Source organism: Agrobacterium sp. 20P9.1.2 (genome assembly GCF_057799395.1).
On record NZ_JBYOKI010000007.1, the window covers coordinates 113347 to 227939 of the forward strand.

107 protein-coding genes, 4 tRNA genes and 2 pseudogenes (2 of these 113 only partly in view) are annotated in these 114593 nt (G+C 57.4%); 46 read left to right on the plus strand and 67 right to left on the minus strand.

Features of this window, described 5'->3' with window-relative positions; all coding sequences use genetic code 11:
• A protein-coding gene (gene rpsD, locus AC27VJ_RS18965) for a 30S ribosomal protein S4 (RefSeq protein ID WP_488685326.1) crosses the window boundary here: on the minus strand, positions 1–93 show its 5' end (the start). Its footprint begins 525 nt before the window's first position; 93 of the gene's 618 nt are visible here — the first part of the coding sequence; it begins with the start codon at positions 91–93; the stop codon falls past the left edge of the window.
• Between the two features lie 438 nt (positions 94–531).
• Here rpsD and AC27VJ_RS18970 point away from each other — a divergent pair, with 438 nt between their 5' ends.
• The gene (locus AC27VJ_RS18970; RefSeq protein WP_488685327.1) at positions 532–1521 is read left to right on the plus strand and encodes a TerC family protein; all 990 of its coding nucleotides are present in this window, start codon (positions 532–534) and stop codon (positions 1519–1521) included.
• A gap of 162 nt (positions 1522–1683) precedes the next feature.
• Here the strand turns inward: AC27VJ_RS18970 and AC27VJ_RS18975 are convergent, their stop codons facing one another.
• The 8 genes from AC27VJ_RS18975 to AC27VJ_RS19010 form a co-directional block, all read right to left on the minus strand.
• Positions 1684–3201 carry a helicase HerA domain-containing protein gene (locus tag AC27VJ_RS18975; RefSeq protein WP_488685328.1) on the minus strand — a complete coding sequence of 506 codons (1518 nt, stop codon included), beginning with the start codon at positions 3199–3201 and terminating at the stop codon, positions 1684–1686.
• 129 nt (positions 3202–3330) lie between these two features.
• Positions 3331–4209, minus strand: a complete 879-nt coding sequence (locus AC27VJ_RS18980) for an EamA family transporter (protein WP_488685329.1) — start codon at positions 4207–4209, stop codon at positions 3331–3333.
• A gap of 43 nt (positions 4210–4252) precedes the next feature.
• On the minus strand, positions 4253–4888 hold the full coding sequence (locus AC27VJ_RS18985) for a LysE family translocator (protein ID WP_488685330.1): 636 nt from the start codon (positions 4886–4888) through the stop codon (positions 4253–4255).
• Positions 4889–4960: 72 nt separating this feature from the next.
• Positions 4961–5248, minus strand: coding sequence for a HigA family addiction module antitoxin (locus AC27VJ_RS18990; protein ID WP_488685405.1), 288 nt, complete (start codon positions 5246–5248; stop codon positions 4961–4963).
• Between the two features lie 124 nt (positions 5249–5372).
• Positions 5373–5609 carry a DUF1127 domain-containing protein gene (locus tag AC27VJ_RS18995; RefSeq protein WP_162727800.1) on the minus strand — a complete coding sequence of 79 codons (237 nt, stop codon included), beginning with the start codon at positions 5607–5609 and terminating at the stop codon, positions 5373–5375.
• A gap of 369 nt (positions 5610–5978) precedes the next feature.
• On the minus strand, positions 5979–6809 hold the full coding sequence (gene murI, locus AC27VJ_RS19000; protein WP_488685331.1) for a glutamate racemase: 831 nt from the start codon (positions 6807–6809) through the stop codon (positions 5979–5981).
• Positions 6790–7620 carry an RNA methyltransferase gene (locus AC27VJ_RS19005; RefSeq protein ID WP_488685332.1) on the minus strand — a complete coding sequence of 277 codons (831 nt, stop codon included), beginning with the start codon at positions 7618–7620 and terminating at the stop codon, positions 6790–6792. Before AC27VJ_RS19005 ends, murI begins: the two co-directional genes overlap by 20 nt.
• 77 nt (positions 7621–7697) lie before the next feature.
• Positions 7698–8228 carry a hypothetical protein gene (locus tag AC27VJ_RS19010; protein WP_353575871.1) on the minus strand — a complete coding sequence of 177 codons (531 nt, stop codon included), beginning with the start codon at positions 8226–8228 and terminating at the stop codon, positions 7698–7700.
• 210 nt (positions 8229–8438) lie between these two features.
• Between AC27VJ_RS19010 and AC27VJ_RS19015 the strand changes: the two genes are divergently transcribed.
• The 6 genes from AC27VJ_RS19015 to AC27VJ_RS19040 all read left to right on the plus strand — a co-directional run bounded on the left by AC27VJ_RS19015 (position 8439) and on the right by AC27VJ_RS19040 (position 13861).
• Entirely contained in the window at positions 8439–9653 is a 1215-nt protein-coding gene (locus AC27VJ_RS19015; protein WP_488685333.1) for an NADP-dependent isocitrate dehydrogenase, read from the plus strand.
• Between the two features lie 189 nt (positions 9654–9842).
• Positions 9843–10190: a YidB family protein gene (locus AC27VJ_RS19020; RefSeq protein WP_488685334.1), complete on the plus strand. Its 348-nt coding sequence runs from the start codon at positions 9843–9845 to the stop codon at positions 10188–10190.
• A 57-nt stretch (positions 10191–10247) separates the two neighbouring features.
• Positions 10248–10706 carry a hypothetical protein gene (locus AC27VJ_RS19025; protein WP_488685335.1) on the plus strand — a complete coding sequence of 153 codons (459 nt, stop codon included), beginning with the start codon at positions 10248–10250 and terminating at the stop codon, positions 10704–10706.
• Positions 10707–10874: 168 nt separating this feature from the next.
• Positions 10875–11501 carry a glutathione S-transferase family protein gene (locus AC27VJ_RS19030; RefSeq protein WP_488685336.1) on the plus strand — a complete coding sequence of 209 codons (627 nt, stop codon included), beginning with the start codon at positions 10875–10877 and terminating at the stop codon, positions 11499–11501.
• Positions 11502–11708: 207 nt separating this feature from the next.
• On the plus strand, positions 11709–12647 hold the full coding sequence (locus AC27VJ_RS19035) for a DMT family transporter (protein WP_488685337.1): 939 nt from the start codon (positions 11709–11711) through the stop codon (positions 12645–12647).
• A gap of 86 nt (positions 12648–12733) precedes the next feature.
• Positions 12734–13861, plus strand: coding sequence for an S-(hydroxymethyl)glutathione dehydrogenase/class III alcohol dehydrogenase (locus tag AC27VJ_RS19040; protein ID WP_353575638.1), 1128 nt, complete (start codon positions 12734–12736; stop codon positions 13859–13861).
• A gap of 465 nt (positions 13862–14326) precedes the next feature.
• Here the strand turns inward: AC27VJ_RS19040 and AC27VJ_RS19045 are convergent, their stop codons facing one another.
• From AC27VJ_RS19045 to AC27VJ_RS19060, 4 genes are all read right to left on the minus strand, one after another.
• Positions 14327–15100 carry an amino acid ABC transporter ATP-binding protein gene (locus AC27VJ_RS19045; RefSeq protein WP_113088302.1) on the minus strand — a complete coding sequence of 258 codons (774 nt, stop codon included), beginning with the start codon at positions 15098–15100 and terminating at the stop codon, positions 14327–14329.
• 11 nt (positions 15101–15111) lie between these two features.
• Entirely contained in the window at positions 15112–16269 is a 1158-nt protein-coding gene (locus AC27VJ_RS19050; RefSeq protein ID WP_488685338.1) for an amino acid ABC transporter permease, read from the minus strand.
• 1 nt (position 16270) lies between these two features.
• Entirely contained in the window at positions 16271–17464 is a 1194-nt protein-coding gene (locus tag AC27VJ_RS19055) for an amino acid ABC transporter permease (RefSeq protein ID WP_353575637.1), read from the minus strand.
• 159 nt (positions 17465–17623) lie between these two features.
• Positions 17624–18646 (minus strand): amino acid ABC transporter substrate-binding protein, encoded by a 1023-nt coding sequence (locus AC27VJ_RS19060; protein WP_113088305.1) that lies wholly within the window; start codon positions 18644–18646, stop codon positions 17624–17626.
• A 440-nt stretch (positions 18647–19086) separates the two neighbouring features.
• Between AC27VJ_RS19060 and AC27VJ_RS19065 the strand changes: the two genes are divergently transcribed.
• Entirely contained in the window at positions 19087–20274 is a 1188-nt protein-coding gene (locus AC27VJ_RS19065) for a cystathionine beta-lyase (RefSeq protein WP_488685339.1), read from the plus strand.
• 97 nt (positions 20275–20371) lie between these two features.
• Here the strand turns inward: AC27VJ_RS19065 and AC27VJ_RS19070 are convergent, their stop codons facing one another.
• Positions 20372–21541, minus strand: coding sequence for an FAD-dependent monooxygenase (locus tag AC27VJ_RS19070; RefSeq protein WP_488685340.1), 1170 nt, complete (start codon positions 21539–21541; stop codon positions 20372–20374).
• A 25-nt stretch (positions 21542–21566) separates the two neighbouring features.
• Positions 21567–21812 (minus strand): zinc-finger domain-containing protein, encoded by a 246-nt coding sequence (locus AC27VJ_RS19075; protein ID WP_353575633.1) that lies wholly within the window; start codon positions 21810–21812, stop codon positions 21567–21569.
• Positions 21813–21965: 153 nt separating this feature from the next.
• Between AC27VJ_RS19075 and AC27VJ_RS19080 the strand changes: the two genes are divergently transcribed.
• The 5 genes from AC27VJ_RS19080 (at position 21966) to AC27VJ_RS19100 (ending at position 25367) form a co-directional block, all read left to right on the plus strand.
• Positions 21966–22748 carry an alpha/beta fold hydrolase gene (locus tag AC27VJ_RS19080; protein ID WP_488685341.1) on the plus strand — a complete coding sequence of 261 codons (783 nt, stop codon included), beginning with the start codon at positions 21966–21968 and terminating at the stop codon, positions 22746–22748.
• A 132-nt stretch (positions 22749–22880) separates the two neighbouring features.
• Positions 22881–23705, plus strand: a complete 825-nt coding sequence (gene cysE, locus AC27VJ_RS19085; protein WP_113088308.1) for a serine O-acetyltransferase — start codon at positions 22881–22883, stop codon at positions 23703–23705.
• Between the two features lie 118 nt (positions 23706–23823).
• Positions 23824–24027, plus strand: a complete 204-nt coding sequence (locus tag AC27VJ_RS19090) for a DUF3126 family protein (RefSeq protein ID WP_062589522.1) — start codon at positions 23824–23826, stop codon at positions 24025–24027.
• 345 nt (positions 24028–24372) lie between these two features.
• Positions 24373–24984, plus strand: a complete 612-nt coding sequence (locus AC27VJ_RS19095) for an ATPase (RefSeq protein ID WP_488685343.1) — start codon at positions 24373–24375, stop codon at positions 24982–24984.
• Positions 24985–25292: 308 nt separating this feature from the next.
• Positions 25293–25367, plus strand: a tRNA-Glu gene (locus AC27VJ_RS19100).
• 91 nt (positions 25368–25458) lie between these two features.
• On the opposite strand, the gene recJ is transcribed toward AC27VJ_RS19100, so the two are convergent.
• The 5 genes from recJ to gatC all read right to left on the minus strand — a co-directional run bounded on the left by recJ (position 25459) and on the right by gatC (position 30658).
• Positions 25459–27261 (minus strand): single-stranded-DNA-specific exonuclease RecJ, encoded by a 1803-nt coding sequence (gene recJ, locus AC27VJ_RS19105; RefSeq protein WP_488685406.1) that lies wholly within the window; start codon positions 27259–27261, stop codon positions 25459–25461.
• Positions 27262–27355: 94 nt separating this feature from the next.
• A complete protein-coding gene (locus AC27VJ_RS19110; RefSeq protein ID WP_353575630.1) occupies positions 27356–27556 on the minus strand; it encodes a hypothetical protein in 201 nt (66 codons plus the stop codon).
• 789 nt (positions 27557–28345) lie between these two features.
• Positions 28346–28837, minus strand: a complete 492-nt coding sequence (locus AC27VJ_RS19115) for a GNAT family N-acetyltransferase (RefSeq protein WP_488685344.1) — start codon at positions 28835–28837, stop codon at positions 28346–28348.
• Complete coding sequence (gene gatA / locus AC27VJ_RS19120; protein WP_488685345.1) at positions 28828–30309, minus strand: Asp-tRNA(Asn)/Glu-tRNA(Gln) amidotransferase subunit GatA; 1482 nt, start codon at positions 30307–30309, stop codon at positions 28828–28830. The genes AC27VJ_RS19115 and gatA overlap by 10 nt, the downstream gene beginning before the upstream one ends.
• A 61-nt stretch (positions 30310–30370) precedes the next feature.
• On the minus strand, positions 30371–30658 hold the full coding sequence (gene gatC, locus AC27VJ_RS19125; protein WP_113088315.1) for an Asp-tRNA(Asn)/Glu-tRNA(Gln) amidotransferase subunit GatC: 288 nt from the start codon (positions 30656–30658) through the stop codon (positions 30371–30373).
• A 261-nt stretch (positions 30659–30919) separates the two neighbouring features.
• Between gatC and AC27VJ_RS19130 the strand changes: the two genes are divergently transcribed.
• On the plus strand, positions 30920–31777 hold the full coding sequence (locus AC27VJ_RS19130; RefSeq protein ID WP_488685346.1) for a M48 family metallopeptidase: 858 nt from the start codon (positions 30920–30922) through the stop codon (positions 31775–31777).
• Positions 31778–31833: 56 nt separating this feature from the next.
• Here the strand turns inward: AC27VJ_RS19130 and AC27VJ_RS19135 are convergent, their stop codons facing one another.
• Entirely contained in the window at positions 31834–32538 is a 705-nt protein-coding gene (locus AC27VJ_RS19135; protein WP_113088317.1) for a metal-dependent hydrolase, read from the minus strand.
• A gap of 83 nt (positions 32539–32621) precedes the next feature.
• Here AC27VJ_RS19135 and AC27VJ_RS19140 point away from each other — a divergent pair, with 83 nt between their 5' ends.
• Complete coding sequence (locus AC27VJ_RS19140; RefSeq protein ID WP_488685347.1) at positions 32622–32924, plus strand: alkylphosphonate utilization protein; 303 nt, start codon at positions 32622–32624, stop codon at positions 32922–32924.
• Positions 32925–32933: 9 nt separating this feature from the next.
• Positions 32934–33425, plus strand: a complete 492-nt coding sequence (ruvX, locus tag AC27VJ_RS19145; RefSeq protein ID WP_488685348.1) for a Holliday junction resolvase RuvX — start codon at positions 32934–32936, stop codon at positions 33423–33425.
• Here the strand turns inward: ruvX and AC27VJ_RS19150 are convergent.
• The 3 genes from AC27VJ_RS19150 to AC27VJ_RS19160 form a co-directional block, all read right to left on the minus strand.
• Positions 33365–33694, minus strand: coding sequence for a DUF6105 family protein (locus AC27VJ_RS19150; RefSeq protein ID WP_488685349.1), 330 nt, complete (start codon positions 33692–33694; stop codon positions 33365–33367). The genes ruvX and AC27VJ_RS19150 overlap by 61 nt on opposite strands.
• Complete coding sequence (locus AC27VJ_RS19155) at positions 33691–33852, minus strand: hypothetical protein (RefSeq protein ID WP_488685410.1); 162 nt, start codon at positions 33850–33852, stop codon at positions 33691–33693. Before AC27VJ_RS19155 ends, AC27VJ_RS19150 begins: the two co-directional genes overlap by 4 nt.
• 204 nt (positions 33853–34056) lie before the next feature.
• On the minus strand, positions 34057–34710 hold the full coding sequence (locus tag AC27VJ_RS19160) for a TetR/AcrR family transcriptional regulator (protein ID WP_488685350.1): 654 nt from the start codon (positions 34708–34710) through the stop codon (positions 34057–34059).
• A 405-nt stretch (positions 34711–35115) separates the two neighbouring features.
• On the opposite strand from AC27VJ_RS19160, the gene AC27VJ_RS19165 reads away from it, so the two are divergent.
• The 3 genes from AC27VJ_RS19165 (at position 35116) to AC27VJ_RS19175 (ending at position 36015) form a co-directional block, all read left to right on the plus strand.
• A complete protein-coding gene (locus tag AC27VJ_RS19165; RefSeq protein WP_488685351.1) occupies positions 35116–35238 on the plus strand; it encodes a hypothetical protein in 123 nt (40 codons plus the stop codon).
• 95 nt (positions 35239–35333) lie between these two features.
• Positions 35334–35600 (plus strand): type II toxin-antitoxin system prevent-host-death family antitoxin, encoded by a 267-nt coding sequence (locus AC27VJ_RS19170; RefSeq protein WP_113088321.1) that lies wholly within the window; start codon positions 35334–35336, stop codon positions 35598–35600.
• A complete protein-coding gene (locus AC27VJ_RS19175; RefSeq protein WP_488685352.1) occupies positions 35593–36015 on the plus strand; it encodes a hypothetical protein in 423 nt (140 codons plus the stop codon). Before AC27VJ_RS19170 ends, AC27VJ_RS19175 begins: the two co-directional genes overlap by 8 nt.
• 26 nt (positions 36016–36041) lie before the next feature.
• Here AC27VJ_RS19175 and AC27VJ_RS19180 read toward each other — a convergent pair whose 3' ends face one another.
• A complete protein-coding gene (locus tag AC27VJ_RS19180) occupies positions 36042–37694 on the minus strand; it encodes an acyl-CoA dehydrogenase family protein (RefSeq protein ID WP_113088323.1) in 1653 nt (550 codons plus the stop codon).
• A gap of 154 nt (positions 37695–37848) precedes the next feature.
• On the opposite strand from AC27VJ_RS19180, the gene AC27VJ_RS19185 reads away from it, so the two are divergent.
• The 4 genes from AC27VJ_RS19185 to dprA are packed head-to-tail and all read left to right on the plus strand — an operon-like array spanning position 37849 to position 41898.
• Positions 37849–38790 (plus strand): aspartate carbamoyltransferase catalytic subunit, encoded by a 942-nt coding sequence (locus AC27VJ_RS19185; protein WP_113088324.1) that lies wholly within the window; start codon positions 37849–37851, stop codon positions 38788–38790.
• Positions 38787–40073 (plus strand): dihydroorotase, encoded by a 1287-nt coding sequence (locus AC27VJ_RS19190; protein ID WP_488685354.1) that lies wholly within the window; start codon positions 38787–38789, stop codon positions 40071–40073. The genes AC27VJ_RS19185 and AC27VJ_RS19190 overlap by 4 nt, the downstream gene beginning before the upstream one ends.
• Before the next feature lie 32 nt (positions 40074–40105).
• A complete protein-coding gene (gene plsY, locus AC27VJ_RS19195) occupies positions 40106–40723 on the plus strand; it encodes a glycerol-3-phosphate 1-O-acyltransferase PlsY (protein ID WP_488685355.1) in 618 nt (205 codons plus the stop codon).
• 32 nt (positions 40724–40755) lie between these two features.
• Positions 40756–41898, plus strand: coding sequence for a DNA-processing protein DprA (dprA, locus tag AC27VJ_RS19200; protein ID WP_488685356.1), 1143 nt, complete (start codon positions 40756–40758; stop codon positions 41896–41898).
• On the opposite strand, the gene AC27VJ_RS19205 is transcribed toward dprA, so the two are convergent.
• Positions 41851–42108 (minus strand): hypothetical protein, encoded by a 258-nt coding sequence (locus AC27VJ_RS19205; RefSeq protein ID WP_454892316.1) that lies wholly within the window; start codon positions 42106–42108, stop codon positions 41851–41853. The genes dprA and AC27VJ_RS19205 overlap by 48 nt on opposite strands.
• 235 nt (positions 42109–42343) lie before the next feature.
• Here AC27VJ_RS19205 and topA point away from each other — a divergent pair, with 235 nt between their 5' ends.
• The 6 genes from topA (at position 42344) to rpmG (ending at position 49996) form a co-directional block, all read left to right on the plus strand.
• A complete protein-coding gene (topA, locus tag AC27VJ_RS19210; RefSeq protein ID WP_488685357.1) occupies positions 42344–45061 on the plus strand; it encodes a type I DNA topoisomerase in 2718 nt (905 codons plus the stop codon).
• Positions 45058–47409, plus strand: a complete 2352-nt coding sequence (rnr, locus tag AC27VJ_RS19215; protein WP_488685358.1) for a ribonuclease R — start codon at positions 45058–45060, stop codon at positions 47407–47409. Before topA ends, rnr begins: the two co-directional genes overlap by 4 nt.
• A 20-nt stretch (positions 47410–47429) precedes the next feature.
• Complete coding sequence (locus AC27VJ_RS19220) at positions 47430–47870, plus strand: DUF983 domain-containing protein (RefSeq protein WP_488685359.1); 441 nt, start codon at positions 47430–47432, stop codon at positions 47868–47870.
• A gap of 51 nt (positions 47871–47921) precedes the next feature.
• Positions 47922–48557 (plus strand): NUDIX hydrolase, encoded by a 636-nt coding sequence (locus AC27VJ_RS19225; RefSeq protein WP_488685407.1) that lies wholly within the window; start codon positions 47922–47924, stop codon positions 48555–48557.
• 8 nt (positions 48558–48565) lie between these two features.
• Positions 48566–49738 carry an MFS transporter gene (locus tag AC27VJ_RS19230; protein WP_353575611.1) on the plus strand — a complete coding sequence of 391 codons (1173 nt, stop codon included), beginning with the start codon at positions 48566–48568 and terminating at the stop codon, positions 49736–49738.
• 90 nt (positions 49739–49828) lie between these two features.
• Positions 49829–49996, plus strand: a complete 168-nt coding sequence (rpmG, locus tag AC27VJ_RS19235; RefSeq protein WP_003496403.1) for a 50S ribosomal protein L33 — start codon at positions 49829–49831, stop codon at positions 49994–49996.
• Between the two features lie 793 nt (positions 49997–50789).
• Here the strand turns inward: rpmG and AC27VJ_RS19240 are convergent.
• Together AC27VJ_RS19240 and AC27VJ_RS19245 are read right to left on the minus strand one after the other, a co-directional pair.
• Positions 50790–52157, minus strand: a complete 1368-nt coding sequence (locus AC27VJ_RS19240; protein WP_488685360.1) for a PleD family two-component system response regulator — start codon at positions 52155–52157, stop codon at positions 50790–50792.
• A 15-nt stretch (positions 52158–52172) separates the two neighbouring features.
• On the minus strand, positions 52173–52544 hold the full coding sequence (locus tag AC27VJ_RS19245) for a response regulator (RefSeq protein WP_034854043.1): 372 nt from the start codon (positions 52542–52544) through the stop codon (positions 52173–52175).
• A 129-nt stretch (positions 52545–52673) separates the two neighbouring features.
• Here AC27VJ_RS19245 and AC27VJ_RS19250 point away from each other — a divergent pair, with 129 nt between their 5' ends.
• From AC27VJ_RS19250 to AC27VJ_RS19265, 4 genes are all read left to right on the plus strand, one after another.
• Entirely contained in the window at positions 52674–52982 is a 309-nt protein-coding gene (locus AC27VJ_RS19250) for a DUF3572 domain-containing protein (protein WP_113088334.1), read from the plus strand.
• Between the two features lie 83 nt (positions 52983–53065).
• Positions 53066–54352 (plus strand): DNA polymerase IV, encoded by a 1287-nt coding sequence (locus AC27VJ_RS19255; RefSeq protein WP_488685361.1) that lies wholly within the window; start codon positions 53066–53068, stop codon positions 54350–54352.
• A 149-nt stretch (positions 54353–54501) separates the two neighbouring features.
• Positions 54502–55740, plus strand: a complete 1239-nt coding sequence (locus AC27VJ_RS19260; RefSeq protein WP_488685362.1) for a L,D-transpeptidase family protein — start codon at positions 54502–54504, stop codon at positions 55738–55740.
• 99 nt (positions 55741–55839) lie between these two features.
• Complete coding sequence (locus AC27VJ_RS19265) at positions 55840–56130, plus strand: hypothetical protein (protein ID WP_113089442.1); 291 nt, start codon at positions 55840–55842, stop codon at positions 56128–56130.
• Between the two features lie 41 nt (positions 56131–56171).
• On the opposite strand, the pseudogene dnaE reads toward AC27VJ_RS19265, so the two are convergent.
• Positions 56172–59663: pseudogene (gene dnaE, locus AC27VJ_RS19270) on the minus strand (DNA polymerase III subunit alpha); the annotation flags it as partial.
• Between the two features lie 713 nt (positions 59664–60376).
• On the opposite strand from dnaE, the gene AC27VJ_RS19275 reads away from it, so the two are divergent.
• Positions 60377–61102 (plus strand): class I SAM-dependent methyltransferase, encoded by a 726-nt coding sequence (locus AC27VJ_RS19275; RefSeq protein ID WP_488685363.1) that lies wholly within the window; start codon positions 60377–60379, stop codon positions 61100–61102.
• Between the two features lie 122 nt (positions 61103–61224).
• Here AC27VJ_RS19275 and AC27VJ_RS19280 read toward each other — a convergent pair whose 3' ends face one another.
• The 25 genes from AC27VJ_RS19280 to AC27VJ_RS19400 all read right to left on the minus strand — a co-directional run bounded on the left by AC27VJ_RS19280 (position 61225) and on the right by AC27VJ_RS19400 (position 85177).
• A complete protein-coding gene (locus AC27VJ_RS19280; RefSeq protein ID WP_353575602.1) occupies positions 61225–61908 on the minus strand; it encodes an ABC transporter ATP-binding protein in 684 nt (227 codons plus the stop codon).
• 15 nt (positions 61909–61923) lie between these two features.
• Entirely contained in the window at positions 61924–63231 is a 1308-nt protein-coding gene (locus tag AC27VJ_RS19285) for a lipoprotein-releasing ABC transporter permease subunit (protein WP_113089446.1), read from the minus strand.
• Positions 63232–63251: 20 nt separating this feature from the next.
• Positions 63252–64574 (minus strand): proline--tRNA ligase, encoded by a 1323-nt coding sequence (gene proS, locus AC27VJ_RS19290; protein WP_353575601.1) that lies wholly within the window; start codon positions 64572–64574, stop codon positions 63252–63254.
• A 661-nt stretch (positions 64575–65235) separates the two neighbouring features.
• On the minus strand, positions 65236–65505 hold the full coding sequence (locus AC27VJ_RS19295; RefSeq protein WP_488685364.1) for a DUF1467 family protein: 270 nt from the start codon (positions 65503–65505) through the stop codon (positions 65236–65238).
• Between the two features lie 99 nt (positions 65506–65604).
• On the minus strand, positions 65605–66009 hold the full coding sequence (gene mce, locus AC27VJ_RS19300) for a methylmalonyl-CoA epimerase (protein WP_488685365.1): 405 nt from the start codon (positions 66007–66009) through the stop codon (positions 65605–65607).
• A 31-nt stretch (positions 66010–66040) separates the two neighbouring features.
• Positions 66041–67708: a ribonuclease J gene (locus AC27VJ_RS19305; protein WP_488685366.1), complete on the minus strand. Its 1668-nt coding sequence runs from the start codon at positions 67706–67708 to the stop codon at positions 66041–66043.
• Positions 67709–67897: 189 nt separating this feature from the next.
• Positions 67898–68638 (minus strand): biotin--[acetyl-CoA-carboxylase] ligase, encoded by a 741-nt coding sequence (locus AC27VJ_RS19310; protein ID WP_488685367.1) that lies wholly within the window; start codon positions 68636–68638, stop codon positions 67898–67900.
• Positions 68639–68664: 26 nt separating this feature from the next.
• Positions 68665–70107: an NADH-quinone oxidoreductase subunit NuoN gene (gene nuoN, locus AC27VJ_RS19315; RefSeq protein ID WP_488685368.1), complete on the minus strand. Its 1443-nt coding sequence runs from the start codon at positions 70105–70107 to the stop codon at positions 68665–68667.
• An 18-nt stretch (positions 70108–70125) separates the two neighbouring features.
• Entirely contained in the window at positions 70126–71637 is a 1512-nt protein-coding gene (locus AC27VJ_RS19320) for an NADH-quinone oxidoreductase subunit M (protein WP_353575596.1), read from the minus strand.
• Positions 71637–73634 carry an NADH-quinone oxidoreductase subunit L gene (gene nuoL, locus AC27VJ_RS19325; RefSeq protein WP_488685369.1) on the minus strand — a complete coding sequence of 666 codons (1998 nt, stop codon included), beginning with the start codon at positions 73632–73634 and terminating at the stop codon, positions 71637–71639. Before nuoL ends, AC27VJ_RS19320 begins: the two co-directional genes overlap by 1 nt.
• 7 nt (positions 73635–73641) lie before the next feature.
• The gene (nuoK, locus tag AC27VJ_RS19330; RefSeq protein ID WP_042619655.1) at positions 73642–73950 is read right to left on the minus strand and encodes an NADH-quinone oxidoreductase subunit NuoK; all 309 of its coding nucleotides are present in this window, start codon (positions 73948–73950) and stop codon (positions 73642–73644) included.
• A 27-nt stretch (positions 73951–73977) separates the two neighbouring features.
• A complete protein-coding gene (locus tag AC27VJ_RS19335; protein WP_062451390.1) occupies positions 73978–74592 on the minus strand; it encodes an NADH-quinone oxidoreductase subunit J in 615 nt (204 codons plus the stop codon).
• Between the two features lie 133 nt (positions 74593–74725).
• Positions 74726–75217, minus strand: coding sequence for an NADH-quinone oxidoreductase subunit NuoI (nuoI, locus tag AC27VJ_RS19340; protein ID WP_003512679.1), 492 nt, complete (start codon positions 75215–75217; stop codon positions 74726–74728).
• 38 nt (positions 75218–75255) lie between these two features.
• Positions 75256–76299, minus strand: coding sequence for an NADH-quinone oxidoreductase subunit NuoH (nuoH, locus tag AC27VJ_RS19345; RefSeq protein ID WP_113089456.1), 1044 nt, complete (start codon positions 76297–76299; stop codon positions 75256–75258).
• A 12-nt stretch (positions 76300–76311) separates the two neighbouring features.
• Complete coding sequence (nuoG, locus tag AC27VJ_RS19350) at positions 76312–78393, minus strand: NADH-quinone oxidoreductase subunit NuoG (RefSeq protein ID WP_488685370.1); 2082 nt, start codon at positions 78391–78393, stop codon at positions 76312–76314.
• Positions 78394–78565: 172 nt separating this feature from the next.
• Positions 78566–79870, minus strand: a complete 1305-nt coding sequence (gene nuoF, locus AC27VJ_RS19355) for an NADH-quinone oxidoreductase subunit NuoF (protein ID WP_488685371.1) — start codon at positions 79868–79870, stop codon at positions 78566–78568.
• Between the two features lie 11 nt (positions 79871–79881).
• Positions 79882–81006, minus strand: coding sequence for an NADH-quinone oxidoreductase subunit E (locus AC27VJ_RS19360; RefSeq protein ID WP_353575591.1), 1125 nt, complete (start codon positions 81004–81006; stop codon positions 79882–79884).
• A gap of 16 nt (positions 81007–81022) precedes the next feature.
• Positions 81023–81277, minus strand: a complete 255-nt coding sequence (locus AC27VJ_RS19365) for a hypothetical protein (RefSeq protein WP_113089460.1) — start codon at positions 81275–81277, stop codon at positions 81023–81025.
• Positions 81277–82467: an NADH-quinone oxidoreductase subunit D gene (locus AC27VJ_RS19370; protein WP_113089461.1), complete on the minus strand. Its 1191-nt coding sequence runs from the start codon at positions 82465–82467 to the stop codon at positions 81277–81279. The genes AC27VJ_RS19365 and AC27VJ_RS19370 overlap by 1 nt, the downstream gene beginning before the upstream one ends.
• Positions 82467–82898 (minus strand): GFA family protein, encoded by a 432-nt coding sequence (locus AC27VJ_RS19375; RefSeq protein WP_488685372.1) that lies wholly within the window; start codon positions 82896–82898, stop codon positions 82467–82469. The genes AC27VJ_RS19370 and AC27VJ_RS19375 overlap by 1 nt, the downstream gene beginning before the upstream one ends.
• Positions 82895–83497, minus strand: coding sequence for an NADH-quinone oxidoreductase subunit C (locus tag AC27VJ_RS19380; protein ID WP_488685373.1), 603 nt, complete (start codon positions 83495–83497; stop codon positions 82895–82897). Before AC27VJ_RS19380 ends, AC27VJ_RS19375 begins: the two co-directional genes overlap by 4 nt.
• A 17-nt stretch (positions 83498–83514) precedes the next feature.
• Entirely contained in the window at positions 83515–84099 is a 585-nt protein-coding gene (locus tag AC27VJ_RS19385; protein WP_062451383.1) for a NuoB/complex I 20 kDa subunit family protein, read from the minus strand.
• Positions 84090–84455, minus strand: a complete 366-nt coding sequence (locus AC27VJ_RS19390; protein ID WP_042619792.1) for an NADH-quinone oxidoreductase subunit A — start codon at positions 84453–84455, stop codon at positions 84090–84092. The genes AC27VJ_RS19385 and AC27VJ_RS19390 overlap by 10 nt, the downstream gene beginning before the upstream one ends.
• Positions 84456–84978: 523 nt before the next feature.
• Positions 84979–85055 (minus strand) — tRNA-Asp (locus AC27VJ_RS19395).
• 45 nt (positions 85056–85100) lie between these two features.
• Positions 85101–85177: transfer RNA gene (locus AC27VJ_RS19400), tRNA-Asp, on the minus strand.
• A 640-nt stretch (positions 85178–85817) separates the two neighbouring features.
• On the opposite strand from AC27VJ_RS19400, the gene AC27VJ_RS19405 reads away from it, so the two are divergent.
• Positions 85818–85893 (plus strand) — tRNA-Val (locus AC27VJ_RS19405).
• Positions 85894–86011: 118 nt separating this feature from the next.
• On the opposite strand, the gene AC27VJ_RS19410 is transcribed toward AC27VJ_RS19405, so the two are convergent.
• The gene (locus tag AC27VJ_RS19410) at positions 86012–86230 is read right to left on the minus strand and encodes a hypothetical protein (protein WP_488685374.1); all 219 of its coding nucleotides are present in this window, start codon (positions 86228–86230) and stop codon (positions 86012–86014) included.
• A gap of 99 nt (positions 86231–86329) precedes the next feature.
• Positions 86330–87925 (minus strand): S8 family serine peptidase, encoded by a 1596-nt coding sequence (locus AC27VJ_RS19415; protein ID WP_488685375.1) that lies wholly within the window; start codon positions 87923–87925, stop codon positions 86330–86332.
• Positions 87926–88200: 275 nt separating this feature from the next.
• On the opposite strand from AC27VJ_RS19415, the gene AC27VJ_RS19420 reads away from it, so the two are divergent.
• The 4 genes from AC27VJ_RS19420 (at position 88201) to AC27VJ_RS19435 (ending at position 93099) form a co-directional block, all read left to right on the plus strand.
• Positions 88201–89451, plus strand: coding sequence for a hypothetical protein (locus tag AC27VJ_RS19420; RefSeq protein WP_488685376.1), 1251 nt, complete (start codon positions 88201–88203; stop codon positions 89449–89451).
• A 192-nt stretch (positions 89452–89643) separates the two neighbouring features.
• Positions 89644–90756, plus strand: a complete 1113-nt coding sequence (locus AC27VJ_RS19425) for a phosphotransferase family protein (RefSeq protein WP_488685377.1) — start codon at positions 89644–89646, stop codon at positions 90754–90756.
• 2 nt (positions 90757–90758) lie between these two features.
• Positions 90759–91811, plus strand: coding sequence for a T3SS effector HopA1 family protein (locus AC27VJ_RS19430; RefSeq protein ID WP_488685378.1), 1053 nt, complete (start codon positions 90759–90761; stop codon positions 91809–91811).
• 22 nt (positions 91812–91833) lie between these two features.
• A complete protein-coding gene (locus tag AC27VJ_RS19435) occupies positions 91834–93099 on the plus strand; it encodes a lanthionine synthetase LanC family protein (protein ID WP_488685379.1) in 1266 nt (421 codons plus the stop codon).
• A gap of 329 nt (positions 93100–93428) precedes the next feature.
• On the opposite strand, the gene AC27VJ_RS19440 is transcribed toward AC27VJ_RS19435, so the two are convergent.
• Complete coding sequence (locus AC27VJ_RS19440) at positions 93429–94229, minus strand: NAD-dependent epimerase/dehydratase family protein (RefSeq protein WP_488685380.1); 801 nt, start codon at positions 94227–94229, stop codon at positions 93429–93431.
• A 291-nt stretch (positions 94230–94520) separates the two neighbouring features.
• On the opposite strand from AC27VJ_RS19440, the gene kdgD reads away from it, so the two are divergent.
• The gene (gene kdgD, locus AC27VJ_RS19445) at positions 94521–95426 is read left to right on the plus strand and encodes a 5-dehydro-4-deoxyglucarate dehydratase (RefSeq protein WP_113089522.1); all 906 of its coding nucleotides are present in this window, start codon (positions 94521–94523) and stop codon (positions 95424–95426) included.
• Complete coding sequence (locus AC27VJ_RS19450) at positions 95423–96556, plus strand: mandelate racemase/muconate lactonizing enzyme family protein (protein WP_488685381.1); 1134 nt, start codon at positions 95423–95425, stop codon at positions 96554–96556. Before kdgD ends, AC27VJ_RS19450 begins: the two co-directional genes overlap by 4 nt.
• Before the next feature lie 54 nt (positions 96557–96610).
• On the opposite strand, the gene AC27VJ_RS19455 is transcribed toward AC27VJ_RS19450, so the two are convergent.
• The 7 genes and pseudogenes from AC27VJ_RS19455 to clpP form a co-directional block, all read right to left on the minus strand.
• On the minus strand, positions 96611–97048 hold the full coding sequence (locus tag AC27VJ_RS19455) for a GNAT family N-acetyltransferase (RefSeq protein ID WP_488685382.1): 438 nt from the start codon (positions 97046–97048) through the stop codon (positions 96611–96613).
• Between the two features lie 27 nt (positions 97049–97075).
• Positions 97076–97715, minus strand: a pseudogene (locus AC27VJ_RS19460) (VOC family protein).
• Positions 97716–97890: 175 nt separating this feature from the next.
• Positions 97891–100089, minus strand: coding sequence for an esterase-like activity of phytase family protein (locus AC27VJ_RS19465; protein ID WP_488685383.1), 2199 nt, complete (start codon positions 100087–100089; stop codon positions 97891–97893).
• A 226-nt stretch (positions 100090–100315) separates the two neighbouring features.
• Positions 100316–100609 (minus strand): DNA-binding protein HupB, encoded by a 294-nt coding sequence (gene hupB / locus AC27VJ_RS19470; RefSeq protein WP_454892315.1) that lies wholly within the window; start codon positions 100607–100609, stop codon positions 100316–100318.
• Between the two features lie 183 nt (positions 100610–100792).
• The gene (lon, locus tag AC27VJ_RS19475) at positions 100793–103210 is read right to left on the minus strand and encodes an endopeptidase La (RefSeq protein WP_488685384.1); all 2418 of its coding nucleotides are present in this window, start codon (positions 103208–103210) and stop codon (positions 100793–100795) included.
• A gap of 415 nt (positions 103211–103625) precedes the next feature.
• A complete protein-coding gene (gene clpX, locus AC27VJ_RS19480; RefSeq protein ID WP_045230713.1) occupies positions 103626–104903 on the minus strand; it encodes an ATP-dependent Clp protease ATP-binding subunit ClpX in 1278 nt (425 codons plus the stop codon).
• 360 nt (positions 104904–105263) lie between these two features.
• A complete protein-coding gene (gene clpP, locus AC27VJ_RS19485; RefSeq protein ID WP_113089472.1) occupies positions 105264–105896 on the minus strand; it encodes an ATP-dependent Clp endopeptidase proteolytic subunit ClpP in 633 nt (210 codons plus the stop codon).
• A gap of 562 nt (positions 105897–106458) precedes the next feature.
• On the opposite strand from clpP, the gene AC27VJ_RS19490 reads away from it, so the two are divergent.
• From AC27VJ_RS19490 to AC27VJ_RS19500, 3 genes are all read left to right on the plus strand, one after another.
• Entirely contained in the window at positions 106459–107601 is a 1143-nt protein-coding gene (locus AC27VJ_RS19490) for a GGDEF domain-containing protein (RefSeq protein ID WP_488685385.1), read from the plus strand.
• A gap of 66 nt (positions 107602–107667) precedes the next feature.
• Positions 107668–109425, plus strand: coding sequence for a gamma-glutamyltransferase (ggt, locus tag AC27VJ_RS19495; RefSeq protein ID WP_488685386.1), 1758 nt, complete (start codon positions 107668–107670; stop codon positions 109423–109425).
• Between the two features lie 41 nt (positions 109426–109466).
• Entirely contained in the window at positions 109467–110714 is a 1248-nt protein-coding gene (locus tag AC27VJ_RS19500; RefSeq protein WP_488685387.1) for a cytochrome P450, read from the plus strand.
• 9 nt (positions 110715–110723) lie between these two features.
• Here the strand turns inward: AC27VJ_RS19500 and AC27VJ_RS19505 are convergent, their stop codons facing one another.
• The 3 genes from AC27VJ_RS19505 to AC27VJ_RS19515 form a co-directional block, all read right to left on the minus strand.
• Positions 110724–111080, minus strand: a complete 357-nt coding sequence (locus AC27VJ_RS19505) for a cupin domain-containing protein (protein ID WP_488685388.1) — start codon at positions 111078–111080, stop codon at positions 110724–110726.
• 19 nt (positions 111081–111099) lie between these two features.
• On the minus strand, positions 111100–112383 hold the full coding sequence (locus AC27VJ_RS19510; RefSeq protein WP_488685389.1) for an O-acetylhomoserine aminocarboxypropyltransferase: 1284 nt from the start codon (positions 112381–112383) through the stop codon (positions 111100–111102).
• Between the two features lie 89 nt (positions 112384–112472).
• Positions 112473–112907 (minus strand): CoA-binding protein, encoded by a 435-nt coding sequence (locus tag AC27VJ_RS19515; RefSeq protein WP_488685408.1) that lies wholly within the window; start codon positions 112905–112907, stop codon positions 112473–112475.
• Between the two features lie 534 nt (positions 112908–113441).
• Here AC27VJ_RS19515 and AC27VJ_RS19520 point away from each other — a divergent pair.
• Complete coding sequence (locus AC27VJ_RS19520) at positions 113442–114278, plus strand: EamA family transporter (RefSeq protein ID WP_488685390.1); 837 nt, start codon at positions 113442–113444, stop codon at positions 114276–114278.
• 243 nt (positions 114279–114521) lie between these two features.
• Positions 114522–114593, plus strand: partial view of a 50S ribosomal protein L13 gene (gene rplM / locus AC27VJ_RS19525; protein WP_113089478.1) — the 5' end (the start) only. It continues 393 nt past the right edge of the window; 72 of the gene's 465 nt are visible here — the first part of the coding sequence; its start codon is at positions 114522–114524; its stop codon lies beyond the right edge, outside the window.

The following is a 114593-nucleotide window of genomic DNA, read 5'->3' on the forward strand; positions in this document are numbered from 1 at the left end:
TTCGCGACGGTTTACCGGGGACTTAGGACGACCCCAGATATTTTCGCCCATACGGCGGTCAATTTTATACTTAGACGATTCGCGCTTGCTCATCGTATTTCCTTTCAGAAAGTTACACCGGTTTGTTGCCAAACCGGATCAAGGAAACACGCCCTCCTCTGAAGTCCGTTTTGGGACCTCTGACAGGTTTCTCACATTTGCGAACGGAGAAGCCACGGGACATGTCAGTGATGTCGATTACCGAACGTCGTTCAAGAACCACAAGGCAACCAACTAAATACACCGAGCATTGCTGCCCGGTGTTGTGGGGCTTCTAGGTTCCCTTCATAAAAATGTCAACGAGAAAAAAGTGGCGACACACCCTTGAAATGGTGTTCAGCCACATTATTTGCTTTCCGTGATCAGAACTCGGGCCCCTCTGGCGTATTACCGGACAATACGCGATGTCGAGTTTCTTAAGGTTGGGGCCACGTTTATATCAATCACGTTCCCCATCCGTAAAGCCAACCTCGTCCGGCTAAAGGTTGACTGATGGACTTCCTCTTTTCGGATTTTCTCGGCACGCCCACATGGATGTGGGCCGTCTTCATTTCTCTCGTATTGGGTCTTCTCGCTCTCGATCTTGGTGTTCTGCATAAGAACTCCAAGGAAATCGGCATGCGCGAAAGCCTCCTGATGTCCGGCTTCTATATCGCCATCGGCTTGGCCTTCGGCGGCTGGATTTGGTACCAGTCCGGCCAGCAATCGGCCATGGAATATGTCACCGGCTTCGTGGTCGAAAAAAGCCTGGCGATGGACAATATTTTCATCATCGCCATGATCTTCTCCTACTTCGCCATTCCCCGCCAATATCAGCACCGCGTGCTGCTGTGGGGTATCCTCGGCGTCATCGTCCTGCGCGGCATCATGATTGCGGCGGGCGCTGCCATCGTCGAAAACTTCCACTGGGTTCTTTATATCTTCGCGGCGTTTCTGGTCTTTACCGGCCTCAAGATGCTGTTTTCGTCAGACCATGATGAAAACGATATCGGCAACAACAAGATATTGAAGTTCCTGCGCCGTCACCTGCCGGTGACCAATGCACTGCACGGCGAAAAATTCATCGTCAAGGAAGTCGATGAAAAGACCGGCAAGCTGAAGACCTTCGTGACGCCGCTGTTTCTGGCGCTGATCATGGTCGAAATCGCCGACCTTATCTTCGCAGTCGATTCGATCCCGGCGATCTTCGCGATCACGACCGATCCGTTCATCGTCTACACCTCGAACATCTTCGCGATCCTTGGCCTGCGTGCGCTCTACTTCGCCCTGGCCGCGCTCATACACCGCTTTGCGTATCTGAAATATGCGCTGGCTGCGGTTCTGGTCTTCGTCGGCTCGAAAATCTTTGTGGCTGACATGCTGGGCATCGCCAAGATACCACCTGCCCTGTCGCTGGGCATCACCGTCACCATTCTCGTGACGGGCGTCGTCGGCTCGCTGCTGGCTACGCGCAAGGAAACGAAGACAGTCGACAAGGTTTAAGGACGTTTGATCGTGATGAGGAAAGGCGGGGAAACCCGCCTTTTTTTTGCTCCACCGTCATCCTCGGGCTTGTCCCGAGGATCCAATCACGTCGAGAAAACTACAACGTGGCAGATATCAGGGACAGGCCCGAGCATGAAGAGGATGAGGGTGCCTTGCCGCCTACTCAGCCGCCAGCTTCGCAATATCCTCAGCCGCATCCGCATCGCCGGGTGCGGTTTTTGCGTCGAGATCAGGAAACGCAACGATGCGCTTGCCGGAGAAATCGGCGTGGACCACCACGAGTTCCTTTTCCTCGAAATAGCCGAGCAGCATGCGCGCACGTCGCGCCGAATGCGTGCCATAGGCGCGGGCAATGCGGGCATCAGACGGGCAAGGTTCCTGCGCAAGTGCGGCCTTCACGAGAAGCAGGAACACGCCCTGCAAATCATCGGAAACGTTCTTCGAAAGATCGAGCGCCTTCTGCCAGTCTTCGCTGGCCGCCATGTCAGCATCCACGCCGGAACGGGTGATGGCCACTTGCCGTCGGAATTCCGAGAGCGCCATGGGCGTGCCGGGAATGCGGCGCATGCGGGCGCGCACCAGAAATTCCTGATAGAGCACAGCGTCGGTTCGATAGGCCGATTGCGGATCGTCCATAATTTCGGTCAGCACTAGAGAAATCTTCTCGGTCCGCTCTTCCGATGACATTTCGGGCTGGCTGCTGCGTTGCGGCTGCTGCGGTTCCGGCCCGCCAATAGCCGGCGTGGAACGCGAAAGCTCCGCCAGAATATCCGTGGTCGGGCGCGGTGCCGGAGGGGTGCGACGCACGGGTGCGCGGTTGAACTCCTCCGGGTCGGGCGTGAAGATCAGGTCTTCGACATCCTGCGGTGAATCCGGCAGCGGCATCAGCTTCGGCGAGGAGGACCGCGCCGAAGTCTCGACGTTGCCAATCACGATCGGCAGCGGGCGGCGCGACAGAGCGGGTCCAAGCGCGACGAAATTGCCGCGCTGCAAATCGCGGAACATTTCCGCCTGACGGCGATCCATGCCGAGAAGATCGGCAGCGCGCGCCATATCGATATCGAGGAAGGTGCGGCCCATCAGGAAATTGGAGGCTTCGGCAGCGACGTTCTTGGCAAGCTTTGCCAGACGCTGCGTGGCGATAACGCCCGCCAGACCGCGCTTTCGGCCCCGGCACATCAGGTTGGTCATCGCGCCCAGCGACATCTTGCGCGCGTCTTCCGTCACCTCGCCTGCGACCGATGGCGCGAACATCTGCGCTTCGTCCACAACGACCAGCACCGGATACCAGAACTCGCGGTCGGCATCGAAGAGACCGTTGAGAAAGGCGGCTGCGGCACGCATCTGCTGCTCGATATCGAGCCCTTCCAGTGTCAGAACGCAGGAAACGCGGTGCTGCCTGATGCGGTTGGCAATGCCAGCAAGCTCTGCTTCGGTGCGTTCACCATCCACCACCACATGGCCGAACTTATCGGCCAGCGTGACGAAATCGCCTTCGGGATCGATGATGACCTGCTGTACCCACGGCGCAGATTGCTCCAGAAGGCGGCGCAGCAGATGCGATTTGCCGGAACCGGAATTGCCCTGCACCAGCAAACGCGTGGCAAGCAATTCCTCGATATCAAGCTTGGCCACCTGCCCGCCCGATAGGGTTCCCATGTCGATACCGACCTGCAATTTAACAATTCCCTGCGCTGCGAATGGATAACCGCCGATTCGTTGAAACGACCGCGAACGTCTCCCTTAGCAAAAAAATCAGCGAATGACCTGTGGCGTCAATGCAATGCACAGGGAATATCGCCGACCTCAGGACGCAATGCGCCGCAACGACAGGCGACGTCCGAACACATTCAGTGCCAGCCCCGCCACCACCAGCGTACTACCAATGATTTCCAAGAGCGTGATTTCCTCGGCAAAAGCGAAATAGGCGCCAAGAAAGCCGACGATCGGCACCAGAAGCGAAAATGGCGCGACAGTGCCTGCGGGATAACGCAGCAGGAGGAAACTCCAGATGCCAGCGCCAACGATGGTCGCACCATAGGCCATATAAACCACGACCAGTACCGTCATCAGGTTGGCGGACGCCAATCCTGCCGAAATCGCCTGCGTACCTTCCAGCACCAGCGAAAGCGCGACTAACGGCAACACCGGCACGAGGCTCGTCCAGGCCACGAAGGAAACGGCATTGACGCGCCCGACCTTGCGATTGACGATATTGCCGATGGCCCAACTGAAGGCAGCGCCGACGCACATCAAAAGCGGCACCATGGCGCTGATGTTGAGGCGCTCCAGACCGATGACGGCCAGACCGCCGAATGCCACGGCGGCACCGGCAACATGTGATTTCAGCGGAATTTCACCCAGCAATGTGACCGCCAGCGCCATGGTGAAGAAGGCTTGCGCCTGCATGACCAGCGACGCCAAGCCAGCGGGAAGCCCCCATTTGATGGCCGTATAGAGCAGACCGAACTGCGCACAGCCCATGACCATGCCGTAGATGACCATATGCGGCCACGGCACTTTGGGGCGCGGTAAAAAGAAGACGAGCGGAAGGGCGGCAAAGAAGTAGCGCAGGGCCGTTAGAAACAAGGGCGGCATATCCATGACGCCGACCTTGATGACAACGAAATTGAAGCCCCACAAAAACACGGTTACGAGGGCGAGAAAGATATGCGGCACTGCCATTTTGTTTTTATCCAATCGGGTGCCGCATGGGATTGCGGCGTTCTTAACCGGCGGCGCGCTTCCAACCGGCAGTCAGCAGGCCAGCACCGATCAGCAGGCTGCCGCCTGTACGGTTGACGATGCGCTGAACATTGGGCTTGCGGATGGTGTTGCGGGCAGCACTTGCCAACAGTCCATAAAGCGCCGCGTTGCAGGTGGCAAGCACAAGAAACGTCGCTTCGAAGATCAAGACTTGCGGCCAGAAGGGCTGTGTCGGCACCAGAAACTGCGGCAGGAAGGCCACGAAAAAGACGATGCTTTTCGGGTTCAGCGCGGTGACGACATAGGTATGCACGAAAATCCGCAAGGGGCTTTCCTTAGCCGTACCATCGGACGCATCCACCCCCTGCCCCATGACAGGCGCACGCCACAGCTTGATACCGAGATAGATTAGATAGGCAGCGCCCACCCATTTCAGCCCGGTAAACAGAGCAGCCGATGTAGCCAGCAAAGCGCCAAGCCCCAGCATGGATGCCGTCATCGCCGTAAAATCACCCAGCGCAACACCCGCCACCGTGGCGGTACTCGCCTTGCGACCGTGCCCCAGCGCATAGGAAATAACCAGAAGGATCGTCGGGCCCGGAATTGCGAGCATAACGGCAGATGCGGCCGCAAAGGCCAGCCAGTTTTCAATCGGCATTGGAACGTCCTCCGAGTATCGAGAACCGGAGCAAGCCACCAAGCCGAAAGGATATCAAGCGCTAATTTCTGATTACACCGCCTTGTCATCCAGTGGGCGCACGGGCGGTTGGTGACGCTGCATGGCCTGCGCCAGATCGTAATTCGCCTGCATGGCAAGCCAAGCCTTGGCAGTGCTGACACCGGCGCGTTCAAGGCGCAAAGCCAGATCGGGACTAATTCCTGCCCTACCGTTCAAGACGCGAGACAGCGAAACGCGCGAAATGCCCAGCCTGTTTGCGACCTCAGTCACCGAAAGCTCAAGCGCGCCGATGACGTCTTTCCGCAATAATTCGCCGGGGTGAGAAGGAGATTTTATCATCATATCGCTCCTTCAATAATCTCGGACGTACTGGCAAATTTCTAATGCTCGCTCAAAGATACGTCTGAACGACGTTACGTCCAGCAAAAACCCTCCGCCAGCAAGCCGACGGAGGGCTATCCCCTCAAAAGCGCGGGAACCAGGGTGGTATCAATGGCTGGCCCGGCAAAGGTCCCTTGACTGGCAGGCCGACATCGCGGCGCATGCGGTCGGACAGGTGCGAGACATGCGTGCGCACGCGTCGCTTTTGCCATGCCACGACCAGCACGGTTTTTAACGTCGTCCAGACACCGAAATGGCGGACCAGATCATCAACCGCTTTCGAAACGTCATTTACACGCAAAGATTGTTCATTGGACATAGGAAATCCGCCCCGGCGCGATCAAGCGACCAGGTCCTTTCGTGATGAGAAAAGACGCAAGAGCGACGGACGCAGCTAGGCTGCTACGACAGATCGATTTGCAACGTGTTTAGTGTGTGAAATGCCTTGAGGCAGAGAAAAGCCTGAGAACAGGACTTTTATCGGAGGGATGCGCCAATAATCACGGTCAACACCGTTGGCATCCGTCGAGCTACGCCAGAGAGGCAATGATGCATAAATGTAGTCATGTAACGCCTCCTGATGGTTTGAGTTGCGAGCCTGAGTTTTGTGACACAGCTCTTTTCAGATTTCAAGATGCGCAATCTCGAATTGCAATCGATAACGACAATTGATGTAAAAATACAACAATCACGCCGCGGGCGAGGCGATCTTCAGTCCGAAACCCTGCATCAGGCGACGCGTAGTGAAGTCCGGCTGGCCTGAGGTGAAGAGCGCGAAGTCAGATCCTTCGGGATGCTCCACCCCGTGCACGAGCTCTACCTTTCGCCGCGCTTGCCGGGCAATCGCTTCCGCCGGGTCCAGCCAGTCCACCGGCCATGGGGCAAGGCGACGGAAAACATTGGCCATGAAGGGGTAATGCGTGCAGGCCAGCACAACGATATCCGTTCGCCTGCCCTCTTCCTCGATAAAGCATGGCGAAATTTCCGCCAGAACAGCCTCGTCCGAAACCGGCTCTCCGCGAATCCACGCCTCTGCCATGCGGGCGAGATTTTCCGAGCCGACGAGGCGCACATGGCATTGCGAGGCGAAGGACTGGATGAGATCGCGCGTATAGGCACGCTTTACGGTGCCGGGTGTGGCCAGAACGGAGACAAGACCTGAGCGCGTGCGCTCTGCTGCGGGCTTGATGGCGGGGACTGTGCCCACGAAGGTCATGTCAGGAAATTTCTCGCGCAGAGCCGCACCAGCCAGCGTAAAGGCCGTGTTGCAGGCGACGATACAGATTTCGGGTTGATGGGTTTCGATCAGGCGGGCAAACAGCGACAGAAGCCTGTCGCGCAAGGCGTCTTCTTCCCAGCCGCCATAGGGAAAGCCAGCATCGTCGGCAATATAGATGAAGCCGCGCTCCGGCATCAGCACCCGCGCTTCGCGCAAAACAGTCAGCCCACCGATGCCACTATCCAGCATCAACACAGGCTTAAGTATCGTCTCTACGGTATTATGCGTTGTCGCCGTCATCTTTCACTACGCCCTCATCTGCATATGGACCGTTGCTGCCACGCGGTGTCTGGCGGCCATATTTGTCGAAAGTGCCGAAAACGCCGCGCAACACGCTGATTTCCTGCGAGGTCAGCGCCCGGCGAGACAGGACGGCCCGCAGGTTTTCGATCATCCGCTGCTTCTTGCCTTCCGGGCGGAAATAGCCGCGCGCGTCCAGCGCCTCTTCCAGTTGTTCGAACAGACCGTAAAGCTGCTCTTTCGTCGCCTGCTTCTGCTCAAGAGGTTCGAACAGCGTCTGGCTCAAATCTTCCATGCCTGACTTCATCCATTCATAGGACATCAGCAGCACGGCCTGCGCGATGTTGAGCGAGGCAAAGGCGGGATTGACCGGAAAGGTCACGATTTCATCGGCCAGCGCTACCTCTTCATTGGTCAGGCCCCAACGCTCGCGCCCAAAGAGGATGCCGGTTTTCTCACCCGACTTGAATTTGACGCGCAGCGTTTCAGCCGCAACGACAGGCGCACGCACCGGCTTGAAGCCATAACGCTCCCGCGCCGTTGTCGCATAGGTGAACTGCAGATCAGCCGTCGCTTCTTCGATGGTGTCGAACACCCGCGTATTATCGATGACGTGATCGGCCTTCGAGGCAGCAGACCGCGCCTTCTCATTTGGCCAGCCATCACGCGGATTGACCAGCCGCAGCTCGGCCAGACCAAAATTGGCCATGGCGCGCGCCACCATGCCGATGTTTTCGCCCAGCTGGGGTTCGACAAGAATGATTGCCGGACCTTCTGCCAGAAGCTCAAGCTCGCTGTTTGTACCTGCCATAGTCGCCTTCCAATATTTCGGCGTTTCACTGGCATAGTTTTCTGGACAAATCAAAGGCAGCGGCCCGCGAAAGCGGCTTATTCGCCCTTGATGATGTTTGTCATCTCCTGAACGACGGAATCACGGCCCTCGTCACCCACGCGGTGGATGTCGTTGATCACAGGCTTGCCGTCTTCCTCGATCACGTCGAAATTAACCTGATCGACTGTCGCCTTCATCTCGGCCTCATCCATGCAGGCCCACAGCTTGAACTTGACGGTGACATCCGTCACGCCATCCTTGGCCGGCGCTGGCGTGATGCTGATGTCCTGCAACGGGCAGCCATCCTGCGAATTGGTGACCACGTCATATCCGAAGGGGTCGCCTTTATCGCCGCTCTCCACATCGGATGCAGGCTTCTTGGACGCTTCGCGGTACTGCGCCACGAAGGCTTTGCTGAACAGCGTCGTCAGCAGGTCCTCATCGAAGATATACTTCCAGTCATCCGCCTCGCCCGACCAGTTCTTGACGGTGATGTCCATCACCTTTTTAACCGGCTCCGTCGGGTCTGCCGCAAAGGCGTTGGTCGCAAAGAGAATGGCGGCGGTGGCGAGCAGAATGTTCCGCATGATGATGTCCTGGCACGGGGCTTACCCTACGTAAGCGATTCGCCAGACTTTAATTCGCGGATGGTTTTTGGCAATGAGTCTCAGGTTGTTTTAGAACCAAAAAAGCATGTCTATGGCTTTGCCTTCGACGCTCACGATGCTATAGCGCCACGGGATATTTTTTGCATATCGCGCCCTCCCGGCGCAATCGTTCTCGAAGGTGAGGAATTCATGACAAAGATCAAGGTAGCCAATCCGGTCGTCGATCTCGACGGCGACGAAATGACCCGTATCATCTGGCAGCTCATCAAGGACAAGCTGATCCTGCCTTACCTCGATCTGGATATCGAATATTACGATCTTTCCGTTGAAAACCGCGATGCTACCAACGACCAGGTAACGGTCGATGCGGCCCACGCCATCAAGAAGCACGGCGTCGGCATCAAGTGCGCGACAATCACGCCAGACGAAGATCGCGTCAAGGAATTCAACCTCAAGCAGATGTGGAAGAGCCCGAACGGCACGATCCGCAACATTCTCGGCGGCGTTATCTTCCGCGAGCCGATCATCTGCAAAAACGTACCGCGCCTCGTTCCCGGCTGGACCAAGCCTATCGTTGTTGGCCGTCACGCTTTCGGCGACCAGTACAAGGCAACCGATTTCAAGTTCCCCGGCAAGGGCAAGCTGTCCATCAAGTTCGTTGGTGAAGACGGTCAGGTCATCGAGAAGGACGTGTTCGACGCGCCCGGCGCTGGCGTTGCCATGGCCATGTACAACCTAGACGAATCGATCCGCGAATTCGCCCGCGCATCCATGAACTATGGCCTGATGCGCAAGTGGCCGGTCTACCTGTCCACCAAGAACACCATCCTCAAGGCCTATGACGGTCGCTTCAAGGATCTGTTCGAAGAAATCTACCAGACCGAATTCAAGGCGAAGTTCGACGAAGTCGGCATCACCTATGAGCACCGCCTGATCGACGACATGGTTGCATCTGCTCTGAAGTGGTCCGGCGGTTACGTCTGGGCGTGCAAGAACTACGACGGCGACGTACAGTCCGATACGGTTGCGCAGGGCTTCGGCTCGCTCGGCCTGATGACCTCCGTTCTCCTGTCGCCAGATGGCCGCACGGTGGAAGCTGAAGCTGCGCACGGCACGGTTACGCGCCACTACCGCCAGCATCAGAAGGGTCAGGAAACCTCGACCAACTCCATCGCCTCGATCTTTGCCTGGAGCCGTGGCCTCGCCCACCGCGCCAAGCTGGACGACAATGCGGAACTCGCACGCTTCGCCTCCACGCTGGAAACTGTCTGCGTCGACACCGTCGAAGCCGGCTACATGACCAAAGATCTGGCCCTGCTCATCGGCCCCGACCAGCCTTGGCTCTCCACAACGGCGTTCCTCGACAAGATCGATGAAAACCTCAAGAAGGCCGTGGCTGCCTGATAGGCCATTCGTCCTTTTTAGACACGATACCCGCGTCACCGATGCGGGTATTTTTTTGCCCGGATGCCGCCCACCAGCCGCGACATGTGCCGTATGATTGCTGATGACAGAAATGTTATAAACTGGTAATGTAGCTACAGATGAAAGTGCCCGAATACATAATAAATGCTCTTCTCGAGGGTGGTTATAATGGGACTTTTGGATGGACTGGGAAATATCATTGGCGATGCGCTGAGCGGAAAGTCAGTCAATCTGGCCGCCGTTGCCAGTCAACTTTTTCAAAATGCCGGTGGCCTGCAAGGCATAGCCGACCAGTTGAACCGAGCGGGTCTTGGCGAACAGGTCGCCTCATGGATAGGCACTGGCAATAATCTCCCCGTCTCTGCCGAGCAGATCAAAGCAGCCTTATCATCAGAGCAATTGCGCAGCCTGGCTCAATCCTTCGGGGTTGATATCGACCAGCTGCCACAGATCCTTGCCGAACATTTGCCCAAGGCAATCGACAAGGCCAGCCCCGACGGCGTTCTTCCGTCCTGAATGGCGATTCCCCGCATGCATCATCCATAGAGGCAAACCAATAAGAGAGGCAGTCCAATGTCTACAAAGCTTCTGCTCGCAGCCGCCGGTACCCTGATGGCCAGTTTCGCACTGTCATCGCCTGCATCTGCGCTGACCATGAAAGAATGCAGCACCAAGTACCAGGCCGCCAAAACAGATGGCAGCGCCAAGGACATGAAATGGAATGACTACCGCGCCAAGTTCTGCGGCGCAGATACAGCCGCGGCAGATGCTGCGGACGAGAAGGACGTCGCATCGACCCCGGAAAAAGAACCCGATAAGCCGATGATGGCTGCACCCAAAGGCGTAACCTTCCCCAAGGCCGTGGATAAGAAATATGCCTCTGAAACGCCCGGCAAAGCGCGCATGAAGACCTGCGTGGATAGCTATCACGCCAACAAGGATGCGGGCACGCTGAACGACCTCAAATGGATTCAGAAAGGCGGCGGCTACTGGAGTCTTTGCAGTTCCGCTCTCAAAGCCGCAAAGAGCTGAAGATAACACGTCAGACAGATCATCAGAGACCCGGCTTTGCCGGGTTTCGTTTTATAGCGCAATGTCTTGATTGCGTCGCATCGCAGGCGCAAAATTCCCTCAGACCATGTGTGCCGACAAGAGGCTAAGCGAGAGCGACGTAAAGCAGAAAGCAAGGGAGGAAACACCATGAGCGAACTGACATTCTACACCAACCCCATGTCCCGCGGGCGCATCGTGCGCTGGATGCTGGAAGAAGTCGGTGTGCCCTACAACACGGAAATTCTGGGCTTTGGCGACCAGATGAAATCCCACGCCTACAAGACCATCAACCCCATGGGTAAGGTTCCGGCCATCAAGCACGGCGATACGATCGTCACCGAATGTGCCGCCATTTGTGCCTATCTTGCCGATGCCTTCCCGGGCGCAAACCTTGCGCCAGCGGTCAAGAACCGCGGGCTTTATTATCGCTGGCTGTTCTTCGCGGCAGGTCCACTGGAAATGGCCGTGACCATGAAAGCGATGGGATTTGAAATCTCACCGGACAAATTGCGCATGGCCGGATGCGGCTCCTACGCCGATGTCATGAGAACGCTGGAACAGGCCGTTAGCGAGAACCAGTTCGTCGCAGGCGACCACTTCACCGCCGCCGATGTCTATGTCGGCTCCCATATCAGCTGGGGCCTGCAATTCGGCACAATCGAAAAGCGCCAGCATTTCGTGGATTATCTCAGCCACCTCAGCGAACGCCCGGCCTATAAGCGCGCGCATCAGATCGATGAAGAAGCCACGAAGCAATTGCAGGCGGTGAGTTAAGGGGTCTGGTGGGGAGCAATGGAGCGTTTTGGTAACACAACTCCCCACCATCTTCCTGAAGGCAAATAACGCCCGCTTCCTGTGCCCGACGGCGAAACTGTCAGGGAGCCCTCAACCTATCGGAAACCACTCCCACGCCCACCTCCCACCAGTTGCTATCCCGCCGCGACTCTGATCAATCTTGCTCAGGGAACAAATGGTGATCGCATGAAATCTTCATTCACGAGCGCAAGCGCATTCAAGGGCATGCTGATCATGGCGGGTTGCATGATCGTTCTGCCGGTCATGGATGCGATTGCCAAATATATGGCTGTGTCTGAAGGCATGTCGCCTGCGCAGGTGACGTTTTATCGGTTCTTTTTCCAGCTCGTCTGCACCCTGCCCTTGCTGATGGTCATGTCGCCCCGCGCGCTGCTGTCGGCCAAGCGGCCATGGCTCAATCTGCTGCGCGGCGTTTTGCATGCCGCCGCCAGTCTCGCCTTTTTCGCGGCGGTCAAATACATGCCGCTGGCGGATGTGTTTGCGATCTACTTCGTAGAGCCGTTTTTGCTGACGATGATGTCGGCGCTGTTTTTAGGCGAGAAGGTCGGCTGGATGCGGTGGAGCGCAATTGCGGTGGGCTTCGTTGGCGCGATGATTGTCATTCAGCCGAGCTTCGAGGTCTTTGGCTGGACCTCGCTTCTGCCGGTCGCCTGCGCCTTTCTCTTCACCCTCTATCTCTTTCTCAACCGCGCCATGGGCGATGCGGATAGTCCGCTTGTGATGCAGACCATGGCGGGCATCGCCGGTACAGTCTTCATGGGCGCGGCTCTGCTGATCGGCCATGGGCTGGGTGACGTGAATTTTGAAATGTCGCTGCCCGGCTGGGGCCATGGGCTGGTGCTGCTGGTGCTGCTTGGCTCCATATCCGGCTACATGCACCTTCTCGTGGTCAAGGCCTTCCGCCTTGCGCCGGTGTCGCTGCTGGCGCCCTTCCAGTATTTCGAAATCATCTCCGCGACCGTTCTCGGCTACGTGCTGTTTTCCGATTTCCCAACGGCATCGAAATGGCTCGGCATTGTCATCATCGTCGCATCCGGCCTGTTCATCATCTGGCGCGAACGTCGGGCTGCCAACAAGACGATTGCCGAAGTCGCAGAAGTTTGACGAATATAGGCGCGCACCCTTGTTCCAGAAGCTGAGGTCGGGCAAAAGTCATCTCGACCTATACGCATATAATCATGGAGACGAATATGGACGTTCGCGCCGCAGTCGCTGTTCAGGCAGGCAAGCCGTTGGAAATCATGACGGTTCAGTTGGAAGGGCCTCGCGCTGGCGAAGTGCTGATCGAGGTCAAGGCAACCGGCCTTTGCCACACGGACGACTTCACGCTGTCTGGCGCAGATCCGGAAGGCCTGTTCCCCGCCATTCTCGGCCATGAGGGCGCTGGCATCGTGGTCGATGTCGGCCCGGGCGTCACCTCCGTCAAGAAGGGCGATCACGTCATTCCGCTCTACACGCCGGAATGCCGCGAATGCCCCTCCTGCCTGTCGCGCAAGACCAATCTGTGCACCGCCATCCGCTCCACTCAGGGCCAGGGCGTGATGCCAGATGGCACCAGCCGCTTTTCCATCGGCAAGGACAAAATCCATCACTATATGGGCTGCTCGACCTTTGCGAATTACACGGTCCTGCCGGAAATCGCCGTTGCCAAGATCAACCCGGACGCCCCTTTCGACAAGGTCTGCTACATCGGCTGCGGTGTGACGACTGGCATCGGTGCCGTCATCAACACCGCCAAGGTGGAAATGGGCTCCACGGCCATCGTCTTCGGTCTGGGCGGCATTGGTCTCAACGTCATTCAGGGCCTGAAGATCGCTGGCGCCGACATGATCATCGGCGTCGATCTCAACAACGACAAGAAGGCCTGGGGCGAACGCTTCGGCATGACCCACTTCGTCAACCCGAAGGATGCGGGCGATGATATCGTGCCTTACCTCGTCAATCTGACGAAGCGTGGCGCAGACCAGATCGGCGGCGCGGATTATACGTTCGATTGCACCGGCAATACGAAAGTCATGCGCCAGGCGCTGGAATCCTCCCATCGCGGCTGGGGCAAGTCGGTCGTCATCGGCGTGGCCGGTGCCGGTCAGGAAATCTCTACCCGCCCGTTCCAGCTGGTGACAGGCCGCACATGGATGGGCACCGCTTTTGGCGGCGCACGCGGCCGTACCGACGTTCCGAAGATCGTCGACTGGTACATGGATGGCAAAATCCAGATCGATCCGATGATCACCCACACCATGCCGCTCGAAGACATCAATAAGGGCTTCGAGATGATGCATTCCGGCGAAAGCATCCGCGGCGTCGTTGTTTACTGATAACTTTTAAAAAAAGCCCTTCGGTCACAGGCCGGAGGGCTTACGCATTCGGTCTGACTTTTCCGATGCCTCCTCCTGCAATGCGCACGACGCGAACTGACGCAGGTTCTTTGTTAACCGGCTTGCAAAAAACGCCGGAGAGGCAATTCGAGGCAAATGGCCTCGACCCTCCCTTTCTCCCTAAGCACCCTCCGTCAGACGGTCTGCTCCAAGCGCGGAAACCTCAGTCCGTTCTCAGGATAATCATGTGCGCGCGGATTACCGCGACGGTCCGGCCCTCAAAGCAAACCCATCAAACGCAAAATCCCCGGGGCAAGCCCGAGGATTTCTTTTCGAAGATAATGTCTTTGGTCGCGGCATGGGTTCATTCCGTTTCTCGCAAATCCCGAGAAATGCAGGCTTGCAAGATGGCGGCTAATGAAGAGCCGCACTCCCGTTATGAGCCGTACCGCTTCCCAAATCCGATTAATGCAGGATCTGGCTCAGGAACAGCTTGGTACGCTCATGCTGCGGGTTGTCGAAGAATTCGGCTGGCGAATTCTGTTCGACGATCTGGCCCTGGTCCATGAAGATCACGCGGTTGGCGACCTGGCGGGCGAAGCCCATTTCGTGGGTGACGCAGATCATGGTCATGCCGTCTTCGGCAAGGCCCACCATCGTGTCGAGAACTTCCTTGACCATTTCAGGGTCGAGCGCCGATGTCGGCTCATCGAACAACATGATCTTCGGCTTCATGCACAACGAGCGGGCAATCGCCACGCGCTGCTGCTGACCACCGGAGAGCTGGCCCGGATATTTGTTGGCCTGCTCAGGGATCTTGACGCGCTTCAGATAGTGCATCGCAATCTCTTCGGCTTCTTTCTTGGGTGTCTTGCGAACCCAGATCGGTGCCAGCGTGCAGTTTTCCAGAATGGTCAGATGCGGGAAGAGGTTGAAGTGCTGGAACACCATGCCGACTTCGCGGCGCACTTCATCGATCTTCTTCAGGTCGTTGGTCAGTTCGATGCCGTCAACCTGAATGCTGCCCGACTGGTGCTCTTCCAGACGGTTGATGCAGCGGATCATAGTGGACTTGCCCGATCCCGAAGGACCGGCCACGACGATGCGCTCACCCTTCATGACCTTGAGGTTGATGTCGCGCAGCACGTGAAAATCGCCGTACCACTTGTTCATGCCGGTGATTTCGATTGCGACGTCGGTCGCAGACACGTCCAGCTTTTTGACTTGGGTTTCTGCCATGATTTTTCCCCTTATTTTTTATGTCCGGTGTCGAGGTGCCGTTCCATGAACAGCGAGTAGCGCGACATGCCGAAGCAGAAGATCCAGAATATGAAACCGGCGAAGATGTAACCGGTCATAGGTGTGACAGGCGTCGCCCAGTTGGCATCCGACTGGTTGAGATTGACGATGCCGAGGAGATCGAACATGCCAATGATATAAACCAGCGAGGTATCCTTGAACAGACCGATGAAGGTGTTCACGATGCCTGGAATAACAAGCTTGAGCGCCTGCGGCAGAATGATCAGACGTGTCTTCTGCCAGTAGTTGAGGCCGAGCGAATCCGCACCCTCATATTGCCCCTTCGGAATGGCCTGCAAACCACCGCGAATGACTTCTGCCATATAGGCCGAGGCAAAGAGAGCCACGCCGACAAGGGCACGCAGGAACTTGTCGAAGGTCCAGCCATCGGGCAGGAACAGCGGCAGCATGATGCTGGCGAAGAAGAGGATGGTGATCAGCGGGATACCTCTGATGACCTCGATGAAGGTTGTGCATAGCAGTTTGATGACGGGCATGTTCGAGCGACGGCCCAGCGCCAGCAGAATGCCGAACGGCAAGGAGACGGTGATGCCGCAAAACGACAGGATCAGCGTCACCATCAATCCGCCCCACAGCGGTGTTTCGACATGGGACAGACCGAAATGACCGCCAACCAGCAGGAAGAAGGCCACCACGGGCAGGATGATGAACACCAGAAGCGCGTTCAGGCTCTTAAACGGTGCCTTCGGAATCAGCATCGGGATCAGAAGCGCGACAAAGGCTGCCAGAACGAGAAGCGGACGCCAGTATTCGGACGAGGGATAGCGGCCGAACATGAACTGCGCGAACTTCGCGTTGACGAAGGCCCAGCATGCGCCGGACTGTCCGTCCGGCAACGCGCCACCCTGTGCCACGGTCAGGCAGGCCGTACGGTCAGCACCTGTCCATGTCGCATGGATGAACAGCCACTGCACGAGTGGCGGGATGATGTAGACGAGAAGCGCGATGGCCAGCACCGTGAAGACGATGTCTTTCGGCGTGGCGAACAGCTTTGTTCTCAGCCAGTGGGTGATGCCCACCTGGCTGGAAGGAGCAGGCTCCGGCTGAACCATATTGGCGCGAACATAGGAGATTTGATTGGTTGTCATATTATCTCTCCACCAGCGCCATTTTCGCGTTGAACCAGTTCATGATCAGCGCGGTCGTGAGCGACAAGGACAGGTAGACCACAAGCCAGATGGCCACGACCTCGACGGCCTGCCCTGTCTGGTTGAGGATGGTGCCGCCAACCGCCACAAGGTCCGAGAAGCCGACGGCGACCGCCAGCGAGGAGTTCTTGGTGAGGTTGAGATACTGGCTCGTCAGCGGCGGGATGATGATGCGCATGGCCTGGGGCACGACGATGAGACGCGTGATGTTGTTGCCACGCATACCGAGCGCGCTTGCAGCTTCCGTCTGCCCCTTTGCAACGGCCTTGATACCGCCGCGAACGATTTCGGCGATGAAGGACGCGGTGTAGAAGGACAGCGACAGATAGAGCGACAGGAATTCGGGCGCGATGACCGATCCGCCGCTGAGATTGAAACGACCGGCGACCGGATAATCGAAGGTCAGCGGTGCGCCGAGCGCCAGAAACGTCAAGAGCGGCAGACCGATGATGATGGCGGTGCCGACAATGCCGGTGCGGAACGGTTGACCCGTTCTCATTTGGCGGGCCTTGGCCCAGCGGTAGACGAAATAGGTAATGACGATGCCGACGAGGAAAGCCACTGGAATGAGCCACGCACCCTCGCCCCAGACCTGCTTCGGATAGAAGAAGCCACGGTTGTTGAGCACGGTGCCGAGAGGCAGCTGAAGCGAATCACGCGCCTGCGGCAGAATGGTGATGACGCCCTTGTACCAGAAGAAGATGACCAGCAGCGGCGGGATGTTACGGAAGATTTCGACATAGGCCTGAGCCAGCTTGGAAACCAGCCAGTTATTGGACAGCCGTGCAATACCGACGATGAAGCCGATGATGGACGCTGTGATGATGCCGAGAAACGCCACCTGAAGCGTGTTCAGAATACCGACGACCAGTGCCCGACCGAAGGTGCTGTCATTGCTGTAGGCAATCAGCGACTGGCCGATATCGAAGCCTGCTCTGCCATTGAGAAAGCCGAAGCCGGAAGAGATATTGGCGCGCTGGAGATTGTGAATGGTGTTGGATGCAATCATCCAGACAAACAGCACCAAAAGGATGACTGTGACGACCTGATAAAAAATGGACCGCGCTTGCGGGTCGTAGATAATGGATGTCGCGCTTTTTGAGCTGGACTCCGAGTGGAGCGCTTTGCCTGCCATCGGCACCTTTCCCTCTGTGTGCTCTTTGCGAGCTTCTTTTAACTTATTGCATCGGCATCATCCGGCCCGAGCTTGTTTTTTATAAGCTTCGGGCAGAATGCTAGTCGGGAGGCAGAGCATTCGCCCCGCCTCCCGCATAGAAATGCCGTTTATCGGCTATTAGCGGATTGGCGGAGCGTACTGAAGACCACCCTTGGTCCACAATGCGTTCTGGCCACGCTCGATCTTCAGCGGCGAACCGGTGCCGACGTTGCGATCGAAGACTTCGCCGTAGTTACCGACCTGCTTGATGATGTTGTATGCCCATTCGTTGGTCAGGCCGAGATCGGTACCGATCTTGGTGCCTTCTTCGGTGCCGAGCAGACGCTTCAGGTCAGGGTTGTTTGCGTTCTTCTGCTCATCCACGTTCTTGGATGTGACGCCGAGTTCTTCAGCGTTGACCATGGCGTAGTGAACCCAGCTTACAACGTCGAACCACTGGTCGTCGCCCTGGCGAACGGCTGGTCCAAGCGGCTCCTTGGAGATGACTTCAGGCAGAACGACGTTCTCGTCCGGTGTCTTCATCTTCAGTCGGATGGCATAGAGGCCGGACTGGTCGGTGGTGTAAACGTCGCAACGGCCGCTATCGTAAGCAGAAGTCGCGTCGGATTCCTTTTCGAACACAACCGGGTTGTACTGAAGATTGTTGGTCTTGAAGTAGTCGGCGAGGTTGAGTTCGGTGGTCGTGCCCTGCTGAACGCAGACGGCAGCGCCGGAAAGCTCAAGCGCAGACTTCACGTTCAGAGCCTTCTTAACGATGAAGCCCTGGCCGTCATAGTAGTTGACGGTGCGGAAGTTGAAGCCCAGCGACGTATCGCGGCTGATGGTCCAGGTGGTGTTACGTGTCAGAACGTCAACTTCACCGGACTGAAGCGCAGGGAAACGGTCCTTGGATGTGAGGGGTACGAACTTTGCCTTGGCTGGGTCGCCGAAGACAGCAGAAGCGATACCGCGGCAATAATCAACGTCGATACCCGACCATTCGCCCTTGTCGTCAGGGTTCGAGAAGCCCGGAATACCGGAGCTCACGCCGCAAGTGACGAAACCCTTTGCCTTAACGTCTGCAAGCGTGGCGGCAGATGCAGCCGATGCAGCTCCGAAAATTGCTGCGCCAATGGCGGCTGTCAGAAGTGCCTTTTTCATTTTTCCCAACCTTTGTTTCTTATTCGTAATCAGAAGATGCCGCATATCCTGTCGCATACGCCCGGCTCCCCGCTTCACCTCCCGGTGTGCGCGGCTATCACAATCGCAATTGCCGTCACGGTCAAGTCTCGCCCTCAAGAATTGTGTCCAAAAAACGGAATTTTTAAAAAGTCGTCCCTTTTATGGGCAATTGTCTAATAATTACGCTAAAAAAGGCTAAAATCTACTCAGGCTGTCAGGCAGGTAGACTGAAATTGCGCGCATGAGTAACCCATCCGGGTGCTGTAGCACGTCGCGGCTTGCGATTTAGCCGGTGCGGTGCGACAGCATGAATAAACCAGACGCGATTCATCGCAAAGAACGGCAGCGATAACGAAGTCTTGACCGCAGCGGACTTTAGACACCATCCTCCGGGCATCGATCAGTGAGAGATTTTCAGCATGAAACATAAAGACGGGATTTTTGAAGCCGCCGGCACCAACACGCGGCTGACCCATCTCGGAAACCACCCTGCGGCCAATCATGGCTTCGTCAATCCGCCGATCCTGCGTGGCTCCACCGTTCTGTTTCCCAATGCCCAGACGCTGGTTTCGGAAGACCAGAAATATACCTATGGCACCCACGGCACGCCGACCACGGATGCGCTGTGCGAGATGGTCAACAGCCTTGAAGGGTCGTTCGGCACCATCCTTCTGCCATCGGGCCTTGCTGCCGTCACCGTGCCGTTTCTGGCCTATCTCTCCGCTGGAGATCACGCCCTGATCGTCGATTCGGTTTATTTTCCCACCCGCCGCTTCTGCAACACCATGCTCAAGCAGTTCGGGGTCGAGGTGGAATATTACGATCCGGCCATTGGCGAGGGCATTGAAGCGATGATCCGCCCGAATACGCGCCTGCTGCATCTGGAAGCCCCCGGCTCCAACACCATGGAAATGCAGGATGTCAGCCTCATGTCCTCCATCGCCCACCGGCACGACATCGTGGTGACCATGGACAATACATGGGCCACGCCGCTTTATTTCAAGCCTCTGGACCACGGCGTCGATGTCTCCATCCACGCCGCCACCAAATATCCGGCCGGGCATTCGGATGTGCTGATGGGCTTTGTTTCCAGCAATGAAAAGCATTGGAAGAAGCTGCACGACGCCAACCGCGACCTCGGCCTCTGTGTCACATCCGACGATGCCTATCAGGTGTTGCGTGGCATGCGCAGCATGGGCGTGCGTCTGGAGCATCATCGCAAAAGCGCACTGGAAATCGCGCAGTGGTTGGAAGGCCGGGATGATGTCTTGCAGGTGCTGCACCCTGCCCTTCCCAGCTTCCCGAGCCACGATCTCTGGAAGCGCGATTTCAAGGGCTCGAGCGGGGTTTTCTCCTTCGTGCTGAAGGCGCAGGAAGGACGCTTCAAGGAACACTCGCACGCGTTCCTCGATGCACTCTCCATCTTCGGCCTCGGCTTCTCTTGGGGCGGCTACGAATCGCTCGCCGTTCCCGTATCGCTGCGCGACCGCACCGTGGCCAAAGGACCGACGGAAGGCCCGGTCATTCGCCTGCAAATCGGCCTTGAGGATATTGAAGACATCAAGCGCGACCTCGAAGCAGGCTTCGCAGCTGCGGCTGCCGTCTAAGCCGCCAACTCACCCCTACCAACGTCACCCTCGGGCTTGTCCCGAGGGTCTGCTACGCAGCAACTTTGAAGACGCTGGTGGCGTCTCCAGGAGTCCTCTAAAGCCCCTCTGCCCGATACCCGTACAGCCAATCGAAATCCGCCAGAAACGCTTCCGGCGGCCTCATGGAAAGCACTAGATCACGACCCAGCCGCAGCGGGCCGCTGGCGTGATAGGCAAACTTGTTGAGCGCGGCGCGTTTGCGGGCTTTTTCGATGCGCGGAATGCGATGCGCCTCGAAGTCGGATAGCGTGTCGCCCATCGCCTGCCCCCGCTGAACAAAGGCCGCAAGCTCGAAGGCGTCTTCGATAGCCATGGCAGCGCCTTGCGCGGCAAAAGGCATCATGGCGTGCGCGGCATCACCAATCAGCACCGTATCGCGGCCATTGTGCCAGCTGCCTTCACCGGCCTGAAACAGCGGCCAGAAGGTCGGCTTGTTAACGTGTTGCAGTACCTGCGCAAAGGCCGGGTTCCAGCGGCGGAACTGCTCCACCAGCAAAGCATGCTGCTTGCCCTGCGCCTCCGCCTTCCATGTGTCGCCGGGATTGGTGCCTGCAGCAATCGCCACGATGTTGAAGCCACCCGTCTCTGCCAGCGGATAGGCAACCAGATGCGCCGATGGCCCCAGAAAGGCCGTCACGCAGCGTCGCTTTAGAAACTCGGGAACATCATCGGCAGCAATTGTAAAGCGCCAGGCGATATTGCCGGAAAAGCGTGCGGTCGGGCTTCCCGGCACGGCATAGCGCGCGCTGGACCACACGCCGTCAGCACCGATAATCAGATCGTAATCCTGAAAGGTGATGCCTGCGAGAATGGACTTGCTGACCGCTTCCAGCCGTTTGCCCAGATGCAGGTGGCAGAGCGGATTCCGCTTGACGGCGGCAAGCAGCGCCTGTTGCAAGGTTGTACGGTGCAGCACGCCATAGGGCGCGCGCCAGCGCGCACGCGCCACATCCCGCATGGGCAGAGAGACCAGTCGCTTGCGCGAGAGGCCGGAGGCAAGGTCCACCGTTTCCGGCTCCAGCCATTGCGCTTCGATCTGCGGCAGCACATCGATCGCGGCCAGAATGCTGGCCGCATTGGGTGAAATTTGAAGGCCTGCCCCCACCTCATCCAGCTGTTCGGCCTGCTCCAGAATATCGCAGCGCACGCCAAATCTGGCAAAAGAAAGAGCAGCGGTGAGACCGGCAACGCCGGCACCGATGATCGCAACGGATTTTACGGGCATGGAAAGCCCCAGTCAGAAGAAGAGGTTAGGCTGCCTTCACATGGAAGACGCAGCCGGGCGGGTTGGTCTGTGTGGCCTTCAGCGACGGATTGTAGCGGTACAGCGTCGAGCAGTAGGAACAGACCTTTTCATTGTCGTCACCCATATCGATGAAGATATGCGGATGGTCATAGGGAACGGATGCGCCCGTGCACATGAATTCCTTGACGCCGATTTCGATTGCGCTGTGTCCGCCATCGTTCTGGAAGTGGGGAATGGTATGACCGGCCATGTTCGTCTCCAAATGCAACATCGTGATTGAGCGCAACGCTCAGCTTTTGCGGATATGTAGCGTCAAATGCTTTTCACCTCCACAGAAAACATCGCAGAATATGTTCAACCGTGCGATTTCCTGACATATGGTGCGGCAAAAAGGATGTCTTTGATGAATCTCAATGTGCCCCAATTTTCTCACTTCACCCGTGATGGCCTGCAACTGGCCTATTTCGATGAGGGCGACCCGTCCGGTGCACCGGTTCTGCTGATTCACGGCTTTGCCTCCAGTGCTGCCGTCAACTGGGTGCATCCCGGCTGGGTCAAGACGCTGGGCGATGCGGGATACAGGGTCATTGCCATCGACAATCGCGGCCACGGTGCCAGCGATAAGCCGCATGATGCGGATGCCTATTACCCCGCCGTCATGGCAGACGATGCCCTCGGCCTGCTCAACCATCTCGGCATTTCGGAGGCCCATGTCATGGGTTACTCCATGGGCGCGCGCGTCTCCGCCTTCGTGGCCATGGCCCATCCGGAGCGGGTGCGTTCACTGGTATTCGGCGGCCTTGGCATCGGCATGGTGGATGGCGTGGGCGATTGGGATCCGATTGCGGATGCCCTTCGCGCACCCTCGCTCGATGTCGTCACCCATGAGCGTGGCCGCATGTTCCGCGCCTTTGCCGATCAGACCAAGAGCGACCGCATCGCCCTTGCAGCCTGTATCGAAACGTCCCGCGTGCTGGTAACCCGAGAGGAAGCGGCAAAAATCGATATGCCGACGCTGATCGCCGTGGGCACCAAGGACGACATCGCCGGTTCTGGGCAGGAGCTCGCTGACCTCATGCCGCATGCGAAAGTCATCGACATTCCGGGCCGCGACCACATGCTGGCCGTCGGAGACCGGGTCTTCAAGTCGGCGGTCCTGGAATTTTACCGGGAAATCGACGCTTAAGAAGAATCATTTTCCAAAAAGCTGTCAGAAAAACTGATGCTTTCGCGTCTTTAACCGCGTTGGTAAATCACCATTTCTAGGTGACGCTTTTTTCTGTATAAATGAACGGCACCAATTCAAGGGAGACCATTCATGGTCGCACGCACTGAGGCACGCCATCAGGATCAGCTGTCCGTTGTTGATCCAATTTGGGGAAGTCTGCTGAATGAGGCGCGCGCGGCGGCATCGCAAGATCCGCTGCTGTCTGCCTTTTTCTATTCCACGATTTTGAACCATCATTCGCTGGAACAATGCGTCATCTACCGTATCTGTGAGCTTCTGGACCACCCGGACATGCAGGCCGTGCTGCTGCGCCAGACATTCGAGGAAATGCTCGATGACTGGCCGGAATGGGGCTCTATTCTGCGCGTCGATATTCAGGCCGTCTACGACCGTGACCCTGCCTGCACCCGCTTCATGGAGCCGGTTCTGTATTTCAAGGGTTTCCATGCCATCCAGACCCACCGTCTCGCCCATTGGCTGCTGAACAATGGCCGACGCGATTTTGCGCTATACCTGCAAAGCCGCGCATCAAGCGTTTTCCAGACGGATATCAATCCGGCAGCACGTCTCGGTAAGGGTCTGTTTCTCGATCACGCCACCGGCCTCGTCGTCGGTGAAACGGCCGTTATCGGCGATAATGTCTCCATTCTGCATGGCGTCACCCTTGGTGGTACCGGCAAGGAAGGTGCGGATCGTCATCCGAAAATTCGCAGCGGCGTGCTGATTGGCGCTGGCGCGAAAATCCTTGGTAACATCGAGATCGGCAGTTGCTCGCGCATCGCCGCAGGCTCCGTTGTGCTGAAGCCGGTTCCGCCCAACGCCACCGTGGCCGGTGTGCCAGCCCGTGTGGTGGGAGATGGCGGATGCAACGAGCCTTCGCGCATCATGGACCAGATCATCGGTGCCGACATCTGACGTTTGTCCATTCATCGACGTCCATGTGTTTCACGCGGACGTTTTTACGGCTCCACTTTACTTTCGCCTTTAAGCCATGCCAAAAGCGGCGAAACGTGAACCGCACAGGAGAACAGTGGTGAAAGCCGAAGAAATCAAAAAGCTCGACGCCTATTTCAAGCGCACCTTCAGCGACAAGATGGTCGTAAAGGCCCGCCCGCGCAAAGACGATTCGGCAGAAGTCTACATCGGCGAAGAATTCCTCGGCGTGGTCTACCTCGATGACGAAGACGGCGACCGCTCCTACAATTTCTCCATGGCAATCCTGGACGTCGACCTCTGATCACCACCCGGTGACAGTATCAATTTCAAACCGCCCGCCACGAAAGTCTGCGGGCGGTTTTGTTTTATGGGGTTAGTGCGAGAGAGAAACGAGCATTGGCACATTTGATGAAAAGACATATAATCGGCTTGCTTGCAATTTGAGGTCGCTATGCTTCTTGATCTTTTGAAAACCAAACGGGATGCAATCAAACAGATTGGCAACGATGCTGCTATCCGCGGGCTGAAGCTTGGTATTACACCCTCTTGGATTACTTATGCCAGGACGGGTGCTACGACCAAAACAATCGAAGCGGCGCCTCTTTTGAAAAAGAGCCTCAAAAAGCACTCAGTCCGATAGTCTTCGATGACACCGACCTGTACGATCCTAGCCGGGCCGAACGGGTCTGGAAAATCCTCCATTTACGAAAAACTTCAGCCGCCTGGCCGGTTCATAAATGCAGATGAAATTGCCCTGACTTTGCCTGCGGAAACACTGCCTGGCGTAAAGCGAGTGCAAGCAGGCCGCGCCACGATATCTCTCATCGATCATATGCTCTCGACGCGCGAGAGCTTCGTTTTCGAAACGACGCTCAGCAGCAGTCATTCCATCGAGGTGATGCGGCGGGCGAAACAGGCAGGTTTCCACGTCGGTCTCGTCTATGTCATTTTGCATGGCCCTGCACAAAATGTGGAACGTGTCCGTTTTCGGGTCGCAAGCGGGGGCCATGATATTCCGGTGACCGACATTCTTCGCAGATATGAGAAATCGCTGCGTAATCTGCCAAAGGCCGTTGCCTTTGCCGATGAAGGCGTCTTGATTGACAATTCTGAACGAGAGCCGCTGTTTCTCGCGGAGTTCAGCGCCAACGGCAACTTGTCGTTCAATCACCTTTCCAGCGAGAGCGAGACCGCGTTGCATAGACGCCTCTACATGATATTACGCGGCGCCTTGAGCATGCGTTTGGCCCGGAAATAAACGGGATCCCCACGCTTTTAAACAGCCGATTCTTTTCGGGAAAACACCGCGGAACAAATTCTTGTCTGCTCCGTTTATTTCTCGTCCCCCGATGAAGCGTGGGATTTACGACCAACGGGACGCCCCTGATCCCGTCCTAAATCCCACGCTTCCCCCTTCCCAAAAATCTGACGCGACGACTTGAACGCAGCCTTTTCCACAGCGGCGACATAACCTCTTCAGAAAAAATGTCATCGAAATGCAAAAAAGTGGAAATAGGCGCTTGCGGAGAATCCAGTGCCTGACTATAAGGGCGCCACACAGCGTACGCGCCCTTCGTCTATCGGTTAGGACGTCAGATTTTCATTCTGAAAAGAGGGGTTCGACTCCCCTAGGGCGTACCACTCTCCTCATTATATCAGCGTGATACAGGCGTTTGTTAAACCAACGCTCAAGCGTGGCTGTGCATATTTCGCAAATATCCGACTAAGCTTTTTACGGCGCGACGGCTGCGTCGAGTACGCGAAGCTGTACCCGTCTCTGACCCTGCCATTGCTCTGCACCCAGCGTGCCTGCGACGTGGATTTGACGCCCGCGGGCGTTCATCAGCATCTGGCCGAGAGGCGCATCGGCGGCGCGGAAAGCGATGCCATCCAGTCTTGAGCCATCCATTGCTTCCAGCGTGATCTTCACATGCGAGGTGCCGACAACGCGAACATCGCGCAGGCGGTGCGCGGGCACGGCGAAGATGGGTTGCGAATGGCCCGAGCCATACGGCCCCGCTTGCTCCATCTGCTCCACCAGAGCCAGCGTGGCGCCGGATGCGCCGATGGCGCCATCGATTTTCAGCACGCTGTTTTCCACCAGCTGCGAAACCGTCTTCTGTGCCGCTTCTTCAAAGAAGGTGCGCAGGCGACCGAGATTGCCGCGCTCCACCGTCAGACCAGCGGCCATGGCGTGGCCGCCGCCCTTGACCAGCAGACCAGCTTCAACGGCATTGCGCACCATGCGGCCCATATCGAAACCATTGATGGAGCGCCCGGAGCCTGTTCCCTTGCCCTGCGAGTCAAATGCGATGGCAAAGGCGGGGCGACGGAAGCGGTCTTTAAGGCGCGAGGCCAGAAGCCCGACAATGCCGGGATGCCAGTTCTCCCGTGCGGTTACGATCACGCCAGCGCCGGAGCCATCGCCATATTCGAAGAGAGCCTCTGCTTCCGCTTCTGCTAGCATGGCGGCTTCCATGACCTGGCGCTCGCGGTTCAGCTCATCCAGCTTTTCGGCAATGACCTCGGCCTGCGCCTCATCATCCAGCGTCAGCAGGCGGCTGCCGAGTGCGGCGTCACCGATGCGTCCGCCGGCATTGATGCGCGGTCCGACCAGAAAGCCAAAGTGATAGGGCGTCACCGGCCCGCCGAGCCCGGCCTTCTTGAAAAGGGCTGCAAGGCCCGCATTCTTCATGTGGCGAGCGGCGATCAGCCCCTTCACCACATAGGCACGGTTCAGGCCCTTCAGCGGCACCACATCGCACACCGTCGCCAGCGCCACGATGTCGAGATAGGATAAGAGGTCCAGCGTATAGGCACGGCTATCGCGCTGGTCCTTCAGCACGCGCAGCGTGGCGACCAGCACGAGAAACACGACGCCAGCGGCGCAGAGATGCCCCTGCCCCGACAGATCGTCCTCCCGGTTCGGATTGACCAGCGCCACCGCTGGCGGCAATTCGGTGCCAACCTGGTGGTGATCGATGACGACGACATCCGTCTTGGCATCGCGCGCCGCAGCAAGCGACTCATGACTGGTGGAGCCGCAATCGACGGTGATGATGAGCGTCGCGCCATTGGCGGCAAGCTGCTGCATGGCAGCGGGGTTTGGGCCATAACCTTCGAAAATACGGTCAGGAATGTAGATTTGCGGCTCCAGCCCAAAATGGTGCAGGAAGCGATACATCAGCGCCGAAGACGACGCGCCATCGACATCATAGTCACCGAAAATCGCGACTTTCTCATTGCGCTTTATGGCTGTCGCAATACGCTCGGCTGCCTTTTCGCAATCTGTCAGCGTCAGCGGGTCCGGCATCAGCGAGCGGATGGTGGGGTCGAGAAAGGCGGGAGCATCATCCACGCCGACGCCCCGGCCTGCCAGCACGCGGGCGACCAGTTCGGGAATGCCGTGAACCTGCGACATGGCCAGAGCGCGGTTCTGCCCGGCCTGATCCAGCCGCGACATCCACTTCTGCTCCGTTGCCGACCGATCCACGCCGAGAAAGGCTCTCGGCACGGTATCGACCGCTTCAATCATCGCCATATGTCAGCTAATCCATTCAGCCCGTTGTTTGATTATGGGCTAAAGGCGGAAGCTGGCTTTTTCAAGTGCTAATCTGCGCTTGCCCGGCTTACCACAGCGGCACGAAGATGAAGGCGGCAAAACCGCAAACAACGGCGGCGATGAGACACAGCGCCCGCCAGTCCCGTTCCTGGCCTTCAATTTCGAATTCCAGACTGCGCAGATTGTCGTTTGCGCCAATCCGGCGCGGTTTTCTGCTGGCATCGGGACGAGAAAAATGATCGTCCTTAAACAGTATTGTTGCTTTCACGGCCGCGCCTCCCATCGCTTGGTGAACCTGCATCAGAGTAACATTACAGCCGGTATTTTTGCAAAGTTTTCGATGTCAAAAATCCCGACAAAACCGTGAATACGGCTTCGCGTTCACGCGGCGCCGACGCGCCCGTGTCTTGCCTCATCAAACCCGGAGAGCGCACGCAGATGCGGACATGTCTCTGGTATGGTGTCGTCTCTGGCTCCGCATCCGCGTGGCCTCTGGTCATTCCAATTTCGAGTACTCTCCACCGGCAGGCAGGCGTACCCGCCGGTGAAGATTGGGGCTCGACCAGGCCGTCATTGGTCCCGGCTTCGCCCTATCGTCATTAAGCCTTCGTGCCCTTATTCCGAACCGTGAATGGTTTCGGCGCTTGGGCCTTCGAGCCGCATCTGGCGGGCACGGTTGATTTCGGCCGAAAACCAAACCTTGCCCGCACCTCTTTCTGCGGATGTCTCGCGATACACCCGCAGACAGAGGTGGGGAATTGTAAGTTGGGTTTTGGGTGTGTGGACGAAAAAAATTTGGAATTTTGCTGGATTTTTTATGTGGTTGATTTCTAAAGATATTTGAGGTTTCGGGATGTGGCCCCCCCCTCTGCCCTACCGGGCATCTCCCCCACAGGTGGGGAGATCGACTCGTGGATAGCTTTCGGCCATCTTGAACGTTGCTGATAAAAATGGGGAGCATGCGCCCAGCCAATCTCCCTCCTTGTGGGGGAGATGTCCGGCAGGACAGAGGGGGGTAAGCCACAGACGCAAACATTAGCGACCTGCGACCTAGGCCTTAGAGCTGATGCTCCAGCCGCACCTTCTGCAGCTCAACCTGCATGCTGTCTGACCACTGCGTACCCTGCCAGACAATCCGAAAACCACACCGCTCATAAAGCCGGATAGCATTGACGTTTCTGGCATGCGTCGCAATATTGGCGATGGAAATGCCTGAATTGCGCATCTCTTCAAGGAAATGTTCGACCAACACTCGACCAATGCCCCTGCCCTGAAAAACGGGATCGATCCAGATATCGGAGATATAGTCGGGCGCGTCAGCGCGGGCACCCCAGCCAGCCAATGCGCCGTCGATTTCGGCAATGGCGATATCGCTCTGGGTTTCTGCGGCGAAACGTTCGAATTCACCGCTCACGCGCTCGATCACCGCGGGATCGCGATAGGCATCGTCAAAAGCGCTGCTGGATTTCCAGGCAGCAAAACCAACAAGGCCGACCGCTTTGCGATCGGCCTCGGTCAAGGATCGAATGGTTAGTCCGCTTACCACCACTTAGCAGGCGTAAACTTACCTGCCGCCTGCTCAATCGCACAGGCCGTCTTGAACAGCGTCTCTTCCTCGAACGGCTTGCCGATGAGTTGGAGGCCGAGCGGCAGGCCCTTGCCATCCAAACCGGCGGGAACCGACATTGCGGGCAGGCCAGCCATGTTGACGGTGATGGTGAAGACGTCCTGAAGGTACATTTTGACCGGATCGGCGGCCAGTTCCTTGTCGCCGATTTCGAAGGCGGACGATGGCGTGATCGGGGCGAGAACGGCATCGACGCCTTCGTGGAAGACGGTTTCGAAATCCCGCTTGATCAGCGTGCGGACCTTCTGGGCCTTCAGATAATAGGCATCATAATAACCGGCAGATAGCACGTAAGTGCCGACCATGATGCGGCGTTTGACTTCCGAGCCGAAACCGGCAGCGCGGCTCTTTTCGTACATGTCGGCAATGTCCTTGCCATCGACGCGCAGACCGTAGCGAACGCCGTCATAACGGGCAAGGTTGGACGACGCTTCAGCAGGTGCGACGATGTAATAGGCTGGCAGCGCATATTTGGTGTGCGGCAGCGAGATATCGACCACTTCGGCACCCGCGTCCTTCAGCCAAGCCACGCCCTGCGTCCAGAGCTTTTCGATTTCTTCCGGCATGCCTTCAACGCGGTATTCCTTGGGAATGCCGATCCGCAGGCCCTTCAGCGACTGGCCAATGGCCTTTTCATAATCCGGCACCGGCAGATCGACGGAGGTCGTGTCCTTGGCATCGACGCTGGCCATGGATTTCAACAGGATGGCGGCATCGCGCACGTCGCGGGCAATCGGGCCAGCCTGATCCAGCGAGGATGCGTAAGCGACGATACCCCAGCGAGACACGCGGCCATAGGTCGGCTTGATGCCAACAGTGCCGGTAAAGGCTGCGGGCTGGCGAATGGAGCCCCCCGTATCTGTGGCCGTCGCACCGGCGCACAGATGCGCGGCAACAGCAGCAGCCGAACCACCCGAAGAGCCGCCGGGCACGAGGTTCTTGTCCGAACCATTCGCACGCCAAGGGTTGATGGCCGGGCCGTAATAGGAGCTTTCGTTGGACGAGCCCATAGCGAACTCATCCATGTTGAGCTTGCCGAGCATAACCGCGCCAGCGTCCCACAGGTTCTGCGTCACGGTGGATTCGTATTTCGGCTTGAAGCCATCCAGAACGTGGCTGCAGGCCTGCGTGTGAATATCGCGAACGGCGAAGAGATCCTTGACGCCGAGCGGAATGCCTTCCAGCGCACCGGCATTGCCAGCGGCCAGCTTCTCATCGGAAGCCTTGGCCATCTCGCGCGCCTTTTCAGGTGTGATGGTAACATAGGTGTTCAGCGCTTCATTGGCGGCTTCGACTGCGCTCAGATAGGCATCCGTCAGTTCTATGGCGGTGAAGTCCTTGGCCTTCAGCTTGTCGCGCGCTTCGGCAATGGTCAGGCTGGTAAGATCGGTCATATCGGCAACGGCTTTCGAAATTTTTTAAATCGGACGGGCGGGAATAAACCGTGGGCAGGGTTTACTCGACCACCTTCGGGACGAGGAAGAAATTGCGGTCGGTATTGGGCGCATTGGCGACGATGTCGTCCGCCTTGTTCCCATCGCTCACCACGTCGGCGCGCTTCTTCATCGCAACCGGGGTGACCGATGTCATGGGGTCGACGCCATCAACATTCACTTCCGAAAGCTGCTCCACGAAACCGAGAATGCCATTCAACTGGCCAAGCATGATGTTGGCCTCTTCTTCGTCAACGGCAATACGGGCAAGGCGCGCTACGCGCTTCACGGTGGCAAGATCAACGGACATGGTTCTACTCCGGACAAGAATTTTCCTACCCGCTATAATGACCGCGCCAGCAGTTCGCAACCGTCATCGCCGCCAGAAACAGCGGTGAAAATAATATTCGCCTTATGCGGGAACATTTTTCCCATACGCGAGTTTTCGCGCCGGGGAATTCCTCCCCTTCTATATAAACAAAGTCATTGCAGCAGGAAGCGGGGTTGGGGCCTGTTCATTGTTCAAGCGCCACAGCGTTTCTGGATCATGCTGTTTTAACGGGGGTTAAACATGAATTTCGACATGTCAAAAGTGCGTCACCCGAAAGAGAAGGCGTATGGATTTCTCACCTTGCTCTTCGGCACGCTGGTGTGGATGGGTGTTGCCGCAGCCATCCTATACATTGCTACAACGGACAGCATCGCAATCCTCTTTGCCGTCCTGTTTTACATTCTCATCATCTGGTTCTTTTCATACGTCGCACGCGCCTTGGTGCGCGCTTACATGATCGGCCACTATGTTCTCGTCAGCGAGGTGCAGTTTCCTCATCTTCACAAGATGGTGGCTGACGGCGCACAGAAGCTGGGCTTGAAAGAAGTGCCGCAAGCCTTCGTCTATAATTCCAGTGGCGTAATGAACGCTATGGCGCTGACGCTGGTCGGGCGCTCACGCTACATCTGGCTGACATCGGCTCTGATCGATTCTGACGATGAGGAGCAGGTGAGATTCGTGATCGGTCACGAGCTGGGCCACCATGTTGCGGGCCATCTGGACGAGCCATGGAGCTTCTTGCGTCTGCCCGGCCTGATCATACCGTTTCTGGGACAGGCCTATTCCCGCGCCCGGGAACTGACCTGCGACCGCGTTGGTCTCGTCGTTTCCGGTGACATGAAGGCATCGCGCACTGCACTTCAGATGCTGGCCTGCGGCAGCGCCAAGCTGAACGCCCAGATGAACCCGAATGCGTTCGAAGAGCAGGACAAGATGGTGCCGTCCATTGCCGGTTTCTTCCTGACGATCTTCTCGCTCTACCCGCGCCACACGCGCCGGGTGGCGGCACTGAGTGAGTGGAGAAATGCGCTGAGCGGCATTTCGTCTGCGCCATCCCGCCCCGTGCAGACTGGACGGGTTGAACCGCAGATCGCTTGAGGCAAGTAGAAACAGAAAAGCCCGATATGCGATCTGCATATCGGGCTTTTGCTTTTTTAGAACTCCAGCGTGTGTCCGACGCTTGGCGTATCCACGCGGCTTTCCGAGCCTTCCATGCCGGTGACGAATTTTTCCGGGGTCTGGTCGATGATGGGGAACGTGCCATAGTGGCAGGGCACGACGTTGCGGAACTTGAAGAAGCGCTGGCAGGCGAGAGCAGCCACCGCGCCGCCCATGGTGAAGCGGTCACCAATGGGAACGAGGCCGATGTCGGGCTCGTGCAGCTCGTTGATCAGCGCCATGTCGGAGAAGATATCCGTATCGCCCATATGATAGACCGTCGGGCCGTCTTCGAAATGCAGCATCAGGCCGTTGGCATTGCCGAGTGCGTGACTGACGCCGTCTTCGGTAATCTGGGCGGAAGAATGCAGCGCGTTGGTGAAAGTTGCGGAAAAGCCATCGAAGCCAACCGTGCCGCCGGTATTGCCCATTTCCAGCTTAGAGACGCCCTTGGAGCCCAGCCATGCAGCGAGATCGGCATTGGCGAGAACTGTCGCGCCGGTGTCCTTGGCCAACTGGATGGTGTCGCCCACATGGTCGCCGTGGCCGTGGGTCAGCAGAATATGGGTAATGCCGCTGGCGACGTCCTTGGCATTCTGGTCGGCGAAGCTTGAGTTTCCGGTGAAAAACGGATCGATGAGGATTTTTGCCTTACCGGTTTCGAGGCGGAATGCGGAATGGCCGAGCCAGGTGAGTTTCATGGAAGTTCTCCTTTGTATTACCGATATATTATGACATAGGACGGGCCATACAACCGCCCTCGATTTAATTTGGAATTGCGAACATGGCCGCTGATGATGACGAATATGTGTATGACGAAGCGACCGGTGAATGGCGTGCGGCCTCCGAGATTGCGGCCCAGGCGGCAAAAGCTAACGAGGTTCGCGATGCCAGCGGTACGCTTCTGGTCGATGGTGATGCCGTGACCTTGATCAAGGATTTGAAGGTGAAGGGTGCGGGAACCACGTTGAAGCAGGGCACCGTGATAAAGTCCATTCGCCTGACCGATAATCCAGAAGAAATCGATTGCCGCCACGATGCCATCAAGGGTCTCGTGCTGCGCACCGAATTCGTACGCAAACGCTGAGAAGAGCCGATGGCGACGCTGACGATAGAGGAACTGGTGGATTTTCTGCAGCCGGGACAGGCCATTGCCGGGCTGGACCTGGGCACCAAGACCATCGGTCTTGCCATGTCCGATCTTTCGCGGCGTTTCGCCACCCCTCGCCCGGTCATCAAGCGAGTTAAATTCACGCCGGATGCACAGACGCTTATGGACTTCGCTCAGAAGGAAAAGGTCGCAGCCTTCATCATCGGCCTGCCGGTCAATATGGACGGGTCATCCGGACCGCGCGTGCAGGCCACGCGCGCCTTTGTGCGGGCCATGGGCGAAAAGACCGACCTGCCCTTCATCTATTGGGATGAGCGTCTTTCAACGGTTGCCGCAGAACGGGCGCTGCTGGAGATGGATGTTTCCCGCGCCAAGCGCGCCGAACGGATCGATTCGGCTGCTGCCAGCTTCATTCTTCAGGGTGCGCTGGACAGGCTGTCCGCTCTTGGCAGAACGGCTGGCTCCTTCGAGGGCTGACGGCCACGCCACCATGCGCCAATGACCTTACGCTTGCGAAACCCGACGATCGCGAAAACCACAAGGCTGTCCAGCGCGATAGCACGCATGACCAATGGTGGAATCGTTTCCGGCGGAATGCCCAGCACGCTGCCGTAAATTTGGAAGACCAGATCATGCGCCTGCCGGGTGAGCATGAAAATGCCGAAGCTCATGTCGTAATAGGACAGGCTGTACCAGCTGCCCAGCAGCGCAATCGGCCCGGCCCAGAGAATGAGAAACCACTTCATGCCATCTGCCCCCGCACAAAGACGGTATCAGGAATGGCGGCAAGCACGCCCCAGCGCAGACACGCCATAAGGCACAGGTTCATCGTCGGAACATCGATGTCCAACGGCAGCATGGCGAAGAACGTCATCATGACGATCAAGGATATCCAGCGGGTCACGGCGGTTCCTTTGCATACGCCCACAGGCGCATGGTTAATAATTCCTTAATACAATGATCCCACCAATTCTTATGGGCAAATAAAAGTTGGTGACATGGTTAACAAATGTGGGAGGGCTGTGGATAATGTCATTGCGACCTAGCAACAACGCAGGCTGGCGCCATTGGCTCCACGCTCAATAGAAATATTATAATATTTATTGAATCAGCCGTAAACGCCGCGCACGATCCGTTTCACGGCGGTACCAATCTTGTCCCAATCCTTGGCAGTTTTCAGCCCGACACCGGCGAACTGCCCGCTGGTGGCGGCGGAGATGACGAGATGCTGGATGGCCGCGAAAATCACCGCGTTCACGGCGCCGGTATCGATGCCCTTCGGCGCTTCGAGCGAGCCGCGCATGCGCTCCAGCCACTTGGCCAATGCCTTGGCGCGGGCATCGGCCAGCTGCTTGACCTGCGGTGTGTTTTCCGAAACTTCCCAGGCCACGATCTTGCATACGAGCGGATCGCTGCGCAGCGCTTCGATGTAATAAAGCGCCAGCTTTTCCATGAGATCGCCATAGGTCAGCAAAAACATGCCGCCGGTATCTTCGGGAATACGATCCTTGACCCACGAGCCTAGGTCTTCACCAATGGCCGAGACCAGCCCTTCCAGCCCACCGAAATAACGATAGATCAGCTGCTTGTCACACCCGGCCCGTCGCGCGACGGCATTGATGCCAAAACCCTGAAACCCCTCCTCCGCCAGCAAACCCTTGGCCGCCGCAAAAATAGCCTTCTCCGTCGCAGCGCGATCCTTGATGCGCTTTTCCGGTACGGCAGGTGTTATCAGGGCAGCAGTGCCATCGATGGCCAGCATGATCGCGCGATTCTCCGTGTGGTGACGTGACCAACGGAGTTAGCAAAGGGTTAATTTATCGGCAATGCGGGGAATGGTCGGGAGACGAAGGTAGTTGTGGATGAAGCGGGGAAGGCTTTCAAAACTTAAATGATCCCACCATCACCTTCAACTATTGAGGGAATTAAAGACAAAATACACATCTCTTATGCACAATGAGCAAACCAAACTTCTGGCGAATTCTCTTGATCGAGCGTCCACCGCTTGCGTCGTTGCTGGCCTGATTGCTCCCGCTGCAAGTATCGCCAGCCACATGCCGGGCTCACCCGGACTATCCATCAGCACCACTATTGGAACAGTGATTTGGCTTTCCGCAGCAGTTGCATTAAATTTGTTGGCAAGACGCACCCTTGGAGGGTTGAGATCATGACTGGAATGGAACTCTTCTTCTATGTCGCCTTGCCGGTGAGTATCGTTACCGCTGGCTGGGTTGCCGTCCGCCCGAATGAACGCAATGCTAAAAAGACGCGGCTGCATCCGGGCGAATAGGTTTCCGAGGCCTATGAGGTAAGGCGTAGAATAAAGCCAATTGCCAGTTTTCTGTATTTTCTGTATTATCCAGAAAATCAATCTGGAGTCTGACTTTGAGCCAAAAATCCATCACGACTGCAGAGTTCATGCGCCATTTCGGGCGCTACCATGATCAGGCCCAAAAAGAGCCGATCACTCTGACAAAGCACGGACGTCCATCGGTGGTGGTGCTACCAGTGGACCTGTTTGAGAAATTGGCAGGCAATCAGGATGTGCGTCAGGCCTATGCTGCCGGTGAGATGCCGGACGATATCGCCTCTCTTTTCAGCGAGCAACTCGAAGCCGATTCAAAGGAATATCAGGCATCACGCGATGAGTGAAAAGTTCAGGCGCGGTGATATTGTTGCCTACCCTTATCTTTGGCGATGGCAGAACGAGGCTGACCCGCAACGTGATCACGGCGAAAAAGACCGCCCTGCTTGCATGATCCTTGCGATCAAAGACACGCAAGGCCTTACGCATATCCTGTTGCTTCCCGTATCGTCCAAGCCACCGCACGGTGACCAGAAAGCAATTGAAATACCGGGGCTCGAATTGCGCCGTGCGAAACTGAACCGCTACAAGCGCGGCTGGATCACCGTCAGCGAGTGTAATTATGACGTGATCGAACGCTCTTATCATTTCGACGCACGGCGGGAGCCAATCGGTCGGTTCAGTGACGCCTTTCTAGAAGAGATCAGATCGGCCTTTGCACCGTTTTTAGCGACAGGCTCCGCAAAGGTGAGTCGTACCTAGACCGGAGCCTGTAGAGGCTCCCGACTTTACGCCGCAGGCGGATACAGCAGATCGATAATATAGGTCGGGTCAAACCGGCTATCCAGCATGCCGTAGGTGTGGCGCCAGCCACCGGCCAGGCGCGTCTCGAGGAAGGCGTCGGCGATGCGGCCGGCGCCGATGCGGCAGAGTTCGGCGGCGGCGGCAGCGAGTGCGAATTGTTCGACCAGCAGGCGGGCAGCACCTTCGTCACGTTCGCACAGAGCGATTGCCGCACGCAGGACTTCGGTGGTTTTCTTGCCGGATGGGCCGAGGTCGCGTTCGAGCGTTTCGAAGACGAGGTCGAACAAATCCTTGCCGCGCTGGAGAACGCGCAGCACATCGAGCGCCATGACGTTGCCGGAACCCTCCCAGATCGCATTGACCGGGGCTTCGCGGTAATGCCGGGCGATGGGGCGGTCTTCGACGTAGCCGCTGCCGCCGAGGCTTTCCATCGCTTCATAGATCAAGGCAGGCGCAATCTTGCAGCACCAGTATTTGACGATGGGCGTCATGACTCGAGCGTAGGCCGCTTCCGCCGGATTGTTGCGGGCGCTATCGAAGGCAGCAGCAAGGCGGAAGGAGAGAGCGGTTGCTGCCGCGACATCCAGTGCCATATCGGCCAGAACGCGCGTCATCACCGGCTGGGTGACCAGCGGTTTGCCAAAGACGTTGCGGCCACGGGCGAAATGGACAGCTTCGGCCAGCGAGGCGCGCATCATGCCGGAAGAGGCCAGCGCGCAGTCCAGCCGCGTCAACGTCACCATGTCGAGAATTGTGCGGATGCCGGCACCTGGATCGCCCAGGAGATAACCGAAAGCATCGGTAAATTCGACTTCGGCAGAGGCGTTGGAGCGGTTGCCGAGCTTGTCCTTCAGGCGCTGAAAATGCAGACCGTTGGCTGAACCATCTTCCAGAAAACGCGGCACCAGGAAGCAGCCCATGCCATCGCCCATCTGGGCCAGCATGACGAAGCCATCGCTCATGGGTGCGGACAGGAACCATTTGTGGCCTGACAGACGATAGATGCCCTCACCTACCCGCTCCGCCGTGGTGCGGTTGGCGCGAACATCGGTGCCGCCCTGCTTTTCCGTCATGCCCATGCCGATGGTGACGGCGGTCTTCTGCATGGCGGGTTTTTGAGAGGAATCATATTTGCGCGACAGGATTTTCGGCGCCCATTCCTGCTGCACGCGCGGCGATGTCATCATGGCCGCGACGGAGGCGTGCGTCATGGTGAGCGGGCAGAGATGCCCTGCTTCCAGCTGCGATGTCAGATAGAACTTGGTGGCGCGGGCCTTGTGTTCGTTGCCGCGCGTTTCAGGCGTATTTTCCCAGGCGCTGCTGTGCAGGCCTGATGACATGGAACGGCGCATCAACGCGTGCCATGCGGGGTGGAACTCCACCTGATCCAGCCGCTCTCCGCGGGGGCCGTGGGTGTGCAGTTTGGGCGTGCTGACATTGGCCATGCGCGCCAGTTCTTGCGCTTCCGCCGACGTCACGTAACGACCGATCTGGTCGAATTCATCGCGCAGAGGGCGCGAAAGACTGGAGGTCAAATCCACGATCAACGGGTCTGAGCGATAGGCATTGATGCCGGACCAGAGGTTGGGCTGGTTCAATTCGGCAAGCTGTTCTTCGGTCCGGTTCATATTCGTCATCGCGTGGCTATATCGGGATTCGCATTTTATTGCATGTATTAGGTCTGGCACGGCTTATCGCATGCTTGCCGACAAAGCCACCTGTCTTTATAGACCCGTTGACTAAAGCCAGAGCCTTGCCACACGCTCTATTGCGACCCGGAGGACATTTTCCATGGTCTATTATCCCCACCGCCACCTGCTTGGCATCAAGGGGCTTTCCCATCAGGATATCACCACTCTTCTCGACAAGGCCGACGAGGCGGTGAAAATCAGCCGCCAGCGGGAAAAGAAGACATCGACCCTGCGCGGACTGACCCAGATCAACCTGTTTTTCGAAGCATCGACGCGCACACAATCGTCCTTCGAACTGGCCGGAAAGCGGCTGGGTGCCGACGTGATGAACATGTCGGTGGGCAATTCATCCGTCAAAAAGGGTGAGACGCTGATCGATACGGCCATGACGCTGAACGCCATGCGCCCTGATGTGCTGGTGGTGCGCCATTCTTCAGCGGGCGCCGCTGCACTTCTGGCGCAGAAGGTGGCCTGCTCGGTGGTCAATGCGGGTGATGGCCAGCATGAACATCCAACGCAGGCGCTGCTGGATGCACTGACGATCCGCCGCGCCAAGGGCACGTTGTCTGGCATGACGGTGGCGATATGCGGTGACGTGCTGCATTCACGCGTGGCGCGCTCCAACATCATTCTCTTGAACCAGATGGGCGCGCGGGTGCGCGTCGTCGCACCGCCGACGCTTCTGCCATCGGGCATCGCGGATATGAGCGTGGAAGTGTACCACGACATGAAAGAAGGTTTGAAAGGTGCAGACGTGGTGATGATGCTGCGCTTGCAGCGCGAGCGCATGTCCGGTTCCTTCGTGCCTTCGGTGCGCGAATATTTCCATTATTATGGGCTTGATGCCGAAAAGCTGAAGGCTGCCAAGGAGGATGCACTCGTGATGCACCCCGGCCCGATGAACCGCGGCGTCGAAATCTCATCCGAAGTGGCAGATGGTCCGCAGAGCGTGATCGAAAGCCAGGTGGAAATGGGGGTCGCCGTTCGCATGGCCGTTATGGAAACGCTTCTTCTTTCGCAAAATCAGGGAGAGCGCGTATGAGCACCGTTCTCAAGAATGTTCGCATCATCGACCCATCCCGCAATCTGGATGAGCTCGGAACGATCATCATCGGTGCCGATGGTACGATCCTCGCCGCTGGCAAGGATGCGCAGAACCAGAGCGCGCCTGAGGGTGCGACGGTTCGCGATGCCAAGGGCTTGGTCGCCGTTCCCGGTCTGGTGGACGCCCGCGTTTTCGTGGGCGAACCGGGTGCGGAACACCGCGAAACCATAGAATCCGCTTCGCGCGCTGCGGCAGCGGGTGGCGTGACCAGCATGATCGTGATGCCGGACACCGACCCTGTCATCGATGACATCGCACTCGTGGAATTCGTGAAGAAGACCGCGCGCGACAAGGCGCTGGTCAACATCTACCCGGCAGCGGCCCTGACCAAGGGTCTGCGCGGCGAAGAAATGACCGAATTCGGCATGTTGAAGGAAGCCGGTGCCGTTGCCTTTACCAATGGCCGCAAGGCGCTGTCGGATACGCTGGTGCTGCGACGTGCCATGACCTATGCGCGCGAACTGGACGCGGTGATTTCGCTTGAGACCCGCGACCAATATATTGGCCATGGCGACATGAATGAGGGGCTGTTTGCAAGCTGGCTCGGTCTTTCAGGCATTCCAAAGGAAGCTGAGATCATTCCGTTGGAACGTGACCTACGCATCGCAGCGCTGACCCGCGCCAACTACCACGCCGCCAAGATTTCCGTGCGCGAATCTGCCGAAGCGATAAAGCTGGCGAAGAGCCGTGGCGTGAAAGCCACCTGCGGCATTTCCATCAACCATCTGACGCTCAACGAAAACGACATCGGCGAGTACCGCACCTTCTTCAAGCTCTCCCCACCGCTGCGTTCAGAAGACGACCGCATGTCCATGGTGGATGCGTTAAAGGACGGCACGATCGATATCATCGTTTCCTCGCACGACCCGCAGGATGTGGACACCAAGCGCCTGCCGTTTTCGGATGCGGCGAGCGGCGCCGTCGGGCTCGAAACCATGCTGGCGGCAGCGTTGCGCCTCTACCATAGCGACCAGGTGCCGTTGATGCGCCTGATCGACGCGCTCTCCACCCGTCCGGCGCAAATCTTCGGGCTGGATGCCGGAACGCTGAAGCCGGGTGCCAAGGCCGATATCACGCTGATCGATCTCGATGAGCCATGGTTAGTATCCGAGAAAAATCTGGTTTCGAGGTCCAAGAATACGCCATTCGAAGACGCCCGCTTTACCGGCCGCGCTGTTGCGACTTATGTTGCGGGCAAGCTGGTGCATTCCGTACAATAAGAATGACACGATAGGACCGAGGGGACCTTGCAATGACCACATTGACTGAATGGCAGACAGCGCCTGCGCTTCTCGCTCTTGCTGTCCTGATCGGCTATCTCTTGGGGTCTATTCCGTTCGGGTTGATCCTGACGCGGGCGGCGGGTCTGGGGGATGTTCGCAATATCGGGTCGGGCAATATCGGTGCGACCAATGTTTTGCGCACCGGCAATAAAAAGCTGGCGGCGGCGACTTTGCTGCTTGATGCCTTGAAGGGCACGGCGGCGGTTCTGGTGGCCAATGCCTTATGGGGTTATGAGGCTTCGCTGGTTGCGGGGTTCTTTGCATTTCTGGGCCACCTGTTTCCGGTGTGGCTGGGCTTTAAGGGTGGCAAGGGTGTTGCCGTCTATATCGGCGTGTTACTGGGCATTGCGCCCATCATGATGCTGGCTTTTGCCGTGATCTGGCTCGCCACGGCCTTTCTGACGAAATATTCTTCTTTATCCGCCTTGGTTGCAATGCTTGTCATTCCGGTTGCATTGTGGCTATTAGGTCCGCACAAGACAGCGCTTGTGATGACGCTGCTGAGTGTCATTTCCTGGTATATGCACCGGGAAAACATCAAGCGTCTGCTGGCGGGGACTGAAAGCAAGATCGGTAAAAAGGGCTGAGGCCAAGTGTCTCGCCCTGACGGGGGCGAGATATGCCGCATGATGGCGAAACAAAGCGCGGTATTGCGCTGACCGAGCGGCAACGCGTGGCATGGCTGCGGCTGATCCGCAGCGACAATATCGGCCCTGTCACCTTCCGCGAACTCATCAATCATTTCGGCAGCGCCGAAAAGGCGCTGGACGCCCTGCCCGACCTTTCGCGCCGGGGTGGAGCCGCCCGCAGCCCTCGCATTGCCAGTGTTGCCGAAGCAGAACGGGAAATCGAGGCCGCCGAGAAGTTCGGCGCACGCTTCGTCGGCATCGGCGAGCCGGATTATCCGCCAGCTTTGCGCGAAATCGACGGTGCGCCGCCGATCATTTCCATGAAGGGTTCAGGCCGAACCGCGATACGGCCTTCCATCGGTATCGTCGGCTCGCGCAATGCCTCCATCAACGGTGCGAAATTTGCGGCCATGCTGGCGCGGCAATGTGGTCAGGCGGGCTATACGATTGCGTCAGGCCTTGCCCGGGGCATCGATGCCGCCGCACATCATGCCAGCCTCACTACCGGCACGGTTGCAATGTTGGCGGGCGGGCTGGATAAGCCTTACCCGCCTGAAAATCTACGGCTGCTGGATGAGATTTACGGCAATGGCGGTACCAGCATCAGTGAAATGCCTTTCGGCTGGGAGCCGCGTGCGCGAGACTTTCCGCGACGTAACCGGCTGATTGCCGGTGTCTCGCTTGGCGTTCTGATCGTGGAGGCGGCGGATCGGTCGGGCTCGCTGATTACGGCAAGACTTGCGGGCGAGTTCGGGCGTCTGGTGTTTGCGGTCCCCGGCTCACCGCTCGATGCCCGCTGCCATGGCACAAACAGGCTGATCAAGGACGGGGCAATGCTGGTGACGGAGGCTGCCGACATTCTGGATGCGCTGCGGCCTTTGATGGAGCCGACCTTGCCTGTTCAACACATTGCCAAGGAAAGCACCGAGGATATGGATATATCACCACCCGGTGACGATGACCGCAGCATCGTGGCTTCGGCGCTAGGGCCATCGCCGGTGGAGACCGATGACATTATCCGCCACACCGGGCTGCCAGCATCCACGGTCTATCTGGTGCTGCTGGAGCTAGATATTGCGGGGCGTCTAAATCGGCATTCCGCGGGGCGGGTTTCGCTCATTATGGCCGACTGAAAGGTTGCGCCGGCCGGATTGAATATCTCCGGCCTCAATATAAGCCATTTCTATGAGGTAACATAGCATGTCGGCGCCCTCGCGTTCTGCAACGATGCGCAGTTCGGCGAGGATCTGCCTGATATAGGCGAGATTTTCCGACGTCTGTTGATCCCTGCTCTGGCTGCTGTTTTGTGCACTCACGACGATAGTCACCCCGGTTGAACTCATGGAAAGCGACGTTCAGCAAAGAGCATCGCTTAAGTTGAGCAACCATAACTTGTTTATCTTTAATTGCAAATGAGAATTCAATCTACAATAGGTTGCATCTTGTTGTAATGGCAGAAAAACGCCCCTTGCCTCTTGACCCAAACGCATTACCTGTCCATGTCGAAATAAAGGTCGCTCTGTTGCACGTTGAAAAACGGCAAGGCATGTTAACGGGCAAGTTCCGAAAGAAGAAAATATGAAAGTTGTCGTCGTAGAATCCCCCGGGAAAATCAAGAGCATCAATAAGTACCTCGGTTCCGACTACAAGGTTCTCGCCTCCTTCGGTCACGTGCGTGATCTGCCGGCCAAGGATGGCTCAGTATTGCCAGACCAGGACTTTGAGATGAGTTGGGAGGTCGATACCGCCTCACAGAAGCGGATGAAGGACATCGCCGATGCGGTGAAATCCTCAGACGGCCTAATCCTCGCAACCGACCCTGACCGTGAGGGAGAGGCAATTTCCTGGCACGTCCTGGACGTGTTGAGGAAAAAGCGCGTGCTGGGCGACAAGCCAGTAGAACGCGTCGTCTTCAATGCAATCACCAAGAAGGCCGTTCTCGACGCCATTGCCAACCCACGCGACATCAACATTCCGCTGGTGGACGCTTATCTCGCTCGCCGCGCGCTGGACTATCTCGTCGGCTTCAATCTCTCGCCGGTTCTGTGGCGCAAGCTGCCCGGTGCGCGTTCTGCTGGCCGTGTGCAGTCAGTGGCGTTGCGTCTAGTCTGCGACCGCGAGTCGGAAATCGAGCGTTTCGTTTCGGAAGAATACTGGAACATCTCCGCGCTTTTGAAGACGCCGCGTGGCGATGACTTCGAAGCCAAGCTGGTGATGGCCGATGGCAAGCGCCTGCAGGGCAAGTCCATCAAGACCGGAGACGATGCCACCCGTCTGAAAGGACTGCTGGAAGGCGCGACCTATGTGGTCGATACGGTTGAGGCAAAGCCCGTCAAGCGCAATCCCGGTCCTCCCTTCACCACCTCCACCTTGCAACAGGCGGCGTCGTCTCGTTTGGGCTTCGGCGCATCACGTACCATGCAGGTGGCACAGAAGCTTTATGAAGGTGTCGATATTGGCGGCGAGACTGCCGGTCTGATCACTTATATGCGTACCGATGGTGTGCAGATTGCACCAGAAGCCATCGACGCGGCCCGTCGTGCGATTGGTGAGCAGTTTGGCGAACGTTACGTGCCGGAAAAGGCGCGCTTCTATTCGACCAAGGCGAAGAACGCACAGGAAGCGCACGAAGCAATCCGCCCGACCGATTTCAGCCGCACACCGGACAAGATGAAAGGCTTCCTGGATACCGACCAGTTGCGTCTTTATGAGCTGATCTGGAAGCGCGGCATTGCCAGCCAGATGGCGTCTGCCGAAATCGAGCGCACCACGGTCGAGATTCTGGCCGATAACAAGGGCGAGAAAGCAGGCCTTCGTGCCGTTGGTTCCGTCATTCGTTTCGATGGCTTCATTGCCGCCTATACAGACCAGAAGGAAGAGGGCGAACAGAGCGACGACGGTGATGAAGATGGCCGTCTGCCTCTGATCAATGCCCGCGAGAACGTCGCCAAGCAGAAGATCAATGCCAGCCAGCACTTCACCGAGCCGCCACCACGCTACTCGGAAGCATCGCTCATCAAGAAGATGGAAGAACTCGGCATCGGTCGTCCTTCCACCTATGCGGCGACGCTGAAAACTCTGAGCGACCGCGAATATATCATTGTCGACAAGCGCAAACTCATTCCGCATTCGCGCGGACGCTTGGTGACGGCGTTCCTCGAGAGCTTCTTCACCAAATACGTGGAATACGACTTCACCGCTGATCTGGAAGAAAAGCTCGACCGGATTTCGGCTGGAGAGCTGGACTGGAAGCAGGTTCTTCGCGATTTCTGGAAGGACTTCTTCGCGCAGATCGAAGACACCAAGGAACTGCGCGTTACCAACGTGCTGGATGCGCTGAACGAGGTTCTGGCACCGCTGGTGTTCCCGAAGCGTGAAGACGGCTCCGACCCGCGCATCTGCCAGGTGTGCGGTACGGGCAATCTTTCGCTGAAACTTGGCAAATACGGCGCCTTCGTCGGCTGCTCCAACTACCCGGAATGCAATTTCACACGCCAGCTGAACTCGGATGGTGCGGAAGCGGATGCCGCTGCGGTCAACGAGCCAAAGGCGCTGGGCGCTGACCCGCATACCGGCGAAGAACTGACGCTGCGGTCGGGTCGTTTTGGGCCTTATATTCAGCGTGGAGATGGCAAGGAAGCCAAGCGCTCCTCGCTGCCCAAAGGCTGGAAGCCTGAAGACATCGATCACGAGAAAGCGCTTGCGCTCATTAACCTGCCGCGCGACATCGGCAAGCACCCGGAATCAGGCAAGATGATTTCGGCGGGTCTCGGGCGCTATGGTCCCTTCCTGCTGCATGATGGTGGCTATGCCAATCTGGAAAGCATCGAGGACGTGTTCTCCATTGGCCTCAACCGCGCTGTGACTGTGATTGCCGAAAAGAAGGCGTCGCCGGGTCGTGGCCGTTCTTCCACACCTGCCGCGCTGAAGGAACTGGGCGACCACCCCGATGGCGGTGCGATAACCGTTCGTGACGGCAAGTATGGTCCTTACGTAAATTGGGGCAAGGTCAACGCGACCATTCCCAAGGCGCAGGCGCCTGACACGGTGACGCTGGACGAGGCGCTGGTGCTGATTGCAGAGCGTATTGCAAAGACCGGCACCGGCAGCAACGGCAAGCCCGTGAAGGCCAAGAAGGCCGCTGCACCGAAAAAGACCACCAAGGCCGCAAGCGCCGATGGCGAGACAAAAGCCAAGGCGAAGCCTAAGGCTGCGGCGAAACCAAAAGCGGCTGCAAAGCCCAAAACAGCGGCCAAGGCTAAAGCCGCTCCTAAAGCAAAGAAGGCAGAATCTTGAGCAAAGCACCGCGCAAAACATCCGGTTCGGCGGGCGATGGCTTCGGCCGCACCGGTCGCGGGAAAAAAGTTCTCGAATCTGCTGGCATCATCCACGGCGAAGTTCCGCCGCGCGATGTGCTGCTGAAATTCATTGCCGAACACCCCGATCAGGCCTCCAAGCGCGAAATCGCCAAGGCCTTCGGGTTGAAGGGCGAAACGCGCATCGTGCTGAAGGCCCTTTTGAAGGAGCTTGAGACCGATGGCATGCTGCATAAGAGCCGCAAGTCGCTGATGCGTCCGGGCGGTCTTCCGCCTGTAACTGTTCTCGACATCACCACGCGCGACAAGGATGGCGGCCTGATCGGTCGTCCCGCAGAATGGCCGGAAGAGAACGGGGCGGCTCCTGCCGTCATCATTCGCCAATCTTCTGCCGACCGTCAAAAGGGCAAGGCTCCGGTGGGTGGCATTGGCGACCGGGTGCTGGCCAAGATCTTCCCTTCCAAGGAAGCGGTCGGCCCCGCCTATACCGCGCGCATCATCAAGCTGATCGACAGACGTCAGGGCGGATCGCTCGGCGTGTTCAAGGAAACGCCGGGGGGCGGCGGACGGCTGATGCCGATCGAGCGTCGTGGCGATGAAATGGTCATTGATCCCGATGGCGTAGGCGATGCCAAGGACGGCGATCTGGTGGAGGTGGAAACCTCGCGCAACAGCGGTCGTTACGGCCTGCCGCGTGCGAAGGTTCTGTCTGTCGTCGGTTCCGTTGCGTCAGAAAAGGCGATCTCTATGATCGCCATTCATGCCCACGGCATTCCGCACATCTTCCCATCGGACGTGCTGGCAGCAGGAGATGCAGCCAAGCCCGCGACGATGGCGCATCGTGAAGACTGGCGCAAACTGCCGCTCATCACCATCGACCCGGCTGATGCCAAGGACCATGACGACGCCGTCTATGCGGAGCTGGACTCCTCGCCCGACAACCCAGATGGCGTGATCGTAACCGTCGCGATTGCCGATGTTTCCTATTACATCCGTTCCGGCTCACCGCTGGACCGTGAAGCGCTGAAGCGTGGCAACTCGGTCTATTTCCCCGACCGCGTCGTGCCGATGTTGCCGGAGCGCATTTCCAACGATCTCTGCTCGCTGAAGGAAGGCGTGGACCGCCCTGCCCTTGCCGTGCGGATGGTCTTTTCCAAGGAAGGCCGCAAGGCCAGCCACACCTTCCACCGCATCATGATGAAGAGTGCTGCCAAGCTCTCCTACCAGCAGGCGCAAGCCGCGATTGACGGCAACCCGGATGACAAGACCGGTCCGATGCTGCAGCCGATCCTGCGGCCTCTTTGGCACGCCTATGAGGTGATGAAGATCGGTCGCGACCGCCGCCAGCCGCTTGAGCTGGACATGCCGGAACGCAAGATCATTCTGAAAGCGGATGGCACGGTTGACCGTGTGCATGTTCCCGACCGTCTCGACGCGCATAAGCTGATCGAAGAGATGATGATCCAGGCCAATGTCTGCGCCGCCGAAACGCTGGAGCAGAAAAAACAGCGTCTGGTTTACCGCGTCCATGACGCGCCGACGATTGCCAAGCAGGAAGTGCTGCGCGAATTCCTCAACACCATTGGCTATTCGCTGGTCAAGGGCGGGCAGGTTCGCGCCAATTCCTTCAACGGCATTCTGGCGCGCGCGCTGGACACGCCGCATCAGATCATCGTCAACGAGATGGTGTTGCGCTCTCAGAGCCAGGCGATCTACAGCCCTGACAATATCGGCCATTTCGGCCTGAACCTGATGAAATACGCGCATTTCACCTCGCCGATCCGCCGTTACGCTGACCTTATCGTGCATCGCGCACTGGTTGGTTCACTGGGTCTTGGCGAAGGTGGCATCACGCCACAGGAAGAAGCGACGCTGGCCGATGTCGCTGCTGAAATCTCGACTTTCGAGCGGCGTGCGATGGCAGCAGAGCGTGATACGGTCAACCGGCTGATCGCGCATCATCTTTCGCAGCGCGTGGGCGAAGAATTCGAAGGCCGGGTCGGCGGTGTCACCAAGGCGGGACTATTTGTCGCGCTGCCGCAGTTTGGCGCTGACGGGTTCGTTCCTATATCTACGCTGGGTACGGACTATTACATCTATGACGAGGCGCATCAGGCTCTGACGGGTGAAAAGACCGGACTTGGCTATCAGCTGGGCGATGCTGTTCAGGTTCGTCTGGCTGAGGCCGTGCCTCTGGCCGGTGCCTTGCGGTTTGAAGTGTTGAACGAAGGCAAGAAGATGCCGACGGCGACACGCTCCTTCCACAAGACCACACGCCGCACCAGCGGCCCGACACCCGGCACGAGACCGCCCCGCAGACGCAGATAACAAGTCCAGAGGACACGCGCATGACGACGACCGAGACGCAGACAGTGCAGTATGGTGGCAAACCGGAAGACCGTCCGCTTGGTCGCTCGATCATGCGTGGCATATTGAGCCGCTGCCCGGCCTGCGGCAACGGCCATCTCTTCCGCGCATGGCTGAAGCCGGTCGATCAATGTGCATCCTGTGGCGAGGACATGCACCACCAGCGCTCGGACGACCTTCCACCTTATATCTCGATCATGATCCTCGGCCACGTCGCCGTTGGCGGCTTCATGATGACGGATACGGTGTTTCTGGTTCCGATGTGGGTTCACTTCGCCATCTGGGTGCCGATCACCATCCTCGTCGCGCTGCTGACGATACAGCCCATCAAAGGTGGAGTCATCGGTCTGCAATGGGCCTTGAAGATGCATGGTTTCAGCCATGAGCCCGAGAAAGAACAGATCGACGGCTCGTCTCACTGACATGGTGTAGCGCCTGTGCGTACCGAACCATCCCTTGAGCCATCACCCTATATGCGTCCGAAAGATGCGGCCTCCATTCTGCTGCTCGACAGATCGACGGACAGGACACGCGTGCTGGTCGGAAAGCGTAGCAGTGCGCATGTCTTCATGCCCGATGTTTTCGTATTTCCCGGCGGACGGCGCGATGCCCGCGACCACGCCCTGCCCTATAGCGGTGATTTGCATCCTGCCGTCACAGACAAGCTCATCCACGCCGCTTCGCGGCGATTGACCGCTTCCGGTGCGCGGGCACTGGCGCTGGCGGCCATACGCGAACTGCATGAGGAAACGGGCCTGCGCTTTGGCGGTGATGCGGGCGAGTGTCATGCACCCGATCTTTCGCACCTGCGTTTCGTCGCCCGCGCCATTACGCCGCCCGGCAAAGTACGGCGTTACGATACGCGGTTCTTCTGCTGTTTTACCGATGAAGCAGGCATAAATCCCAATGCTTTCAGCGATTCGGAAGAGCTGCTGAGCCTTCAATGGCTTGACATTGAGGACAATTCCAGTCTGAACATGGCACCCATTACACGGTTGGTTCTCGAAGATGTCACAAAGTTCATGATAGGTGATCCTTCACTGCAATTCGAAAGCCCGGTGCGACAATATTTCGAGCGTCGCGGCAAATTCATTCGTGGCTTTCTATAAAGGTCTTCATGTCCCATCCGACTTGCGACGCCGACGACATTCACTGGCCCTCGCTCATCGCCGCCATCTCTGCAATCAGCGCCGTTGGCATCGCCATCGGTCTCGGTCTGCCGCTGCTCAGCATCATTCTTGAAAAGCGCGGCATCTCCTCGAGCATGATCGGCCTCAACACGGCCATGGCTGGCGTGGCCGCCATGATGGCAGCACCTGTGACGAGCCGGCTGGCGCACGAGTTCGGCGTGGCGCGTACCATGATGACGGCGGTGGTCGTCTCCGCCATTAGCGCGCTCGGCTTTTATTTTGCCGATGCCTTCTGGATGTGGTTTCCGCTGCGAATCGTCTTCCATGGTGCCACCACCATGCTGTTTATTCTCTCGGAGTTCTGGATCAATGCCGCAGCGCCGCCCAAACGGCGCGGAATGGTGCTGGGCATGTATGCAACCGGCATGGCCGTTGGCTTTGCAGGCGGGCCGCTTTTGTTTTCCGCCATCGGCAGCGAGGGAATCACTCCCTTCCTCGTTGGCTCCGCCATCATCCTGCTGGCAGCGATTCCCATCTTTCTGGCCCGTAACGAAAGCCCGGATCTGGACGAAAAGCCCGCGCATCATTTCGTGCGCTATATCTGGCTGGTGCCAATGGCGTCTGCGGCTGCCTTCGTCTACGGCTCCGTGCAGGCAGGCGGACTATCGCTGTTTCCCGTCTATGCGACTCGCGAAGGCTTCAGCGAATCGCAGGCTGCCTTGCTGCTGACCGTTATGGCCATCGGCAATATGGCGTTTCAGATCCCGATTGGCATGCTTTCCGACCGCATCAAGGACCGTCGCATTCTTCTGGGCCTCATGGCGCTGACGGGCGTCATAGGCACGCTTGCGCTGCCCTTGCTGGTGGATAACTGGGTTTTGCTGTCGTCTCTGCTGCTGCTGTGGGGCGGCTGCGTCTCTGGCATGTATACGGTGGGCCTGACGCATCTCGGCTCGCGCCTGACCGGCTCTGACCTCGTGGCCGCCAATGCCGCCTTTATCTTCTGCTACGCCATCGGCACAATCGCCGGGCCGCAGACGGTGGGCATCTCCATGGATGTGCTGGGAACCGATGGCTTTGCCTGGGCTTTGGCGATGTTTTTCGCGCTTTACGTGGTTCTTTCCATTGCCCGTTCGGTTTTCGGATCAAATCGGACTTGACTTTTCGGGCGCGATCCGTAGTTTCGCGCCAGATTTAGCCGGGGTCGAACAGGTCCGCGGCTTCACCTATTTGTTAAAGGCAGGACGACCATGGCGAAAGCTACAACAATCAAGATCAAGCTGCTGTCGACGGCCGACACCGGTACTTTCTACGTCACCACCAAGAACAGCCGTACCTTCACGGACAAGATGACGAAGACCAAGTACGATCCAGTCGTACGCAAGCACGTTGAATTCAAGGAAACGAAGATCAAGTAATTTCCTTTGCAGACTATGCACAAAAAACGCGCCCCTAGAGGCGCGTTTTTTGTTGGTCGCTTTTTCTGACGTGAAAGCACCACGCATCGACACGGCAAGCGGATGCGCGGAACGGGTCAAGCTGCTGCTGAAAGAGAAATGTGCGGGAGAGGAAAGTGGGTCGACCGGGACAGCAATGACAGCACGAGGAACCGTTCAATAGCGTCGCCGGTCGACCAGCCCCAAGACCCAGGAGATGCGGCGGACCTGAGCACCATGGGGGATTTGAATATCTTTGCTTCCCTGTAGGGAAAGCGTCCGGTCAAAGAACCCACGCTCTTCTACTTCCATACAGCGGCGAAATGCGCTGTTAGTGCAGAAGTTATCTTATGTAAGAAAGTGTCGCGTAAGATTTGGGGAAAATCAACAAATTATTAAACGAATCGTCGCGAGATCAGCCGATATGGTTAAATATCCCGCGATGATACAGGCACACAGCTAATACAGCGCAAATTAATACATAATAACTCCCCGCAATTTTGCAGGGTAAATTTCACCTATCTAAAATAATATTTTAGAATAGACTTCAGCGCCTGCTCCGCCCGCCAGAATTTGCGTAGAACAAACAGGCGGCCGATATCCGGAAAAGTGATTTTCAACTGAAAAATCCAAGAAGTTTTTGCATTGCAAAACGCCACGGCAGGCCGCGCATCTTTCGATGTGACGACAATCACGCCCGCATCACGAATGCGACAGGTCTATACTGTTGTTGTGGATAACAATCAGAGGGCCGAAATATCAGCCCTGAAAATCCTCATGCCGCCGAAGCGACAACGCGATTGCGCCCGGCATTCTTCGCTTCGTAAAGCGCACGGTCAGCCTGGCGCATCAATTGCTCCGGCGTCTCAATCGAAGTCGAATTCGTGGCGATGCCGAGCGATGCCGTAATGTGCAGTTCGCGGCCAGAGCGCAGCACGAATGGTCTGCCTTCGATGATGGAGCGCAGGCGCTCCGCAACCGAGGCCGCCATTTCAACAGGCGTATCCGGCATGACGACGACGAACTCCTCGCCGCCATAACGGCAGGCAAGGTCTGCACCGCGCACGGTGGATCGAACACGGCTTGCGAATTCCCGCAGAACCTCATCGCCCGCATCATGGCCATAGGTGTCGTTAACATGCTTGAACCGGTCGATATCCGTCATGCAGACGGACAGAGGACGTCCGCGTGTGGCAGCACGGTTAAACAGAATCTTGAGGTGATTATCGAGGTAGCGGCGGTTGTTGAGACCCGTCAGATCGTCAATAACGGCCAATTCCATCGTCTGATGCAGGTTTTCGCGCAGGCGATTGTTGAAGCGCTTGCGCTTGATCTGCGTCAGCGTGCGGGCCACCAGCTCATTGGGATCGATGGGGCGCACGATATAGTCGTTCACGCCAAGCTCCAGCGCCCGCACGATCATCGTCTCGTCGCCCTGCTCGGTAATCAGCAGCAGCGGCAGGAAGCGTGTGCGTTCCAGCGAGCGCAGCTGCGAACACAGGCGCAGCGGATCGAAATCATCGAAGTTGGAATTGATGATGACCATTTCATAGTCGTTCTCAGCCGCTTCGAAGAGCGCATTGCCCGGCTCTGCTAGCGCAAAGACTTCCGCCACCGGCTTCAGCGCCTTGATAATGCGCTCCTGCGAGCTGCCGCGGCCATCAACCAGCAGCACGCGACCGGGTTGCTCGATCTGCGCGCCTTCTAGGATGGGATCGCCAACACCGATGGTCTGAGCGGTCTCGGCACGCATGCGCAACTCGTCGCTCATGGTTTTCAGGCGCACAAGGCTTTTGACGCGGGAGATGAGCTGTAGATCATTGACGGGCTTGGTCAGGAAGTCGTCGGCACCGGCTTTGAGACCGCGTACGCGGTCTGCGGGCTGATCGAGCGCAGTCACCATGACGACGGGAATATGGGCTGTTTTCGGATTGGCCTTCAGTCGTTCGCAGACTTCGAAGCCGTCCATGTCGGGCATCATGATGTCGAGAAGGATGATGTCGACCTGCTCGGTATTGCAGATATCCAACGCTCTCGCACCATTTTCCGCGCAGAGAACATCGAAATATTCCGCCGACAGCCGAGCTTCGAGCAGCTTCACATTTGTCGGAATGTCATCGACGACCAGAATTCTCGCAGTCATTCGCCCAACCCTGTCTCACGCATCGCCAAGATAAGTTTTGATCGTCTCGATGAACTTTGGCACAGAAATCGGCTTGGAGACATAGGCTTCGCATCCGCCCTGGCGAATACGCTCCTCGTCACCCTTCATGGCAAAAGCCGTGACCGCGATGACGGGTATAACATGAAGCTCGTCGTCTTCCTTCAGCCATTTCGTGACTTCTAGTCCGGAAACCTCCGGCAGCTGGATATCCATCAAAATCAGATCGGGGCGATGCTTGCGGGCAAGTTCGAGTGCTTCCATGCCATTGCGGGTCTGGATGGTGGTATAGCCAGACGCCTCTATCAGATCACGAAAGAGCTTCATGTTCAGCTCGTTGTCTTCAACTATCATGACCTGTTTAGGCATGGAACCAGTCCTTGTTTCGCTTTGAAACCACTTCATAGACATATAGGGTGTCAAAGAACCGATTCCATTATCCCCCAGGGCGGTACGCTAGTGGGATTTGGTTGAGAAATAGGTAACTTCAGTAAACAAATGCTGCGCGACACAAAAAACGACAGGACTGTTCGCAAAGACGGCCATGAAACGGCCATCGCCATACTTGGCTGGCTGGCCAGTGAGCCCGATATGCTTGCCCGTTTTCTCGCGCTCACCGGCGTGCAGCCAAACATGTTGCGCCAGGCCGTCAACGACCCCGGCTTCCTCGCTGGCCTGATCGACTTCATCATGAGCCACGAACCCGACCTGATGGCCTTTTGCGCAGCAACTGGAACAAAGCCTGAAGACGTTGAAGCAGCGTGGCACCAGTTCTCCGGACCGGGGCTGAGTTCTGGCGAGTATTGAGCTGTCACTGCGCATCCCTCGTCTATTGAGGACTCTTTCATAACATATTATGGTGCCGGACGTTCTCTTTTTGTTTCTGAGCCATGGCCGCTGCACTCTCGACCTATGATCCCGGTTTCTGCCGTGACTGTCTGGCTGGCCAGCCGGAGGGCATACGGCGTTGTCGCAGGTGCGGCAGCCCTCGCCTCGTCTTTCATTCCGAGCTTTACGATCTGCCGATTGCCCATATCGATTGCGACGCCTTTTATGCATCGGTCGAGAAGCGCGACAATCCCGAGCTTGCCGACAAGCCGCTGATTATCGGCGGCGGCAAGCGTGGGGTGGTTTCGACGGCATGCTACATTGCGCGCATCCATGGCGTGCGCTCGGCCATGCCGATGTTCAAGGCGCTGGAGGCCTGCCCGCAGGCGATTGTCGTGAAGCCGAACATGGAGAAATACGTCAAGGTCGGGCGGGAAATCCGTGCCATGATGCAAGACTTGACGCCGCTGGTGCAGCCGATTTCCATTGATGAGGCGTTTCTCGATCTTTCCGGCACCGAGCGGCTGCACCACGATCCGCCTGCGCGCGTGCTTGCGGAATTTGCGCGCCGAGTGGAGAAGGAAATCGGCATTACCGTTTCCGTCGGGCTGTCCTATTGCAAGTTTCTGGCAAAGGTGGCGTCCGATCTGCAGAAACCTCGCGGCTTTTCGGTGATCGGCGAGAAGGAGGCGATGTCCTTCCTCGCTGCCCGGCCCGTCACGACCATCTGGGGTGTCGGCAAGGCCTTTGCCGCCACGCTGGAGGCGGATGGCATCCGCATGATCTCACAGTTGCAGGAGATGGATGAGAGCGACCTGATGCGCCGTTATGGCTCCATGGGCCAGCGGCTGTTCCGGCTGTCGCGCGGCATAGACGACCGCGACGTTCACACCAATGATCCGGCCAAAAGCGTGTCGTCCGAAACGACCTTCTTCAACGATATTTCACGCCACGAAGATCTGGTGCCGATCCTGCGTTCACTGTCTGAAAAGGTAGCGTGGCGACTGAAGAAAAACGAGGTGGCCGGGCATACTGTCGTTTTGAAGATGAAGACGGCGGATTTCAAATCCCGCACCCGCAACAAACGTCTGGAAGACCCGACGCAGCTTGCCGACAGGATATTCCGCACGGGTATTTCGCTGCTGGAAAAAGAGACCGACGGCACGAAGTTCCGGCTGATCGGCATCGGCGTTTCGGACCTGTGCCACCCCACCCTTGCCGACCCGCCCGACCTTGTGGACAAAGGTGCAGGGCGTCGTGCGGCGGCGGAAGCTGCCATGGACAAACTGCGAGACAAATTCGGCAAGGGAGCCGTCGAGACCGGCTATACATTCGGTGCGAAAAAGTAGCCGGTTACACACAGTCGTGATGATATTTAAAAGTTTCCTTAAATCCCACACGCTACTCTGATCTGTGAAAAAGCCGCCTTGGTTTTTAGGTGGCCCTTAGCTCCTGTGCCTTGCGTATGAAGGCACGTTTTGTATTGCGTTGGAGTGACATGATGTTGCGTGCATTTGTGGGAGCCTGCCTCCTTTCAACTTCCGTTCTGGTGCAGACGGCCTTTGCCGGGGATGCGCGAAGTCTGCAGGTTGTCGTTTCCAAGAGCGAGCAGATGCTATCGCTCTATGAGGACGGCGAAGTGATTGCGACGTCGAAAGTCTCCACCGGCAAGGCGGGACACGACACGCCGAGCGGCATCTTCTCCATCATCGACAAGCGCAAATACCACGAGTCCAATATCTATTCGGCAGCGCCCATGCCCTTCATGCAGCGGCTGACATGGTCCGGCATTGCGCTGCACGAGGGCCGCGTGCCGAATTACCCAGCCTCGCATGGCTGCATTCGCCTGCCTGCCAAATTCGCCAAGTCGCTCTACGGCATGACGGCGCGTGGCGTGCATGTCATCATTTCCGATGCGGATGTCTCACTGCGCCACATCGACCACCCTGCCCTTTTGCAGCCCAAGGACACGGCTGATGACGGGTTGATGCTATCCGATGTCGAGCTGCGCCCGGCAACCTTCGATGCTTCGCTGAAGCTGGTGGAAGTTGCAGTCAACCAGACGACGAGTTCCGTGAAGCCCAAGGCATCTGTGGAAACCAACCGCTCGCCGCTTCGCATTCTGATCACCCGTCGCGGCGACCGTGAGAAGATCATGGATGTGCAGCAACTGTTGACCAGCATCGGCTTCGATGCTGGCGTGGCAGATGGTTTCATGGGCCAGATGACCGAGACCGCCATCAATGGCTTCAAGCGCTGGAAGGGTATGAAGACCACCGGCCCGCTGCTGAGTGATGATTTCGTGGATGCACTTTACACTTCCGCCGGTGCAGAAGCCGCGCCAAACGGCCAGCTCATGGTGCGGCGCGACTTCAAGCCCCTGTTCGAAGCGCCCATCCATATCAAAGACCCGCATGTGGCGCTCGGCACCCATTTCTTCGAGGTCATCGATATGGACCGCGACAAGGGTAAGGCGGAATGGAACGGCCTGACGCTGGAAAACCATCTGCCAGCCGCCGCCCGCAAACGCCTCGGCATCGACGTGGCGGAGGCGCCGGGCGGTTCCAACCAGCTGAATGCGGTGCTGGATCGTCTTGAAATACCGGATGTGATCCGTGACAAGCTCGAGGCAGAGCTTGCCGTCGGCAGTTCCATCACCGTTGCCGATCTCAGCCACGGGCTGGAAACCGGACAGGGAACGGACTTCATTACCGTGACGCGCGACCGCCCAATGTAACGAAGTGCCTCCGCCCGCAGGATGTGCACGTCTTGCGGGAACGGAAGCCGGACCAACGGCGTTGACATAGCTCACCATTACAGCGTGGAGAGCCAGCAAATGAACATCAAATATGTAGCAGCAGCCATTCTTGGTCTGGCCTGCGTTTCGGCCGCGGAATCACCCAAAAATTACAGCGTTTATGCCGGGCCGGACGTGACAAGCGATCCCATCCTTCTCGACGTCTATGACCGGGCGCTGTCAAACTGCACGGCTGAAGCCAGCTCGCCACCACGTGGCACTGCCTACACGACATCCTATTACTACAATGCGGCGCTGCGGGCGTGCCTGTCTCGTCACGGCTTTATCGACAAGGGTGCTTTTGCTTTTCCGACCAACAGCCTGTTCTGAAACCGGTTCAATTTTCCGCAACAAGAAGTTGTTTTAAATAAGATCAGCTCGACATCGATGACCCCGGAGGCGGAGCGGAATGCTGCGCCGACTTCCGGTGAGATGCGGTATTTCCCCGGCAATTCCACCTCGATTTCGCGCTGGCCATCATCCTTGATCAGCACGAAATAGACTGAGCCATCGCCCTTGTTGAGGTGGTGCGCCAGCGCCTTCATCGGGCCGGAATTGCGAAGATATACACGTAGCGCCTTCTGCATTTGGACCGATTTTTCTTCGAGTGACTGCGCAGTCTGAATGCGCAGTCCAATGCCTTCTGGCCGCTCTTCCGCCTGTACGGTAATCACAAGCGATTTGCCGACCTCGAGCAGATCACGGTACTGTCCAAGCCCTTCCGAAAACAACACGGCCTCATACTGGCCTGACGCATCCGAGAAGGTGACGATGCCCATTTTGTTGCCGGTACGGGTCTTGCGCTCCTGCTTGCCGGTGACTGTGCCGGCCAGACGGCCAGCGGTGGCGCCCTGTTTCACCGATGCCGTGAAGTCGGCAATATTCTGCACCCGCAGCTTATCGAGAATGGCGCGGTAGGTATCGAGCGGATGGGCGGTGAGGTAGAAGCCCAGCACCTGATATTCCCGCAGCAGCTTTTCCGATGCGAGCCAAGGCTGATACGCTGGCAGAACCAGCTTTTCCGGTCCGCTTGCACTGCCGGAGCCGAACATATCATGCTGACCGCTGACCCGGCGGCTTTGCGCGATCTGCGCGTAACCGATGACGCGGTCCAGCCCACCGATGAGTTCGGCGCGGTCCTTGCCGAAGCAATCGAAAGCGCCCGCATTGATGAGACTTTCCAGCACGCGGCGGTTGACCTGTTTGGGGTCGATACGTAGGCAGAAATCCTCAAGGCTGGTGAAGGGCTTTTCGCCGCGCACTTCCACGATGTGATCAACCGCGCCCTCGCCCACGCCTTTCAGCGCCGCCAGCGAATAATAGATGCGGTTTTCACCCGGCTCGAAACGACGGTGGGATGTCTGCACCGATGGCGCGACGATCTCAATGCCCATGCGGCCCGCATCTTGACGGAAGTCGTTGACCTTTTCCGTATTGGCCATATCCAGCGTCATGGAGGCCGCGAGGAACTCCACCGGGAAATGCGCCTTCATATAGGCCGTCTGGTAAGACACGATGGCGTAAGCGGCAGCGTGGGATTTGTTGAAGCCGTAATTGGCGAACTTCGCTAGCAGATCGAAAATGGTATCGGACTGCGCCTTGGAGACATTGTTGCGGATCGCGCCTTCCACGAAACGCTCACGCTGCTGGTCCATTTCCTCCTTGATCTTCTTACCCATGGCACGGCGCAGAAGATCGGCTTCACCCAGCGAATAGCCGGACAGGACCTGGGCGATCTGCATCACCTGTTCCTGATAAACGATAACGCCCTGCGTTTCCTTCAGCAGATGATCGATGGTCGGGTGGATCGACTCGATCTCTTCCTCACCATGTTTACGGGCATTGTAGACCGGGATGTTTTCCATCGGGCCCGGACGATAGAGCGCCACCAGCGCAATGATATCTTCGATACAGTCCGGGCGCATGCCGATCAGCGCCTTGCGCATGCCCGCACTTTCCACCTGGAACACACCGATGGTTTCGCCGCGCGACAGCATTTCATAGGTCTTCTGGTCATCCAGCGGAATGGCCGCCAAATCTACGGAGATGCCGCGTTTAGCAACGAAGTCCACCGCCACTTTCAAGACCGTCAGCGTCTTCAGGCCGAGAAAGTCGAATTTGACGAGACCGGCGCTTTCCACCCATTTCATGTTGAACTGGGTGACGGGCATGTCCGAGCGCGGATCGCGATACATGGGCACGAGCTTGGACAGCGGACGGTCACCGATAACTATACCGGCGGCGTGAGTGGAGGCGTGGCGATACAGGCCCTCGATCTTCTGGGCGATATCCAGAAGACGCGCGACGACCGGCTCCTTGTCGGCCTCCTCCTGAAAACGCGGCTCTTCCTCGATGGCCTTGGACAGCGGCGTGGGATTGGCCGGATTGTTCGGCACCAGCTTGCAGATGCGGTCCACCTGACCATAGGGCATTTCCAGCACGCGACCAACGTCACGCAAGGCGGCACGCGCCTGTAGCGAACCGAAGGTGATGATCTGCGCCACCTGCTCGCGGCCATATTTGCGCTGCACGTAGCGAATGACCTCTTCGCGGCGGTCTTGACAGAAGTCGATATCGAAGTCGGGCATCGATACGCGTTCTGGATTGAGGAAGCGTTCGAACAGCAGCGAGAAGCGTAGCGGATCGACATCGGTAATGGTAAGCGCGTAGGCAACCAGCGAGCCAGCACCCGAACCACGGCCCGGGCCAACGGGGATATCCTGCTGCTTAGCCCATTTGATGAAGTCGGCAACGATGAGGAAGTAGCCGGGAAACTTCATGCGTTCGATAACGCCGAGTTCGAAATCCAGCCGGTCGCGATATTCCTGCTCGGTATAACCCGGCGCCATGCCGAGCGAGGCCAAACGCTGGTCGAGCCCTTCCACGGCCTGACGACGAAGCTCGAGCGACTCGGCGCGTTCCGCCTCTTCCGGGTCATCGCTGGCACCGGTGAAACGAGGCAGGATTGGCCCACGTTTTTTGAGAACATAAGAGCAGCGCTGCGCGATCTCGATTGTGTTTTCCAAAGCCTCGGGAATGTCGGCAAAAAGTGCCATCATCTCGCTGCGGCTTTTCAGATAGTGGTCCGGCGTGAGGCGGAATCTGCTGTCATCGGAGACGATGGCATTGTGGGCGACAGCCATCAAGGCATCGTGCGCATCGTAATCCGCACGCGACGGGAAGAACGCCTCATTGGTGGCAACGAGCGGAATGTCGTGCTCATAGGCCAGAGAAATCACGCGGCGCTCATGGGCGCGATCGAAATTGCCCTGACGCTGCAATTCCATATAGAGACGGTCGCCGAAAAGCTCCTTCAGCACCATCAAGCGCTTTGTCGCTAGATTGGTATGGCCATCTCGCAGCGCCATATCGATGGGTCCGCCAGACGCACCAGTGAGAACGATCAGACCGCTATTGTCACCCTCTTCCAGCCAGGACTTGGTGATGCTGACCGCGTGGCCTGTACCCTCGCCATCCAGATAGGCACGGCTAATCAGATCGACCAGTCGCTCATAGCCCTGTGCATCCGCCGCCAGAAGAACGATAGACGGCAGCTTGGCGAGGTTGTTGTTGCCGCGTTTGTCATCGGTTGCGTCCTGCAAATCGAGCGAGATCTGGCAGCCAATGATGGGCTGCAAGCCCTCGTCTCGCGCCTTTTCGGAGAACTCCAGCGCGACGAACAGATTGTTGGTATCGGTAATGGCGATGGCGGGCTGACCGTCGCTGACGGCCTTGGCCATGATTTTCTTCAAGGGCAACGCGCCCTCAAGCAAGGAGTAGGCAGAGTGCACCCTAAGGTGAACGAAGCCGGGTGTTTTTAGCTCATGTGCGGCCTTATCACCGCTCACCAAAATCTCACCCATTTTACTTTATCCCGCCATTCTGATTCAGCGGGATTTTCGGATTTCCTGAAGGCAAAGTCCACTGCCTAAGGTTAAGTTTACACGTCATTTCCGGTTGAAACGACGTCAACACATCACATGGAAGTGAGGATCACCGAGAAGCTAGCAACAAAGACGGCGATGGAAGCGAAAGCGGCAATGTCACGGATGATGTCGGTCATTTGTCTCTCCATACTCTTTATGTTCTAACTTTGTTCTTATTTAGTTCCACTGTCAACTGCTTATTTTTCACCCTTGTCTTGTCAACGCACGCCGAGTCGTGCGGGTTCCCGCGTTCGATTCGCGGCAAGTGCTTGACTCGAAAGGGCAAACCAAGGGTCGATGGCGTCATGTGGTGGCGGCAAAAATCGCCGCGCTTCCATCGAGTTCAAAGCTGAGTGGAGAATTGCGCAGGCTCGTTCATCAGAACCGATCATGCCAGTCATGGCAGAGCAGGACTTGCCTTTTTATTTGGGGTACATGTGGAAACACTGATGATGCTTTGCGCAAATCCAGTGTAACCAGGAGCCACACGCTTCGCGCAAGTTAAAACGGCAATAACACAACCATGTCTTCTGAGATTCCTGATTTAAAATTCAGGTTAGCCTAACCATCAATGCGCTCCAGAAGACGACGGGGCAGAGCGGCTTAATATAAGTCGCTCACATCACTACATCTGGCTTAGAGTTTTCAAAATGAGCGAAGCAGCGACTGCAACAAGCAACGACGACGTCCTCCAAAAGATTTTATCTGTATCCAACTTTGCAATATCATCGCCACCAACCGGCTCTTTCAACCTGAACTTCATTTCCAGGTTGACCGCTGGCGTCACGTCCAGCCAGTACATGTACAGCAAAATGCTGACCGCAAAACATCTGGAAACGACCCAAGACCTGATCGACTACTCCTGCGAAGCGGCAAAGGTCGAAGGTCTGGTTCTCGAATTCGGCGTTTTCTCCGGTCGGTCGATCAACCGCATCGCAGAGAATATCAGCACACCGGTTTACGGCTTCGACAGCTTCGAAGGCCTGCCGGAAGCTTGGCGTCCGGGCTTCGACAAGGGTGCTTTCGCCCGTGAAGGCCTGCCGCAGGTTCTGCCAAATGTCGAACTCGTCGTCGGCTGGTTTGACCGCACCCTGCCTGCCTTCCTTGACGCGCATCAGGGTCCAGCCTCGCTGATCCATGTCGATTGTGATCTCTACTCCTCGACACAGACTGTGTTCACGCAGTTGCGTGACCGTATCGTCCCGGGCACGATCATTCTGTTCGATGAGTATTTTAACTATCCTGGCTGGGAACTGCATGAGTACAAGGCGTTCCAGGAATTCGTTGAAACGGCTGGCGTGCAGTACGACTACATTGGTTTGAACGTTAACAATCAGCAGGTCGCAGTGCGTGTAAACGCAATCCGCCCACGATAAGCCTCTGGACGAAGATGCGCCGGAGCGCGGGGCTCTGGCGCATCTTCACCATCCGTATTCAAAGAAAAAGCACGGCGTGATAGCCGTGCTTTTTTATTTGAACCAGAGAAGTCGGACGCCGATCAGAACTCTACGATTTTGCCTTCGCTGAGCGTGACGCGGCGGTCCATGCGGCCGGCGAGCTCGTGGTTGTGGGTGGCGATGAGGGCCGCGAGACCGGACTGGCGGACCAGGGCTTCGAGAGCGCCGAATACGTAGGATGCGGTTTCAGGATCAAGGTTGCCGGTTGGCTCATCGGCCAGCAGCAGAAGCGGTGCATTGGCGACGGCGCGGGCGATGGCCACGCGCTGCTGTTCACCACCGGAAAGCTCAGACGGGCGGTGGTCTGCCCGGTGGCCGATGCGCATATAGTCCAGCAGCGCCTTGGCGCGTTCGCTGGCTTCCGCATGCTTTAGCCCGGAAATAAGCTGCGGCATCATGATGTTTTCGAGCGCGGTGAATTCCGGCAGCAGGTGGTGGAACTGGTAGACAAAGCCGATGTCGCTGCGGCGGATCAGCGTGCGCTCTTCATCCGAGAGATCGCCACAGGATCTGCCATTGACGACGACTTCGCCCGCATCGGGATGTTCCAGCAGACCAGCCAGATGCAGGAGCGTGGATTTGCCGGTGCCTGAAGGTGCCACTAGCGCGACGATCTCACCGCTTCTAAGCTGAAGGTCGGCATTCTTCAAGATGGACAGGCTGGTTTCGCCCTGCCCGTAAGTCCGTTCCACGCCGGAAAGCTGCAACGCTATTTTCTGTGCCATGGTGTGAAGCAGTCCTTATTCGTAACGCAGGGCTTGGACTGGATCGAGCTTGGATGCCCGCCATGCCGGAAAGATCGTTGCCAGGAAAGACAAGGTCAGCGCCATGATGACGACCGTCATGGTTTCGCTCAGCTGCATTTCCGCCGGAAGCTGGCTGAGGAAATAAAGCTGCGGATCGAACAGGACGGTGCCCGAAATCCACGAGAAGAACTGCCGGATCGATTCCACATTGAGACAGACGATGACGCCGAGCCCGACGCCCGCGAAAGTGCCGACGATGCCGATGGCAGCGCCCGTCATGAAGAAGATGCGCATGATGGAGCCTGAGCTTGCGCCCATGGTGCGCAGAATGGCAATATCGCTGCCCTTGTCCTTCACCAGCATGATGAGGCCGGAGATGATGTTGAGCGCCGCCACCAGCACGATCAGCGTCAGGATCATGAACATGACGTTGCGCTCTACCTGAAGCGCGGAGAAGAAGGTCTGGTTCCGCTGTCGCCAGTCGGTGATATAAATCTGCCGCCCGGCTGCCGTCTCCACCAGCGGCCTGATGCCATCAACATTATCCGGGTGGGTGACGAAGAGCTCAATGGACTGAACGATGCCTTCATTGTTGAAATACAGCTGTGCTTCGGACAGCGGCATATAGATCATCGAGGCATCATATTCCGACATGCCGATCTCGAAGACGCCCGAGATCGTGTAGGATTTGACGCGCGGGTTGACGCCCATTGGCGTCACGTCACCTTCCGGTGATATCAGCGTAATCTGGTCGCCCGCCGTCACGCCTAGCTGGGACGCGAGACGCGAGCCGACGAGAACGCCCTGCCCAGACATATAGCCGACGAGATCGCCGACTTTGATGTTACCGGAGACTTCCTTGATCTTTTCAATATCTTCGGTGCGAACACCGCGCACAAGTGCGCCACTGCCCGCACCGCCACGACCCGACGCCAGTGTCTGACCTTCGACCAGCGGCAAAGCCATGGTGACACCGGGAACGGCGGCGAATTTCTTGGCCAGATCGTCATAGTCCTTCAACGGAGAGTCGATGGGCTGAACGATCATATGGCCGTTGATGCCGAGAATGCGGGAAATCAGCTCCGTTCGGAAACCGTTCATGACCGCCATGACGATGATCAGCGTCGCAACGCCGAGCATGATGCCAACGAAGGAGAACCCTGCGATGACGGAAATGAACGCTTCCTTGCGGCGCGAACGCAGGTAGCGCCAGGCCACCATGCGCTCGAAGGCCGAAAATGGCCGGGCGGCTCCACCCTTTACGGAAGAGCCTGCACCGTTATCAGCCTCGGCTTTTGCCATGTCTTCTCCTTATCGGCTTTTCAGCCAAGCACCCTGTTCATTGCCGCTTCGACGGTCACGGTCTCGCGTGCGCCGGTCTTGCGATCCTTGACTTCCACTTCGCCAGCCGCGATGCCGCGCGGACCGACGATGACCTGCACCGGCACGCCGATAAGGTCAGCCGTCGCAAACTTCTGGCCAGCACGGTCGTCCGTATCGTCGTACAGAACATCCTTGCCTGCGTTGGTCAGCGAGTAATACAGCTTTTCACAAGCCGCATCACAGGCAGCGTCACCTGCCTTCATGTTGATGATGACGACATCGAATGGAGCAACCGATTCTGGCCAGATGATTCCGTTCTCGTCATGCGATGCTTCAATGATGGCGGGAACAAGGCGTGTCGGTCCAATGCCATAGGAACCCATGTGGACAAGGTGTTCCTTGCCATCAGGGCCCTGAACTTTCGCGCCCATCGGCTCGGAATATTTCGTGCCGAAATAGAAGATGTGACCGACTTCGATGCCGCGCGCAGACAGACGCTCACCTTCAGGAATAGCGTTGAAAGCGGCTTCATCGTGCATTTCAGACGTGGCAGCGTAATCCGTCGTCCACTCGTTGAAAATGCCCTGCAGACCATCGACGTCATCGAAGTTGGTATCGTCGGAGGGAATGCCGCGATCGAGGAAGCTCTTGTGGCAGAACACTTCCGATTCACCCGTGTCAGCCAGAATGATGAATTCATGGCTGTGGTTGCCGCCAATCGGGCCCGTATCGGCGCGCATGGGAATAGCACGCAGCCCAAGGCGCGAGAAGGTGCGCAGGTAAGCGGTGAACATCTTGTTATAGGAATGGATCGCGTCTTCCTTGGTCAGGTCGAAGGAATAGGCATCCTTCATCAGGAATTCACGCGAGCGCATGGTGCCGAAACGCGGACGAACCTCGTCACGGAACTTGAGCTGAATGTGGTAAAGGTTCAGCGGCAGGGTCTTGTAGGATTTCACATAGGACCGGAAGATGTCCGTGATCATCTCTTCATTCGTCGGACCATAGAGCATCTGGCGATCCTGACGATCCTTGATGCGCAGCATTTCCTTGCCGTAATCATCGTAACGACCGCTTTCCTGCCAAAGCTCAGCCGTCTGAAGCGTCGGCATCAACAGCTCGATGGCGCCGGAGCGATCCTGCTCTTCGCGGATGATCTTGTTGACCTTGTCCATGACGCGCTTGCCGAGCGGCAGCCAGGAATAGATGCCCTGGCTCTGCTGACGGACCATGCCCGCACGCAGCATAAGGCGGTGCGAGACGATTTCCGCTTCCTTGGGATTTTCCTTGAGGATGGGCAAAAAGTAACGGCTGAGACGCATGGGTGTTTCCATTTTGTGACGACGCCTCGCCTATGCGCGGGAATCGCCGGAATAACGGGATAATTGCGCCGTACATAGCGGTTTCCTTATCAGAAGGAAACCCGCAGCACTGCGCGTGTGGGCGCTTCTGCAGCGTTGGCGCAATATGATTCCAAACCGAACATTCACGAAGGCTGAAAAGCCCCTGTTTGCAGCGCGAAACGCTTGCCCGATTTACTTTCATGGCGCTTTTGCGACAATTTTATGAGACAGCTTTCGCCGCTGAACGGTTACAGGAGGAATAATTTTGCCCGGAAAGTGCGACATATCGCATCAAGAGGAATTTTTTGCCGACTGTAACAAAAATGCAAAAAATCTAATGACAAGTTTTCATCTTTGGGCTAGTTTCAGCTTACAAAAGAGGCAGGAAGTTTAAATTCTTGCCGATTTCGCGGTCAGTCTTGGGAGGATGAGATCTTAGGCGCGTTCATTCGCAGCCCCGGCAACGGTTACAGATCACGCGAAACTAAAAAACAAGGCTGAAACGCCTTGTTTTTTTTTGCTTTTTTGAAACATACTCAAAAACACCAAAATTAATTAAGGCGAATTTGCGTCTGTCAAGACGCCGCGTCTCTGTTGGTTGGGGGTATGGCGGTTATACATGACAGCTTGATGACAGAAATCAGTCATAAACCGGGATAATGCGCGGCAGGTCGTCTAGGCTGAAGCCGAAATACCATGTGCTTGTGTACCACACGCCGCAGATTGCGACAGAAACGAGGGTCGTCACCAAAACGATCTGACCGCCCCGGAAGCGCGTCGGCGCGCTCGCCACAGTTCCCAGCGCAACATCCCCGTCTTCAGACTGCGTACGCAGGCCAATCGGCAGGATGATGAACAGCACCGTCCACCAGACGATGAAAAACACGGCAAATGTCGAAAGCCACTGCATGTTATAAACCTCCCGTTTTTTCTGCCATCAATCCAGTGCTTTCCACGGGATCGAAGGCAAATTATCGCAAAAGCACCCGCCTCTAAAGGCAGCCAGAACTCAAATCTGCTCCAGCTCGATCAAAGTCCCGAAGAAATCCTTCGGGTGGAGAAACAGTACCGGCTTGCCGTGCGCGCCGGTCTTCGGTTCGCCGTCACCCAGCACGCGTGCACCTTCTGCCTTCAGGCGATCCCGTGCCACGAGAATATCGGCCACTTCGTAGCAGATGTGGTGCATGCCGCCGGAGGGGTTCTTTTCCAAAAAGGCCGCGATGGGCGAATTATCGCCGAGCGGTTCCAGCAGTTCCACCTTGCTGTTGGGCAGTTCCACGAAAACGACAGTCACACCATGTGCGGGCAGAGCTTGCGGTTGGGAGACGGCGGCACCCAGCGTATCGCGGTAAGTGGCGACTGCCGCAGCCAGATCCGGCACGGCAATCGCGATGTGATTGATACGACCCAGCATGTTTCCCTCCCGAAACGGCTGATGAGACCGATTAAACCTTCGTCACGAACACGGTAACGATGGGCTTCTTGCCCCAAACCTGATTGGCTGTGGCGCGAACCGCACGGCGTACAGATTCACGCACGACGCCTAGGTCCTTGCGGCGCGCGCGCGGAATGCTTTCGACGGCACCCAGCACGGCGTCATAAAGCGTATCTTCCATGGCCTCGCCTTCATCATCGAATTCCGGCAGGCCGAAAGGAACGACATCGGGGTCGCCCACGAAATCGAAGCGGCTGTCCAGCACGACATTGATTGAGACGTGGCCGGCAAAAGACAGCTTGCGGCGGTCGCCAATGCCCATTTCCTCGAAGTCACCGACCAGACGGCCATCCTTGAAAACGCGCCCATGCGGCGCATCATCGATGACTTCCGCCGGACCGGGAGCTAAACGCAGGATATTGCCGTTGCGGACCTTCGGAACCTGCGAAATGCCAGCCTGCTCGGCCAGTTCCTTCTGCGCCACCAGATGCGCGGCTTCGCCGTGCACGGGCACAAGAATCTGCGGCTTCACCCACTCATACATCTGTAGGAGTTCGTTGCGGCGCGGGTGGCCGGAGACGTGAACCAGCGCTTCATTATCGGTGATGATGTGAACGCCCTGCTCGATCAGGCCATTCTTGATATCGAGAATGGCTTTTTCGTTGCCGGGAATGGCGCGCGACGAGAAGACGACCGTGTCGCCAGACGCCAGCGCCACATTGCGCATTTCATCGCGCGAGAGCTTTGCAAGTGCTGCGCGGGATTCGCCCTGCGAGCCGGTGAGGATGACCACCACCTTGTTACGCGGGATATAACCGAATTCGTCTTCGGCCAGAAACGGCTTGATACCTTCCATGATGCCGAGGTCATGCGAAACATTGACGACGCGCTTGAGCGAAGAGCCGAGTAGCAGGACTTCACGGCCCGCACGATCTGCAGCCTGCGCAATCGAGCGAATGCGCCCGACATTGGACGAGAAAGTCGTGATCGCCACACGCCCCTCGGCATTTTCGATGATCTGGCGTAGACCTTCGGACACCTGCTCTTCGGATGGAGAAACACCATCGCGCAGCGCATTGGTGCTGTCGCACATCATGGCCAGCACGCCTTCTTCGCCTATGGCACGGAAGCGGGCCTCGTCAGTCAAAGGCCCAAGCGATGGCGCATGGTCAATCTTCCAGTCGCCGGTGTGGACGACATTGCCGAGCGGCGTGCGGATGACCAGCGACATGGGTTCTGGAATGGAGTGATTGACGCCAATCGCCTCGACCTCGAAGGGGCCGACATTGATGCGGTCACCAGCCTTGAAGGGCGTGATCGGAATTTCAGCGCGCGTGCCCTCATAATTGCGCTTGGCTTCCAGCATGCCAGCGGTGAAGCCGGACGCGTAAACCGGAACGTTGAGCCCGGGCCACAGATCGTTCAGCGCACCATAATGGTCTTCATGCGCGTGGGTGATAATGATAGCCTTGAGGCTGTTGCGCTGCTCCTCGATGAAGCGGATATCCGGCAGCACCAGATCCACGCCCGGCAAGTCCAGCCCTGCAAAGGTCACGCCGCAATCGACCATGATCCATTGGCGTTTGGCAGCAGGGCCATAGCCATAAAGCGCCAGATTCATGCCGATTTCGCCCACGCCACCGAGCGGCAAGAATACGAGTTCGTCTTTTGTTGTCATTCTTTTTCTGTCCAATCATGCTTGCTACCGCGACGCTTGAAACGAGCGGTGACAGCGAATGGCATCGGTTTTCATCATACGCCGACCGCAGCCGATGCGAGGCTGCCGGGACGTCCTGCATTTACCGAGCAGCAGGAATGCTCCAGATCCAAACATCGAACGTCGGCGCGATGTCACGCACCGTGCGGTTCAACCAAAAAACACGTCACCTGCCGCGATGGAGCGCACTGGCCCCTCGTCTTCTTTCAGCAGCAGGAAACCATTATCATCAATTCCGGCAAAACGCCCGCGGATAGACCGATCCGGAAGATTGACCGTAATCGGCTCGCCAATGCCGCAGGCAGCCGCGCGCCACAGGCGCATGACCTCGGCCACGCCCTGCCCCCGGCTCCACAGGCTGAGAATATGCGCAACTTCACGAAACAGATGAGCAAACAGCTCTTCCGGCCCGCAGGCCGCGCCATGTTCGCCAAGCCGCGTAACGGGATAGGCCGGGTTGTCAGGCATATGGGCAATATTGATGCCGATGCCGATGACGAGTGCCGTGCGCCCGTCCGGCAGTGTCTCCGCTTCCATCAAGATGCCGCAGGTCTTCTTGCGTCCGATGAGAATGTCGTTCGGCCATTTGATCTCAAGCGGCGCTCCGCCGGGGGGCAACACGGCACCAATGGCGCGATAGACCGCAAGCGCAAAGGCCAGAGGCAGGGAGCCGATATGCTCCATGGATGCGGGATCGATGAGAAGAAGGGAGGCGTAGAGATTGCCGGGCTCGGACACCCAGGGCCTGCCGCGACGGCCACGACCGCCGGTCTGGCGGGTGGCGGTTACCCAGAGATTGCCGCCATCGCCTGCCCTTGCGCGGGCAAAACATTCCACATTGGTCGATGTTGTCTCGGCCAAAGCTTCGTGCCGGAAGTCATCGACTGACATCCGGCCCGTTTTCAAACGCGTCTCACTCAAAAGAAGGTCTTTGCTGCGACATCAACCGCATTGCCGAGAACACCGCCGAAGAGGATGAAGGCAAGGACAAAGAGACCAGACAAAGCGTAAACGATGCGCAGCTCGCCCGAGGCCTTTTCGAAGCTGCCCTTGGCATCATCGAACCACATAACCTTGACGATGCGCAGGTAGTAGAAAGCACCGACGACTGACGCAATCACACCGATAACGGCCAGCGGATAAAGCTTGGCTTCGATGGCTGCGAGGAAGACATAGTACTTTCCGAAGAAGCCAGCGAGTGGCGGAATGCCTGCGAGCGAGAACATCAGGATCGTCAGCACCAGCGCCATGAAGGGATTGCTGGAGGCAAGGCCTGCCAGATCATCCACGCTTTCAACATTGCCGACTTCCTTGCGACGCATGGCGAGGATGCAGGCGAAGGTGCCGAGCGTCATGCCCATGTAAACGGCCATGTAGAGCAGCACGCCGGAAACGCCAGCCTGCGTGCCGGCAGCCAGACCCACCAGCGCATAACCCATGTGACCGATGGAGGAATAGGCCATCAGACGCTTGATGTTGCGCTGGCCGATGGCCGCGAAGGCACCGAGCAGCATGGAAGCAATGGAGATGAAGACGACGATCTGCTGCCAGTCTGCAAAAACCGGCTGGAAGGCATCGATAACGATACGAACGAAGATCGCCATGGCGCCGATTTTCGGTGCAGCGGCCAGGAATGCCGTGACCGTGGTCGGTGCGCCCTCATAAACATCCGGCGTCCACATATGGAACGGCACGGCGGAAATCTTGAACGCCAGACCGGCCAGCACGAAGACCAGACCGAAGACGAGGCCGAGCGAGCGTGTTTCAGCCGAGAGAACAGCGGCGATTTCATTGAAGCCGGTGTTGCCGGTGAAGCCGTAGACCAACGACATGCCATAGAGCAGCATGCCCGAGGACAGAGCGCCAAGAACGAAATATTTCAGACCGGCTTCCGTGGAACGCAGGCTTTCGCGGTTGATGGCACAAATGACGTAGAGCGCCAGCGACTGAAGCTCGAGCGCCATGTAAAGCGAGATCAGGTTGTTGGCCGAGATCATCAGGAGAATGCCGAGCGTGGCGAGAACCAGCAGCACGGGATATTCGAAACGACCGATGGGCTCGACACGGCTATGGCCAATCGACAGGATCATGGCGACGATGGAGCCGATCAGCGCCAGCACCTTCATGAAGTTGCCGAAGGCATCTGCGACGTAAACGCCGCCAAAGGCCTCGCCCGTTGCAGGCGCGAAGATGATCCACAGACCGACGACGACCAGAAGAGCCATGGCAAGACCCATGACCGTGTTGGTCGACTTGTCCCCGGAGAAGACCCCAATCATGAGCAGCGCCAGAGCGCCGACCGCAAGGATCAGCTCGGGCGTCGCGATGCGCAGACTGGCAAAAAGAATTTCAGCGGTCATGTCCTACGGGTCCTGTCGTCAGTTCAGAGAAAGCGCAACATTCTGCGCTGCCTGCAATGCGGCCGTATAATTATTGATCAAAAGGTCCACCGATGCTGCCGTAGCATCGAAAACCGGTGCCGGATAGACGCCGAAGAAAATCGTCAGCGCTACCAGCGGATAGAGAATGACCTTTTCGCGGGTGGAAAGATCGAGCATGGCTTTGAGGCTTTCCTTTTCCAGCGCACCGAAAATCACGCGGCGATAGAGCCACAGCGCATAGGAGGCGGAAAGGATGACGCCCGTTGCGGCAAACAGCGCAACCCAGGTGTTGGCGCGGAACACACCGATGATCGTCAAGAATTCACCGACGAAGCCGGACGTGCCGGGCAGACCGACATTTGCCATGGTGAAGACCATGAAGGCGACGGCATATTTCGGCATGTTGTTGACGAGACCGCCGTAAGCTGAAATCTCGCGGGTGTGCAGGCGGTCATAGACGACGCCGACGCAAAGGAACAGCGCGCCGGAGACGATGCCGTGCGACAGCATCTGGAAGATCGCACCCTGGACGCCCTGAACATTGGCGGCGAAGATACCCATGGTCACGTAACCCATGTGGGCAACGGACGAATAGGCGATCAGCTTCTTGATGTCGTCCTGCATCATGGCCACCAGTGAGGTGTAGATGATAGCGATGACGGACAGCGTGAAGACGAAGGGCGCAAAATGTTCCGAGGCAAGCGGGAACATGGAGAGCGAGAAGCGGATGAAACCGTAACCGCCGAGCTTCAGCATCACGCCAGCCAGAATGACCGACCCCGCGGTCGGAGCCTGAACGTGCGCATCTGGAAGCCAGGTGTGAACAGGCCACATTGGCATCTTCACAGCAAAGGCCGCAAAGCAGGCAAGCCAGAGCCACGTCTGCATGCCGGCCGGGAAGCCATGCTTCAGAAGCTCGGTCATGTCAGTCGTTCCAGCCTGCCAGTACATAGCCATGATGGCGAGCATGGTCAGAACCGAACCCAGCAACGTGTAGAGGAAGAACTTGTAGGATGCGTAAACGCGATCCTTGCCGCCCCACACGCCGATGATGATGAACATCGGGATCAGCGTCGCTTCGAAGAAGACATAGAAGAGAACCGTATCGAGCGCGACGAACACGCCGACCATGACGACTTCCAGCAGCAGGAAGGCGATCATATATTCCTTGATGCGCTTCTCGATGGAATTCCAGCTTGCGAGAACGCAAAACGGCATCAGGAACGTCGTCAGGATGACGAACAGCATAGAGATGCCGTCCACGCCGAGGTGATAGGCCGCGATATTACCGAACCAGGCGTGCTTTTCCACCATCTGGAAGCCCGGGTTCGAATTGTCGAAACCGATCCAGATGAAGAGCGACAGCACGAAGGTAAAGACCGTCGTCAGCAGCGATACATTGAGGACGTTGCGACGTCCGAACGGACCGTTCGCATTGGTCAGAAGCAGGAGCACCACGCCGACGAGCGGCAGGAAGGTGACCGTTGAAAGAATAGGCCAATCGGTCATCAAAGCGCACTCCCGAGCATCATCCAGGTGACAAGCCCGGCAATACCGATCAGCATCGCAAAGGCATAATGATAGAGGTAACCGGATTGCAGACGAACGACGCGGTTGGTCACATCAGCCACGCGTGCGGCAATACCGTTGGGTCCGTAGTGGTCGATAACCGCAACGTCACCCTTCTTCCACAGGAAGCGGCCAAGCGCCTTTGCGGAACGAACGAAGAGGAAATCGTAGAGTTCGTCGAAATACCACTTGTTGAGCAGGAACTGGTAGAGGCCACGATGGGTCTCGGCCAGGCGCTTCGGCGTCTCAGGCGACTTGATGTAGAAGTACCAAGCGGTGACGAAACCGAGTGCCATGGCGACGAATGGGCTCCACTTGACCCACAATGGAACGTGGTGGAACTCTTCGAGGATTTCGTTGGAGGGCAGCATGAACAGCGCGCCCTTCCAGAATTCCGCATATTCTTCACCGAAGAAATGACCTTCGAACACGACACCGGCGAGCACTGCACCGACTGTCAGCACGAAAAGCGGGATGAGCATGACCATCGGCGATTCATGGACGTGGTGCATGACATCTGCGGAAGCGCGCGGCTTGCCGAAGAAGGTCAGGAACGCCAAACGCCAGGAATAGAAGCTGGTGAAGAGCGCAGCGACGACGAGAAGCACGAAGGCGAAACCGGCGACCGCATTGTGCGAGGCATAGGCGGATTCGATGATCACATCCTTGGAGAAGAAGCCGGCAAAGCCGATCATCGTGCCGGGAATACCAACGCCTGTCAGCGCCAGCGTGCCCACCGTCATCGTCCAGAAGGTGATGGGGATGTGCTTGCGTAGACCGCCCATGTGACGCATGTCCTGCTCGCCATCCACTGCGTGAATGACCGAACCGGCGCAAAGGAACAGCAGCGCCTTGAAGAAGGCGTGCGTGAACAAGTGGAACACGGCAGCACCGTAAGCACCAGCACCGAGCGCCACGAACATGTAACCGAGCTGCGAGCAGGTCGAATAGGCAATGACGCGCTTGATATCGTTCTGAACCAGACCGACCGTGGCAGCAAAGAAAGCCGTGATTGCGCCAATCAGCATGACGAATGTCAGGGCATCCTGCGAAAGTTCAAAGATCGGCGACATGCGCGCAACGAGGAAGACGCCAGCCGTGACCATGGTTGCGGCGTGAATGAGCGCCGACACAGGTGTCGGGCCTTCCATCGCGTCCGGCAGCCATGTGTGCAGCAGGAACTGCGCCGACTTACCCATGGAGCCCATGAACAGCAGCAGGCAAACGCCGGTGATCGCATGGGCCTTGTCCAACTGCATGCCGAACAGGTTGATGACGACATCCGTCGAGGCTGCGCCGTCGGCAGGCAGATAGGTGCCTGCGGCTGCGAAGATGGTTTCGAAATTGACCGAGCCGAACAGCACGAACAGGCCGGAAATGCCGAGGATAAAGCCGAAGTCACCGACGCGGTTGACGATGAAGGCCTTCATGGCGGCGGCAGAGGCGGATGGCTTCTTGTACCAGAAGCCGATCAGCAGATAGGACGCCAGACCAACACCTTCCCAGCCGAAGAACATCTGCAACAGGTTGTCGGATGTGACCAGCATGAGCATGGCGAAGGTGAAGAGCGACAGATAGGCGAAGAAGCGCGGACGATGCGGATCGTGGTGCATGTAGCCGATGGAATACAGGTGCACGAGACAGGACACCGTGTTGACCACGACGAACATGACGGCCGTCAGCGTATCGATACGGAAGGCCCATTCGACATCGATACCACCGGACTGGATCCAGCGCAGCACGGTCACCTTGATGACTTCGCCTGCTTCATGGGTCAGCAGCGCAACATCGATGAAGACGATCCAGGACAGGATCGCGACGACGATCATCAGGCCTGTTGTGACATATTCCGAGGCCTTGGCACCGATGGAGCGGCCGAAAAGGCCAGCGATCAGGAAGCCGATCAGCGGAAGAAAGACGATAGCTTTGTATATCATAGCCTTATCAGCCCTTCATCATATTGACGTCTTCCACGGCAATCGATCCGCGGTTGCGATAGAAGACTACGAGTATTGCAAGACCGATAGCCGCTTCCGCAGCAGCGACGGTCAGAATGAACAATGCGAAGACCTGGCCGACGATATCGTTGAGGAACGACGAGAACGCCACCATGTTGAGGTTGACCGCAAGCAGGATGAGTTCGATCGACATGAGGATGACGATGACGTTCTTACGGTTGAGAAAAATACCGAAGATGCCGATCGTGAAGAGGACCGCGCTGACCGTGAGGTAATGGGAAAGACCGATTTCCATATTCTATGTTCCTTGGATCCGTTCGCCTCAGATGCCCTGACCCGGCTTGACCTTGACCGTAGTCACGGCAGTCTTGGGGTCGCGACCAACCTGCTTGGAGATGTCCTGACGCTTGATATCGGTGCGGTGGCGAAGAGTCAGCACGATGGCGCCGATCATGGCCACCAGCAACACGAGACCGGCCAGCTGGAAGAAGTAGACGTAGTTCGTGTAGAGAACGTCACCGAGTGCTGCCGTGTTGGCGCGCTCCAGCGGGTTCGGGATCGGCATGGTGATCGACTTGGCCGCCTGCGGGTTAAGCACGCTGCCACCCACGACGATGATGAGTTCTGCCGCCAGAATGATACCGATCAGCGCACCGATGGGCGCATATTGCAGCACGCCGGAGCGCAGCTCGGCAAAGTCCACATCCAGCATCATGACGACGAAGAGGAACAGCACCGCCACAGCGCCGACATAAACGACCAGCAAGATCATGGCGAGGAATTCAGCGCCCGTCAGCAGGAAGAGAGCGGCTGCGTTGAAAAAGGTCAAAATGAGGAAGAGAACCGAATGAACCGGGTTCTTCGAAGCAATGACCATGAACGCAGACGCCACGGCGACGAAAGCGAAGATGTAAAAGAATACAGCGTGCAGACCCATGTTGGTGCCTTTTTGTCCTCACCGGACACGAGCGACCATAAAGCCGCATGCCCGTTTCGTTCCCGCCAGCGATCACCGACAGGCATTTATTATGTACCCTCCCCGGAGCGGCGCCCCGGAGAAACGAGCCGCATTAACGGTACGGCGCATCCAGTGCGAGGTTGCGAGCGATTTCGCGTTCCCACCGGTCGCCATTATCGAGAAGGCGCTGCTTATCGAAATAAAGTTCTTCGCGCGTTTCCGTCGCGAATTCGAAATTCGGACCTTCGACGATGGCATCGACCGGGCATGCTTCCTGGCAGAAGCCGCAATAAATGCACTTTACCATGTCGATATCGTAACGAACCGTGCGGCGCGTGCCATCGTTGCGGCGTGGGCCAGCTTCAATGGTGATGGCCTGGGCAGGACAGATCGCTTCGCACAGTTTGCAGGCGATGCAGCGTTCTTCCCCGTTGGGATAGCGGCGCAGAGCATGTTCGCCACGGAAGCGCGGGCTGACCGGTCCCTTTTCGAAGGGGTAGTTCACCGTTGCCTTCTGTTTGAAGAAGTGACGCATCGTCAGAAAAATAGCGCCAACGAATTCCTTGAGGAACAGCGAATTGACGGCTTGGGAAAGACTGGCCATCTCAATCTCCAAATCTGCAAGCGAGGACTGCGGACATCTTATGCCCCCGCCGTCAGCTTGAGTACGAATGCAACAATCACAACCATGGCGAGCGACAGCGGCAGGAAGACCTTCCAGCCAAGACGCATCAACTGGTCATAGCGGTAACGCGGGACGAATGCCTTCACCAGACCGAACATGAAGAACACCATGCCACCCTTGAGGATGAACCAGATGATACCCGGCACCCAGTTGAGGAACCATACATCCACGATGGGAAGCCAGCCGCCCAGGAACAGAATGGTCGTCAGGCAGCACATCAGAACGATGGCAGCATATTCACCCAGCATGAACATCATGTACGGGGTGGAGCCATACTCCACCATGTGACCGGCCACAAGTTCCGATTCCGCTTCGGGCAGATCGAACGGTGGACGGTTGGTTTCGGCCAGCGCCGAAATGAAGAAGATGATGAACATCGGGAAGAGCGGCAACCAGTGCCAATCCAGGAACGATGCCGGCAGACCGAGCGACGTGCCGATGCCCGAATGTTGCGCATTGACGATGTCAGTCAGGTTCAGCGAACCGACGCACAGCAGAACGGTGACAATAACGAGGCCAATGGAGACTTCGTAGGACACCATCTGCGCGGCGGAACGAAGCGCGCCGAGGAACGGATACTTCGAGTTCGAAGCCCAGCCACCCATGATGATGCCGTAGACTTCAAGCGACGAGATCGCGAAGATATAGAGAATGCCGACATTGATGTTGGCGACGACCCAGCCCTGATTGAACGGGATCACGGCGTAGGTCGCAAGTGCCAGCGTCACGGCAACCAGCGGCGCCAGCAGGAACACGGCCTTGTTGGCACCGGATGGAATGACCGGCTCTTTCAGAATGAACTTCAAAAGGTCGGCGAAAGACTGGAAGAGGCCAAAGGGACCAACTACGTTGGGACCACGGCGCAGCTGAACAGCCGCCCAGATCTTACGGTCGGCAAGCAGAAGGAAGGCGATCGACACCAGCAACAAAACGAGAAGAAGCAGGGACTGGCCGACAATAATCAGCGCTGGCCAGACATAGCTCCAGAAAAACGATTCCATAGTCCCCTACCCTTACTCTGCCGCAGCCTTGAAATTGTTGCGGGCCAATGCGGAACATTCGGCCATCACGGCGGACGCTCTCGCAATCGGGTTCGTCAAATAAAAGTCCTTAACCGGCGAGGCAAAACCTGCCTTGTTCAGGGTGCCAGCCTTTGTGGCCAGCGTTTCAATCGCTGCTGCGTCGGCGACGGCAATCTCGTCAGCATCGGCAAAATGCGGATGCGCGATATAGAGCTGAGCACGCAGAGCAGACAGCGAGTCGAATGGCAGCTTGTGGCCGAGAACATCCGACAATGCACGCAGGATTGCCCAGTCTTCACGGGCTTCGCCTGGTGCGAAACCGGCGCGATTGCCCATCTGGACGCGACCTTCGGTGTTGACCCAGATACCGGACTTTTCGGTATAGGCCGCACCCGGCAGGATGACGTCGGCATTCATTGCGCCGTTGTCACCATGCGAGCCGATGTAAACCGTGAGCTTCGCGCTCTTTGCAGACAGATCGATTTCGTCAGCGCCGAGCAGGAAGAGAACCTCGGACGATGCAGCGATAGAAGCAGCATTGGCCGACTTGTCTGCCGGAACGAAGCCGATATCCAGACCACCAACGCGGGCAGCAGCCGTGTGCAGAACGGAGAAACCGTTCCATTCGCCAGACACTGCGCCGACAGAAACAGCAAGCTTTGCAGCCGAGCTAAGAACAGCGGCACCATCTTCACGCGACAGAGCGCCCTGACCGACAATGATCATCGGGTTCTTGGCAGCCTTCAGCTTTTCGATGAAGCTGTGCGAACCGGACGCCAGATCGGACAGCGTGTCCGTGCCGGAACCGAGATATTCGTATTCGTAACGCAGCTCGCCCGCTTCACCGATAACAGCGACCGGGAAGCCACCACGGCGCCAGCGCTTGCGAATGCGTGCGTTGAGCACGGAAGCTTCGTAGCGCGGGTTGGAGCCGATGATCAGCAGTGCGTCGGAATGTTCGATGCCCTCGATAGTGGCATTGAACAGGTAGCTGGCGCGACCGAGCGACGGGTCGAGCGCCGTGCCATCCTGGCGGCAATCGACATTGGTCGAACCGAGCGATGCCAGCAGCGACTTTAATGCAAACATTTCTTCGACAGAAGCCAGATCGCCAGCGATAGCGCCGATCTTCTCACCCGAGGTCGAGGCAACGCCAGCCTTGATGGCGGCAAAAGCTTCGCCCCAAGTCGCGGGCTGCAAGCGGCCGTCCTTGCGGACGTAAGGCTTGTCGAGGCGCTGGGTCTTGAGACCATCCCAGATGAAGCGGCTCTTGTCCGAAATCCACTCTTCGTTGATGGCTTCGTTGACACGCGGCATGACGCGCATGACTTCGCGACCACGGGTATCGACGCGGATGGCAGAGCCGAGCGCGTCCATCACGTCGATGGTTTCGGTCTTACCGAGTTCCCAGGGACGGGCGGTGAAAGCGAATGGCTTGGATGTCAGAGCGCCGACCGGGCAGAGGTCAACAACGTTGCCCTGAAGCTCCGATGTCATTGCCTGCTCGAGATAGGTTGTGATCTCGGCGTCTTCGCCGCGACCGATGAGGCCGAGTTCGGAAATGCCAGCGACTTCCGTGGTGAAGCGGACGCAGCGCGTGCAGTGAATGCAGCGGTTCATGACCGTCTTGACGAGCGGGCCGATATATTTGTCTTCCACGGCGCGCTTGTTTTCAGCGTAACGCGAACCGGCGATACCGAAGGCCATGGCCTGGTCCTGCAGGTCGCATTCGCCGCCCTGGTCGCAGATGGGACAATCGAGCGGGTGGTTGATGAGCAGGAATTCCATCACGCCTTCGCGGGCCTTCTTGACCATCGGCGTGTTGGTGAAAACTTCCGGCAATTCGCCGTTCGGGCCGCCGCGAATATCGCGCACACCCATGGCGCAGGATGCAGCAGGCTTGGGCGGTCCGCCCTTCACCTCGATGAGACACATGCGGCAGTTACCCGCGACCGACAAACGCTCGTGAAAACAAAAGCGCGGAACTTCGGCACCAGCCTCCTCGCACGCCTGCAACAGCGTGAAATGATCTGGAACTTCGATCTCTTTACCGTCAACCTTGAGCTTTGTCATGGTCCTGCTACGTCCTGTTGCCTGTCCGTCGCGCATATCAATGCGATCAAGGACAAATCCTGATGGCATCCGGCTTAGACTCAAAAAGTGCCAAATGCTTTAACGATGTAAGGGACCGGTACACCCGATCCCCGCCCCTCGCAACACCCTTGAGGTGTTACTTTGGCCGGTGTTACTCGGCAGCCTCAAGCACAGCGCCATCATCCATGGCCCTGTAGGTATATTGATCGATCCGCTTTTCGATTTCCGGACGGAAATTGCGGATCAGCGCCTGAACCGGCCATGCAGCCGCATCACCCAGCGCACAGATGGTGTGGCCTTCGATCTGCTTGGTCACTTCGAACAGCATATCGATTTCGCGCTTCTGCGCATTGCCCTTGACCATGCGTTCCAGCACACGCCACATCCAGCCCGTGCCTTCACGGCAAGGGGTGCACTGGCCGCAGCTTTCATGCTTGAAGAAGGCCGCGATACGGGCGATGGCCTTGATGACGTCGGTGGACTTGTCCATGACGATCATGCCGCCGGTGCCGAAGGAAGACTTCACTTCGCGCATGCCGTCGAAGTCCATGATGGCGTCCTTCATGTCCTCACCGCGAACGATGGGGCAGGATGCGCCGCCTGGAATGACGCCGAGCAGATTGTCCCAACCGCCGCGAATGCCACCACAGTGACGCTCGATCAGCTCCTTGAAGGACAGACCCAGCGCATCTTCGAAGGTGCACGGACGCTCGACATGGCCCGAAACCATGAACAGCTTGGTGCCGACATTGTTCGGACGACCGATGTAGGAGAACCACGATGCACCGCGACGCAGAATGGTCGGCGCGACGGCGATGGATTCGACGTTGTTGACCGTGGTCGGGCAACCGTAAAGGCCCATATTGGCCGGGAACGGAGGCTTGAGGCGCGGCTGGCCCTTCTTGCCTTCGAGGCTTTCGAGAAGCGCCGTTTCCTCACCGCAGATGTAGGCACCTGCGCCGTGATGAACGTAGATATCGAAATCCCAGCCGTTCTTGTTGTTTGTGCCCAGCAGACCGGCGTCGTAGCATTCGTCGATTGCCGCCTGCAGCGCTTCGCGTTCACGCATATATTCGCCGCGAACATAAATGTAGGCCGTGTGCGCGCCCATGGCGAAACCGGCGATCACGCAGCCTTCGATCAGCGTATGCGGATCATGGCGCAGGATTTCGCGGTCCTTGCAGGTGCCGGGTTCTGATTCGTCGGCATTGACGACGAGATAATGTGGACGACCGTCGCTTTCCTTCGGCATGAAGGACCATTTGAGGCCCGTCGGGAAGCCAGCGCCGCCACGACCACGCAGGCCAGACGCCTTCATCTCATTGATGATCCAGTCCCGGCCTTTTTCGATGATCTGCTTTGTGCCATCCCAATGACCGCGTGCAAGCACACCCTTAAGCGAGGTGTCCTTGAGGCCGTAGAGATTGGTAAAGATACGATCCTGATCTTTTAACATGATTCAACCTCTTACCGCGGCTTCTTGCCGAAGACCTTGATATATTCGGCTTCGCCACCCTTGGCGAGCGCCTCGGCCTGACGGACCCAATCATCGCGATCGATACGGCCCTTGAAATTCAGATAACCGTCGACCCATTCACGCTCTTCTGCGGACCAGCCGGCGACCTGCATATAGGTGAAGATGCCGAGCTCGTTCAGCGTCGCCTCGATCTTCGGACCAACGCCGGAAATCAGCTTCAGGTCATCGGCCTTTTCAGGCCGGTCGACCTTGGCGGGACGGTTCTTGTCCTCTAGCGAAGGCTTGGCCGACGTCTTGACCTCGCCAGAGCCTTCCGCCGCAGCCGCCTTGGCGTTGCCTTCTGATGCCTTCGGATCGGTCACCGGTGTCTTCAGCTTAGCATCCGACTCTGCTGCCGTTGTCTTCGGCTTTGCAGCCTCGGATGGCGCAGGTGCGGGTGCTGCCGCAGGAGCCGCCGTTGCAGGCGTTTCCGCTGGCTTGTCGAGATTGGAGCGATCCGGCTTCGTCTCTTCGGTCAGCGTGGTCAGCGGGCCAATCGGCGCCGAAAGATGACGGTCGATCTGCGGGCCTGGCTTGACGGTATCGCCCTTGCCTGCCTCAAACGTATCGATGATCTCTTCCAGACGCTCCGGCGTCAGGTCCTCATAGGCATCCTTGAAGATGATGACCATCGGCGCGTTGACGCAGGCGCCCTGACATTCGACCTCTTCCCAGGAAAGTGTGCCGCTTTCATTGGGGGTCAGCGGATCGTGGTGGATCTTGTGACGGCAGACATCCATCAGCGCTTCGGAACCGCGCAACATGCAGGGTGTGGTGCCACAGACCTGAATATGCGCCCTGGTGCCAACCGGCTTCAGCTGGAACTGCGTATAGAAGGTCGCCACTTCGAGCACGCGGATATAGGCCATATCCAGCATGTCGGCGATCTTCTCGATACAGGCGCGGGTTACCCAGCCGTCCTGCTCCTGTGCACGCATCAACAGCGGGATGACCGCAGATTGCTGGCGTCCTTCAGGATATTTCTGGATCGTTTTTTCCGCCCAAGCGATGTTGTCCGCGTTGAACGCGAAACCCGTGGGCTGGAACTGATCTTCAGCTAGTCGACGAACGGACATACTTCCTCACGCCCCATCAGTTTAACGACTCGCACCGCGATTTCGTCACCGTGACGAATTCGCAGGCATAGGCCGTTTTGTCTTTTTGCATGAACACAATGAATTTTCCGCCATTGGGAAGCGAGGATTTGATCTCGTATCCTTGTGACAGAAGCTGCTTGACAGTTGATGAACCGCCGCTTGCCTGCGAAGACACACCCTCTTGCGCCGTTTGGGCGAAGAGCGGTGCAGTCGCGGCAAGAAAAGCCGAAGTGGCCAGCGGCAAACGCATCAGCGGTCGACCTCCCCGAACACGATATCCAGAGAGCCAAGAACAGCCGTTACGTCGGCAAGCTGGTGGCCCTTGCAGAGAAAGTCCATCGCAGCCAGATGCGCAAAGCCCGGAGCGCGGATCTTGCAGCGGTAAGGCTTGTTGGAACCGTCAGCGACGACATAGACGCCGAACTCGCCCTTGGGCGCTTCGACGGCTGCGTACACTTCGCCAGCCGGGACGTGATAACCTTCGGTATAAAGCTTGAAATGGTGAATCAGCGCTTCCATTGAGCGCTTCATCTCGCCACGCTTGGGCGGAACGACCTTGCCATCCAGCGACGACACAGCGCCGATGCGATGCTTGCCGGACAGAAGCTCCACGCACTGCTTCATAATCTTCACCGATTCACGCATTTCCTGCATGCGGATCAGGTAACGGTCATAGCAGTCGCCGTTCTTGCCGACGGGAATGTCGAATTCGAGATCGGAATAGCACTCGTAAGGCTGCGCACGGCGCAAGTCCCAGGCAGCGCCCGAACCGCGAACCATGACGCCGGTGAAGCCCCAGGCAAAGGCATCTTCAAGCGATACGACGCCGATGTCGACGTTACGCTGCTTGTAAATGCGGTTGTGGGTCAAAAGACCTTCGATATTGTCGAGAACAGTGATGAACGGATCGCACCACTTGCCGATATCTTCAACCAGTTCCGGCGGCAGATCCTGATGCACGCCGCCCGGACGGAAGTAAGCCGAGTGCATGCGCGCGCCACAGGCACGCTCATAAAACACCATCAGCTTTTCGCGCTCTTCAAAGCCCCAGACCGGCGGCGTCATGGCGCCGACGTCCATGGCCTGCGTCGTGACGTTCATGATATGCGACAGGATACGGCCAATTTCCGAGTAAAGAACGCGGATCAGCTGACCGCGCATCGGAATTTCCAGACCCAGCAGCTTTTCCACGGCCAGCGCGAAAGCATGCTCCTGGTTCATCGGCGCGACATAGTCGAGACGGTCGAAATAAGGAACGGCCTGAAGATAGGTCTTCGTTTCGATCAGCTTTTCCGTACCGCGATGCAGCAGGCCGATATGCGGATCGACGCGCTCGACGATTTCACCGTCGAGTTCGAGAACGAGACGCAACACACCGTGCGCGGAAGGGTGTTCCGGGCCGAAGTTGATCGTAAAATTGCGAACGTTATGTTCAGTCATCAGTGTTGCTCCGCCGACGTAATCATGGCGATGAATTCGGGGCCGGTCATGTTCTTTGTGGCCTGCGCGAACGAATAATTGGTCGGCTTTTCGTCTATGAAGATTTGCGATGCAAATTCGAAGCTGGATGGATTATTGAACGACTGCACCGACACGGCATGATGCGCACCATCTTTGGAGCGCCACATGACCGTGCTGCCGCACGCCTTGCAGAAGCAGCGCTCACCCCATTCAGACGAGGAATAAACGCCGAGATTCTGTTCGTTTTCCACCGAAACGCTTTCGCATTCGACAGCAAGAAACACGCCGCCAGACCAGCGACGGCACATGGAACAATGGCAAGCGCCAACTTCACGGGTGCCTATAGTCGCTTCGAAGCGAACGGCACCGCAAAGACATTGCCCCTGCTCTGTGGCGGCAGCTTCGCTCATTGCTTGGCCTTTTCATCACCCGGAAGAACGTAATCCGTTCCTTCCCAAGGGGAAAGGAAGTCGAAGTTACGGAACTCCTGCTTCAGCTCGACCGGCTCGTAGAGAACGCGCTTCAGCACGTCATCGTAACGCACTTCCACAAAGCCCGTGACCGGGAAATCCTTGCGCAGCGGATGACCTTCGAAACCGTAATCGGTCAGAATGCGACGCAGGTCGGAATGACCCTCGAATGGAATGCCATACATGTCCCAGGCTTCACGCTCGAACCATTCGGCACCGTAAAAAACGGAGGTTGCCGAAGGCACAGCTTCGTCTTCAGCCACCTGAAGCTTGAGTCGAACGCGCAAATTCTGGCGCGGCGACAGCAGGTGATAGACGACATCGAAACGCTTTTCGCGGCTCGGCCAGTCCACACCGCAGATATCGATGATGTTGACGAAACCGCACTGCACGTCGTCACGCAGGAAGGTCAACAGCGCGATGACATTTTCCGGCGTCGTATTCAGCGTCAATTCGCCAAAGGCAATGACGGCCGATTCCAACAGGGAACCGCGCACTTCCTGCACATAGGCCGAGAGATCGTTGAGAGCTGCGCTCATGTATAAGTCCTCTGCCCTTAACGCTCGATCGTACCGGTACGCCGGATTTTCTTCTGCAGCAGAAGCACGCCGTAAAGCAGCGCCTCTGCCGTGGGGGGACAGCCCGGCACGTAGATATCGACAGGAACCACACGGTCGCAACCACGCACGACAGCGTAGGAATAATGGTAATAACCGCCGCCATTGGCACAGGAGCCCATGGAGATGACGTAACGCGGCTCCGGCATCTGGTCATAGACCTTGCGAAGCGCAGGCGCCATCTTGTTGGTCAGCGTACCGGCAACGATCATAACGTCCGACTGGCGCGGTGAGGCGCGCGGTGCAACGCCGAAGCGCTCCATGTCGTAACGTGGGCCGGATGCCTGCATCAGACCTTCAACAGCGCAGCAGGCCAGACCGAACTGCATCCACATCAGAGAACCGGTGCGTGCCCAGGTAATCAGCTCGTCCGTGGACGTTACCAGAAAACCCTTATCTGCAAGCTCGTCGTTGATTTCGGTGAAATAGCCGTCATCGCTGCCGACAGGCTTGCCCGTCGAAGGATCGATGATGCCTTTGGGCTTTGGCGCGACAAGCGTCGTGTCGTTCTGAACTACGCCCATTCCAGTGCCCCCTTCTTCCATTCATAGATAAAGCCGATGGTGAGAACGCCGAGGAACACCATCATGGACCAGAAACCGAACCAGCCGATTTCACCGAAGGACACTGCCCACGGGAAAAGGAAAGCGACTTCAAGGTCGAAGATGATGAAAAGAATCGACACCAGATAAAAGCGAATGTCGAACTTCATGCGCGCGTCGTCGAACGCATTGAAACCGCACTCAAAGGCGGACAGCTTTTCCGGGTCGGGGTTCTTGTAGGCAACGGCGAAAGGCGCAATCAACAGCGCCAGACCGATGACAAGCGCGATACCAATGAAGATTGCGATCGGAATGTAGGAACTGAGGAGTTCAGTCATTGTCTCTTCCTTGCCCGACCGAGCGTCGAGCATACCCCATTGGACACGAGAATCCGCTGGGCCGAAATTATGTTGCAACGCCGCAGTGGTTATCGCAGCGAAGCCCTCTCTGCAAGAGTTTAAGTGCCATTTCAAGTCAATCGTGACTTCAGAGGACCATTATAACGCGAAATCCCCTCGCCTACAGCCATTCAAGATATCTCTAAGCACTTCAAAACTATGGACAATCAAGCGCGTCATAGCGTCGCAGGAATGAGACATAATTTTGAGCAAAAAGTGACAGCAATTCTGCTCTGAAAAGCGTCACAAACATGAGACTTCGAGGCAAGAAATCAACCAAACTGAAACGATACCGAAGCAGTAAGCAGGAGAGCCAAAACACGTCACTTTTTCGGTATGGCGCACATCGGAACAGACTGCTAAAACTTGAGGAAGATATGGGAAATAAAAATGCGTGCGACGCCTTGCGTTGTTAACGCTTGGTCAAAGGAAGGACATTTTACATCTTGAAGGAAGAAGAAAATGGCGCGAGTGACGGGGCTCGAACCCGCGACCTCCGGCGTGACAGGCCGGCACTCTAACCAACTGAGCTACACCCGCGCATTTTATCGGACTGTTGGAAGTCCGTAGATCTCGAGGAAGGAATGGCGCGAGTGACGGGGCTCGAACCCGCGACCTCCGGCGTGACAGGCCGGCACTCTAACCAACTGAGCTACACCCGCACATTCCCTAAAGACTGGCCGAAACCGGTCTTACGAACTCGCCTCGGCTGTTCGTTGAGCGGCTAACTAAGGCGTTCGTGTTGGGGTGTCAAGCAGGTTTCACGACAAAAGAATAAGCTTGAGCATTTTGATTTGACAAACAGGTGAAGAGCCCCGGTTTTCCGGCACTTTTTCCATTTTAGTTTTTTACGCCCAATCCGGCACACTTATCCACAGGTGGCAAAAACGAGGCGCAACCCGCGAATCTTTCACCCCATTCCGACAAGAATGCTGATGGATTCGCTGAGAAATTTTCTTGAGCGCGTTTCGCGACACGTCATTGAACGTAGAGACTGCGCTTTGGCATGCAGACCACAATACGCAAATCAGCGCTTACCCCTCATGCAGGCATCACCGGCTAGCCCCTTTTCACGTCATCCCGAGGCCCTGCTGTGGAAAACTATTATCCCAGCGATCCGGCTTAACCCATGAAAGCGCCAGCTTTCCGGGCTTTCCGCCCACTAAAAGCCCCTCGCCGCTAACCGCCGCTGTCATAAAAATCGAAAAAAACAAAAAAACTTCACAAAAGCTCTTGCGGTTTTTTTCCGATCCGAATAGATCACGGCCACCGACGCGGCGGACACGATCTGCAAGACGCGAAGGGCGATTAGCTCAGTTGGTAGAGCGCCTCGTTTACACCGAGGATGTCGGGAGTTCGAGTCTCTCATCGCCCACCATTCTATCCCAAAATTCTTTATTCCAAAAATTCAAGCTCAATAGCTACGCTTCTGCACGCGTTGTCACGCACAGCATTGCGCGCCGTAGCAAGCAGGAATCGTCTCTCCCAAAACCACCTCAAAAATATCGCGGCAGTTCCTCTTCCAGAATCACATCGTCACCAAACATCGCCAATGCTTTCTGCATCGCAGCGGGGTTGCCTTTGATACGGGCGTAGCGGCCGGTGGTGGAGATTAGGGTGATACCTGGGGTTTGGGCGAGTTTTTGTTGCCAGCCTGCCGGTTGCGGGGCGTCCTGGCGGAAGGTGAGGATGTAGGTTTTTTCTGGATCGGTCATGTTTTCCTCCCGATGCTTCAGAATGGTGGCGGAGCGTTTCGACTCACTCGGCGCAGATGGTGGAGCGGTGCGATGGGTCGCACCGCTCTTTAGCTGGTGTCAGCCGACGCGGCTCAGGCCGTCCCCCTGGTAGGGTTGGGCTAGGCCAATGGACAAAGCGGCGCTTTCCAGTTTCGATCTTGCATATTTGGCGCGGGCCTGGGTTCGTTGCAAGCTTTTGTAGATGGCGTCGCGGGAGAGCATCACGGCAAGTGCGCCCGTGGTGACAGGGGTTGCCATGGAGGTACCAGACATGTCTGCATAGGGTGCGTCTTGCTCTTCTGCCGCAGGAATGGTGGAGATGACGGCGGAGCCACCGGCGGTGACGGCAATCTGCTTTCCGATATTGGCGTAGCTGGGCAGAAAGAGACCGCCGGTGCCATAATGATCGGGCTGCACGGGCCGGGTGAGATTGGCGAGATTGCTGAGCGGATAAGTGCCGGGTCTCGTGACTGCCGATACGGCGACCGAGAGCGGATAGCTGGCAGGCGCAAGCACTGGCTGACCAAAATAGTTCCCCGCCGCACAGATGCACAGAGTTCCGCGGCTATAGGCCGAAAGTACGGCGTCATATTCTATGGCCGACGGATCGCCTCCGAGGCTGAGATTGATGAGGTCGACCTCATGCGCATTGGCCATGGCATCTATGGCGGCGGCGATGTCACCCTGGTTGGCGCCCCTGCCCGGCGCAAAGACGCGCGCCGTAAAGACCTCCGCGCCTGGCGCCAGACCGGCATATTCGCCGCTTTCCACCGGTGGGCGTGCGCCGATAAGACCGGAGACATGAGTTCCATGCCACTGCACATCCACAGTTGCCGCCGCCCCCGGCTGAAAACCGCCGTCGATGAAAGCGCCTGAGGGTACGATGTGGCTGAGATAGGGGTGCGGACCCAATCCCGAATCGATGATACCGACGCGAATACCGGCACCGGCGGAGGAATCCAGAGCGTTGATACCGGCCAGTTGATGCCACCAGCCGAGAGGACCGGTTGCGGGCAGAGCATCGAGATTCAACGTCGTGCCGGATGCGGGATGGATGAGCATGCCCGACCATACGCCGCCATGCGGCGATATCTGCGCCGTGACGGGGTACCATTGCGCCTGATCGAAATGCAGGGTCGCGACGCCGTTGGAATCGGTGATGGCGGTGAGACTACTGGAAGTGGACTGGTCGGGATGGGTCAGTGATGTGAGAGCAAGTTCGACTTGCGCATTGGCAAGTGGAGCGCCGGATGAGGTGACCGTGATGGTGAAAGCCGGAAGGCTGGCGGCGGCGTCATTGGCCGCGTTTGACGTCATCGATGCCAGCGGTGGCGTGCCCCATGGCGCGAGCCGCAGCGCCGCCGGCCAGCGCAGGGCTTCCCGCTCCACGATGGTGTCTGGCGAAAGATCGCTGGTTTTCGCGCGCAGCTCCTCCTCGTCGGCGGTTACGACAAGCACGCGGCGTACATCATCGCGCTCGGCTCCTATATCGCTGACGACATCCATGGAGCCTTCCAGAGAGCGCATCAGACGCTCGCTGAAATTGCCTTTTGCCGAGCGCCGCGCGCGCCCGTCGCGATAGGGCGCCATGCGGTGGGAAATGATGAAGCGTCCAGAGGGCCGTTGCGGCTGATCGGGAGTCTGGTCGGTAGTGCCGGTTGTATCGGAGGTCATCGCTCGTTCTCCTGTATGGCTGATGAAGGGCTGAAAACCCAGCTTTTGCAGTGGGTAGACCGGATTTCAAATGCACGCAAAACGAATGTATATTTCCAAATGCTCGTTATAAATGTATTTTTTATTTGCACAACTTTAAAAAGTGCAATAGGAATTTTCCCGTCAAAGGTGAGTTAGCCATAGTTCAAGCAATTACCGGTGGTTGCTTCCATATCGAACTGCGCTCTCCGGACATGTCACAAAGCCCTTTCAACTGTGAATTCGGGAATTGATCGATGACTATCACCACAGCTTTAGGTTGCCAAACAGCAACGCATACCATCTTGGGCCCGACGGCCTATCTGTACTGCCCGCCAACAACACTTCCGGGCTGCTACACTGCCGTCCAGCTTTGCAACGGCCAGCAGCAGCAGCAGCAGACAATCGTGGGTCCGACCGCTTACTGGCATTGCCCGCACACAAGCATGCCCGGTTGCAACACAGCCGTTTTGAATTGCCAGGGACAACAGGACGGCGGCCAGCAGCAGGGTCCATATGGACCAACCGCCTACCAGTACTGCCCGCCAACAACGCTTCTGGGCTGCCACACTGCCGTCCAACATTGCCATGGCCAGCAGCCTGCGGCACAGCAGCAGGGTCCGGTTGGACCAACCGCCTATCTGCATTGCCCGCCAACAACGCTTTTGGGTTGCCACACCGCCGTTCAGCATTGCCATGGCCAGCAGGCCGGCAGCCAGCAGCAGCAGACAATCGTCGGGCCAACAGCGTACTGGCATTGCCAGCAGACAAGCCTTCCGGGTTGTCACACTGCCGTACAGGGCTGCATTGCACCCACGGTTGTTCCGCCGCAGCCTGCACAGCAGCAGAACGTAACCTTCACGCCGATTTGCCAGATCACCAATGTCACACCGGTCTGCTCCACGGGCATTCCCATCGTCTGCAATGGAGCCGCCGCCGCTCCGCAGGCGCCTGCTCCTCAGCAGCAGCAGAACCTGACATTCACCCCGATCTGCCAGATCACCAACGTCACGCCAGTTTGCTCGACCGGTCTGCCGGTGGTGTGCAGCGGTGCAGCTGCACAAACACAAGGCGCGGTTACGCCAGCAACATCCATCGGATGCGGCACCATCGCCACTGTTTGCAATCCCACCCACATGCATTGCACGGGTCCGCAGGCCAACGATCAGCAGCAGCAGAATGTGACCTTCACGCCGATTTGCCAGATCACTAACATTACGCCGGTTTGCTCCACGGGCATTCCTGTCGTCTGCAACGGCGCTGCCGCCGCTCCGCAGGCGCCTGCACCTCAGCAGCAGCAGAACCTGACATTCACCCCGATCTGCCAGATCACTAACGTCACGCCGATTTGCTCTACGGGCATTCCTATCGTCTGCAACGGTGCTGCCGCCGCTCCGCAGGCACCTGCTCCACAGCAGCAGCAGAACATCACGTTTGCGCCGTTCTGCCAGATCACCAACATCACGCCGGTTTGCTCCACGGGTATTCCCATCGTCTGCAATGGCTAAAGCAGTGGATGTGACGCCGCCGAACCATCGGCCGCGTCACCTTCGCGGCCCTTCGCTGCAACAGCGTCACCACCCAGTGACGTTCACTCTCCCCATCGGCCGCTTGCGGCCGGTGGGACAGTTTTGAAACGGGAGCGGCTTCGCATCCCCGCATATTTTCACACAACCATTTGTCCGGCCTTGGGGGAAACAATGTATCTGACCAGCGGCACGCTCGTGCCTTATCTCATCGACCGCAGCGTGCTTTCAGCCGCGGAGCTTGTCGATGACGATATCACCATTCTGGAAGCGGGCCGTCGCAACCGCAATTTCAAGGTTTTCCGCCGGGATGGTTCTGGCATTTTCGTCAAGCAAGTGCCGGTCATGGCAGCGGAAACCACACAATCGGTGCAGCGCGAGGCCGTGCTATACGCGCTAGCTGACAGCGATGCCGGGCCGCAGGGCCTAAAGACGCTCATGCCGCGCCTTCGCCATTACGATCGCAACCGGCATCTCCTTGCCGTGGACCTGGTACCGAATTCGCAGAGCCTTACCTATTATCAGATGCGGATGGCAGGCGTTGCGGGCGCGGTTGAAGAGATTGCTGCGCAGCTCGGCAATCTGCTGGCCACCTGCCACGCCCAAACGCCGGATGTTCTGGCTGAAACATCGAAACAGGGCGTCTTTCCTGCCAATCCGCCGTGGATTTTGAGTTTCCCGGAAGTCGGTGAAAGCCTCATTCCCAACATGAGCGCGGGCGCGCGCGCCGTTCTGGCCGCCATACGCCAAGAGCCCGGTTTGAAAGAACAGATGACGCGGTTGCGCCGTGAATGGGCTCGCAGCTGCCTGATCCATGGCGATTTGAAATGGGAGAATTTTCTCGTTTCAGAAAGTGATGATGAGAATGGAACCGCCAGGGTTCAGCTGATCGATTGGGAACTGGCCGATCTGGGCGATGCAGCATGGGATGCGGCCTGCGTGCTGGCAAGCTTCATCCAGCCGGTCATCGTCGGGCGCTTTTCCGCACAGGGAGAACCGATGCCACCGGCGACCGCTGATGACATCGCGCGTGCGCAGGCCTGCTGCCGCGCCTTCTGGCGCAACTATACCGCAGCCTTTCCCCTGACCGCCGAACATCAGGCGCTTGCCATGGAGCGCTGCGCACGGTTCGCGGCGGCCCGACTGGTGCTGACTGCCTATGAAATCTCACAGTCCCTGCCCGAAATGCCGCCTTCGGCGCTTCTCGCCATACGCACTGCGGCGGGCATCCTCAACGATCCGCGCAGCGCCGTGCGGCAGCTGTTTGCGCTTGAAACCGGAGCTTGATCATGAACGCGATTCCCATGCCCTTCCCTTCAGCAGAAGCAGAGAACAATGCGTCGCCATCGGACATCGAAACCCTGCTAATGCCTGTTCTGGACGCGGTGAAGATCATCAACCTCTCGCGGTTTCAGATCGGCAACCGTCCGGTCACATCTCTTCCCGCCATCGCGGCGTCCGATACGGCGCGTCCGGTGACCAGCCGCCTGTCGGATGCCCTTTGGCCAGCGCTTTACGATGCCGCTTATGCGCGCCCCTTCAGTATCGATTCGCCTGCTCCGCTTGCGAAACCCGACGGCCTCGATCTGCTGGCGCAGCTTCGCGCCACCTTTCCCGAGGGTTCACGGTGGTCCACCAACTGGCAGGTTTACAAGGCCGATGGCAATGGCGCGGCGCATGTCCGCAAGGGCGATTGCTGCCGTCAGGTTCTGCCCGGCGCTTATGCGCTGACCGCCCCCGGCCCGGTGCAGGTGAATACCAACGTTTCCATTCTGCTGCCGCTCGCGTCTTCCCAACAGCAAACCGGCTTCTATCACATCACCGGTCAGGCACCGCATTGCGACCACGACGATGCAGCACTGGCGCGGCTCTATCTCAACACGCGCGCGGCAAGCGTTGTGTCGCTGATGGCGCAGATTGCGGGACTGTTGAATGCCTATGCCGTGCCGTTCCGGGCAAAGACTTTGCTGGAGCCAGCCGCATATGACCGCACGGATAGCACGGTGTTCTACTTCGCCCGCCGCCATCTGACATTCGTGCTGTCACTGCTGCGGGACATGTTCGCCGATGCGGAACCGGATCTCGCATCAGAGGTGCCACTGTTTTCGAAGTTACTGGCCAGCGGGATTGGCGGTGCAGATGACCCCGGTTACGGCATGAGTTTCGGTCAGACGCGCGCCATGCTGATGGCAGATGCCATTGTCAGCGCATGGGCGGATGGCAGCCAGATGGCGCGAATCCGCCTTGACCGGCTTCGGAAACGTTTCGCCGAATCCGGCCTGGCGCTTGACGCACCGCATCTCAGCGCTGGCAACAGCGATATCTACGTAGTCCCCGCCTGAGGAGGTTTAGGAGATGACCCTGATGACAGTACCCAAAGCCGACACCGCGCAAGGCAATGCCCGATTTCTGGAAGCGGCCAGCCGCATAGGCGCGCAATTGTGCCGCGATGCCCTGTGGCACGAAGACCGCTGCACATGGATGGGCTGGGCGATGACCATGGCGGATGGCAGCGTGACAGCCGGGTACCGCACGGCGTCCACCTCACTTTACGATGGCGTTGCCGGGATTGCACTGTTTCTGGGAAGACTTGCAGCCCATGCCCCCTCGCCACGCCTTCTGGCAACTGTCGAAGGCGCGGTTCGGCAGGTGCTGACCCGTCTGCCCGACCTCGACACCCCGCCGCAGCGTAGTTTTTATACCGGCACTCTGGGTGCTGCCTATATGCTGTGCGAGGTTGGCGGTGCGCTGAACCGGCTGGAATGGGTTGAAAAGGGGCTGGCCTTGGCACTGGACCACGCGGCAGATGAATTTGCCGATGAGGCACTGGATGTGATTGCCGGATGCGCCAGCGCTGTTCCCGCCCTTATCCACCTCGGCAAACGCCATGACCGCCCGGAGTTGACGGCGGCAGCGGTTAGCCATGCGGAACGCCTGCTGGCGGCAGGCGTTGTGGATGCGCAGGGTCTGTCATGGCCGTCTCTGATGCCTAAACATCGCAATCTTCTGGGTTACGCCCATGGCGTTTCGGGCATGGCGACGGCATTGCTGGAGGCCCATGCCGTGAGCGGCAATGATGCCCTGCTGCACGGCGCATTGGAGGCATTGCGTTACGAGCGAAGCTGGTTCGATGCCAACAGACAGGGCTGGCCGGATTTTCGTATCGACCACATCACCCCCGGTGCCGGGGCGCTTGCCCCGATGTGCAATTGCACATGGTGCAGCGGCTCATCCGGCATCGGCCTTACACGCCTTCGTTTGATGGAGCTTCTGCCTTCCGACAAACAGGCGCGCGATGAGGTCAACACCGCCTTGCAGGATGCCTCACGCATGCTGACGACGACGACTGTGCCGCAGGATCTCTGCCTGTGCCATGGGCTGGCGGGCATTGCGGATTTTGTATTGTCTGCGGGTGTGCAGTTGAAGCAGGAGGAGATTTCGCGTCACGCGGCGCAGGTGGGCACCTTCATCATCGAGCATTATCTGAACGCGGAGCTGCCTCTTCCCTGTGGCGTGCAGCAGAGGGGGGAAGCGCCGGGCCTGATGCTGGGCATCGCCGGTGTCGGCTATTTCTTCCTGCGTCTGCTGGAAAGGGAAACGCTTCCATCCATGCTGCTTCTAAAGACTTGAGACACCATGTTAACAATTTGAAAACCATGGCGGCGTAAAGTTCCATGGCGTTCGTTTCGGGACAGCGGATTCCATTCGGCATGGCGCCTTACGCTACGTGAGATTCAGCATTTCTCAATAAATTATCCCTCATAATTATTAGTGTCGGCTTCATGATGAAGTCGCGTTTTGATGGGATGAACCATGTTTGCGAACTCAATCGTCACGCTGGCGCTGATTGCGCTGCCAATCTACTTTTTCTTCCGCTGGGTACAATATGACTCGGAGAGACAGGACAAGTAGTCAATCGCAAGCCCGTCCCTCTCCCCTCGCAGCCCTACCAACCGTGGTCAGCCATCTGCCGGATGGCCGAACGTGGTGAATGCACCACCCTGGTAAATATGGGCTGGGTCCTTTGGATCCTCTTTACCGGCTTGAGCAAGTACCTCGGCGCGCCATTTCGCCGAGCTATCCTGCGGCTTCCATCCAAGGAAGGCCGCATGGCTGTTATCCCACCAGCTTTCCTGATTGTTGGACGCGCCGTAGACCACGGCGTTGCCAAGACGCGGCGCTTCGAAACTGCGCGCGCAGAGCGAAACGAAGTCCGCAGCGCTGAGCCATGTCGCCAGCATGCGCGTCGTCTGTGGCTTTGCCGTCAGTGAACCGATCCGCACCGACAGGGTCTCCTGCCCGAACTTGTCGAAATAGAAGCTGGCCATATTTTCCCCAAAGCATTTCGAAACGCCATAAAGGGAATCAGGGCGCACAGCCGAGTTACCATCCAGTTTCTCGTCACGGCGGTGGTAACCGATCGTATGATTGGAACTGGCGAAGACGATTCGCGGCTGGCCATTGTGGCGCGCGGCTTCATAGAGATTATAAACGCCTTCGATATTGCCCTTGAGAATAAGCTCGAACGGCCGCTCCACCGAGATGCCGCCGAGATGGATGATGCCATCCACGCCCGCCACAGCAGCATCGACCTCTGAGCGGTTGGAGAGATCGCATTTCACGAAGGTTTCGTGCGCCGCGAGATCGGTGACCTCGACCATATCGGAGAGCACCACCTTTTCAGCAATGTCTTTCAACAGGGGGCGGATGGCTTTGCCCACACCACCGGCAGCACCGGTTAACAGCAACGTCTTCAGCATGTTTCCTCCACATTTCCATCTGCACACCGCAAACCGACCCGGCTTGTGGTCATACATAAAATCTCTTGTTATCTTATCTCTACGCTACGCTTGCACGGGTTATCAAGAGGCAAGCTTGCAGGGAAATGATTGCATTCAGCCACAAACGCCCCGACACTGCAGCGTACTCACCCTCGCCCAGCCTCAATGATTCCACAGCAATTTCTCCAACTTGTATTATAAGTTCTTGACGAAGATAATATCTCGAATATTATCCGCCTCAACCAACAATTGGAGACACGAATAATGGCTATGGACCCACAGGAACTCAAAGTCGCGCTTGGCGCTGGCCTTCTCTCTTTCCCCGTCACACCTTTTTCCAAGGACGGCGAATTCAACGAGAAGCCTTATCTCGACCACGTCAGCTGGCTGTCCGGTTTCGACGCGACCGTTCTTTTCGCGGCTGGCGGCACTGGTGAGTTCTTCTCGCTCGCCCCGGAAGAGGTCGGCACCGTCGTCAAGGCAGCAAAGTCCGCTGCAGGTTCGGTTCCCATCGTTTCGGGTTGCGGTTACGGCACCAAGATCGCCATCCAGATTGCCCAGAGCGCTGAAAAAGCCGGCGCCGATGGCATTCTGCTACTCCCGCATTACCTGATGGATGCCTCTCAGGCAGGCCTCTATGCCCACATCAAGCAGGTTTGCGATTCTGTCTCCATCGGCGTCATGGTCTATAACCGCGACAACTCCATTCTGACAGCTGAAACGCTGCAGAAGCTGTGCGACGCCTGCCCTAACTTGGTCGGCTTCAAGGATGGTTCCGGCGACATCGGCCTTGTGCGCAAGATCACCGCGACAATCGGCGAACGCCTGACCTATCTCGGCGGCATGCCGACGGCTGAGCTTTTTGCCGATGCCTATCTCGGCGCTGGTGTGACGACCTATTCGTCTGCCGTGTTCAACTTCGTGCCTGCGCTTGCCCAGGACTTCTACAAGGCACTGCGCGCAGGCGACCGGGCAACGACCGACCGTATTCTCATCGACTTCTTCTATCCGTTTATGGATATTCGTAACCGTCAGAAGGGCTACGCCGTTTCCGCCATCAAGGCTGGCGTGCGTCTGATGGGGTTCGATGCCGGTCCGGTGCGCGCACCGCTGACGGATTTGACTGAGGAGGAAGTCGGCATGCTCGAAAAGCTGGTTGGACCTTACAAGCCATGAAAATAGAAGCGGTTCGCACTCATCTGCTCGATTACAAGCTGGGCCACGCCTTCGAAAGCGCGTCCATGCGCTTCGACCGGCGCATCCATTGCCTTGTCGAGATCATATGCGATGATGGCACCGTGGGCTGGGGCGAATGCCTCGGCCCGGCAAAGCCCAATGCAGCCGTGGTGGCCGCGTACGCCCCTCACCTCATCGGCAAAGACCCGCTCGACATCGAGATCATCTGGCATCAGCTTTACAATCTGCTGCGGGATCAGGGCCAACGTGGTCTGACGGTGACGGCGTTGAGCGGTATCGATATCGCGCTTTGGGATATCAAGGGCAAACGCTTCGGCACCTCCATCTCGCGCCTGCTCGGCGGTCGCTTCCGCGAAAGCGTCAAGGCCTATGCCACCGGTTCTTTCCGCAAGGACGGCGTCGATGCGGTCTCGGACGTCGCGGCGGAAGTTGCCGGTTACGCAAGCCAAGGCTTCCACGCGGTCAAGATCAAGATCGGCTTCGATGTGGCGGAAGACATTGCCGTCATCCGTGCCGCGCGTGAGGCTGTTGGCCCCGATGTCCGCATCATGATCGATGCCAACCATGGTTACGATGCGCTGGAGGCCATCGAAGTCGGCAAGGCGCTAGCACCTCTTGGCATCGACTGGTTCGAAGAGCCCGTTGTGCCTGAACAGCTGGATGCCTATCAGGCCGTGCGCGCCGGTCAACCCATTCCCGTTGCGGGTGGCGAAACCTGGCATGGCCGATACGGCATGCGCGCGCCGCTGGAAAGTCGCGCCGTGGATATTCTCCAGCCGGATCTTGCCGGTAGCGGTGGCTTTTCGGAAACCAAACGCATCGTCGATATGGCAACCCTCTATGGCGTCCGCGTTGTCCCCCACGTCTGGGGAACAGGTGTGGCCATCGCCGCCGCCCTGCAATTCATGGCCTACCTGCCGCCGGACCCGGCCAGACGCAACCCGCGCCCACCGATTCTCGAATTCGACCGCACGGAGAACCCCTATCGACAGGCGGTTCTCACCAGCCCGCTGGATCACGTCGACGGCGTGGTGCAGATACCGGATGGCCCAGGACTGGGCATCAAGATCAACCGGGATGCGCTGGAGCGATATGCTTTGAAGGACTAACAGGAGGCCGGGTGGGCAACACCCGGCACCTCACTTTACCTGTTGAAGCGGTCCTCACGCGTTTTCTGACTGTTCAAATGTCTTCTTAAGCCAGATGCAAGCGTGGCCGACCGGAAACCCCTCGATTCGTCCGAAATCCTCATAGCCGATCCGACGGTAAAAATCCGGCGCCTGAAAACTGAACGTAGAGACGTAAGCGCCAACGCATTGACGTTCCAGCGCGGCGTCCTCTGCCTTCGCCATGAGTTTCGCACCGACGCCCTGCCCCCGTGCCTCGGATGAAACCCACAGCCAGTCGATAAAAAGCCAGGCGTAAGTTGAGCGTCCTTTCAGACCGCCGATCAGGCTTCCATTGGCGTCCCGCGCCATAATCCATAAATCCTGCGGATTGTCCGGCCCGGCTTTTGCAAAATTGAATATATCCAGACCTTCATCGATAAGGCGCTGGTCCTGCTCATCGGGCTGGCTTTCTATCTCAATTCGTATTGGCAAATATTCTGTCCCTCAAGCTCTTCTGGTTCAGGTTAACTCTCGTCGTCCAGTTGGTGTGTCGATAAGCGCCCGGTAGAGAATTGAAGCACCGTGAACAATCGCCGGCGGATGATCGATGCCCAGATCGCGATAAAGCGCCTCGATATGCGCGGGATCTGGATGTTCGAGTGTGAGAGAGTGAAGTCGCGCGCCGAGATCGGGTATCGAGGCGATATAGGCTGTGTCTCCCCGATGGTCGATCACCGAGGGAGCGACGCCGTCCAATGGAAGGGCACCATCCTTGGGAATGGCGAAGTCGAAAGTCGGATCATCATCTGGCAGCAAGACCTTTTCGCCCAGAACTGCGCCATGCAGCGCAACGAGACGATCGATCGCATCCGTGTTGGCAACCCACCCCTCGCAAACGACGCCCTTCGGTCCAGTCGGCTCTGACCTTCTCCTGATCGTCCAGACCGAACCAGCGCGGACGATGAGGCGTTTTGCCATCCGGATCGAGAGCCACGATCTCGAGATAGACGGAATTTCCGAGCTGAAGACGATGATTGTGTGTGCCCATGTACTCATGGCGTGTCCCGAAGGGCACGCTGATACTAAGGCAATTTTCGACATGCGAAACCCCTTCGCTCAAGGTCGGGGCGATGACTGTGAGGTGGTCAAGCTTCAGCATCTACGAACTCCAATGCAGCGATTGCAAATGTCACTGATGCTGCAATCGCGGCCAAGATGCTTGCTGAAAATATTTGATGCAATAGAAAAAACGCTCGCAACCTGACGGCTGCGAGCGCTTCAGAATCAATGTTTCAGATACCGAGATGTAAACACCCCGGCCTCTAGCTTGCCGCTTAGTTCGTGCCCTTCAGATCAACCGGGAAGAACAGTGTCTCGCCCGAGGAGTCGTCCACGCCGTCATTGTCCGTTACCGCAAAGGCCTTGCCGGACTTGTCGAAAGTGAAGCCTTCCAGCTTGTCGACGACGTAGCCGTTCGTCTGAGCCTTGAGGTCTGGCAGGAAGTCGTGGACTTCCGTTTTCTTGACGAGCGGCAGTTCGCCGCCGATCTTGCCGGGCTTCAGGTCGGCGATGGCGACGCTGTAGAGCTTCTTGATCTTTGCCTTGTCGCCGATCTGGTTGTCGCGCTCGACGATATAGACATTGTCGCCATGGGCGGTGATTTCGGACAAGCCGACCCAGCCGTCATCTGCCTTATCCAGCGGATAATGCACAGCACCCCACTCCTTGGACTTCAGGTTGTAAGAGACGAGCTTTACCTTGCCCTTTTCAGCCTTGCCCCATTCGCGCTGAACAGCCATCCACAGTGTAGCGTCATCGCCCTTGCCGATCATGGTTACGCCTTCGAAGCCGAAGCGGGTTTCGCCTTCCAGCAGTTCTTTTGGAAGTGCGATTTCGGCCTTGATTTCACCCTTGGCATTGACGTTGTAGAGCGCGTGCGGAACGAGCTTTTCGCTGTTGCCTTCGGATGCGACCCAGAAGCCGCCCTTACCGTCCAGCGTGATGCCTTCCATATCCAGCTTCTGCGCTGCCAGACCGTCACGCTTTACGCGCAGAACGCTGGTGATGACCGCTGGCTTCTTGTTTGCGTCGATGGTGTAGATCGAAGGTTGGTTGCCGTAGACGGAGTCGGAGATCGCGTAGAGAATGCCGTCCTTTTCCGCATCAGCCGTGAGGCCGGACAGAGCGCCCCAACCAATCGGTGCGCCATCGACCGTGGCGGAGGTAAGCTGCGGATAGGCGGCCTGCCCTTCCGAGCGCTCATAGATCATGACATGCGAACGGGCTGCACCATCTTCAACCAGATCGGCTTCGTTGGCGGTGACCAGCAGGTTGCGCGATGGAATGGCGACTGCACCTTCAGGCGAAATCCCCGATGGGAGGATTTGCGTCAGCTGCGGCTCTGCGCCCGTGTCCTTGTAGACGCCAACGACAGATGCGCGTTCGGCCAGAACGAAGAAATACTTGTCGTTGCCGAATGTTGCTGCTTCCAGACCTTCAGGCTCGATGCCCTTGGCCTTGGAGCGCTTTTCAGGATAGTGGCCGATGGCCGCAACAGCATGTTCGAAGGAAGAGCCAGCTTCGTAAAGCAGCTTGCCGGTCTTGTCGAAAATGGTAAAGCTGCGCGAACCGCCCTGCCAGTCGCCTTCATTGGCGATGACGATACGGTCATTGTCCAGCCACTTCACGGCATCCGGCTCGCGCTTGCGGGCGTCCTGGCTGTCGGTGAACTTCAGCTGGCCATCGGTCTTGGTGTCGATGCCCTTCAGATCGACAGTGCCTGCGGAAAAGTGGCTCGTGACCTTGCCGCTTTTGCCATCAACGATGACGATATGGTTGTTTTCCTGAAGCGTCAGGGCAATTTCACCATTGGCATTGATGGAAACGAATTCAGGCTCTGGATCTTCCGGTGAAATTTCAGCAAGACCGGTGACATCGATCTTCTTCAGCGCCGAGCAATCCGGTGCGCCATTCTTGAGACCGATGGTGACGAGGAAGCCGGCAGGCATCTGCGGCAGCGCGCCGTCATTGACCTCTTCATCACGCTCGTTTTCGATGGCGATGGCCACGAAGCTCTTGTCCGGGGAAACCGCAACAGAATCCGGCTGGCCGCCGAGGTCGCAGCTGGCTTCGATCTTGCGGGTGGCGATATCGACTGTCACCAGCTTGCCAGCTGGCTTGACGTAGCTTTCGGACGTGTTGACACCAGCCAGAACCTTGGTGCCGGACACAGCAACCGATGTCGGCTCGCCATCCATCATCAAAGCGCCGAGCGCCTTTGGTGCCTTGGCATCCTTGATGTCGACAAAGCCGATGCCGCCCAGCGGGCTGTCGGAATAGATCAGCGTATTGCCGTCTTCACTAGCCGTGACGATTTCCGCCGACGTGATCGTCTTCTCTTCCTTGTCGGAAGGAAGGTTCAGAGCGACAGGAAACGATGAGATGCGGTTGAAAACCTGCTCGGCGGCGACTGGAAATGCGGCAGAAGCAAAAAGCGCCGCGGTCAGCGCAGCACTCGAAAAACGAAATGTCATGATGTCCCCTTCAGTGCACTGGAAAAATGCATGACTGGGCTTTTGCGACATGGACGTGACAGGGAAATGACAATGAGAAGGTGCTGATAAACAAAAAGCCCGGCTCAAGGCCGGGCTCTCTGCATTTCGATGGCGTCATTTCGCAAAACTGCGCAAAGAGCCAAAATCATTCCTCGTATATCTGAGCACTGTTCGCACGCCGCAGGCGCAAACAGCTCAGGAAAACTTAGGAGTTAACAGCGTCCTTCAGGCCCTTGCCTGCGGAGAACTTTGGAACGTTGCGAGCCGGAATATCGACTTCTGCACCCGTGGATGGGTTACGGCCCTTGGAGGCTTCACGACGGCTTACGGTGAAGCTGCCGAAGCCAGCGAGACGGATGTCGCCACCGGCCTTCAATTCGCTCTGGACGGTTTCGAATACTGCGTCGACGGCAGAAGCGGCATCAGCCTTGGTGAGACCAGCCTTTTCGGCAACTGCAGAAACGAGCTCGTTCTTGTTCATGTTTCCACCCCTTTCAATGGTATGAAACGACTCAAATTGGATCGGCGCAGAATACTTATCTATTCGCGCACCGCCACCCAAAAGCGCTGGAATGGCCTGAAAAACAAGGGGTCTCGCGTTCTTTTCACAAAAAAGGCTGGCATTTCTGCCAGCCTTTCAACGATTTTGTGCTAATTTAGCACCAACGCCGACGATCGCTTATCAATGTGCGATTGTCTGGCTACCGTCATCCACGCCTTCAACAGTTGCAATGACTGGCGTCTCGATGCTGCCATCCCACTCGATGGGCTCAGGCATACGCACCAGCGCATGCTGCAGAACCTCACCCATGCGGGCAACCGGGATGATTTCCATCTCGTTTTTGACGTTGTCAGGGATATCCGCCAAGTCCTTGGCGTTTTCTTCCGGGATCAACACCTTCTTGATACCGCCGCGAAGAGCCGCCAGCAGCTTTTCCTTCAGGCCACCAATCGGCAGGACGCGACCGCGAAGCGTGATTTCGCCCGTCATCGCGACGTTCTTGTCCACGGCAATACCGGTCATGATCGACACGATGGCGGTTGCCATGGCCACACCGGCGGAAGGACCATCCTTCGGTGTCGCACCTTCCGGTACGTGAACGTGAATGTCCGACTTGTCGAAACGTGGAGGCTCGATGCCGAAATCAACCGCGCGCGAGCGGACATAGGATGCCGCTGCCGAAATGGATTCCTTCATCACTTCCTTCAGGTTACCGGTCACGGTCATACGACCCTTGCCCGGCATCAAGACGCCTTCGATCGTCAGAAGCTCGCCGCCCACTTCGGTCCAAGCAAGACCTGTAACGACGCCGACCTGATCTTCACGCTCGGCTTCGCCATGGCGATACCGTGGAACGCCGAGATAGTCCTCAATGTTGGCAGCCGTGACGACAACCGACGTGGACTTGCCCTTGATGATCTCGGTCACGGCCTTACGTGCCAGCTTCATTAATTCACGCTCGAAGTTACGAACGCCGGCTTCACGCGTGTACTGCTGGCTGATGGCCATCAGGGCGTCGTCGCTGACGGAGAATTCCTCCGGGCGCAGCGCATGTTCCTTGATTGCCTTGGGCAGCAGGTGACGCTTGGCGATTTCGCGCTTTTCGTCTTCCGTGTAACCAGCAATACGGATGACTTCCATACGGTCCATCAATGGACCTGGAATGTTCAGCGTATTGGCTGTGGTGACGAACATCACGTCCGACAGGTCATATTCCACTTCGAGATAGTGGTCCATGAATGTGGAGTTCTGTTCCGGATCCAGTACCTCCAGCAGAGCGGACGATGGATCGCCACGGAAATCCTGTCCCATCTTGTCGATTTCATCGAGCAGGAAGAGCGGATTTGCCTTCTTTGCCTTCTTCATCGACTGGACGATCTTGCCCGGCATGGAGCCGATATAGGTACGACGGTGACCACGGATTTCCGCTTCGTCACGAACGCCACCCAGCGCCATGCGGACATATTCACGGCCAGTTGCCTTAGCGATGGACTTCGCAAGCGATGTCTTACCAACGCCTGGCGGACCCACGAGGCACAGGATCGGGCCACGGATTTTCGTCGCACGGGCCTGTACGGCCAGATACTCGACGATGCGTTCCTTGACCTTGTCGAGACCGAAATGGTCCTGCTCGAGAACGGTTTCGGCAGCGTTGAGGTCCGTCTTGATCTTGGACTTCTTGCCCCAAGGCAGACCGATCAGCCAATCCAGATAGTTGCGCACGACGGTTGCTTCCGCAGACATCGGGCTCATCTGGCGCAGCTTCTTCATTTCAGCTTCCGCCTTTTCGCGGGCCTCCTTGGAGAGCTTGGTCTTGGCAACGCGTTCTTCCAGCTCGGCCATCTCGTCACGGCCATCCTCGCCGTCACCGAGTTCCTTCTGGATCGCCTTCATCTGCTCGTTCAGGTAATATTCGCGCTGGGTCTTCTCCATCTGGCGCTTGACGCGCGAGCGGATACGCTTTTCGACCTGAAGAACGGAAATCTCGCCTTCCATGAAGCCGAGCGCCTTTTCAAGACGCTGCTTCACGCTCACCGTTTCCAGCATTTCCTGCTTCTCGGTGATCTTGATGGACAGGTGCGATGCGACAGTATCGGCGAGTTTGGAATAGTCGTCGATCTGACCGGCGGCACCAACCACCTCAGGCGAAATCTTTTTGTTGAGCTTCACATAGCTTTCGAACTCGGACACGACAGAACGCGACAGAGCTTCGATCTCGACCGTATCTTCTTCCGGCTCAGCCAGAAGAACGGCGGTGGCTTCGTAGAAGTCCTCACGACCGGTGTACTCTTCGATCTTGGCGCGGCCCTTGCCTTCGACCAGAACCTTCACGGTACCGTCGGGCAGCTTCAGCAACTGCAGGACATTGGCAACCGTGCCGACGCGGTGAATGGCCGACGTGTCTGGGTCATCATCGCTGGCATTGATCTGGGTCACAAGCATGATCTGCTTGTCGGAGCCCATGACCTCTTCCAGTGCACGAATGGATTTTTCCCGGCCGACGAACAGCGGAACGATCATATGCGGGAAAACGACAATGTCGCGCAGAGGGAGTACGGGATATGTACCGCCAGATGCAGCAGACGTAATGTTCGTCATATCATTTCCTTTCAATGGTCCCCTTGGGAGGGACGCCTGCCGGACTTTCTTTGGGAGTTTCCGGCATATTCTTTGTCGTGACTGAAAGTGGAGTTCGTCACCGTCATTTTCAAGTCACAAGAGCAGATACCCTTCCGCTTGGGTCAGGATAGATCTCGAATACGCAATACGTCACAATACGCGTCACACTTTCCGTCATTCGCCCGCCTCGTGGCGAATCGGAAAAACAGCGAACGTTCAAAAAAACGTCATATCGCGCTGCAAATCACTTCTAAAACTTTATCAGGAAAGCGCAATCCGCTCCAAACGCAAAATCGGATCGCACCGCGATAATGCGACCTTTCCCGTGCATAACACGCAAAAAAGGCCCCCCGGAGGCGAGCCTTTCAATCTTCCGTCAACAGCCGTCCCGCACTTAAGCCGAAACGTTGGCCTTCTCTTCCTGACGATCCGCGTAGATGTAGAGCGGACGGGCAGCACCGCTGACGACTTCGTCAGAGATGACAACCTCGCGAACGCCTTCCAGCGTCGGCAGTTCGAACATGGTGTCGAGCAGGATCTTTTCCATGATCGAACGCAGACCACGCGCACCGGTCTTACGGGTGATTGCCTTGCGGGCAATTTCGCGCAGAGCATCGCCCTGGAATGTCAGTTCGACGTCTTCCATCTCGAACAGGCGCTGATACTGCTTGATCAGAGCGTTCTTCGGCTCCGACAGAATCTGGATCAGCGCATCTTCATCCAAGTCCTCGAGCGTTGCCAGAACTGGCAGACGACCGATGAATTCAGGGATGAGACCGAACTTGACCAGATCTTCCGGCTCCAGTTCACGCAGCACTTCGCCAACACGACGATCGTCTTCCGCCTTTACCGTTGCGCCGAAACCGATGGAGGTCTTTTCGCCACGGGCAGAAATGATCTTGTCGAGGCCTGCGAAGGCACCGCCGCAGATGAACAGGATGTTTGTCGTATCCACCTGCAGGAATTCCTGCTGCGGATGCTTGCGGCCACCCTGCGGAGGAACGGATGCGACCGTGCCTTCCATGATCTTCAGAAGCGCCTGCTGAACGCCCTCGCCCGAGACGTCGCGCGTGATGGACGGGTTGTCCGACTTGCGGGAAATCTTGTCCACTTCGTCGATGTAGACGATGCCGCGCTGGGCGCGTTCAACGTTGTAATCGGCAGACTGGAGCAGCTTGAGGATGATGTTTTCCACATCCTCACCCACGTAACCGGCTTCCGTCAGCGTCGTTGCGTCAGCCATGGTGAAGGGAACGTCGATGATGCGAGCGAGCGTCTGGGCAAGATAGGTCTTGCCGCAACCGGTCGGGCCGACCAGCATGATGTTCGACTTCGCCAGTTCGATGTCGCCGTTCTTGGACGAATTCGCAAGGCGCTTGTAATGGTTGTGAACCGCCACAGACAGAATTTTCTTCGCCTGCTTCTGGCCGATGACATATTCATCGAGAATCTTGATGATGTCCTGCGGGGTGGGAACACCCTCGCGCGACTTCACCATCGAGGTCTTGTTCTCCTCGCGGATGATGTCCATGCACAATTCGACGCATTCATCGCAAATGAATACTGTCGGCCCGGCAATGAGTTTCCGGACTTCGTGCTGGCTCTTGCCGCAGAATGAACAATAGAGTGTATTTTTCGAGTCGCCGCCGTTGCTGCCGCTGACTTTGCTCATATCTCTTTCCTTCCAGCACGCCGCTGGTCCGCAAGGCGGATCGCGGTCAACTTACCGTCTGCGGACAGGTCGCTTCCCATAAGCATCCATGTCCGCTTCGTTCCCGGGGTACTAACCGCATCAGATACGAGACCTGACGAGCGGCGGCAACGAATTCCCCTGCAAACTCCGGGGCAGTGAAGCCTCGGCATTTTGTTTCGTGACCAGTCCCAAACCCAAATGAGGCTTTTGTGGGATTGGCTTCAAGCTATGTCATAAAAATTCAACACAGCCTTAATATCTACTATTAGCGCTTTATTTTTCGGTTTAAACCCCGAATTTCACTTCGGGGCTTCAAACACAAGTCAAAATTTCAGCGCCTCAGCTGGCGGATGCGCCTTCGATTTCCTGACGCGAGGTCAGGATTTTGTCGATGACACCCCAGTTCTTAGCCTCATCCGCATCCATGAAATGGTCACGGTCGAGCGTGTTTTCAACTTCTTCGAGCGTGCGGCCCGTGTGCTTCACGTAGACTTCATTAAGGCGACGCTTCATTTTGATGATGTCGCGCGCATGACGCTCGATATCGGAAGCCTGACCCTGGAAACCGCCCGAAGGCTGGTGAACCATGATGCGGGCATTCGGCGTGCAGAAGCGCATACCCTTTTCACCGGCAGCCAGAAGCAGCGACCCCATGGAGGCAGCCTGACCGACGCAAAGCGTGGACACAGCAGGACGGATGAACTGCATCGTATCGTAAATTGCCATGCCGGCGGTGACGACACCACCCGGGGAATTGATGTAGAGCGCGATTTCCTTTTTCGGGTTTTCCGACTCCAGGAACAGGAGCTGCGCGCAAACGAGCGACGCCATGTGATCTTCCACCGGACCGGTCAGGAAGATGATCCGCTCTTTGAGAAGACGCGAGTAGATGTCGTAGGACCGTTCGCCGCGGTTGGTCTGCTCTACGACCATCGGCACCAGAGCCATGGCGGTATCAACTGGATTTGTCATGTCCGTCCTTTGTCAACTCTTACCCGGTGAGCATACGCACCCGGAATCAATTCTATTCGTCTACTCTCTACATAGAGTGTGATTGCCCGGTTCTTCAAGACTCAGGTGGCGGATATCCTTAATGACGCACCGGCAAATATTCCCTGCCGCCTTACATCTCCGCGCGAAACGGCACCACCGGCATTTTAAAGGCCGTTCCCGTCATCAACTGCGAAACCGGATTTTGGTCAACCAAAGGTTAAACATACGGACATAATCCACTCGCAACCTTTCGTAACGGAAAGTAGAAACCACTTCTTAGCTTTTGATCCAGATAGTGCCGTCGAAACGATTTAGCACCACCACGCGTGGCTGAAAGTCTTACCCGGAATTCATTTTTATATGCGGAAAGAGCGTGCACCCCAAGGGTCCATCGCCAAATCATCCGTGAAACGCCGAGACAGATGGGGTTTGGTCAGTGTTAGACGCCAAAACGGGCATGCTTCTTTGGTCGATGGAGACATTGACTCTCTCAGCAGTTCTCGCGGTGCTGTGGTTGCACCATCCTGCCAAAAAGCATCATTTGTGTTTTTCACTGGGCTTTGGCCTGGTGGGCGTCGGCGCCATTCTGGTCGCACTGCGCGGTTTGATCCCTGATTTCATCTCCATCCAGTTCGGCAACATATCGGCACTGGCGGGTTTCAGCTTCTGGCTGGCAGGGCTTTTGTTGCTGGAAGGCCGAAAGCTCGATGGATGGATTGCCATTCCACCGCTGGTCTGGATCGCCTTCATGTTCGTGCCGCCCGTCCATGACAGCACGAGCGCGCGGATCATTCTCTACCACGTCTGCGCGGGCATAGGTCACCTCATGCTCGCGGGGGTGCTGTTGACGTCGAAAGAATTCATTTCGCGAACCAGAAAATTGCTGGCGACGGTCCTCGTCATCCAGTCCTTTGCCGGCGCGGTCGCGGCTTCTCTCGTCATTCCTTACAATCTGGCGACCGGCCAGATCATCCCACTGACGGCACCGATTGCCGTCGTGGGCGCGTTGGGCTTCACGATTGTGATGATGATCAGCGTCAAGATGTTTATGGAAGACGCAGAGCGTCGCTTGCAGCATCTGGCCATGACAGATCACCTGACGGGGACACTGAACCGTCGCGGCTTGCTACAGGCCTTCGGTGCGCTGAAGGCCCGCCTTTCAGGCACATCGCGGCATATCGGCTTCATCCTGTTCGACATCGATCACTTCAAGAAGATCAACGATGAATATGGCCATCAGTGCGGTGACGATGTGCTGGTCAAGTTTTGCGCGCATGCCAACCTGATTGCAGACGGCAGAGGCGTGGTCATCCGCATGGGCGGCGAGGAATTCGGTTGCTTGATCGAAACCGACGATCCATCGAAGGTCACCATTCTGGCCGAAGCGATCCGCATTCACTTCAGCCGTCTGGAAGTTTTTGCCGATACCAGACAGTTTTCGCCGACGGTCAGCGCCGGGGTCTTTTGTCAAAGTGCGGCAGACGCAGACCTCGATACGATGCTGACAATGTCGGATCGCGCGCTTTACGGCGCCAAGAAAGAGGGCCGCAACCGCACCGTCGTGCGGGAAGGCTCCATCAACATCGTCGTTCCCGCCGATGACCGTGACGAAGACCCTTGCGACAACAATGCCGACCGGCAGGTCGCCGCTCTCAACCGCATCGCTCATATCGCCAATCGATAGGCAGCGGCTTGACCTTTATGCGCTTGCGATCCCATCATGGGCCACGCAGGCAATGGAGGTTTCGTCATGCACGTCAGGTTTTTCACCGGCCTTTTGATATCCGCCGCTCTGGTCGCTGGGTCCGCCAAGGCACAGCAGGCATCGGACACGATTGCACCCGAACGGGCAACGGGCACGCAAACCGCAAGCCGCGTGGAAACGAAAAACTTCATGGTCGCAGCCGCCAATCCACTGGCTGCGGAGGCAGGCCGCAAAGTCATTGCCGAAGGCGGCAATGCCATCGACGCCATGGTGGCCGTGCAGACGGTTCTTGGCCTTGTGGAGCCGCAAAGCTCCGGCCTCGGCGGCGGCAGTTTCCTTGTTTATTACGATGCCGCCTCCAACAAGATGACGACGTTCGATGGACGCGAAACCGCGCCGATGGAAGCGACGCCGAAGCTCTTTCTCGATGACAGTGGCCAGCCGCTGAAGTTCATGGATGCGGTCATCGGTGGCCGCTCCGTCGGCACGCCGGGCACGGTGCGGCTGCTCTCCGATGTGCACAAGAAATACGGAAAAACAGCTTGGGCCGATTTGCTCAAGCCCGCCGAAACGCTGGCCACAGACGGCTTTCAGGTCTCGCCGCGCCTTGCATCGCTGATCGCATCCGAAGGTGAGCGGCTCAAGAAATATGAGGGGCCGCGCAGCTATTTCTACGACGCGTCAGGCGCGCCGCTGAAGGCTGGCACGGTTCTTAAAAATCCGGCCTATGCCCAGACACTCAAAGCCATTGCGACCAAGGGCCCGGATGCGTTCTACAGCGGGCCGATTGCCGAAGCCATCGTCAAGACCGTGCGGGAAGCGACGGGTAATCCGGGTGTTCTCTCGCTGGCCGATCTGGCGAATTACCGCATCAAGGAGCGCGAGCCCGTGTGCGCGAACTATCGTGCGCTGGATATTTGCGGCATGGGACCGCCCTCCTCCGGTGCTGTCGCCATCGGCCAGATGCTGGGCATTCTCGAAAACTTCGACATCAAGGCGCTGGGCCCCGACAATGTGGAAAGCTGGCGGCTGATCGGCGATGCGCAGCGTCTGGCCTTTGCCGACCGCGAACGCTACCTCGCCGACCCGGACTTCACCCCACTGCCCATCAAAGGCTTGTTGGCCAAGACTTATCTCGGCACACGCGCCTCATCACTGGATGGTGACAAGGCGCTGGCTGCGGATGCGGTGAAGGCGGGTGAGCCGGAATGGGATCACGCCCTGCTGTTCGGTCGCGGGCCGACGCTGGAGATGCCATCCACCAGCCATTTCGTGATCGTCGACAGCCAAGGCAATGTTGTTTCCATGACGACGACCATCGAGAGCGGCTTCGGCTCGCGCCTGATGACCAATGGCTTTTTGCTGAACAACGAGCTGACGGATTTCTCCTTCAAGACGCATGACGGAAGCCTGCCGGTGGCCAACCGCGTAGAGCCGGGCAAACGCCCGCGCTCTTCCATGGCCCCGACAATCGTCATGAAGGACGGCAAGCCGCTGCTGGCCATCGGCTCCCCCGGAGGTAGCCAGATCATCGGCTATGTGGCGCAGGCGCTGATCGCCTATATCGACTGGGGCATGCCGGTGGAAAAGATTGTGGCGCAACCGCACCTGATCAACCGTTTTGGTACCTACGATATCGAAGCTGGCACGGATGCGGAAAAGTTCGCTGAGCCGTTGAAAGCCATGGGTTTCGAGGTGAAACCGGGGGAGATGAATTCCGGCCTGCATGCCATCGAAATCACCGGCACCGGCCTCGTCGGCAGCGCCGATCCGCGCCGCGAAGGCGTGGCCGTCGGCGAATAGAATCGCTTCCGTGCCAAGGAGGTTTGCGTTAGAGATCGGGCATGAAAAACGTGCCTGATTTCCTCCGCATCGATGCCCAAAAACGTGTCGTCTCGCTCGACGCCCGCAACCCTGCTTTCTACAGCGACCCCAACGCCGTCTATGCGGCGCTGCATGCGCATTGTCCCACCTTTTACTGGGAGGAGCAGAAGCAATGGTTCTTTACCGGCTATGACCACGTCAACGCACTGCTGCGCGACCGTCGTTTTGGGCGGCAAATCCTGCATGTTGCGACCCGCGAGGAACTGGGCCTGCCGCAGCCGCTTGAGCATGTCAGGCACTTCGATGCGGCGGAGCGCCATTCCCTGCTGGAAATCGAGCCGCCGGAACATACGCGTCTCAGAACACTGGTGAATCGCGCCTTCGTTTCGCGTCATGTCGAAAAGATGAAACCGGAGATCGAGGTACTCGCCAACGGATTAATCGACCGCTTCGAGAAGGACGGCAAAACGGAGTTGCTATCGTCCTTTGCAGACATCATTCCTGTGACGATGATTGCGCGGATGATCGGCATTCCCGAAGAGATGGGGCCGCAACTGCTGAAATGGTCACATGCCTATGTCGGCATGTATATGTTCAAGCGTACCCACGAAGATGAACTGGCCGCTGACATCGCCGCGAAGGAATTTGCGGATTACGTGCGTAGCGTGGTTGCGCAACGCCGTGCGGAGCCGAAAGACGATCTGCTCAGCCACATGATCCATACTGAGCATAAGGGGCAGTATCTCACCGACGACGAGCTGATTTCGACCACCATCGTTCTGCTGAATGCTGGCCACGAAGCGACCGTCCACCAGATCGGCAATTCCGTGCGCGTCATTCTGGAAAGCGGCAGCGACCCTGCTCTGCTGTTTCAGGATGAAAAATCGACCGAGCGCGCGGTGGAGGAAACGCTACGCATCGGCGCGCCGGTGCACATCTTCCAGCGCTGGGCACTGGAGCCGGTCGAAATCGACGGCGTCACTTTCCAGCGCGGCGATAAGGTCAGCCTCATCCTCGCCGCCGCCAATCTCGACTCACAAAAATTCAGCGATCCCCTCACCTTCAAGCCCGACCGCGCCGAAGCCCCCAACCTATCCTTCGGCGCCGGCATCCACTTCTGCATCGGCGCTCCACTGGCACGGCTGGAGCTGAACATCGTGTTGCCACTGCTGTTCAAACGCCTGCCGGGACTGCGAATTGCGGAGCCGCCGACGGTGAAGGACGTGTATCATTTCCATGGGTTAGAGCGGCTGGATTTGGTGTGGTAGTGTTACCCTCTACAACCGCACGACATAATCCTTGCGCGTCGTCTCCACCACTTCCCATGTTCCCTTGAAGCCGGGGCGGATGATCTGGCGGTCGCCTGCCCTGAGGTGGATGGGCCCGCCGCCCTCTTCGGTTAGAATCGAGTGGCCTTCGAGGATGTTGAAATATTCCCACTCGTCATATTCGACCCGCCATTTGCCGGGAGTCGACTGCCATATTCCGGCGTAAATGCCGCCGGTGGCTTCTTCGAGATTCCATGTGGTGAATTTCGGGGTGCCGGAAATCAGCCGATCTGGCGCGGGGGCGCCCTCTTCCGGCTGAACAGTGGCGAGGTCGCCCTCTGACTTGAAATTGAGACTATGTGTCATGGGCGACCTTTCCTTTTGATCAGACCTTGGCGAGCGATTGCTCGAGGTCTGCAATGATATCCTTCACGTCCTCGATACCGATAGACAGTCGTACGACATCCGGGCCTGCACCGGCAGCGGTCTGCTGTTCAGGCGTCAACTGCGCATGGGTGGTCGATGCCGGGTGGATGACGAGGGAGCGGGTATCGCCGATATTGGCGAGATGAGAGAACAACTGCAAACCTTCGACCAGCGCCTTGCCCGCGGCATAGCCACCCTTCACGCCGAAAGTGAAGACCGAGCCCGCGCCCTTGGGTGAATAACGCTGTTGAAGCGCGTGGTTATCGCTGTCTTCGAGGCCTGCATAATGAACCCAGCCGACTTTCGGATGCGCCTTCAGCCATTTTGCCACGGCAAGCGCATTGTCCGAATGGCGCTGGACGCGCAGCGGCAGCGTCTCGATGCCGGTAAGGATGAGGAAAGCGTTGAACGGCGCGATGGATGGGCCGAGATCACGCAGGCCAAGAACGCGTGCGGCAATGGCGAAGGCGAAATTGCCGAAGGTCTGGTGCAGGACAACGCCTGAATATTCCGGGCGCGGTTGGGAGAGCGCCGGATATTTGTCATTTGCAGACCAGTCGAACGTGCCACCATCCACGATGATACCGCCCATGGAATTGCCATGACCGCCGAGGAATTTCGTCAGCGAATGCACGACGATATCGGCACCATGTTCGATGGGTCTCAGCAGATAGGGGCTTGCCATGGTATTATCGACAATCAGCGGCAGGCCATGCTTGTGGGCGACCTCCGCAATCGCGGCGATGTCCACAAAGGTGCCGCCGGGATTGGCAAGGCTTTCGATGAAGATCGCTTTGGTGCGATCATCGATCTGGCTTTCGAAACTGGCTGGATCAGCAGCATCGGCCCAGCGCACCTGCCAATCGAAATTCTTGAACGAGTGGCCGAACTGGTTGATCGAGCCGCCATAAAGCTGACGGGCTGCGATGAAGTTATCGCCTGAGGTGAGCAGCGTGTGGAACACCAGCATCTGCGCCGCGTGGCCGGATGCAACGGCCAAAGCCGCCGTGCCACCTTCAAGCGCAGCGACACGCTCTTCCAGCACCGCCTGCGTGGGGTTCATGATGCGGGTATAGATGTTGCCGAATTCCTTCAGGCCGAACAGGGCTGCCGCATGATCCGAATCGCGAAACGCATAGGCCGTGGTCTGGTAGATCGGCGTTGCGCGCGCTCCGGTGGTCGGGTCAGGCTCGGCACCGGCGTGAATGGCCAAGGTGGAAAAACCCGGATTACTCTCTGACATGTGTCCCTCCAATATTCTTTCTATGCCCTCTTGAGGCTTTGAAGGAGCATAAGGTCTCACCGGCAAATGGTAAGTGCGACTTATGCTAACTATCGCCTTATATTGAGACGCGGATACTCAATTGCAGGGCAACGGTCCATAACCACTTCTATGCCATAGGCCTCCGCCTTTGCCGCCGCATCATCATGCCGTACGGAAAGCTGTCCCCAGATAAACTTCGGGCGCGGTGACAAGAGAATGACCTCCTCGACAATAGCAGGCAGATTTTCCGCCGCGCGAAACACATCGACCATATCGATGGGCTCTGGAATGTCTGCCAGCTTGGCGTAGACCTGCTGTCCCAATATTTCCTTGCCTTCCTGACCGGGATTGACCGGAAACACCGTATATCCCTTGGAAAGAAGAAACTGCATGACACCGTGGCTTGGCCGTGCCGGGTTTGGAGAAGCGCCCAGCAAAGCAATGGTCTTAACCTCCGTCAAAACCCTGCGAATATAGTCTTCCTCATAGGCATCATGGTTCACGGTCATCCTCCCTCGTGGCATTCCAACGGAAATTATTGGGCCTCAGTCATGGCGCATAAAAGTGTTTTCTGAAAGTCGGATGACTTTACGAAAATCAGCACAACTATAATGTTTGCGCTAACTTAATCAGCAATCCGCAATCGTACTTTTTTTGTACCACATCTGTTCACCAGCATTTTAGAAACTACTCATAGTTACATTAGAAAAATATGTTTCATGTTGAAACTGTTTAAACTGAAATGATTGTTTTGGGGAAATACGCCATCGCGAACTTGAAATCATCTGAAACCCGATGATTTTTTCTTCGCGTTTTGATTTCAATCGATTCATTTTCGTACATCTTGCGAAAATATCTTAAAAGCTCTGCCGTTTAGCAGACTCTAAAAAACAATTACTGGTTGTTCCCGATGGCACGTCATAGCACCATCATGCCAACCAAAAGGCATCCTCACGCGGAATATCTTCATCAAACAAGTGCAACCGACGTCCGAAAAGAATAAGCAAGACATCATCGAGATCATTTGCGAGTCGCCCGTGCCAATCGACGTGCTTTTACTGGTTTTGCTGGGCGCTCTTTTGCATGCCAGCTGGAATGCGCTTGTCAAATCCGGAAAGGATAAAGCGCTGGACGCGACCTTGATCGCCGCCGGGGCTGCGGCCTGCTCAATACCCTTTCTGCCTTTTCTGCCACTGCCCGGCGCAGTCGCCCTGCCCTTTCTCATCGTTTCGGCCATCTTGCAGTTCGCCTATTTCCGGCTCGTCGCAGCGGCTTATACGGTTGGCGATATCGGCCTCGTCTATCCCATCATGCGCGGCGTGGCCCCGCTGATCGTTGCCGCCAGCAGCAATATGTTTCTGGGGGAAAGCCTGAGCCCCGCCGCACTTGCTGGCATCGCCGTCATCTCCGCTGGCATTCTGACGCTTGCTTTTGAAGCACGCCATGGCGGCAAACATGCCATCCTGCTGGCCCTTGCCAATGCCGTTGTCATTTCTGGCTACACCTTTGTCGACGGTGTCGGCGCACGTCTTTCCACGAGCGCCATTTCCTATACGCTGTGGATGTCGCTTTTGCCGCCGGTCCTCTTGTTTTCTTGGGCGCTGTATCAGCGCGGATGGACACCCGTTGCCAACCATGTGCGCATCAACTGGTGGCGCGGTCTGGCGGGCGGTGGCGGGTCGATCCTGTCCTACGGGCTGGCGCTGTGGGCAATGACGAAAGCACCCGTTGCCGTGGTCGCCGCCCTGCGCGAAACATCCATTCTTTTCGCCATCGTCATCTCCGTCCTCATCCTCAAGGAAAAGGCCAGTATCTGGCGTTATGTGGCAGGGACAATCATCGCTTTGGGCGTGCTGATCATGCGTCTGGGCTGATTTCGGCAGCATTTTGTGTGGTATCATAAAACCACACTATTAAACCATTGTTTTAAAACGCTAATTTTTACAGATGTTATTTTCACTGCCGTTGACGGGGTTTCCATCACGGATTATAAGCGCGCCAGACAGAATTTCCCCGGAAATGCGGTCATATGGCTGTTCCAGCGCGAACAGCTTCAAGCAACAAGAAACGCCTGCATGCTTTTCGAGGTGTGACAGGTCCTAGAGAAAGTTAAAAGAATGTCTACTTTCGTTCAGAAGCCTGCTGAGGTGGAGAAGAAGTGGATCATCATCGACGCCGAAGGCCTCGTT

Excerpts from the sequence above, each read along its gene's own strand:
- AC27VJ_RS19440 (WP_488685380.1), bottom strand. The coding sequence starts at position 94,229 with ATGCTGAAGACGTTGCTGTTAACCGGTGCTGCCGGTGGTGTGGGCAAA.
- kdgD (WP_113089522.1), top strand. The coding sequence starts at position 94,521 with ATGGACCCACAGGAACTCAAAGTCGCGCTTGGCGCTGGCCTTCTCTCT.
- AC27VJ_RS19015 (WP_488685333.1), top strand. The coding sequence starts at position 8,439 with ATGACAAAGATCAAGGTAGCCAATCCGGTCGTCGATCTCGACGGCGAC.
- AC27VJ_RS19220 (WP_488685359.1), top strand. The coding sequence starts at position 47,430 with ATGACGACGACCGAGACGCAGACAGTGCAGTATGGTGGCAAACCGGAA.
- AC27VJ_RS19010 (WP_353575871.1), bottom strand. The coding sequence starts at position 8,228 with ATGCGGAACATTCTGCTCGCCACCGCCGCCATTCTCTTTGCGACCAAC.
- clpX (WP_045230713.1), bottom strand. The coding sequence starts at position 104,903 with ATGAGCAAAGTCAGCGGCAGCAACGGCGGCGACTCGAAAAATACACTC.
- AC27VJ_RS19205 (WP_454892316.1), bottom strand. The coding sequence starts at position 42,108 with ATGAGTTCAACCGGGGTGACTATCGTCGTGAGTGCACAAAACAGCAGC.
- AC27VJ_RS19055 (WP_353575637.1), bottom strand. The coding sequence starts at position 17,464 with ATGGCAGGCAAAGCGCTCCACTCGGAGTCCAGCTCAAAAAGCGCGACA.
- AC27VJ_RS19065 (WP_488685339.1), top strand. The coding sequence starts at position 19,087 with ATGAAACATAAAGACGGGATTTTTGAAGCCGCCGGCACCAACACGCGG.
- AC27VJ_RS19335 (WP_062451390.1), bottom strand. The coding sequence starts at position 74,592 with ATGGGTCTGCACGCTGTATTCTTTTACATCTTCGCTTTCGTCGCCGTG.
- AC27VJ_RS19250 (WP_113088334.1), top strand. The coding sequence starts at position 52,674 with ATGCTGCGCGACACAAAAAACGACAGGACTGTTCGCAAAGACGGCCAT.
- AC27VJ_RS19255 (WP_488685361.1), top strand. The coding sequence starts at position 53,066 with ATGGCCGCTGCACTCTCGACCTATGATCCCGGTTTCTGCCGTGACTGT.
- AC27VJ_RS19165 (WP_488685351.1), top strand. The coding sequence starts at position 35,116 with ATGACTGGAATGGAACTCTTCTTCTATGTCGCCTTGCCGGTGAGTATC.
- AC27VJ_RS19505 (WP_488685388.1), bottom strand. The coding sequence starts at position 111,080 with ATGACACATAGTCTCAATTTCAAGTCAGAGGGCGACCTCGCCACTGTT.
- AC27VJ_RS19500 (WP_488685387.1), top strand. The coding sequence starts at position 109,467 with ATGAAAAACGTGCCTGATTTCCTCCGCATCGATGCCCAAAAACGTGTC.
- cysE (WP_113088308.1), top strand. The coding sequence starts at position 22,881 with ATGGTCGCACGCACTGAGGCACGCCATCAGGATCAGCTGTCCGTTGTT.
- AC27VJ_RS19240 (WP_488685360.1), bottom strand. The coding sequence starts at position 52,157 with ATGACTGCGAGAATTCTGGTCGTCGATGACATTCCGACAAATGTGAAG.
- AC27VJ_RS19225 (WP_488685407.1), top strand. The coding sequence starts at position 47,922 with ATGCGTCCGAAAGATGCGGCCTCCATTCTGCTGCTCGACAGATCGACG.
- AC27VJ_RS19360 (WP_353575591.1), bottom strand. The coding sequence starts at position 81,006 with ATGTCCGTTCGTCGACTAGCTGAAGATCAGTTCCAGCCCACGGGTTTC.
- AC27VJ_RS18970 (WP_488685327.1), top strand. The coding sequence starts at position 532 with ATGGACTTCCTCTTTTCGGATTTTCTCGGCACGCCCACATGGATGTGG.
- AC27VJ_RS19420 (WP_488685376.1), top strand. The coding sequence starts at position 88,201 with ATGACTATCACCACAGCTTTAGGTTGCCAAACAGCAACGCATACCATC.
- AC27VJ_RS19130 (WP_488685346.1), top strand. The coding sequence starts at position 30,920 with ATGAATTTCGACATGTCAAAAGTGCGTCACCCGAAAGAGAAGGCGTAT.
- AC27VJ_RS19295 (WP_488685364.1), bottom strand. The coding sequence starts at position 65,505 with ATGCAGTGGCTTTCGACATTTGCCGTGTTTTTCATCGTCTGGTGGACG.
- AC27VJ_RS19265 (WP_113089442.1), top strand. The coding sequence starts at position 55,840 with ATGAACATCAAATATGTAGCAGCAGCCATTCTTGGTCTGGCCTGCGTT.
- AC27VJ_RS19305 (WP_488685366.1), bottom strand. The coding sequence starts at position 67,708 with ATGACAACAAAAGACGAACTCGTATTCTTGCCGCTCGGTGGCGTGGGC.
- AC27VJ_RS19450 (WP_488685381.1), top strand. The coding sequence starts at position 95,423 with ATGAAAATAGAAGCGGTTCGCACTCATCTGCTCGATTACAAGCTGGGC.
- AC27VJ_RS19320 (WP_353575596.1), bottom strand. The coding sequence starts at position 71,637 with ATGACCGATTGGCCTATTCTTTCAACGGTCACCTTCCTGCCGCTCGTC.
- AC27VJ_RS19285 (WP_113089446.1), bottom strand. The coding sequence starts at position 63,231 with ATGGCAAAAGCCGAGGCTGATAACGGTGCAGGCTCTTCCGTAAAGGGT.
- AC27VJ_RS19275 (WP_488685363.1), top strand. The coding sequence starts at position 60,377 with ATGAGCGAAGCAGCGACTGCAACAAGCAACGACGACGTCCTCCAAAAG.
- AC27VJ_RS19385 (WP_062451383.1), bottom strand. The coding sequence starts at position 84,099 with ATGGGCGTAGTTCAGAACGACACGACGCTTGTCGCGCCAAAGCCCAAA.
- ggt (WP_488685386.1), top strand. The coding sequence starts at position 107,668 with ATGCACGTCAGGTTTTTCACCGGCCTTTTGATATCCGCCGCTCTGGTC.
- gatC (WP_113088315.1), bottom strand. The coding sequence starts at position 30,658 with ATGTCCGTTGATCTTGCCACCGTGAAGCGCGTAGCGCGCCTTGCCCGT.
- AC27VJ_RS19435 (WP_488685379.1), top strand. The coding sequence starts at position 91,834 with ATGACAGTACCCAAAGCCGACACCGCGCAAGGCAATGCCCGATTTCTG.
- plsY (WP_488685355.1), top strand. The coding sequence starts at position 40,106 with ATGACCACATTGACTGAATGGCAGACAGCGCCTGCGCTTCTCGCTCTT.
- AC27VJ_RS18985 (WP_488685330.1), bottom strand. The coding sequence starts at position 4,888 with ATGCCGATTGAAAACTGGCTGGCCTTTGCGGCCGCATCTGCCGTTATG.
- AC27VJ_RS18980 (WP_488685329.1), bottom strand. The coding sequence starts at position 4,209 with ATGGCAGTGCCGCATATCTTTCTCGCCCTCGTAACCGTGTTTTTGTGG.
- gatA (WP_488685345.1), bottom strand. The coding sequence starts at position 30,309 with ATGACCGATCTTACCAGCCTGACCATTGCCGAAGCGCGCGACAAGCTG.
- AC27VJ_RS19025 (WP_488685335.1), top strand. The coding sequence starts at position 10,248 with ATGTCTACAAAGCTTCTGCTCGCAGCCGCCGGTACCCTGATGGCCAGT.
- AC27VJ_RS19415 (WP_488685375.1), bottom strand. The coding sequence starts at position 87,925 with ATGACCTCCGATACAACCGGCACTACCGACCAGACTCCCGATCAGCCG.
- clpP (WP_113089472.1), bottom strand. The coding sequence starts at position 105,896 with ATGACAAATCCAGTTGATACCGCCATGGCTCTGGTGCCGATGGTCGTA.
- AC27VJ_RS19075 (WP_353575633.1), bottom strand. The coding sequence starts at position 21,812 with ATGGCCGGTCATACCATTCCCCACTTCCAGAACGATGGCGGACACAGC.
- AC27VJ_RS19070 (WP_488685340.1), bottom strand. The coding sequence starts at position 21,541 with ATGCCCGTAAAATCCGTTGCGATCATCGGTGCCGGCGTTGCCGGTCTC.
- AC27VJ_RS19375 (WP_488685372.1), bottom strand. The coding sequence starts at position 82,898 with ATGAGCGAAGCTGCCGCCACAGAGCAGGGGCAATGTCTTTGCGGTGCC.
- AC27VJ_RS19035 (WP_488685337.1), top strand. The coding sequence starts at position 11,709 with ATGAAATCTTCATTCACGAGCGCAAGCGCATTCAAGGGCATGCTGATC.
- AC27VJ_RS19280 (WP_353575602.1), bottom strand. The coding sequence starts at position 61,908 with ATGGCACAGAAAATAGCGTTGCAGCTTTCCGGCGTGGAACGGACTTAC.
- AC27VJ_RS19050 (WP_488685338.1), bottom strand. The coding sequence starts at position 16,269 with ATGACAACCAATCAAATCTCCTATGTTCGCGCCAATATGGTTCAGCCG.
- AC27VJ_RS19095 (WP_488685343.1), top strand. The coding sequence starts at position 24,373 with ATGACACCGACCTGTACGATCCTAGCCGGGCCGAACGGGTCTGGAAAA.
- nuoH (WP_113089456.1), bottom strand. The coding sequence starts at position 76,299 with ATGGAATCGTTTTTCTGGAGCTATGTCTGGCCAGCGCTGATTATTGTC.
- AC27VJ_RS18995 (WP_162727800.1), bottom strand. The coding sequence starts at position 5,609 with ATGTCCAATGAACAATCTTTGCGTGTAAATGACGTTTCGAAAGCGGTT.
- topA (WP_488685357.1), top strand. The coding sequence starts at position 42,344 with ATGAAAGTTGTCGTCGTAGAATCCCCCGGGAAAATCAAGAGCATCAAT.
- proS (WP_353575601.1), bottom strand. The coding sequence starts at position 64,574 with ATGCGTCTCAGCCGTTACTTTTTGCCCATCCTCAAGGAAAATCCCAAG.
- AC27VJ_RS19365 (WP_113089460.1), bottom strand. The coding sequence starts at position 81,277 with ATGCGTTTGCCGCTGGCCACTTCGGCTTTTCTTGCCGCGACTGCACCG.
- AC27VJ_RS19180 (WP_113088323.1), bottom strand. The coding sequence starts at position 37,694 with ATGACGAATATGAACCGGACCGAAGAACAGCTTGCCGAATTGAACCAG.
- AC27VJ_RS19430 (WP_488685378.1), top strand. The coding sequence starts at position 90,759 with ATGAACGCGATTCCCATGCCCTTCCCTTCAGCAGAAGCAGAGAACAAT.
- rpmG (WP_003496403.1), top strand. The coding sequence starts at position 49,829 with ATGGCGAAAGCTACAACAATCAAGATCAAGCTGCTGTCGACGGCCGAC.
- nuoK (WP_042619655.1), bottom strand. The coding sequence starts at position 73,950 with ATGGAAATCGGTCTTTCCCATTACCTCACGGTCAGCGCGGTCCTCTTC.
- nuoG (WP_488685370.1), bottom strand. The coding sequence starts at position 78,393 with ATGACAAAGCTCAAGGTTGACGGTAAAGAGATCGAAGTTCCAGATCAT.
- AC27VJ_RS19020 (WP_488685334.1), top strand. The coding sequence starts at position 9,843 with ATGGGACTTTTGGATGGACTGGGAAATATCATTGGCGATGCGCTGAGC.
- AC27VJ_RS19150 (WP_488685349.1), bottom strand. The coding sequence starts at position 33,694 with ATGAAGTGGTTTCTCATTCTCTGGGCCGGGCCGATTGCGCTGCTGGGC.
- AC27VJ_RS19045 (WP_113088302.1), bottom strand. The coding sequence starts at position 15,100 with ATGGCAGAAACCCAAGTCAAAAAGCTGGACGTGTCTGCGACCGACGTC.
- lon (WP_488685384.1), bottom strand. The coding sequence starts at position 103,210 with ATGACGAACATTACGTCTGCTGCATCTGGCGGTACATATCCCGTACTC.
- AC27VJ_RS19175 (WP_488685352.1), top strand. The coding sequence starts at position 35,593 with ATGAGTGAAAAGTTCAGGCGCGGTGATATTGTTGCCTACCCTTATCTT.
- AC27VJ_RS19185 (WP_113088324.1), top strand. The coding sequence starts at position 37,849 with ATGGTCTATTATCCCCACCGCCACCTGCTTGGCATCAAGGGGCTTTCC.
- AC27VJ_RS19465 (WP_488685383.1), bottom strand. The coding sequence starts at position 100,089 with ATGACATTTCGTTTTTCGAGTGCTGCGCTGACCGCGGCGCTTTTTGCT.
- AC27VJ_RS18990 (WP_488685405.1), bottom strand. The coding sequence starts at position 5,248 with ATGATAAAATCTCCTTCTCACCCCGGCGAATTATTGCGGAAAGACGTC.
- AC27VJ_RS19030 (WP_488685336.1), top strand. The coding sequence starts at position 10,875 with ATGAGCGAACTGACATTCTACACCAACCCCATGTCCCGCGGGCGCATC.
- AC27VJ_RS19425 (WP_488685377.1), top strand. The coding sequence starts at position 89,644 with ATGTATCTGACCAGCGGCACGCTCGTGCCTTATCTCATCGACCGCAGC.
- nuoN (WP_488685368.1), bottom strand. The coding sequence starts at position 70,107 with ATGACCGCTGAAATTCTTTTTGCCAGTCTGCGCATCGCGACGCCCGAG.
- AC27VJ_RS19160 (WP_488685350.1), bottom strand. The coding sequence starts at position 34,710 with ATGCTGGCCATCGATGGCACTGCTGCCCTGATAACACCTGCCGTACCG.
- AC27VJ_RS19230 (WP_353575611.1), top strand. The coding sequence starts at position 48,566 with ATGTCCCATCCGACTTGCGACGCCGACGACATTCACTGGCCCTCGCTC.
- AC27VJ_RS19390 (WP_042619792.1), bottom strand. The coding sequence starts at position 84,455 with ATGACTGAACTCCTCAGTTCCTACATTCCGATCGCAATCTTCATTGGT.
- AC27VJ_RS19060 (WP_113088305.1), bottom strand. The coding sequence starts at position 18,646 with ATGAAAAAGGCACTTCTGACAGCCGCCATTGGCGCAGCAATTTTCGGA.
- ruvX (WP_488685348.1), top strand. The coding sequence starts at position 32,934 with ATGGCGACGCTGACGATAGAGGAACTGGTGGATTTTCTGCAGCCGGGA.
- AC27VJ_RS19135 (WP_113088317.1), bottom strand. The coding sequence starts at position 32,538 with ATGAAACTCACCTGGCTCGGCCATTCCGCATTCCGCCTCGAAACCGGT.
- AC27VJ_RS19005 (WP_488685332.1), bottom strand. The coding sequence starts at position 7,620 with ATGGCAGGTACAAACAGCGAGCTTGAGCTTCTGGCAGAAGGTCCGGCA.
- dprA (WP_488685356.1), top strand. The coding sequence starts at position 40,756 with ATGCCGCATGATGGCGAAACAAAGCGCGGTATTGCGCTGACCGAGCGG.
- AC27VJ_RS19245 (WP_034854043.1), bottom strand. The coding sequence starts at position 52,544 with ATGCCTAAACAGGTCATGATAGTTGAAGACAACGAGCTGAACATGAAG.
- AC27VJ_RS19190 (WP_488685354.1), top strand. The coding sequence starts at position 38,787 with ATGAGCACCGTTCTCAAGAATGTTCGCATCATCGACCCATCCCGCAAT.
- AC27VJ_RS19410 (WP_488685374.1), bottom strand. The coding sequence starts at position 86,230 with ATGACCGATCCAGAAAAAACCTACATCCTCACCTTCCGCCAGGACGCC.
- AC27VJ_RS19510 (WP_488685389.1), bottom strand. The coding sequence starts at position 112,383 with ATGTCAGAGAGTAATCCGGGTTTTTCCACCTTGGCCATTCACGCCGGT.
- mce (WP_488685365.1), bottom strand. The coding sequence starts at position 66,009 with ATGCTGGGTCGTATCAATCACATCGCGATTGCCGTGCCGGATCTGGCT.
- nuoL (WP_488685369.1), bottom strand. The coding sequence starts at position 73,634 with ATGATATACAAAGCTATCGTCTTTCTTCCGCTGATCGGCTTCCTGATC.
- AC27VJ_RS19080 (WP_488685341.1), top strand. The coding sequence starts at position 21,966 with ATGAATCTCAATGTGCCCCAATTTTCTCACTTCACCCGTGATGGCCTG.
- nuoF (WP_488685371.1), bottom strand. The coding sequence starts at position 79,870 with ATGTTAAAAGATCAGGATCGTATCTTTACCAATCTCTACGGCCTCAAG.
- nuoI (WP_003512679.1), bottom strand. The coding sequence starts at position 75,217 with ATGGCCAGTCTTTCCCAAGCCGTCAATTCGCTGTTCCTCAAGGAATTC.
- AC27VJ_RS19310 (WP_488685367.1), bottom strand. The coding sequence starts at position 68,638 with ATGTCAGTCGATGACTTCCGGCACGAAGCTTTGGCCGAGACAACATCG.
- AC27VJ_RS19260 (WP_488685362.1), top strand. The coding sequence starts at position 54,502 with ATGATGTTGCGTGCATTTGTGGGAGCCTGCCTCCTTTCAACTTCCGTT.
- murI (WP_488685331.1), bottom strand. The coding sequence starts at position 6,809 with ATGACGGCGACAACGCATAATACCGTAGAGACGATACTTAAGCCTGTG.
- AC27VJ_RS19040 (WP_353575638.1), top strand. The coding sequence starts at position 12,734 with ATGGACGTTCGCGCCGCAGTCGCTGTTCAGGCAGGCAAGCCGTTGGAA.
- AC27VJ_RS19380 (WP_488685373.1), bottom strand. The coding sequence starts at position 83,497 with ATGAGCGCAGCTCTCAACGATCTCTCGGCCTATGTGCAGGAAGTGCGC.
- AC27VJ_RS19370 (WP_113089461.1), bottom strand. The coding sequence starts at position 82,467 with ATGACTGAACATAACGTTCGCAATTTTACGATCAACTTCGGCCCGGAA.
- recJ (WP_488685406.1), bottom strand. The coding sequence starts at position 27,261 with ATGATTGAAGCGGTCGATACCGTGCCGAGAGCCTTTCTCGGCGTGGAT.
- AC27VJ_RS19140 (WP_488685347.1), top strand. The coding sequence starts at position 32,622 with ATGGCCGCTGATGATGACGAATATGTGTATGACGAAGCGACCGGTGAA.